The following is a 108,477-nucleotide window of genomic DNA, read 5'->3' as shown; positions in this document are numbered from 1 at the left end:
CTGTCTCGTGGGCTCGGAGATGTGTATAAGAGACAGGGCCCGACGGGTTCTCCGCGGGAGACGTCGTCTCCGTGGATGGCTGGAAGGGCACGGGAGTGGTCGAGGAGGTCAGGGGCTCGTCGGTCGTGGTGAGGTTCGGCGTGCTGAGGGTCGAGAGGGCCCCGGGAGATCTCAGGCCGGCGTCCGGTGACGAACCCCGCAGGCTGGAGGCACCCGCGGCCTATTCCGTCGAACCCGTTTCGGGTGAGATCGACATGAGGGGGATGACGTCGGAGGAGGCCCTTGGTTTGCTCGACATGAGGATGGACTCCTGCCTGGCCTCCGGGCTCACGAGGCTGCGCATAATACACGGCAAGGGGAAGGGCGTGCTCATGAAGGCAGTGCACGACTTCCTGAAGAGGGACAGGAGGGTCGCGTCCCACGGCATGGCCGAGCCGCACGAGGGCGGCACGGGCGTGACCATCGCCATCCTGTCGGACAGGCGGTAGCGCGTGTACGACGATGCAGCGGTGTCCAGGGTCAAGGATGCCGCCGACATAGTCGCGGTCATCGGAAGGTACGTGCCTCTCAGCCGAAGCGGTTCCGGTCACAGGGGGCTCTGCCCGTTCCACCGGGAGAAGACGCCCTCCTTCCATGTATCCCCCCAGCGGCAGGCGTTCCACTGTTTCGGTTGCGGGGCCGGGGGCGACGTGTTCACCTTCCTGATGGACTTCCTGGGCGTTTCGTTCCGGGAGGCGCTGGAGGAGCTGGCCTCCGAGTACGGGATCGACGTCTCCGACGTCCCGAGGCAGGCCGACCCGGGTGCGCCGCTCAGGAGGATCCTCGAAGAAGCACATTCCTTCTATGTGCGCTCGCTCGCATCCGGCGGATCCTCGGGCGCCCGCTCCTATCTGGAGAAGAGGGGGATATCGAGCGCCACATCGGAGAGCCTCGGGATAGGATGGGCGCCTCAGGGCGGCGGTCTGCTGAGACATCTCTCGGATCTCGGTTTCTCCTCCAGCACCGCTGTCGAGGCCGGACTCGCCATCCGGCCGGACTCGGGACAGACCTACGAGAGGTTCCGCGAGAGGCTCCTCTTCCCGATTCGTGACAGGAGGGGGAGGACCGTCAGCTTCGGAGGCCGGGCGACCGGTCCGGTCGAACCCAAATACCTCAACGGACCCGACACCCCGGTCTACCACAAGGGCGACCTGCTCTACGGCTACAACGAGGCAAGGGCCTCCGCCAGGGACATGGATACGGTGATTCTCGTCGAGGGCTACTTCGACCATGCCAGGCTCTACCAGGAGGGCCTGCAGTGCGTGGTTGCGACGTGCGGGACCGCGCTCACCCAGCCGCAGGCGAGGCAGCTCGTTTCCCTGGCGCAGGGCGTGGTGGTATGCTACGACGGGGATGCCGCGGGAGCCAAGGCGGCGTTCAGGGCCTGCGAGGTGCTCCTCGCGGAGGGATGCTGGCCCGGAGTGGTCAGGCTGGATGATGGGACCGACCCTGACGACTTCGTGGCATCCCGCGGGATGGAGGCATTCCTTTCGAAGGTCGAGACGGCCTTCGATCCGGTGGCCTTCGCAATGTCCCTCTCGGGGGGCTGGAAGGGGCTGGAGGCCTCCGGCAGGGCTGTGCAGGCGGTGAAGAGGCTCCTGACCCTGGCTTCGAGGGCATCCGGGCCTGTGCTCCGCGAAACGATGCTCAGGAGGATTTCGGATATGACGGGGTACTCCATGGAGACCCTCTCGGCCCAGCTCGAGCAGGAGAGCCCCGAGAGGCCCGCAAGGAGGAGCGTGGAGACGCCCCGGATCGGCGCATCGGACATGTCCCTGCTCAGAGCCCTCATGTCCGGAGCCGACGGAGGGCTGGACGCCGGTCTCGCATCATTCCTCGAGCCCGGCGACTTCGGCCCGGGTCCGGCGCGCGAGCTCTTCGAGATCCTCGCGGCATCCGCGGCCGGGGGCGGGCGCCCGGCATCCGTAGCGGGGATGCCTCCCGGACCGGCATCCCTCTATACCTCCATCGCCGTCGCCCAGGATTCGAAGGGATCCCTCGAAGAGCAGGACAGGGCGAGGATCAGGGAGAGAGTGGAGAGAAGGCGGTCTTCGCAGCGCCTGGCGGAGCTCAGGGAACGCCTCGGGCATGCCGGAGCGGAGGAGAGGAAGGCTATACTGAAGGAGATCTCGGGACTCGGGTCGCCCTCCCGTGATCCGGGTGGGACCGATGCCTGACCTCAGTTCGGGTACCCTCTTCTACAGGGCGATAGATGTAGTGCCCGTGCTCACTCCCGAACTGGAGAACGACATCGCGCAGAGGATGGACGAGGCCAGGGTCGCCATGCTGGAGGCCCTGCTGACCGATCCGGACGGCAGGCACGCATTCCTGGAGCCACTTTCGGCGCTCGCCGCCGGCCTTCCTTCCGATCAGGAGGTGCTCGACAGGGGATACTGGGGTGTCAGGAACGGGCTGCTCCCGGAGGACAGGCGCGACAGCCTGGCCGGAGCCGTCCGCATGATGGAGGATGAAGGCATCTCGGTGGAGACGGTCATGGCCCTCCATCCGAACTGGGAATTCGTGGAGAGGACGGGGGCGGCCCTGCTGGAGAGCCCCCTGCAGACTGCCGCCGCCCCCGGCGGTCGGGCCGCAGAGCGCTTCGAGGCTGCCAGAGTCGACCAGGCCAAGGTCCTGGAGAAGCTCGTCGAGGCCAACATCAGGCTCGTGGTGAAGTGGGCCAGGAGGTACGGCAAGCTCACCCCGGTGGACGAGATGGATCTCGTGCAGGAGGGATGCGAAGGCCTGATATCCGCCGCCAGGAGGTTCGACTTCCACAGGGGCTTCAGGTTCTCCACCTATGCGGTCTGGTGGATCAAGCAGGCGATCCTCAAGTCCCTGATGAGGAACTCGCGGCTCATCCGGATACCGGCCCACGCCACCATCATGCAGAGCGAGGTCAACAGGGTCAGGCACGTGTACCTCGAGCGCCTCGGGCGATATCCCACCGAAGAGGAGCTGGTCGAGGAGGTCGGTGTCACGCTGGAGATGCTGAGGGCGATCCACTGGTCCTCCATGGAGACGCTGTCCCTGGACAAGGCGCTGGGGGAGGACGGCGACTCGACCGTGCACGACCTGATAAGCAGAGCACCCCAGGGCCCGGGCGTCGTCTCCGAGGCCGTGAGGCGCGACCTGCGCGAGAGGGTCGAGAAGGCTCTGGGAACGCTCGACGAGAGGGAGAAGGCGATCGTCATCAGGAAGTTCGGCCTCGACGACTCCGAGCCGGTCACCCTGGCCCAGATCGGGAGGGAGCTCGGTCTGAGCCGTGAGAGGGTGCGCCAGCTCGAGGCCAGGGCGTTCGGAAAGCTGAGGAAGATCGGCATCCTCTTCCCGGAGGACTGCGAGTGAGAACCCCCGCCGCGCCTGCAGTTCTGCTCCCGTTCGCGCTGGCATGCGGAGGGACCCGGGAGCCGGGATCCGTCGAGGAGGCCAGGCTGGCGGTCTTCGGCCCCTCCCTGGTGGAACTGGCGTGCGAGGGCGGTCTCGAGGACAACGTCTGCGGCGTGGACAGGTACACGGAGTGGCCTCCCTCGCTCGACGGGGTGCCCAGGCTCGGCGGGTATCTGGACCCTTCGGCCGAGGCCCTGGCCGTGCTCGATCCGACGGATGTGCTCTCCGTCGGCAGGAATCCAGAGCTGCAGTCGATCTGCGGCCTGATAGGGGCCGAATACCACGCCTTCAGCTTCGACACGTTCGAGGATGTCCTGGCTTCCGTGGAATCCCTGGAAACCGGCTGGGGGGCCGATCTCTCGGGATACCGCGCCGGGCTGACCTCGACCCTCGATTCGATCCGCGAATCCAACGGGGGCAGCGGGCCTTCCGTGGCCGTTGTGGTATGGCACGAGCCCGGCGACGGCATGATGACCCTCGCGGGCCACGGGACCTGGTACGAGGGCCTCCTTCAGAGGATGGGCCTCTCCCTGGCGGCGCCCGATGCGGGAACCTACCCGTCGGTCTCGGTGGAGGGCGTCCTGGCGCTCAGGCCCGGGTTCATACTCCACCTGTTCCCCGGAATGGCCGGTGACAGCGCATCTATCGTCACCGCGGAGAGGGAGTTCTGGGGGGCGGCCGAACTGCCCCCCGGCATGATAGTCTTCGCATTCGACGATTTCATGATGATCCCGGGCTCCAGGCTGCCGGCCATCGCCAGGCGGATCGGCGCGCTGTGCAGCGTCTGACCGTCGAGGACCTGTCGGCCGGATATGGAGGGAACGCCGTCCTGTCGGACATCTCCTTCGGCCTCGAGGAGGGCGGCATCTGCGCCATGATAGGACCCAACGGCGCGGGCAAGAGCACTCTCCTCAGGGCGATCCTGAACCTCGGCACCCTGATGTCGGGCCGGGTCACCATCGCAGGTTCCGATTCGAGGGCCCTCACGAGGCCCGAGATGGCCAGGCTGGCCTCGTTCCTCCCGCAGGAGTACAACCACGGCAGCCGCCTGACCGTGCTGGAGACCGTCCTCCTGGGCAGGCATCCCCACAGGCAGCCCTGGAGCCCCGACAGCGCCGTCGATCTCGGTATCGCGGAGGAGTGCATGGATCTGACCGGGGTGGCGGGTCTGGCGGGACGGCCCTTCTGCGAGCTCTCGGGAGGGGAGAGGCGCCTCGTGATGCTGGCCTCCGCACTTGCCCAGAAACCGGTTCTCCTGCTCCTCGACGAGCCCGCCGCCTCCCTCGACTTCCGTCATCAGATAGACGTCTGGAAGCTGCTGGGGCGCCTCGGGACGATGGGCGTGTCGGTACTGGCCAGCACTCACGAGATAGGCATAGCAGGCAGGTTCGCCACGAGCGTGCTGGCTGTCGCCGGAGGGGGCTCCAGGGCCTTCGGACCTCCGCCGTCGGTCTGTACGGGGGAGATCCTGAGCGACGTGTTCGGGGTCGACCTCGCGGTTTCGCAGGACGGGTACGGCGGGTTCTCGGTCGTGCCGCTGCTCGTGGGCGAGGCGTGAAGACCGGCGGACGGCCCCTTCTCTGGATCAGCCTCGCCCTGCTGGTCCTCTTCGGAGTCCTTCTCTCGCTCTCCTGCGGCCCCCTCGGATTCCCGGACGATGCGCTCGCACTCAGGCTGAGGATCCCCAGGGTCGCGCTCGCGCTGCTGGCCGGATCGTCCCTTGCCGTCTCCGGCTGCATCCTGCAGGGCCTGCTGCGGAACGACCTCGCCACGCCCTATACGCTCGGCATCTCCGCGGGCGCCAGCCTTGCCGCCGGGGCCCTCATAATCCTGGAGCCGATGATGCCGGTCATCGTGTTCCTCGGAGCGGGATCGGCCGGCGCCCTTGCGGCCTCCGCCGCGGTCTGGGCCCTTGCGAGGGCTTCCGGGGGGGGTGATTCTTCCAGGCTGCTGCTCTCCGGAGTCACGGTCAACCTGGTCGGGGCCTCCCTGCTCCTCCTGGTGGAGTACTTCAGCCCCGCCTCCAGGCTGGTGGAGATCATCAGGTGGATGATGGGCGACCTGGCGGCAGTTGACGGCGCAGTTCCGCTCTTCCTCCTGCCGTTCGTCGTGCTGGGGCTGTCGCTGGCCCTTCCGAGGTCGGGCACCCTCAATCAGCTGTCGATGGGCGACGACCTGGCCGCCTCGCGCGGTGTCAGAGTGAGGACGGAGAGGAACGCCCTCCTGCTGGCCGCCTCGCTCCTGGCCGGTGGAGCCGTGGGTGCGGTCGGGCCGGTAGGATTCGTCGGGCTGATCGTGCCGCATGTCATGCGGAGGTTCGCCGGATCGGACAACAGGGTCCTGCTTCCCGCATCCGCGCTCGGCGGCATGGCGGTGCTGCTCCTGGCCGATGTCGTCTCCAGGGTGGTCGCGGCGCCCGCGGAGATCCCGATCGGGATCGTCATGTCCCTTCTCGGGGGCCCGTTCTTCCTGGCCCTCCTGTTCAGGGAGGGCGGCGGAGGGACCTAGATCAGTATCCCGCCGGGAGCACCGGTTCGGGCTCCTGCGAGTTCCTGCTCTCTCTGAGCGCCTGCTCGAATTCCGCCCTCAGATCCTCGACCGATGCGTCCTCCCTCAGGATGTCCAGGAGGCTCAGGACAGCCAGGGAACCGTGTCCGGTCTGCACTCCGAGGTACATCGGGGCGAGAACGGCCGGATCGGAGGGCATGGGCAGCTCGTTTCTGCTCACTATCTCGGCGATCATGGCGCCACCGCCCGTCCTGAACGGCCCTATCGGGGTGAGGAGGGGCTCGGTCAGTGCGGCCAGGGCGAAGTCGGCGCTGGCGAGCAGTCCGCCGTAGGACTCCGGGTCGGACAGGGAGGCGTTCCGTACATCCCGGGCGGTGAACTCCGGAGTCGTTCCTATCGGGAGCGACTCGGCGGAGGCATAGATGCCGAGCGAGACCCCGGACGCCTCCATCTCCGCCAGGGCCCGCGAGGCCTCCGCCATCGAGGATTCCGCAGCGGCGGCGGTATATGCCGTCATCAGGAGTTCGCCGGACGACTCGACCTCCTCGAACGGCACGAGGCGCGTTTCGAGGTTCCTGTCGAGCATCCTCGCCACTATGAGGGCCGGATAGCCGCCCCTGTACGAGGGGGAGAAGAAGACCGGCCCGATGGAGTCCACCCAGGCGGTGTCGAGCGCGAAGGCCCTCATGCCCTCCGGGATGCCTTCGGGCAGCGCCCCGTTCTCCTCTATGTAGAGTTCGCCCCAGTCCATCACCATGAGGGATTCGGCCATCGGGACGGAGCCGGCGAGCAGCCCGGACATGTTGTCCTCGACTCCCTGCACGGTCGCGTAGAGCGCATCCCGGCCGGGCAGGACCGGCGACTCCCAGTGGAGCACGGTGAGCGTGTCACCGGCGCCCGGATCCTCCAACGAAGGAGCGATCGACGTGATCATCACCCTGTGGGCGGAAGGCACGCCGGTTCCGCGCATCGACAGGCCTGTGAACCCCTGCGAGAGGCTGCCGGCCGGCGGGATGGAATCCGCTCCCATGAAGGCGAGCATGTTGCCGCGGGTGATCAGCATCGTGTCGGGGGAGGACTGGGACATGGCGAGCGAATCCACGACACCCTGCGCGGTTTCGATGTCCGAAGAGCCGGGCTGCACTGCGATCACGGCATATCTGACCCTGGCGTTGGGCGGATAGGTGAAGAGCTCGGCGTGCGAGTCGTAGAAGGACCTGAGCTCCTCGGGGCCCGGGATCGGGGGGGTGGCCCGGAATGCCACGAACCTGGCCGTGACGGGCATGTACGAGGATGCGATGAAGTACGACAGTTCGGCCCGCGGAGCCATGTTCTGCATGCGGCCGGCGGCCGGGAACATGGCCGCCCTCATCTGCAGCACGTTCTGGTAGAACTGCGACTGGAACCCGGGTGTCTCCGAGAACTGCCGCCAGGCGGCATCTACGTCGGTGGTGCCCATCATCTCGAGGATGGCCCTTATGTATGCCTCGCCAGACACCTCGTCGGGCATGCTCCAGCGGATCCTGCGCAGATAGGCGTCGCGGAGCCGGTTGTCCACCATCTCGTCGAAGGCGGCATCCTGGATCCTGTACGACATGGCAGACAGCTCCGACTGGGGGTCGGGGTGGCCCGCGGCCTGCATCTGGCTCTCGAGCCTCGTGTACATGGAGGATATGCTTGCGTCGTACTCCTCGGGCGGGACATCCTGTCCATCCACCCGTGCGATCGCGCCGAGCGCCCCGCCCCTGTTCCTGTTGCGGCCGGTGCCCCAGTCGACGAAGATGAGGACCACGAAAGTGACAATTATGGCTATGAGGAATATCTTCGCGTTGTCTCGAAACCAGGTCAGCATCTTTATCTCCCGATTGTTGGCCGCCGTCCGCGATTGATCCGCAACAATAAGGACGGGAGGTCGGCAGGGCAAGCCTGCGGAGGGATATTGAAGGCTTCTTCGCTTCAGGGCTTCATGGACAGCGTCGGGAAGGCAGGTCCGGGATCGGTCTTCCTCGCCTGTGGAACCGAGCAGGTGCAGCTCTCGAGGGTGAGGGACGCGGTGAGGAGACGGTTCTGCTCCGAACTCGGATTCGAGTATGGAGCCGTTCCTCCCGACGAGGCCGAACCCGGCCTGATCACGAGGATGCTCGAGGAGCCCTCGCTGTTCGCCCCCGGCAGGCTCCTGAGGCTTCCGGAGGCCGACAGGCTGCCGGCCGCCGTCAGGCGCGAACTCGTCGAGGCCGCTTCGGCTTCCGGACGGGTGGACGCCATCCTCGTCGAATCCACCGAGACAGCGCTCCGCAACTCCTTCAACGCATCCCTGGACGGGCTCCCCGGAGCCGTCTCCTATGTATGCTGGGATCCTTTCGAGAGGGACATGCCCAGGTGGTGCGACCTGCTGGCAGGGGAGCACGGTCTCGCGCTCACAGCCGGGAGCAGGAGCGCCCTGGTGGCCTGGGCCGGAGGCAGCCTGTCGAGGCTCGACGACGCCGTGAGGACCGCTGCCGTCTTCTCCGGCGGCAGGACTCTGTCCCAGGCCGAGATGGCGGGGCTCCTCACCGGAGTCGCGGACCCCGGCGTGTTCGATCTGGCGGACGAGATCTGGTCGGGGCGCAGGGGGCGCGCACTGGCCCTTGCATGGAGGCTTCTGCAGGCCGGGGAGGAGCCGGTCGCTCTGCTGGCGCTGATCCAGAGACAGTGGGAGAAGCTCGAGGCCGCGAGGTCGATACTCGCCTCCGGCGGCGGGCGGAGGGAGATCGAGAGGGAGACCGGCCTGCCCCGGGGCGCCTCGGACCGTCTTGCCGATGCTGCGGCGAAGACGTCGGTCCCGCCGCAATGGATCGCATCGGAAGCCCTGGCGTCCTCCGACCATAAGCTGAAGACGGGGGGTGAACCCTTCACGGTGCTCGCCGCGCTGATACACTCCTTGACACCGGAACAAAAAGTATATTGACTACGTGAACTGCGGGCGTCCGCGTCCGCGGCCGGACTCGGACCAGGACAATAGGCGTGAGCCCCTGCCTGCTTCTGCAGGTCCATCAGTCCCTCGAGAGGAGTTGACATGGCGGAGGTTCTTGAGGAGAAGATCCAGGAGCTGCTGTCCAGCCGTACCGAGCTCGCCGACAGGCTGGCCAACCTGGAGAAGCTGAAGGCAGAAACCAACGAGAGGGTTTACAAGAGGATCCGGCAGGATTATCAGGACCAGCTCGACAGCGTCCTCAGTTCGATCTCCGCCGAGAGGGGGACCCTCGAGGGCAAGGTCGCGGAGCTGAAGAAGGAGATCGAGCAGAGGGAGCGTCGCTACACCGAGGAGAGCGACAAGGTCGACGAGCTCAACCTCAGGGCGAAGCTGAAGGAATACGACGCCAACGACGGGTCCTTCCGCGCCGAACTCGAGGACGCCAGGCACTCCAGGGCCGCCACCGGAGCCGAGCTCGAGAAACTGCGCTCGGAGCTGGGCGATCTCAACAAGGTTCTCAAGGACGTCGACGAAGCCACCTCGGCCCGCAAGTCGGCCTCGGCTTCCAGGGCCGCCAAGGAGGCCCCCGTCGAGGAGCCGGTGGATCTCGAGATCGACGAGGAGATCGAGGAGGAGCCGTCAGCCGGTTCCGAGACCAAGTGCCCTTCCTGCGGCCACGTCAATCCTCCACAGAAGCTCTTCTGCGAGAACTGCGGCAGTTCGCTCGACGAAGAGGAGCCGCTGGACGAGGACTTCGACCTGGTGGACGACGACCTCGACCTCTAGGCGATCCGCCCGGAAGGTCGCGGAGCCTGTGGCGATGCCGTCACGGAGGCCGTCTGTGTCACATCCTGCCCCCGAGGATCATCTCGAGTATCTGGACTGCGTTGAGGGCGGCGCCCTTCCTCACGTTGTCGGCCGTGATCCACATCTGGATCACGGATCCGTCGGAGGGGCTCCTCCTCACGCGACCGACATGCACGCCGTCCCTGCCCTCGACCTCCGCCGGCGCGAGGCCCTGCCCGAGGAGCACCACTCCGGGTGCCCCGGAGAGAACCCCGCAGACCGCGGAGACTTCGATCCTCTCCCTGAACCTGATGGTGACGGATTCGAGGTGTCCCACGCGCACCGGCACCCTGGCGCAGGCCGGGAACACGGGGAAGCTCTTCCCGATGATCTTGGCCGTCTCCCGCGAGAGCTTGCTCTCCTCCTCGCAGTAGAGGTCCCCGTCCAGGGATCCGATCGAGGTGAGGACGTTCCGGTGGTACATCTCACCCCTGCTTCTCCCGGAGAGCCCCTTCTCCTCCTTTTCGAGCTCCGCGAGGGCGGGCGAGCCTCCCCCCGAGACGGACTGGTACGTGGAAACGGCGGCCCATTCGATGTCGAACGCCGCGGCGAGCGGCGCCAGGGCCACCACGAGCTGTATCGTGGAACAGTTCGGGTTGGCTATGAGCCTGCACCCGGCCGGGACTGCCCCGGGGTTCACCTCGGTGACCACGAGAGGGACTCCGGGATCCATCCTGTATCTGGAGGAGTTGTCGATCACGACGGCGCCCCTGGCAACGGCCCGCGGAACCCATTCCCCGGCAGCCTCGGCGGCCGTGGCGCCGAGCAGGAAATCGCCCGCACCCACCGCTTCGTCGGTGAACGCGGAGACACGCACCTCGGCATCGCCGTAGGGCACGGTCCTGCCCTCGGAGGATCCGGAGGCGAACGCGAGGAAGGACGATGCTGGGAGATCGAACCGATCGCGCACGATGCGGGCCATCTCCCTCCCGACGAGACCTGTCGCTCCCACGACACCTATCCGCATCAGATCCACCCCCGGAATGCGACTGTGAGGATCACGAGTCCGAACCGCACAACCGTTTCCATGATCGCCGCGGTTCTGCTCGCATCGGCCTGCTCGGGCACCAGGATAATCGATTACAGGAGGTCGGAGGTAGCCCGCGACGGCGGTTCGATAACGGCCGTACCCCTCCCGGGGATCATCGGAGGTGCGAGATCCTCGGTCGACTGGGCCCCGGCCGACGAGTTCCCCATGACGCTGGCGGACCGGAGCGACATCACATACAGGCCCGACCGGTTCCCCGGCTCTCCCGGCATAGCGAAGCTCGTCGAGAAGATCCTCCAGGACGAGGGGGTCCCGCGTGAGCTGGCCGCCCTGCCCTGGATCGAGAGCAGCTACCAGGTGGGCTGCTACTCGAGCGCCGGGGCGGCGGGCCCGTGGCAGATCATGCGCGGCACCGGGACGCAGCTCGATCTCCGCATGGACTCCGAGATCGACGAGCGATACTCCTGGACGGCATCGACCAGGGCCGCGGCCAGGTATCTGCAGTACCTGCACGGCCTCTTCGGGAGCTGGGGCCTGGCACTCGCAGCCTACAACTGCGGCGAGGGGGCCGTCCAGAGGGCATCCTCGCGCGGGACGACGTCGCTCGAGAACCTCGATCTGCCGGGTGAGACGCGCAGCTTCGTGCCCAGGTTCGCCAACGCTCTGCGGGCCTACCAGTCCGTCGACATGACCGGCGATTCGCTGGCCGTCATCTGGGCTCCACCGGGCCTCGACCTCAGGCTGCTGGCCGCCTCGGCCGGCATCCCCCCGGAGAGCCTCGTGATGCTGAACCGCGAGTTCCTGAACGAGCGGACCCCTTCCTACGGCGACGGCTGGGAGATGATTGTCCCCGCCCAGGCAGCCTCGGCCGCCTATTCGACGGCATGGACGATGGACACCGGCGGATACCAGGTCGGGGAGGGCGACACGTGGGATTCGATCTCCCTCGCTCTCGGTGTCGAAAACGCCGATCTGCGGGCCGCCAACCCGACGGCGTCCCTGGTGCCTGGCACGAGGCTCGTCCTCCCCGAGCCCGAATCGATCCCGGTGAATGTCGAGAGCGGCGAGAACGAGGGCTACTTCTACTACACCATCCGGTCGGGCGACACCCTCAGCGGCATCGCCCAGACCGTCGGCGCCAGCTCGGCGGAGGTCGCCGGCTGGAACGAGATGTCCCGGGATGCCATCATACATCCCGGGCAGCGGATCCTCCTGAGGGGGACGCCTCCGGCCGGGGCCGGGGCGGCTCCCGCCCCCGCCCCCTCCTCGGCGGCGCAGTCCGCCGATGCTGGTGTTACGCACACGGTCGTCCAGGGCGACACGCTCTGGGACCTCTCGATCAGGTACGGCGTTTCGGTCGAGCAGATCCAGGCTCTCAACCAGATGTCCGGAAACAATCTGAGGATCGGCCAGGTTCTCGTGATCCGGGTAGTGGAGTAGGATCGCGATGGCTCTATTCGAAAGCAAGCAGAGAAGGCTCTTCAAGGTCATCAAGTCCATGGCTGACTCCGGAAACGTCGACCAGGCCGCCACCAAGGTCGAGCAGGATCTCAAGATACTTCTCGAGACGCCGGAACTGGCCCGCGAACTCGTGGCTTTCCTCATGGACATCGGGTATCCCGACCTGTCGGCCAGGGCCGGCGAGGAGATCATCCGTCTCCACAGGGACCTGGCCACGCCGGTCGTCAGACTGCTCGAGGACAGGCAGGCCGACTTCCCCCGGTCCTTCGAGCTGCTCCGGACCCTGTGGCAGATCAAGCTGCGCCAGCGCGACTACACCGGTGCGATAGAACTGCTGAACCGGGTCGACAGATCCGCCGAGACCAAGCTGTTCGACGCCCTGGAGTCCGGTGCCAGGAGCGCCGAGCGGTTCGCCACCGACAAGCTGCTCGAGGGCGACATCGACAGGTACGTCGGGTGGAGCCTCGCCCAGTTCCGCAAGGGCAGGGTGCAGGAGGCCCTGGATACGCTTCTCCGCGCAGCCCAGAAGTCCGCCAGGGCCGACGAGAGGATCCCGTCCGTGGTGGAATGGATCGCCACGAGGAAGGGCGACGCCCGCGACCCTCTCGGAGTGCTCTATCTCGTCAGGGTGTACCTTGCGTTCGAGAACGCCGAGCTGGCCCTGCGCAACCTCCCGGACCTCTTCGAGGCGCCGGTGGACATCGTCAACAGCACTCTCGCCGTCGTCGAGAAGGATCTGATCCCCCTCGACCTCACGAACAAGAGCAGGATCTACTTCGTCAGGCTCCTCGCCTCCGCCGAGCGCTTCGACGACGCCGCGCGGGAGCTCGAGCGCCTCTTCGAGGAGGGCGACAGGACGCTCGATTTCGAAGCCGCCCTGCGCGACCTCGTCTCGAAGGCCCAGGCGAACGCCCGCCCGCATCTCCTCATGGCCAGATACAAGAAGGACCGCGGAGAGAACACCAGTGCGCTGGATTCCCTCGAGAAGGCCTTCACCTGCGAGGATGCGGCGTCCAGCCCCCTTGGGGAGACCGCCGCGGCCTTCCTCGACCAGGGCATCGACAGGGACGACAGCATCGCCAGGAAGCTCGCGGAGTTCATGACAGAGCGCGGAACCGTCTCCGACGCGGTCTCCGCCCTGTGCCGGCTCGTGGCCGGAGATCCCGAGTGGGTCCAGGGGATGATCCAGAAGCTGCTCCTCAAGGACAAGAACAGTGCCGAAGTGCTCACCCTGCTGGCCGTCACGATGCAGGTCCGCGGCAGGGAGTCAGAGGCTGCGGCCACCATGCAGCACCTCCAGGACCGCAAGGACAGGAAGTCGCGCGAGGACATCGTCCATGTCCTGAGCCACTTCGACGGGCTGATGGAGCAGTATCCCGGCCTCCGCAGGATGAGGGCATCCGTGCGTGGAGTGGCGGGTCGCGAGGGGGAGGCCGCATCCGACTGGTTCTCCCTCCTTCTTGCGGGCGAAACCGTGCCCGAACGCGGCCTCGAGGACATCAGGGAGTCGAACCTGCACATCCGCAGGGCCGACGAGCTCCTGGCGTCGGGATTCTCGCCCGAGACCCCCCAGGAGGCCCTGCTGGGCGCCGTGGCCGCCATCTCCCGGAACATGTTCGACAAGGCCGACACCTGGCTGATCAAGGCCTGTTCGGACGCGAACCTGGCACCCGCCGTGGCCGGCCAGGTCTCCGTGCTGCCCGATACATCGCTCGCCAGGCTCAGCCTCGAGGTCCTGCTGCCCATATTCGCCGACACCGGAGCCGCGAAGACCGCGGCCGACATCATCCTCCGCACGAGCGGATCCGACGTCTGGAGGATGGACCTCGTCTCCAGGCTCGCCTGGGGCGACCCCCCGGCCGAGGTGCTGTTCAGGCTTCGCGCCTTCCTCGCCGAGGGAAAGCTGGCCCTCGCCGGCGGCGCCCTGGGTTCCTCGGACATCAAGGATCCGGCCCTCACGGGACTGGCGGAATTCTGCAGGCGCATCTCGGCCGGCGACATCGAGGGCGGGCTGACCCATCTCGGCGACGTAGTGGACGACAGGCGCACAAGCGGTCTTGCATCGGCCGTCCTGGAGACTCTTCTCGACGATCCGGGAAAACACGGTGCACAGGTCAGGATGTTCCTGGCGAAGGCCTCGGCCACGAACGGGCGGTATTCGGAAGCCTGCGCCTGGCTCCAGCCCGTCCTGACCTCGCCCGGCGTGACCGACCTCCTCGAGCAGCTCGCACATGCCAGCCCCGGCATGGTCGACGCTCCTCTCATGCTCGTGAGGGCGGCAGCGCTGTCCGACGACTTCGACCGGCTCCGCAGGTTCTCGTCCATGGTGCTAGAGATGAACGCGGGGAAGGCCGCGGAGATAGCCGCCATCTGCGAATCCAGCGGCAGCGAGAGGGGATCCGGCCAGTGCCTGGCGTATGCCGCCGAGCTCTCCGACCGCTACCAGCTCCAGCTGGATCCCGATGCGCTCCTGGTCAAGGCGGTGCTGGCGGACCCCTCGCTGGCTTCGACCGCTCTCCTGAGGAAGGGCGGCGGTCCCTCCCTCAAGGCGGTGTGCGCCATAGCCACCGCCAATGCGGCGGCCTTCTCCGATACCATGAGGAGGCGTCAGGGTCTGAGCGTGCCGGTTTCCCGCACGCTTGCCGAACGCGCCCTCGAACAGTGGCAGGCCGGCAGGGACGACGAGGCGATGTCGCACCTCGCTGGAGTCTTCGCGGCCTGCGACATGCGCGACATGGAGACGGCCGTCCTCAAGAAGCTCGCATGCGACGGCATCGGAGCCTGGCGCACCACCGCGGCCGAACGCCTCCTCGAAGACACCCACGATGGCAGGATTACACGGATGGAGTTCTGGAACTCCGTCCGCGACCGTTCAGTGATTGAGAAGGCGGTCGAGGGGAGGCTCGGGGAGGATCTGAGAAACGGCCGCGCGCCTGCAGCCGAAGTTTCGGCCGCGGCAGGCGCGGTCCTCGCTTCGGGTCTCGAGATAGAGAGGCTGCTGGGCTTCGGCGAGCTCCTGCTGGACGCCGGCGGCGGCGGCGGGGGAATGCTCGGCGACATAGCCCGCGCGGGGTACGAGAAGTGGAAGGCCTCCTCCCCGCCGGTCCCGCCTTCATTCGACCTGGTGAAGCTCCTCGTCTCGGCCGGCATGATGCCGGAGGCGGCGGAGGCCGCCTGGTCGAGGATGGACGACAAGATGCTGTCGCTGGTCAGGGGTGGTCTCCAGAAGAAGAGATCCTCCGCTTCCGGGACCGGGCTCTCCGCCGCCAGGGATCTGCTCCTCTCCGGCAGGGCCGCAGAGGCGCTCGCCGCCCTTCCCGGAGGAGATGACGCCGGAGCCGAGGCTGCCGACATCTCCGCCACCGCGCTCTGGAGGCTCGGCCGCAGGAGCGCGGCCATCGACCAGTGGATCGAGGCATTCCGGAGGACCGGAGACGCAATCCTGCTCCAGAGGCTCCACTGGGCTCTCGGCGAGGCCGGCTATCCCGCCGACCGGGCCGCCCTGGAGCGTTTCGTGGAATCGAGACACAGGAACCTGATCCCCGGGCTGGGCGGCGGCGCCGCTCCCGCGGGAAGGCTCTCGACGATATCAACGGTGTGATGAAGCGAGAGGGGAAGGTCACGGGATGAACGAGGGCGAGGGCACGACTCCTTCCGAGCTCTCCGTGAGCAGTCTCATCACGGGCATCGGCAAGCTGGTCTTCGAGATATCCGGTCAGACCACGGCCATCGCCGGCAAGGTCGACTCTCTGGAGAAGCTGGTCTCGAGCGGCCTGTTCGAGCGACTCGACAGGCTGATCCAGGGTGTGGAGACGCTGCAGACCATCTCCGGGCAGTCCGCCGCGCGGCCGGCGGAACCCGCCGCCTACGTGCCGCCCTCAGGGGTGGTTGCCGGGGAGGCACAGCCTCCGGCGGCATTCCCGATCGAGAGCCTGACCGCTCCTCTCGAGGCCGGGATAGCCAGGCTCGCGAGCCTCGAGTCCCGTGTCGAATCGATCCAGAGCACCGTTTCCGAGACCGCCGGGAGCATCATGGGCATCGCCGGACCCATCGGCGCGGCCGTGTCCGATTCGGCCGGGAAGCTCCTCGAGAAGGCCGGGAGCGAAGGACAGGAGATACGCAGGCTTCTCTCGGAACAGGACGAGAGGATCGGTACGCTGCTCGAGGCCGTGCTGCAGATAGGGCAGTCCACCCGCGAGGTCTCCGGGGTCGCCGCGGGGCTCCCCGGCCGCCTCGACGCCCTGGACGGGTTCGTGAACGGGATGCCCGAGCTGCTGGGCCGGAAGATGTCGGAGGCCGCATCCTCCGGTATCGCTCCCGTCGAGTCGGGTCTGGCCGAGATGGGTGCCGGAATAGCCGCCATCCCGGCCGCGGTGAAGGCCCTGGAGGACGGCCTGGCTGCGAAGGTCGCCGATCTGGACGCGAGGACCACGGGCGCCATATCCGGGCTCGGCGGGACCCTCGAGGCGCAGAAGTCCATACTGGACGACATGAGGATCACCCTCGGCGAGGCGGCGCAGGGTCAGGAGAAGACCCTGGCCGAGATGGCCGGCCTCCTGAGGACCCAGAAGGAAGCAGTCAACCGGACTCGTGTCGACGACCTCAACAACGAGGCCATACACAGCTTCAACCAGGGCCGGCTCCCGGAAGCCGCCGCAGCCCTCGCATCGGCACTGGAGATAGATCCGGAGAGGCCCGAGCTCCTGGCCAACCTCGGACACGTCCAGGCGGCCGCAGGCGACATGAAGGCCTCGGAGGAGACATTCAAGAAGGCTCTGATGAAGGACCCCTACCTCGAGCCGGCCCTGTCCGGCCTTGGGCTCCTCTACGTGAAGACCGGAAGACCCAGGGACACCCTTGAAATACTTGCACGTTTCATCGAGGATCCGGCCCCTTCCTCCAGGATCGCCCTGGCCTGCTCCAGAGCCATGGTCTCGATGGAGAGGCATGCGGACGCCATTGCACTGCTCCAGCGTGCGCTGGCGGCCGATCCCGGGAATCCGGACCTCCAGGCGGAGCTGGCTTCCTACAAGACCGGGAACTGATCCGGGGACGCTTCTGAATCATATGCGCCGGTTCGCACTGCTCATGTCCGTCCTGGCCCTCTCGTCGTGCAGGGCCGTGGAGGATGGCGGTCAGGCCGAAGCAGCGCTGCCGCCGGACCCCTCCGCCGTCGAAACGGCGGCTCGATCAGCCGCGGACGAAGGGCTGAACGGAGAATCAGCCCTTCTCTACATCCAGGCCGCCGGACTCAGGGCTGAAGGCGACACCCTGCGGATGTCCGACGCCAGGGCCGCGGCCCTCCTGCTGGACGAACCGTCGATTCCGTGCGCGCAGATCCTTCTTGCGAGCCCCGATTCCCTCGACGCCCTGCTGGCCGTGGTGGCCGGAGGGGCCGGGATAGCGCCCGCGATGCTCGAGAAGCTCGCCGACAGCCTCGTGCCCATGCCGGAGTACGCCGCGCTCCTCCTGGCCGAGAGCCTCGTCGCGGCCGGAAGAGGGGAGGAGGCCCTCCGGGCTCTGAGCTATGCGGGAGACAGCTTCCCTGCGCAGACCGCCGGCGACCTCACTCTCGCCCGGTACGGCGCCCTCCTCTACGCAGGAAGGCTCGACGAGGCAACGGATCTCAGGCAGGGGGTCCCGGCCTCCGACAGCGTGCTCAGGTCTCGTCTCCTGGGCGCCCTGGGAACCTTCAGGCACGAGAGCGGAGCCGCGGGGTGGGAGGATGCCTTCTCGCAGTCCATAAGGCTCTGGCCCTCCGGATACATACATGCCCCGGCGTTCGCCCTCCTGAGGCCCAGGCTGCTCTCGGACAGCGCGTTCTCCGCCGGACTGGCCGACGCCTTCTACGCCGGAGGCCTCTGGAACGAGCTTTACGACATCGCCGTCCATGCTCAGGACCCTCCCGGCCATCTCGTCTATCTCGCCGCCCGCACCCGCGACAGGCTCGGATCCTACGACCAGGCCTGCGCCCTCCTCGACGGCTACCTCGACGACCACCCGGCGGGGGCCGATGCCGAGAACGCCCTGATGTACCTCGGCCTCGACCTGGCCCGCGGCGGGCTGCCGGATTCGGGTCTTGCCGTGCTCGACCGGTGGGAGTCGCGCTATCCCTCCTCGCCGCGCCGGGGCAACATCCCATGGTACAGGGGCAGCATACTGGCCGAGTACGACCGGTGGGCCGAGGCCCTTCCCCATTTCGAGGCCATGATGGCCGACTATCCGTCCAACGTTGCCGCCGACGACGCGCATTTCTTCCTGTGCCTCGCCCTGCTGGAGACCGGCCGCGGCAGTGAGGCGGCCGCCGAGCTCGCGTCCTTCTCGCGGGAGTCGGGAGAGAGCGTCTATGCCCAGTCCGCGAGGTATCTCCTCGGGAGGCTGCTCGTCGAGGAGGGCGACGCTTCCGGTATGGACACCCTCAGGGCCGTATCCCGCCTCGGCTCCGAGTCCCTGGCCGCGAGGTTCGCACAGGTGCGCCTGGGGGCCTCTCCGCCGTCCCCCGGCATCTCATCGGAACCTCTCGAGGCCTGGATGACCAGGAACGGAGTGGTCCCGGCACCCTCGACAGCCTCCTCGAGGCGCGGGGCCGTACTGCTCGATGCGGGCCTCAGGCGGTGGGCCGTGGCGGAGTTCAAGGCGGCCGAGGAGGAAGTCGGGGGAGGGGGCAGGATGGCCCTCTTCTACCTCGAGCACGACGTCTGGGAACGGATGCCGAACTGCGGCTGGAGGCTCTCGACCGTGGCACCCGAACCCTGGCCGGCCGACCTCTGGCGGCTCAGATATCCTGCCGCCTGGCCCGGGCCCGTGCTCCGCACCAGCGCCGACTTCGGGTTCGACCCGCTGCTCGTATGGTCCATCATGAGGCAGGAGAGCATGTTCCAGCCCGGCGCGAGCTCTCCCGCCGGAGCCAGGGGCCTGATACAGATGATCCCGAGCACCTCGGAATACGTGGCCTCGCGGCAGGGCTGGGACGACTACTCGCCCGACGCGCTCTTCGAGCCCGGGGTGTCGTTGAGATACGGCATATGCTACCTGTCCGGGGTCGCCTCGGAGGTAGACGGGCCGGTGAAGCTGCTCGCATCCTACAATGGCGGGCCCCACAACGCGGCAGGCCGCTGGGGGGCCTCCACCCTCTCCGACGACCTCTTCTTCTGCAGGATCACCTTCAACGAAACCAGGCGCTATGTCGAGAAGGTCCTCGCCAACTACGAGATCTACAGGCTCCTGTATCCGTCCCTGGCAGGCCTCGCGCAGCCCAGGTTCACGGCAGCCCCGACCCTCTCGCCCCGCGCCGGGGCGATGGACTGACCCTCCAGACCGCGACGGAATCCTCTCCACAAACTGCCGGTGACGGGCTCCCGAAACCCTCCACGAACTCCAGGGCGCCGCCGGCCTCCGAGACGAGATCCGAATACTGACGCGGGAAGGCGACCAGCCAGTCGGATCTCGCGCCGATCCATCCCCACCCCTCCCTGGAAGGCCCCGGGAGCCTCTCGGGCGTGACGAGCCCGTCCAGATCGAGGATCTCGAGCCCCGTGATCCAGGCGATCGCCCCTATGTCACCGGAAGCCGCCACATCACCATCCGAGGCAAGGGAATCCACGAGGAGCGCCGGCGCGATGTCGATCGTCCGCACGTCGAATGCAGCGCGGACCCTCTGCCGGGCCATGAAGGCGGCGCCCGGGACCATGAGGAGCAGAGTCGCGGCGAAGGCCGGGATCCCCGTGCGTCCCGGCAGCAGGCGCAGGCTTCTCCCCCTCAGCCATGCCGACGCGGCCGGCATGGCGGCGCAGAGCCACGGAACGTGGTACCGGAGCTGGTTGAAGTGGTTGGGAGCGGTGGCGAACGCCGCGGCAGCGAGCAGAGGGACGCAGAGCCAGGCGGGATTCCTCCTTCCGGCCATGCCGACGATCCCCATGAGCGCCGCCGGGAGAGCCAGCGGGGCCATCAGGAGGAGCCTCGCGACGAGTCCGGGCAGGCCTGAGAAATCAGTGCCCGACACCTTGGCATGGAAGGTGGAGGGCAGGGGGGAGCCCGAGGCGTGCACGTTCCAGGCCGCCCACAGAACGATCACGGCAGCCGGGGGGAGGATCCGGAGGGCGAATTCCCTCCTGCCGCCGGCGCCGAGCGCCGCGGGGATGCAGAGCAGAGCGGTCTCCGGCCTTGTCAGGACCGCCGCAGAAAGCACGAGCCCCAGGGGCAGGCCTCCGAGGCGCCGGGACGCCAGCCCGGCGGAGATGACGGTTGCGAGGAGAGCGGCCAGTGCCGTCTCCATCCCGCTCGAGGAGTGGAAGATCAGCGGTCCGCAAAGGAGCAGCAGAGGCGCCGCCCCTCCGCCGGCGAGCACCGCGAGGGCTCCTGCAGCCGCCGAAATGCCCATGAGCAAGGCCGGTGCGGCGCTGCCGGCCAGGGAGGCCGCCGCCGACGGCATCACCCAGACCGGGCTCGTGAGGCCTGTCGAGGGGGTGCCGGGGTTGAACTGCATGAATCCGCCCCGGGCGAGGTTGCGGCCGAAGACGAGATGGATGTAGGTGTCGTCGAGCGGGGCGGCAGGCGCCGAGACTGCCGTCAGGGCCAGGCTGGCTCCCAGGGAGAGAGCGGCCAGGAGAGCATTGGAACGCCTGACGGGAATCGGAGTACTCATGGATCGAAAGATACCCGGCCGTGCCGCGGGTCTGCCAGCCCGGCCGGTACGGGGTGCCGGAGGATCGGCGGAGAGGTATCATCGGCAAGAGGAGAGGCCGGAGGTCGGAGGCGGGAGCATGGGACTAGAGGTCGGAGGGTGATGGCCGGAGGGATGAGGTGAGGGAGGCGCGGTTCGCGGCGGCAGTCGTTCTGATGGTCGCGGCGGCGTGCGCGTCGGGCCCGGCCGATCCTCAGGATGTAGTCCATCTCGACGTGGAAGTCGTCATGAACTGCATGCCCTTCCTGGATCCGTCCTCCCAGCGGGCGTCGGGCGTCTCGCTGGTCCTGGGAGCCGACACGTTCGCCCTCGAAACCGGCGACACCCTCGCGGCGGGCGAGGCGCTGACGACCCTGCCGCCTTCCTCTTCGGCACTCGTCCTGTTCCGGCACGAGGACGGCGGATGCGATGCGGTCCCCCTCGCCCTCCCGGAAATGACGGGCGATCCGGCCTTCCTCGAAGTGCATGCCGGATACAGGATCAACGAGGACTTGTTCGTGGCGGAGGCGTCCGCGGGCGGGTTCCTGCCTCCGGATCCCCCGCTGTCGCTCCTGTTCGTCGGGAACAGCTACACCTACGCCAACGGAGGGCTCCCGGCCCATGTCGACTCGCTTCTTTCCGGGGGATTCCCCGTCCTCGAGACCGTGGTCGCCGGATACACCGTCGGCGGCGCCACCCTGGAGGACCACTTCCACGACCCTGCGCTGAGGATGCTGCTGCAGTCGCGGGAGTGGGATCTCGTGATACTCCAGGAACAGAGCCTCAGGCCCATCGAGGATCCCGGGAGCATGTGGGAGTATGCCTTCCGCCTCGATTCGCTCGTCACGGCCCGCGGAGGCCGGACGGGCTTCTTCATGACCTGGCCGAGGGAGTACGCCCCCGGGACGCTCGCAGATCTGGAATACGCCTATTCGTACGCGGGGGCTCATCTCGACGCATCCGTCGCCCCGGTCGGGACGGCCTGGCTCAGTGCGCTCGGGATGGAACCGTCGCTGGACCTGTGGGAGGACGACCAGAGCCATCCCACGATGACCGGAACGTACCTCGCGGCCTGCGTCATCTACTCGCTCCTGACGGGGGAGAGCGCACAGGGCGCCGGATACGTTCCCGGGGGCATAGGACCCGGGGAGGCGGCCGTCATCGCCCAGGCCGCCATGGATGTCGTTTCGGCCAGGGCTCCGGTCGACTGGCGCTGGTTCTGAACGTGCCGGCCCACCGGGGGGTGCCGCCATGGACCGAAGTGTTCTGCAGGAAAGGTGGATGAGATGTCTCCCAGGAACCTGTTCGCGGCCGCCCTGGCCGTCATCATGGCGGCTTCGTGCTCGTGCAGCATCACCGATCCCCTAGGATTCTCGAATCTGTCCTTCAGGCTCGAGAACACCGAGGACTTCACCATCTGCGGGATAGAGCTGGACAACCTCTCAGAACTCGACGCCGCCCAGGTCATCCAGGTGGTCTCGTACTGGGCCGAGGGCGAGGTGCCCGTCGACATGATCCTGAACGTCGGGATACACAATCCCAACGACGGCTCCTCCGGCTTCCTGCTGGCCGCGGCCACGATCCTGTCGATGCCGTGGGACCTCTACATGGATACCGAGTCGGGAGCCGGCTTCGACACGACCTGTGTGGCCTCGGGCGAGTGGCTCGACCCGTTCGAGGTGCCGGGCGACTCCACCACGACGATCCTGCCTCTCGACATCGGCTTCGACGCAGTCCAGGTGCTGTCGGCCATGGATGCGCTCGATTTCATCGACCTCGCCCTGGCGGTCGGAGGGATAGACGGCGATCTCAGGGACGACGATCACCTCGGCAGGCTCCTGCTCGAGATCCAGCCGTCGATAGACACCCCCTTCGGGACCTTCACGTATCCCGATCCCCTGGGCGTGAGGCTGGACTGGGTGGAATAGGCGGCCCGGCACTTCCCCCCGGGCGGGGCAGCGGCTAGATTAGCGATGTCGTGTCCCGTCATATCCCAGTTACATAAGTACAGAGAGGTGAGGAGATGTCCAGGAGGATCTTCGAGGATCTGTCGAAGCTGATCGAGACAAAGAAGAAGGATGGGCTCTACAAGGAGGAGCGCATCATAGAGTCCCACCAGGGCGCCGAGATCACGGTGGGCGGGCGCAGGGTCCTCAACTTCTGCGCCAACAACTACCTCGGCCTGTCCAGCCACCCCGCGGTCCTCCAGGCCGCGAAGGACACCGTCGACAGGCGCGGGTACGGCATGTCCAGCGTGCGCTTCATCTGCGGCACGCAGGACATCCACAAGCAGCTCGAGAAGAAGGTCAGCGAGTTCCTGGGCACCGAGGACACCATCCTCTACGCAGCCTGCTTCGATGCAAACGGCGGCGTCTTCGAGCCCTTCCTCGACCAGGACTGCGCCATAATCGCCGACCAGCTCAACCACGCCTCCATCATCGACGGCGTGAGGCTCTGCAAGGCCAAGCGATACGTCTATTCCCACATCCAGATGGGCCCGGGCGAGTGCGAGTTCGACGGCAAGAAGCAGCTCGGTCTGGAGGGGGTGCTCCAGCTCGAAGAGGTCAGGAACTGCAAGTACCGCATGATAGCCACGGACGGCGTGTTCAGCATGAACGGCGACCTGGCGCCGCTGGACAGGATCTGCGCGCTCGCGGAGAAGTATGACGCGCTCGTGATGGTCGACGACAGCCACGCCTCCGGATTCGTGGGGAGGACCGGCCGCGGCACCCACGAGTACTTCGGCGTCATGGACAAGGTCGACCTGATCACCACCACGTTCGGCAAGGCCCTGGGCGGCGCCAGCGGCGGCTGCACCAGCGGGCGCGCCGTCCTCATAGACTGGCTGCGCCAGGTCTCCCGCCCCTACCTCTTCTCCAACACCGTGGCCCCGTCGGTAGTCGGCGCCACGATGAAGGTCCTCGAGGTCCTGAGCGGCTCCACGGAGCTCCGCGACAGGCTCGAATGGAACCAGAAGTACTTCCGTGAGAAGATGACTGCCGCCGGTTTCGAGATACTCCCCGGCGACCACGCGATCGTCCCCATCATGTTCACCAAGTTCACGCCCGACGACGCCCCCGTGGCCCAGGCATTCGCGAAGGACATGCTGGCCGAGGGGATATACGTGATAGGCTTCTTCTATCCCGTCGTGGCGAAGGGGCAGTCCCGCATCCGGGTCCAGCTCTCGGCCGCGCACACGAAGGACCATATCGACAAGGCCATCGAGGCCTTCGTGAAGGTCGGCAGGAAGCACTCCGTCATCTAGCGGCGCGTCCCGTACGGCAGGAGAGGCGGGGCTCCGGCCCCGCCTCGACTTTTCGAGACCATGCCTGTCGAGCCCGTGGTCCGCGGTACCGCCGGAACCCGAACAGCCCGGCTCTTGTCCGAAATCGGAAGCCCTGATAGAATCGCATCATGAACACCCCTGCACGGCCCCGGTCGTCCCCGCTGGCAAAGGCCGCCCTGGCCCTGCTGGCCGCCGGGCTGATCGCGGTGATCGCGGGCTTCGTCTACGACGTCCTCTTCGCGGGGATACCCTACCAGGACCCGCCTCCGGGCATTGCGGCCGAATATGCCCGCCATTCCTCGACAGCATCGGGCATCAGGTGGGCAGGGGCGGCCCTGCTGTCGGCTGGAGTGCTGACGCTGATCTCCGCCCGCATCGCACGGCCTCACGGCTCCGTGACCCGCTGAACAGCCGTCCCGGAGCCGGCCCGGCATCGAAGACCTCGAAGAATGCTGCCGGAAAGGCTGTTTCCGCATGTTTGAAGCCCGCGATTTGCGTCGGATTCTGACAGTGCATATATTCCTGACCTGAGAATGCCTCTTTTGCCGGTTTCCGCGGATGTGCCGCCCCCTCAAGAGAGCCTGCTCACCGCGGGCCTTCACGATTTGAAATGGATCGCCCGCAGCCGCGCTTGTGCGGCCGTTTCTCCACCACGCGTCCGGCGGGTCTAGATCTGTAACAACGAAGCCGGACACGGAGAAAATGACTGAACAGACGAAGACGGCAGCCACGACGGCGGGGTCGTCAGCGGAACGGGCCCGTGCAGCGGATCCGGAGGGCGTGTTCGAGGCCCTGATCCCCGAGATCAGGAGGGCCATCGCAGCAGAGGGCTACACTTCCCCCACTCCGATCCAGGAGAAGTGCATACCTCACCTCCTGGCCGGCAGGGACATCATGGGCACGGCCCAGACGGGCACCGGCAAGACGGCAGCCTTCGCGCTCCCGATGCTCCAGAGGCTCTACGCCGATCGCAGGGCGCCGGTCCCGGGTTCGCCCCGTGCGCTCATCCTGGCTCCGACCAGGGAACTCGCGGCTCAGATAGACGAGAGCATCGGCTCCTACGGCAGACACCTCCGGCTGAGCCATGCCGTGATCTTCGGAGGGGTGAACCAGTCGCGGCAGACCGCGGCCCTGACCCGCGGTACGGACATCCTGACCGCGACTCCGGGCAGACTCCTGGATCTCATGGGACAGGGGTTCGTCCGCCTCGAAAGGGTGGAGATCTTCGTCCTCGACGAGGTGGACAGGATGCTCGACATGGGGTTCATCCCCGACATCCGCAGGGTGCTCGCGCACCTGCCGGCGGAACGGCAGACCATGTTCATCTCGGCCACCATGCCTCGTGACATGGTGGATCTCGCAGGCACCATGGTGAGGAATCCCGTCAGGGTCTCCATATCCCCCGAACAACCCACGGTGGAACTCGTTTCGCAGAAGGTCCTCTTCGTGGACAAGGGGAACAAGGATGCGCTCCTGGTCTCGCTCCTGAACGATCCCGAGGTGTCCAAGGCCCTCGTCTTCACCCGCATGAAGCACACGGCCAACAAGGTGGTCAGGAAGCTCCAGGTGAACGGCATACAGGGAGAGGCCATCCACGGGAACAAGAGCCAGGCTGCGCGCACCAGGTCCCTCGAGGAGTTCAGGCACGGCAGGTGCAGGGTCCTCGTCGCCACCGACCTGGCGGCCAGGGGGCTGGACGTGGAGGACGTCTCGCACGTGATCAACTACGACATGCCCCGGGAGGCCGAGACCTACATCCACCGGATCGGCCGCACCGCCAGGGCCGGAGCAGCCGGCGACGCACTCTCGCTGTGCACTTCGGAGGACGGGGCCAGCCTCGCAGACATCGAGCGCCTGCTCGGCGAGCCCGTGCCGGCCGAGAAGGAACACGCATTCCACTCCGAGGAGGCCTTCCGGATGTCCCGGAACACGGGCGGCGGCGCGCGTGGCGCGGGGGGCGGGACTCCCGGCTCCAGGCTCGTCTATAACGGCATCAGGAGGCGCGGCAGGCGCTAGTCCGCCCCTCCCGGCAGGACGCGGAGGCCGCCTTCGGGCGGCCTCTTGTCCCCGCCCCCCGTCTTTGTATCGTAGAGCATCGGCCGGAGCATGGCCGGAAGAGGGGATGGATCCGGGGTTTGATACTGGACGGTGCATCCTGCGACCTGATCCTGGACGACCTGTTCGAAGGGCTCTACGTGGTCGACAGGAACCGGAGGATAGTGTTCTGGAACAAGGCCGCCGAGAGGATCACGGGCTTCACCGCGGCCGAAGTCACGGGCTCGTCCTGTGCCGACAGCATACTCAACCATGTCGACTCGAAGGGGATGAACCTCTGCACGGGCGCATGTCCGCTCGCACAGACCCTGGCCGACGGAGTCCACCGTGAGGCCGACGTCTTCCTCCACCACAGGGACGGGCACAGGGTTCCCGTCTCGATCCGCATCAGCCCGGTCACCGATGCGTCGGGAAACCTGATAGGGAGCGTCGAGCTCTTCTCGGACTCGAGCCGCAGGTCTGCCATAGAGTCGAGGATCAGGGAGCTGGAGGAGATGGCCTACCTCGACGATCTCACCAGGATCGCCAACAGGAACCGGCTCGAGAGCGAGATAACCGAGAGGCTGAGCCGCACCGGGGCGGTCGGCAGGGGTTTCGGCCTGCTCTTCATGGACATAGACGACTTCAAGAGCTTCAACGACACATACGGGCACGACACCGGCGACCAGGTGCTGAAGTCCCTCGCCGCGACCCTCACGGTGAACGCCCGCCCTTCGGATTTCGTCGGGAGATGGGGCGGTGACGAGTTCGCGGTGATAGTCGACGGCTGTTCGCCGGAGAGCCTCGCCGCGGTCGGCAACAGGCTGCGCATGCTGATCAGCGCATCCTACGTGAGGACGGGCGATCTGTCCCTCAGGATCACCGTCTCCATCGGGGCGACCGTCCCCGTGCCCGGGGACACCCTGGAGGCGATGGTCAAGCGTGCGGACGGACTGCTATACGAGAGCAAGCGAGCCGGCAAGGACCGCCTGTGCAGCGGATAGCGCCGATGCCCCCGGAACCAGCATGGAGGATCTGATGCCCGTACGCCTGAATGCCTACGCCATGATCGTCGGAGGGGCGGGGGGCATCGGCCGCTCGGCCGCCGGCCTGTTCCGCCGGAACGGATGGGACATCCTGCTCGCCGACCGCGACCCGGCGCGACTGGGGGACGCCGCATCGTCCCTGCCGCCCGGTCCGGGGTCCGTTTCGACGATCGTCCTCGACATGAACGACGGTGAGTCCGTGCGAAGGACCGCCGGGCGGATGGAGGACGGCGGCATCCGGATAGGTGCGCTCGTAGTGGTCGCGGCCGTCCACGGGACATGGCCGGCCGAACTCCTGCCCGATACGGAGATCGACCGGGTGATGTCGACCAACCTCACCTCCCACATCAGGCTCGTGCGCGACCTGCTGCCCCTCCTGGACAAGGGTGCGAGGCTGGTGGGAGTGAGCTCGATCGCCGCCAGCGTCGGCGTTCCTATGTCCTCCATGTACTCGGCGTCGAAAGCCGGGATGGAGGCCTTCTACGAGTGCCTCGCCACCGAGCTCTCGCACAGGGGCATAAGGGTCTCGGTGGTGCGCCCCGGAAACGTGGACACCGGCTTCAACGAGACCGGCAACGGCTTCCCCGGTTGCGGCGACCCGGCAGTGGACCTCGCCTACGCGCGGGTCGTCTCGGGGATAGACAGCAGCCTGGGCATGCCGCCCCGGAGGGTGGCCGAAGCGGTCTACCGGGCTGCGACGAGCCGGAACCCGAGGTTCCTCTATGTCGTGGGGATGAATGCCCTGAAGGCCCACTGGGCGGTTAGGATCCTGGGCAAGGAGCTCGCGGTGCGGCTCATGGCCAGGTTCTTCGGACTGGACGGTCCGGGCGCAGGCAGACCCGGGCAGGGAGGGAGCCGATGAGATTCCTGGCTGTGATCGTGCTGATCCTCGGCATCGTCTTCTTCATCGCATCGGCCGACATCGGGCAGAGCGGGAACATGATCCCCCGAATGATCATAGGCGCCGTCCTGTGCGGGGTGGGCATCTTCCTGTACGTGCATTCGGGGAGGAAGGGGCGCAGGGACGCTTCGCAGGGCGCCCCCGCACAGAGGATCGAGTTCTCGGGCGACGTCAAGCTGCAGGAGATCACTTGCAGCAAGTGCGGCGGGGCGCTGTCCTCCAAGGATGTGGCCGTCAGAGCCGGCGCTGTTTTCATAACATGTCCCTACTGCAAGTCCGAGTACCAGGTCGAGGAAGCCCCGAAATGGTAGCGCGCTGCATCTGGCTCTCTGCCCTCATTGCCGCAGCCATTCCCGCGGCTGCCCAGAACTACAGGTTCGAGATCCCCAAGTATGTCTGCAACGTGTCCCTCGACGAGGACGCCACTCTCGCGATATACTACGAGATCACCTTCCACTGCATGCCGGGCGCCGACCCCATCGACATTGTGGACATCGGATTCCCCACCCGCGACTACGACATCTCTTCGGTGGCCGCCGAGATCGACGGGACGCCCCTCACGACGATCAGGCCATCCGAGTACATCCCGGTGGGCGTGGAGATCCCGCTCGGAGACGCTGCCGTGATGCCCGGCGAGACCTCCGTTCTGAGGGTGAGCGGGAACAACCCCGGCATGGCCTTCAGGGACTCCTCGGATCCGTCATACGCCTCCACCGAGTTCGCGCCGACCTGGTTCGACCCATCCTGTGTCCAGGGCGAGAGCGACTGCGTGATCTCCTTCGCCTTCCCGCCCGGCGCCGATTCGGCGTCCGTCAGGTACCACGGCACGCCCTTCACGGGCGCATGGATCTCCGACGACGGCAGGGTCGTCTACGAATGGCGCATGGAGGCGGCCATGTCCTCCGCCCGCACCATCGGCGTCTCGTATCCCGCCTCCCTGCTATCGGTGGAGGTTTCGGACGCCCCGCGGCAGTCATACGGTTCGGGCGGGGGCATCAACTGGTCCCTGATCCAGAACGCCTGTCCCGTGATCTGCGGAGCGGCCTTCCCGATCGGCTTCCTCGCACTGATCATCTACGCGGTGAGCAGCGCCGACCGCAGGAAGCTCGACTACCTGCCGCCGAAGCTCGGGGTCGAGGGCACCGGGATCAGGAGGGGGCTCACGGCCCCGATGGCGGCGATACTCCTGGAGCTGAAGCTGGAGAAGGTTTCGGCGCTCATCCTCTACGGGCTCGTGCTCAAGGGCGCCGTCGATCTCGAGTCCGACGGGACCGTCCCAGGCGCCCGGCCCGTGATCAGGAAGAGATCCCCGATACCCGACGGTCTCCACGTATATGAGAAGGGTTTCCTCGAGGCTCTCGCCGACGACCCGCAGGGTGCGGTGAAGGCCGATTCGGCCGGCCTGAAGAAGGTCTTCGTCGAGATGGTGAAGGACCTCAAGGAGAAGATGGCCGGTTTCTCCGCCAGTGAGACGAGGGAGTACTACAGATCGATCATCTCCACGGCCTGGAAGACGGCATCCGAGGCGGGCACCCCGGAGACCGTGGGCGCCGTCCTGGGCGAGCAGCTACAGTGGATGATGATGGACAAGGATTTCGACGATAGGGTCGGCAGGCTGCCGGCGGCGGCCTACATACCCATAAGGACCATCGGCTCCCATGCGACCGGCCGCCTGGTCACCGGCCAGGGCAACGTGAGCATCGTCCAGGCCTGCTCCCGAATCGCCGGTTCGCTCGAGTCGGCTGCGGGCGGCATCGTGTCCTCGTTCTCCTCGCTGGCTTCCGGGGTCACGGCCGTGACGAATCCAGTCCCAGTGAGCTCGGGCTCCAGCGGCAGGTCCGGCGGATCCTGCGCCTGCGCGTGCGCATGCGCCGGGTGCGCCTGCGCCTGCGCCGGAGGTGGGAGATGAAGTTCTTCGACAGGACTCCTCCGGGCCCGATCGCACCCGCCGGGCTCCACCACTACAGGCGCGGCTCCAGGAGGGTCCACCTGAGGGTGGGGCGGGACGGGAGCGGCGTGCTCTCCATAGACGCCTCGAAGATAGTGCACCTCAACCGGACCGCCTGCGACATGGCATGGCTCGTCCTCGAGGGGGTGCCGCGCCGCGAGGCGGTGAAGAGGATCAGGGGCCTGTACAGGACCGGGTCCGGTCGTGCCGGGACGGACATCGATTCCGTCGGGCGGGCCATAGATGCGTTCCTGGAGGAGGGGTCGGCCTGCCCCGTCGAGTTCCTGGGGCTCGACAGGCTGGAGCCTTTCTCCGTGCCGGTCGAGGCACCGTTCAGGGCCGATCTCGCCCTGACCTACAGGTGCAACGTCGACTGCCTCCACTGCTACAACGGAGACAGGCGGAGCACCGAGCTGGACACGGACTCCTGGCGCCGGATCATGGGCATCCTGTGGGATGCCGGGGTGCCGCACGCCTGCTTCACTGGAGGCGAGGCCACGCTGAGAGACGACCTGCCCGATCTGATAGCCCATGCCGAGAGCATCGGCATGGTTGCGGGACTCCTGACCAACGGCGTCAGGCTCGCCGACAGGACATACATCGACACGCTGGCCGGGGCCGGCCTCGACTACGTCCAGATCACGCTGGAATCCCCCGAGGAACGGGTCCACAACGGCATGACACGGTCCGACTCGTTCGCGAGCACCGTCGAGGGTCTGAGGAACACCGCAGCTGCGGGCATGTACGCCATCACCAACACCACCGTCACGAGGCTGAACGCCGGAACCGCCGCCGCGATGCCCGGCTTCCTGAAGAGCCTCGGGATAGGTGCCTTCGCGATGAACAGCATCATCCACAGCGGCCGGGGGCCGACCTCGGGCGTCGAGCTCTCGCCGGACGAGACCTGCGACATCCTCCTGCGGGTGAGATCCGAGGCCGACCGGCTGGGGATGAGGATGATCTGGTATTCGCCGACCAGGTACTGCGATCTCGACCCGGTCGCACTCGGGCTGGGGCCCAAGAGGTGCACGGCGGGACAGTATAACATCTGCGTCGAGCCGGACGGTTCGGTCATACCGTGCCAGAGCTACTACGAGAAGGCTGGAAACCTGCTCACCGACTCCTGGGACAGTATTTACAATTCCCGTCTCTTCCGGTCGATCCGCGAAAGGGACTGGCTTGGTGAAGAGTGCCGGGAGTGCAGCGACAGGGACCTCTGCGGGGGAGGCTGCCCGCTTCCTGCGGGCGGTCCCGGGGTCGCCTGCCCCGACATGCTCTCCAACCCCTGAGACTGCCATGCCCGGGGGATGGTACTGCCTGCCCCTCGAGGCCAGGGATGCGGTCTACCGAAGGCAGGCCTGCGAGACGGCCGCGCTCAGGCGCTTCATCTACGGCCTCCTGAACCTGAGGTCCGCCGGATCGGTGCTGGAGCCGGGATGCGGCACGGGGCTGGTTCTCGAAGAGGTCTCGATGCTCACGGATGCGGTGCTGACAGGCATGGACCGCGACGCGGAGGCTCTCTCCATCGCATGCAGCAGAACCGCGAGACTCCATGCCGTCGAGTGCGACATCGAAACCGCGGTTCTTCCCCGCTCCGGGATCGTTCTCCTCTCCCACGTCCTGCTCGAACTGGGGAAACCCGCGGAATTCCTGCGGAGGATCCGGGGATGCCTCGGAGGGGGAGGGAGGCTGGCCGTGCTGGGGGAGTACGACTGGGATTCCGCGGAATTCCCGGGAGACCCCGGCCTGCTCTCGAGGGTGAAGCGCTCCATGGCTGACGACGGCCTCGATCTCACACTGGCAGGCATGCTGCCCGGACTCCTCGAGAGGTCCGGCCTGCGGGTGATCCACTCGGGTTCGACCGTTTCGGCCAGGCCTTTCGATGCAGGTTTCCTCTCGGGTCTTCCCGGCGTCCTCGATGACGGCGGAGCCGCCCCCGCAGGCCCTCTCCATCTCCCGGTGAAGTGGGCGGTATGCGCGAGGTGACGGGCGTTCCCCGGACCGTATCTGTCGGAGTGTCGCCCGGGATAGAGATCTCCGTGCGCCGGAGCACCAGGGCCAGGCGGGTGAGCCTGCGGGTGTCGGCCGGGAGGGCGGAGCTGGTCGTCCCCGCAGGCGTTTCCGAGAGCAGGGCCAGGGAGTTCGCTGAGTCCAACGCCGCCTGGATCGTCCGCAAGCTCGAGGAGTCGCGCGCGCATGCCGCTCCGGTCCCTGCCGCCACCGGTCTGCCGAGCATGGACGTTCTCGCCTCCGAAGGGGCGCGATTCCCATACCGCGGAGCAACCGGGGTCGTCCGGGTGGAGATCGGGGATTACCGCAGGATCCGGGTCGAGAAGGATGGATGCTTCGTCGTGCATGCTCCGGCGGGCGCCACGGCCGTCTCCGTCGAAAAGGCCCTGAGGGTGTTCCTGGATGGTGAGCTGGAGAGCGTGTTCCGGATGTGCCAGGCCAGGTTCCGGGCGGAGACGGGCAGGACAGCCGCCGGTCTGAGGTTCCGGGACATGAAGACGCTGTGGGGCAGCTGCAGCGCATCCGGCATGGTGACGCTCAACAGGCAGCTGTCCCGGCTCCCGGTCGCGATCGTCGAGTACACCTCCTACCACGAGCTCTGTCACATCCTGGTCAAGGGCCACGGGAGGGAGTTCTGGAGCCTCCTGGCCGGTCTGGTTCCGGATTGCCGGAGCTGCAGGGATTATCTACGGAAGTGCAGATAGCCGGAGGCGGAATCCGGAAGTGGCCGACCGGGCGGGTTCTCAGTGGATGGGCGGGAGCGAAACCCTCCGGCTCGATCCCCGCGACCAGACCTCGGCCTCCAGGCTGTCGGCCGACTGCATGAGGAGGCCTCTCACGGATTCCGGGTGGTAGGTCCTCACCGTGTCCACCCTGGTGATGACGTCGCCCGGCCTGAGCCCGCACTCGTCCGCCATGCTGCCGGTGTCCACCGCGACGACGAGAACCCCGGCGGGCCTGCCAGTATCCGCACCGGCCGAGCAGGACGTGGCCGTGATGCCGAAGGGGACGTCGTTCCTCGGTGCGCCCTGCATGGCGAGATCAGCCCATATGTACCACATCTGGGTCGGGATGACCGCGAGGTAGTCGATGGCCGATGCCGTGATCGAGCGGCTCTCGTAGGTCACCACGCCCGTCACCAGCCCGACGAGGACTCCGGAGGAGTCGAAGGCGCATGCGCCCATCAGCCCCTCCATCCTCGGGGCCGAGAGCAGGAGGGCGCCGTCGTCGTAGTGGCGCTCGACCCTGGCGGAAATGGAGATCAGGCCGGAGATGCCCTGCCCGACCAGGTTCAGTACCTCCCCCGTCCCGGGCACGCGGCTCCCGGGCCTGGAGAACTCGTCGAAGACGTCGTCCCCGAACGAGAGTATCGCGATGCCGAGATCGGGGCAGATGTGGACCGTGTCGGGTTCGTAGAGCTCGCCGTCGTACTCGACGAACAGGGGCGAGTCGGGCCCCGCGAAGGCGCTCAGCGCGGCCACATGCCTGTCCGAGATGGCCACGCCGGTGGAGAGCTCGGTCACTCCCGGCACCCTCTCCCGGCGGATCGTCACCACCGGCGGGAAGGAGGCCTGCGCGGCGAGAGCCGCCATCAGTACGGCATGGAGGATCATGGGATCAGAAAGTGACCAGGCTGGCTGGCCTTATGTAGGCTGTCAGGGGAGGAGTGGTGACGTCGTGCTTCCAGGATTCGCCGACGTTCTCGGCCTTCTCCGCCGCTGCGTCGATCGTGCTCTGCATCTGTCCCCCGCCGCCGCCCAGCGTGAGTCCCAGCGCTATCAGCAGAGCGGCCACGAAGGGCAGCGCCACTGCGTATCTCCTGCGGATCCGGCTCCTGGGCCGGACCTCCATGGCGGCCAGCCTTGTCCTGACGCGCTCCTCGAGATCGGCCGGGGGCTCGGGCCGTGAGATCTCGCGGAAGACCCTGGAGATGTCCCTGTTCATATCGAGCATGCGCTTGCAGGATCTGCAGCCGGCGGTATGGAAGTGCAGGAGCTGCTCCTCGCCGGGGCCCGACCTGCCGTCGATGACCCTGTCCATCAGTTCGAGGGCTTCCCTGCATTTCATCTCCAACGCTCCCATGCCTCGCTGAGGGATTCCCTCAGCTGTGCCCTCGCCCGGTTTATCCTGGATTTGACGGTGCCTATCCTGACGCCGAGGACCTCTGAGATCTCTTCGTAGGTGAGCTGCTGATCCTCGCGCAGCAGGAACGGTTCGCGGTAGTGAACGGGGAGCCTGTTGATGGCCTCTTCGAGGGAGGCCCGGAGCTCCCGCCTTCCGGATTCGTAATGCGGCGTGGTCGCCACGGGGCTGGTCAGGTTGACCGAATCCTCGGGGACCTGCATCCAGTGGGACCTCCTCCTCCACTCCTTCTTCGCCAGGTTGCTCGCTATGGTGAAGATCCAGGTCACCAGGGGGCGTTCGGGATCGTAGTGGTCCCTGTACTGGTGGACGCGGCAGAACGTGACCTGGAGCAGTTCCTCGGCGTCGTCCTCGTTTCCGAGCATCCTGATCAGGAGGGAGTAGACCGGACCCTGGAACCTCCTGATGACCTCGGAGAACGCGGCCTCGTCGCCCTTGCACAGGGCGATCATCAGCTCGGAATCGGTGCGTTCGTCCCTGACCTTCTGTCGACCCTTGACCAGCCTGACTGCCACTTCACCCTCCGCGATCGGCCCTGTGATCTTCTCTCGGCATTATACCGGAACCCCGCCTCCGTGTTCCAGGCCGTCACTGCACGAGCAGGGTGACCGGCATCGCGAGGCTCACGGCCGCCACCAGGGCTATCACTGCGATGCAGATCGCATTGTAGAGCCTGCCGTTGACATGGCTTCCCATCTGCGAGGAGTCGTTCACCAGGATGAGCATGAAGACGAGCACGACGGGCAGCACCAGTCCGTTCACGACCTGAGACCAGAACATCACCTTCATGTACGGGATGCCCGGGATGAGCATCGAGCCCGCCCCGAGCACGAGGAGCGCCGTGTAGAGGACGTAGAACTGCGGGGCGGACCTGAAGTCCCTGCCGACCCCGGACTCCCATCCGAATGCCTCGCATATCGTGTAGGACGTCGAGAGGGGAAGTATGCTCGCCGCGAATACCGACGCGTTCAGGAGCCCGAAGGCGAACAGGTAGGAGCTGAGCCTGCCGGCGAGGGGCTCGAGGGCCCGTGCCGCGTCGGCGGCGCTCTCCACGGGGATGCCCGAGGCGTACAGCTCACCGGCGCAGACTATCACGATGCAGGAGGCCACCAGACTCACCACGATGCAGCCCAGGACGGTGTCCAGCCTGGAATAGGCATAGTCCTTCACCGGGATGTTCTTCTCGGCCACGGAGGCCTGCTGGTAGAACTGCATCCAGGGAGCGATCGTCGTGCCGATGAGCCCCACCGCCATCACCACGAACGGCCCCGAGAGGTCGAGGTCCGGCTGTACGAAGGCCCTCGAGATGGCCGGGAGATCGGGCCGCATGATGAAGAGCGTCAGGGGATAGGCCAGGTAGAAGACGCACGCCACGAGGAACACCCTCTCGACGATCCTGTAGCTGGCTTTCGTCACCAGCAGCCAAACCAGCACGGTGCAGACCGGGATCGCCACCGAAGGCGGCAGACCGAGGATCTGGCCGGCCGAGGCGATGCCGGCGAACTCCGCTGTGATGTTGGCGAAATTCGTGGCCAGGATCAGCAGCATGAGAGAGAACGTCACCCTGACGCCGAACCTCTCGCGGATCATGTCCGACAGGCCCCTGCCGGTGACCACGCCCATCCGGTTTACCATCTCCTGGACCATGACGAGGAAGATCGTGATCGGGATCATCAGCCAGAGGAGCCTCAGGCCGAACTGGGCCCCGGCCTGGCTGTACGTCGCGAGGCCTCCTGCGTCGTTGTCCACGTTGGCCGTGATGATGCCGGGGCCCATCACGGCCAGGAAGAGGGCCGCCCGCCTCAGGAGGCCCGATCTGCGAGGCTCCGCCCCCGCTTCAGCCCGCAAGCCGCGCAAGCCTCGGGAGCAGCTCGTCGAACGCATGCTCGAAAGCCACGATGCCCTCCATCGCCCCGTATCCGTCCACCACGGGCAGGGCGTGCAGCCTGAACTTCATGAACAGTTCGGCAACGCGGTCGAGGTCGTCGTCGGGCGAGAGTGAGGTCAGCCTGCGGTTCATCAGCCCCGCCACCGGGGTTTCCGGCGGTGACGAGAGCAGGGTCCGCAGGGACAGGACACCGGAGAGCCGGCCGGATTCCGGCTCGAGGCAGTACATGTAGCCGATGAACTGCACCCCGGCTGCGTTCCCGGACAGTATCCCGAGCGCGTCTCCGACGGTCGCGCCAACCGGGCAGGACAGGTATTCGACAGTCATCAGAGAGGCCGCCGTGTCCTCCCCGGCCAGGGAGAGCCTCTCGATCAGGGCCCTGTCGGTGTCCTCCATCTCGGCCATTATGTCCTGCTGGGTGTGCTCGGGAAGCATCCCCACTATGTCCACGGCCGCCGCCGGCTCCATCTCCTCGAGGATGTCGGCCGCGGTGGCCGAGTCGAGATCGCAGATGATGGCTGCCTGGACTGCTTCCTCCGCCTCCTCCAGCACGTCGGCCACCTGCGGGGTGTCGAACGAGCGCACCATGGCAAGCCTCTCGCCCGGATCCAGTTCCTCGATGATGTCCGCCAGTTCTCCGGGATGGAGCTGCCTGAGCTGCTCCTGCCTGAGCGTCAGCTTCACCGGCTCGTTGCCCGCCGCGGGGAGCGGCTGGACGAACCGCCAGGAGACCAGCTCGTCCTTGGCCTTCCCGCCCAGGGCGGCGATGGCCTTCGACAGCCCGCCGCCCATCCCGAGGCGCCTGGCGAGCCCGGTGAGGCCTATGTCGACATGAACCAGGAACATCCGGCCTGAGTGGGCGAGGAGATGGATGTCGTTGACGCGAACTACCTTGGCGCCTTTGACATCCACCACCTGCTTGTCCAGCAGCACCCTGCGGAGATGCTGCCAGCCGGGGTCGGAGGGAGGCTCGGCGTCCGAGGCTCCGCCCTCCATGATCCCGCCCGAGAGCAGCGCCCCGCAGAGCCGCGCATCCATGGGGATGGTCCTCCTGCCGTGGCGGGTCGAGAAGATCGCAGCCTCTATCTCCGGGAACTTCTCGGAGAACGAGGCCACCAGGTCCACGAGCCTGCCGGAGAAGGATCCGTCCGAGGACCTGACCCTTCTCCCGAGGAGATCAGAAAGGTAGAGGAACACGCTGCCTTCGGGCATGCCCCACCTCCTCCGAACTGGGTCTCATTCGCCGATTATCTTCACTAGCACGCGCTTCCTGCGCCTGCCGTCGAACTCACCGTAGAAGACACGCTCCCAAGGCCCGAGGTCGAGGGCGCCTCCGGTGATCGCGAGCACGGACTCCCGGCCCATGATCTGCCTCTTGAGGTGCGCGTCCGCGTTGTCCTCGCCCCTGTTGTGCCGGTATGACGACACGGGCTCGTGCGGGGCGAGAGCCTCGAGCCAGTCGTCGAAGTCCCTGTGGAGGCCGGGTTCGGCATCGTTCACGAACACGCTCGCGGTTATGTGCATCGCATTGACGAGGCAGAGCCCCTCCGACACCCCGCTTTCGGCGACAGCCTCCTCCACCCGGTCGGTGATGTCGACGAAGCCGCGCCTGGCCGGAATCTCGAACCAGAGTTCCCTCCTGAGTGATCTCATGTGCCGTCCTCCGGGGAAGGATCGAACAGGCAGACCCCTGTCTCGATGGAGCCGACCTCCACGCAAGCTTCGAGCATAATGGATTCGGCACGCGAGAGCAGGGATTCGACCGCGCCGGGAGTGCCTGCGGTGCAGGAGGCCGCGAGCCAAGCCCTGCCCGGCATGTCGGGAGGGCCGGTCTGGGCGACCGAGAAGCCGAGCCGCCTCAGCCTGTCACGGATGGAGACCAGGTCGCCCCTTCGCTCCTTCAGCGTGTGTGCGCCCGGGAACCTGAGATCGGCTAGCAGTATCCCGGTCCAGGCCTTCGGCCCGGGGGTGTCGCGCATCTGTGGGCCTCCCGCGGGCTCACGGCCGGCCCCGCGGACCGGCGGGGGAGAGGAAGATCGCGGACAGAGGCGGGAGGGTGAGCACGAGCGAGCATGGCATGCCGTGTGCTGGCAAGGGTTCGGACTCCGCGCCGCCCATGTTGCCGGCACCCGACCCGCCGTACTCGAAGGCGTCCGTGTTGAGGAGCTCGGAGTACCCGCCCGGCGACGGGACGCCGATCCTGTATCCCCTCCTGGGCTCGGGGGTGAAGTTGAACACGCAGACCACGTGCCCGCCGGAGGAGTCCCGCCTGAGGAAGGAGACGACGGTGCTGGCGGTGTCGCTGAAGTCTATCCATCCGAATCCGGCCGGGTCGTGGTCGAGCTCGTGCAGCTCGGGCCTGCTCCGGATGAGCCGGTTGAGATCGCGCACAAGGCTCAGGATCCCCCTGTGCGGGGTATGATCGAGCAGTCCCCAGTCGATCTGGGCGTCATGGTCCCATTCCGTCCGCTGCCCGATCTCTCCGCCCATGAAGAGCAGCTTCTTCCCGGGGTGGGCCCACTGGTAGGCGAGCATCAGCCTGAGGTTGGCGAACCGCCTCCAGTCGTCCCCGGGCATCTTCCCCAGCAGGCTCGCCTTGCCGTGGACGACCTCGTCGTGGGAGAGCGGCAGCACGAAGTTCTCGCCGTAGGCGTAGAGCTGCGAGAACGTGAGCTTTTCCACGTGGTGCTTCCTGAAGACCGGATCCAGCGACATGAAGCCCAGCGTGTCGTGCATCCAGCCCATGTTCCACTTGAAGGAGAACCCCAGCCCGCCGGCCCACGGAGGGCTCGTGACACCCGGCCACGCCGTGCTCTCCTCCGCTATCGTGAACGCACCCGGGTGGAGGCTGTGTATCCTGTCGTTGAGCTCGCGCAGGAAGGCTGCGGCATCGAGGTTCTCCCGCCCTCCCTCCGGGTTGGGGATCCATTCCCCGCGCTTTCTCGAGTAGTCGAGGTAGAGCATCGACGCCACGGCATCCACTCTCAGGGCATCGACGTGGTAGCGGTCGAACCACGACAGGGCGGCCGACACCAGGAAGCCCCTCACCTCGTTCCGCCCGTAGTTGAAGATCAGTGTGCCCCAGTCGGGATGTCTGCCCAGCCTTGGATCGGCGTGCTCGTAGAGGGCCGTTCCGTCGAAGTTTGCCAGCCCGTGGGCATCGGAGGGGAAGTGGGCCGGGGTCCAGTCGAGTATCACCCCGAGCCCGGCCGAGTGGGCCCTGTCCACCAGGAACGCGAAATCCTCGGGGGAGCCCATTCGGCTGGTGGGGGCGAAGTACCCCAGGGTCTGGTATCCCCACGATCCGTCGAAGGGGTGCTCCATCACGGGCAGGAGTTCGATGTGGGTGAAGCCTGCCTCCGAGGCGTACGGGATAAGCGATTCCGCGAGCTCGCGATAGTTCAGGAACCGCCGGCCGTCGCCGGGCCTCCGCCACGAGGGCGCATGCACCTCGTAGACCGAGACCGGGGAGCGGAAGCGCGACGCCCCTGCCCTGCGCTCCATCCAGGCTCCGTCGGTCCATTCGAATCCGGAGGCTGGTGTCACCACGGAGGCTGTCGCGGGCCTGAGCTCGAACCTGGCCCCGAAGGGATCAGCCTTCTCCCGCGTGATTCCGTCGCGGCCCGTCACCGAGAACTTGTAGAACTCCCCGGGCAGGATCCGGGGGACGAACAGCTCCCAGACCCCCGACGGCCCCCGCGAGCGCATCGGGTGACGCCTGCGGTCCCAGCCGTTGAAGTTGCCAGTGACGCTCACCGTTGATGCATTCGGCGCCCATACGGAGAACAGGACGCCCTCGACCGGCCCCGCCCTCCAGGGTCTGGCGCCGAAGACGTCATAGGCCCTCCAGTGCCGGCCCTCGTTGAAGAGGTGGAGGTCGAGGTCGCCGAGCTGGGGCAGGAAGCAGTAGGGATCCTCCGTCGACCAGCTCCCGCCGTCCGGGGTCTCGAAGGAGAGAACGTACGCGAAGGGTTTCGAAGGCTTCCCCGAGGACCAGACGAAAAGGCCGTCGGGGTGCACGAGGGCCATGGGGATCCTGCCGGCGTCCGCCGGGGTCACGAAGGCCGCAGACGCCGCGGGGCAGAACGTTCGTATCTCGACCGCGCCGCCCCCCGGCCCTCCCAGCGGATGCATGCCCAGGAGAGCGAACGGGTCGGCCGGTTCTCCGCGGACGATCGCCCCGATCTCGGCGTCTGTGAGCGCTGTAGCCCCGGACATCGCGCCTCCAGTCCCGAAGGAATGTCGCCTGTTGCGCCGGAGTATAAGGCTGGCAGGGGCGTTCCGGTACACCGCAGTTCTTGACACGCCGCCCGCGCAGGGGAGATAACAGTGAGCGGTACGCCGGCCCCGCTCCGGCGAAGCCGGTGATGCGAATGGAGGGATTGCATGCTCTACAAGGTTCCGGACAGCTTCGACCCCGCAGACGGCGCGTTCAGCCTGGCGATGTTCCTGGGCTCCTGCGCCGTTCTCCTGCTTCCCAGGATATTCCTTCTGGCCACTCTCCAGAAGGCCCTGGGGAGATGCCCGTACGACAGGCGGTCGCTCAGCCCCGGGCTCGTATGGCTGAGCCTGATACCCGTTTTCTCCCTGGTGTGGGACTTCGTGGTGGTGGGAGCCACGAGCACCTGCGTCGGGAACGAGCTCAGGAGGCGCGGCGTCCCGCCCGAAGCGGCGGACACGGGCATCGCCTTCGGCCTGGTCTCCTGCCTGCTCGCCCTCTTCCTCTGGATCCCGTTCGTCAACTTCCTGGTGGGCATCGGCTTCCTGATCTGCTTCATCATCTTCTGGGTCAGGATCGCCCGTGCGTCGAACCTGCTGGCTGCGACTCCCGCACCTGCCGCGCCGGCCGTGACTCGATGACACCAGGCCCCGGTCGCCCTGGAGATATCCACCGGCTCTCGATGCGGAAGGCCCTGAACCGGTGCTCTCCCGCGAGATCCCGACCCTCGAGCCCGGCATGGTCTGCCGGTTGGTCTGCTGGGTCATGATATCCCGGATCGCGCATGACCCGGACTTGTCACCCGTTCCGGTCACTGCGGCATGACATCGAAACCCGAACTGCGAGATGGAGGAACGTCCATGGCCGGGGATGATCGCGGCCCGGGCGGTGAGGCTCCGAGGCGCAACACCCTCGGGATCCTCTCGGTGTGCTTCTGCTGGCTGCCCCTTGTGGGCCTGGTTCTCGGGATCATCTCGCTCGCGGTCAGGGAGCGGAGCCCGGTTCTGGGCATATCGGGCATCATCCTGTCGATCCTGGCGCCCCTGTTCGCCTGCGCGGCGCTCGGGGTCGGCTGCGCCTCCTGCGCGGTCAGGGGAGCGGGCGAGGCGGGGGAGTTCCTGGAGGAGACGACCTGCCGGGTCCACATGCGGGCCGTGGCTGATGCAGAGGCCGTCTATTTCGACAAGAACGGCAGGTACGGCACGCTTTCGGAACTCTCCTCCGCAGGCCTGCTCGACGCCGCCACGGATCCGTCCTGCCCGTCCTGCGGGGCGGATGTGACGCTGAGCATCGATTCCGACGGATTCACGGTCGCCTGTCCGTGCGGCGAGCACGGCTCGGTGGTCGACGGCATCGCCGACTGGAACTGAAGACCGCTGTCAAAGCAGAGGGGCGGGGTTTCGGCCCCGCCCCTCGTCGTGCCGGAAAGGCGTCTACGCCTGGGGAGCCGCGCCCTGATCAGGCTTCAGGAGGTTGAGCTTGAAGCCGAACTGGCCGATGACCGGCAGGGGGACGGCCTTGCCTCCGAAGCCGTTGAGGGCGCCCATGACGAGCAGTACGAGGCAGAACACACCCCAGATCCATCCGAGGATGGGGATGGCTACCAGGAGCATGCCGATGAGGAGAACGAGGGCCTGCTGGCAGTGGTACAGCGTGAACCTGTTCTCCTTGCCCGTCAGGTAGGCGATGAGCCAGCCTATCCAGGTCAGATAGGCGACTCCGGCCATCGCCTTGCCCTCGTCGATCTCCTGCTGCGTGAAAGTGTAGTTCGGATCCATCGTGCCCCTTTCAGGAACGAGCGCGGCATCGCCACGCTTCCCATCTCGTGCGGCTCCGCCTGTGCCGAGCCGCCCTCCACGGAACGGGAACCATCACTCGCGGACCGGGATATTGTCATGTATGAGCGGCGTGGTGTCAACTCCGCGGGCCGGGCTATATTCGAGGGAGTTCGCCGCGCCGATGGTCGTACCCCTGGAACGCAGCCACCCCGGGAGGGCGTGATGACGATCGAGGATTCCAATCTGAAGCTCTTCTCCATCTTCCACTACGTGCTTGCGGGGTTCGTTTCGCTCTTCTCCATGATCCCCCTTCTGTACCTGGGCATGGGCGTCATGTTCAGCCTCGCGCCGGCCCTGTTCGAATCCAAGGGTGTGGAGGATGCTCCGCCGGCGATACTCGGGTTCATCTTCGGCGGGATAGGCCTCGCAGGGACGCTCGTCGTCCTCTCCTTGGCCGTGATGCTCTTCCTCGGAGCCCGGAACCTCGGCAGGGCGAGGCATCTGACGCTGTGCACCGTGGTCGCTGCGCTTTCATGCTTCTTCATGCCGTTCGGGACGATCCTCGGGATCCTCACCCTGGTCGAGCTGAACAAGCGGGAAGTCAGGGCGCTCTTCGAGCCCGCGGCGGCCGCCCCGCCCGCTGTGCAGGCGTGAGGAGCCCGGATTCCACGTTGACAGCGGGCCGGGCCGGAGCTAACTTCGATTCCGACTGCATGGAGGTCGGCGGTGCCCGAGACTGTGGAGACTGACAGGCGAAGAAGCCCGCGCGCGAGGGTCGACCTCGGCGTGAGCCTCAATGTCGAGAACATGCCGGCCCTCCCCGTCGCTGCGCTCAATCTCAGCGCCTCGGGGATCTACTGCACATCCCGCGACAGGCTCGGGGAGCTCACGAGGGTCGACCTCGTACTGAGGCTCGACGACAGGTTCGTGATCCCTGCGAGGGCGGTGGTCATCCGCGAGGAGGAGCTGCCCGACGGCAGCTTCGGTCTGGGGATGTTCTTCACGAGCATACGGGACGAGCACAGGGCGCTCATAGCCGAGCTCGTCTCGGGCAACCGCACGGGGGAGAGGTCATGAAACCGTCCGCCATCGCGCCGCTGCTCCTGCTGGCTCTCCCCGCGTCCTCCGCAAAGTACGCCGGCGAGTTCATGTACATCGGGGCCGGAGCCCGCGCGCTTGGCATGGGCGGGGCCTTCTGCTCGGTGGCCGACGACGCCACCGCCGCCTACTGGAACCCCGCCGGACTCACGGGCCTCGACGGGCGCCAGATCCAGCTCATGCATTCCGAGAGGTTCGGAGGCATGGTCAAGTACGATTATCTCGCATATGCACAGCCCTATGGCGGTTCGGCCGTTTCCGCGAGCCTCTTCAGGACCGACGCCGGCGACATAGCCGACACGACGGACCTCGAGTGGTTCGACACCGGCTCCGACGGGGTCGCGGGCGCGGACGGCGAGGGTGTCCCGGGCGATTCCGGCAACGACGACTTCGACCCCACGTCGAATCCCGGCGGCACCGAGAACAACGGCGAATGGGACCCCGGCGAGGAGCTGATCTACGACGAGGGCAGGATCTCCTGGGGCAGCGCCGTCGACTATGCACTCTACCTCTCCTGGGCGCGCCCCGTCGACGAGCTGCTCTCCGTGGGCGCCAGCATGAAGGTGATCCAGCGCACGCTGATGGACCACAGCGCGTTCGGCGTGGGTCTGGACGCCGGGGTCAGGTGGACCCCTAGCGAGGTCTTCTCCGCGGGTCTGAACGTGCAGGACACGTTCGGGACGCACGTCTTCTGGGACACCGGAAGCAACGAGAGCGTGCTCCCCACCGCCAAGCTGGGCGCCTCCACGAGATGGAACCTCGGCAGGTTCTCCACAGTGGTGACGATTGCGGCCGACGGCGACTTCAGATTCGAGGGCAGAAGGTATTCGGCCCAGTACCACGTGGGCGACGTCAGTCTGGACACTCACTTCGGCACCGAGCTGCTCGTGAGGAACCGCGTCGCGCTGAGGCTCGGGTCGTCGGAAGGCTCGTTCACCGCCGGAGCCGGGCTGAGGCTGGGCGTGATGGGCCACCCGGTCAGCCTCGACTACGCCTTCCTGGGTCACGAGGACCTCGACGACACCCACAGGATCTCGCTCGGCATAGGCATCTGACCCCGGTCGAATGACTTTCAGCGGTGAGCTCCTGAGGAAGGCCGTCCACCTGGCGTCGATAGTCATACCCCTCGCCGCCCTCCTGATGGAAAAGACCCTGCTCGTGATGGTCCTTGCCGGGGCCGCACTGCTGCTCCTGCTCGTCGACTACCTCAAGCTCAGGAACCACGGGTTCAAGGCCTTCTTCATGTCCGCATTCGGCGAGCTCCTCCGGAAGCACGAGAGGCAGGGCGGGATCACCGGCTCCACCATCCTGGTGGCCTCGGCTGCGCTGACGATCCTGGTCTACAGGCAGGAGACCGCGGTCGCGGCGCTTCTGTTCCTCAGCCTGGGGGACAGCATGGCGGCTCTCGTGGGACGGCGCTACGGAAGGATCAGGCTGGTGTGCGGCCGCACCCTCGAGGGCAGTCTGGCCGCACTTCTGAGCTGCCTCTTCGCGAGCGCCGTCCTCCTCCTGATATGCCCGTTCTTCGGCTGGCACCTCACTCCCTTCGCCCTCATCGCCGGCTCCCTCGCCGCCACGGTGGTCGAGCTGGTGGACATCCCGCTCGACGACAACTTCCGCATACCGGTCATCTCCGGGCTGGTGATGGAGCTGCTGATCCCGGGCTGACGCCCGGAATCGGGAGGCGGGATGGAAGCCGTTCCGGCGCGCAGGTACTGGATGGAGGTCTACGGCTGCCAGATGAACGTGAGCGATTCCGAGAACATCTGCGGAATCCTCGATGCGGCAGGCTGGTCGAGGGTCGAGGATCCCGACGGGGCCGACGCCATCCTCGTGGTCACCTGCGCCGTGCGGGAGCATGCGGAGGTGAGGGCGCTCGGCCGCATCACACAGCTCGGTGCGAGCCGGGGCGGTCGGGGAAGGCCCGTCACGGCAATCTGCGGCTGCGTTGCCGAGGAGCACGGGAGCGCCCTCCTCGAAAGGTTCCCCGTCATCGACCATGCCGTTGGTCCCGACAGGTACCGGGATCTCCCCGGAATCCTCGAGGGGGGAAGATCCGCCTCCATCGGGCACGGGGATCACCACTACGAGGGCGTCGTGCCGGTGAGGCGCACCTTCCCGAGGAGCTTCGTCACGATCATGAGGGGATGCGACAACTTCTGCAGCTACTGCATCGTGCCCTACGTCAGGGGCCGCGAGAGGAGCCGGCCGGCGGGGGAGGTCCTCGCGGAGGTCGCCTCTCTGGCTTCCTCCGGCTACGGCGAGATCACCCTGCTGGGACAGAACGTGAACTCCTACAGTTCGGGCGGGACAGGCTTCCCCGAGTTACTCGAGCGCGTATCCAGGGCCGCGGGAGGAGCCTGGGTCCGGTTCGTCACGAGCCATCCCCGCGACCTCACCCAGGGTCTGGTCGAAACCATGGCGTCGTGCAGGAACGTCTGCAGGATGCTCCATCTCCCGGTGCAGTCCGGCAGCGACTCCGTGCTGGCCGCCATGAACCGGGGATACACGCGCGGCGCCTACCTCGCGAAGGTGCGCATGCTCCGCGAGGCGATGCCCGGGATCGTGCTGTCCACCGACATGATCGCGGGGTTCCCCGGCGAGACGGAGGGAGATCTCGAGGACAGCGCGGCCCTCCTCGAGGAGGTCGGGTTCGACTATGCCTTCCTCTTCAGGTATTCCGAGAGGAAGGGTACGGCGGCGGCCGCCATGGAGGGGCCGGTTCCGGTGCGGACGAGGCTCGAGAGGCTGCACCGGCTCCAGGAGATACAGGGGGCGGTCACGCGGAGGCTTTCGGCCGGGCTGGCCGGAAGGCTCGTGCCCGTCCTTGTCACGGGGCCGGGGAGCAGGCCCGGCCAGACCCTGGGCAGGACCGCGGGCAACAGGGCCGTGGTCTTCGAGGGAACGCCCGCGCCTGCAGGCCGCTTCGTCCTCGCGGAGATCGAGTCGGGCGACGGCTGGACCCATTTCGCGCGGTTCGAGAGGGAGCTGGGGGGGGCCGAGCGGTTCGAGGCATGCGAGGCATGGGCCGGCGCAGGCCGCTGAAACCGCTCGAGCGCGCATCCAGGAGGATCCTGGCGCGCATGCTGGGAGGTCCCGCGCGCCCGGTCGCCGGCTGCGAGCCGCCGGAACCGCGTTCCGTGCTGGTGGTGAGGCCGGATTCGAGGCTGGGCAACCTCGTGCTGGTGCTGCCCCTGATGGACGGGCTCCGGCGCAGGTTCCCCGATGCGCTGGTCACCCTCCTCGCCAGCGACCGCTTCGCCGCCCTGCCCGCCGGGCAGGGTTACGACGTCCTGCCGGTGGCCAAGGCCCGGATGGCCTCGCGCCCCTGGCTCTTCCCGGGATTCGCCGGGAGACTCCGCGCCCGGGGATTCGACTGCGCGGTGGACGCCTCGCATCCCTTCGCGTTCTCCCTGTCGGGGGCAGCGGTCTGCCGCCTGTCGGGAGCCGTGACGAGGATCGGATCCGAAGCGGGGGGGCAGGACGGCTGGTTCACGCACCTGGTCCCGGGGATGTCGCCCGATGACCACGAGAGCCTGACTCTCCACCGGCTGGGATCGCTCTGGAAGGGATGGCCGGGCTTCTCGCCACCGGTGCTGAGGGCCCGGGGGGCGTCGTCTCCCGGCGGCATCGGCCTGCATGTGGGGGCCAGCAGGGGCAAGTTCATCCCCCGTGACACGCTTGCCGGGATAGCCACAGGGCTCTGCGGGATGGGAAGGGTGACGCTCTTCTGGTCCGGCCCGGAGGAGCACGCGATCGCATGCAGCCTGGAGGGTCGGGGCCCGGCGGTGTCTCCCGCGCTCGACATCGACGGGCTGCTCGACGCCGTGTCGGGGCTCGACCTGTTCGTGACGGCCGACAACGGACCCATGCACGTGGCCTCCGCACTGGGAGTCCCCGTGCTGGCCCTGTTCAGGTTCCCCAACCATTCCAGGTTCGGACCGCTCTCGGAGGGATCGAGGGTGCTCTGCGACCCCGCCGGATCTCCGGCCGGGATGGTGCTGGAAGCCGCCCGGGCCATGCTCCCGGTCCCGGGGCGCGGCTGAGGGGAGCGGATCGCGGCCCGACCCGCCCGTCAGTCCTCCGGGTCGTCCTCTCCGTCCTCGTCATCTCCGTCGTCCTCGTCGTCCTCGTCTTCATCGGCTTCATCTCCGCCGGCTCCGTCAGCCGCCTGGCCACCGAGCGACCTGTCCGGCGCACCCGGGCGGGCATCCCTGGCCCTGCGGTCGGCCGCCAGCCCGTCCAGCACCTCGCGGACGGACATCTCCGTCGACGCCAGCCTCGCCCTGAGCTCGCGGATGAGCCCGGCCGCCCTGCGGACCCTCGACTCGAGCTCGTCGAGAGGGCAGTCCTCCCTGCCGACCCCGTCGACTATCGCTGTCAGCTCCTCCATCTGCTCCTCGAAAGAGGGTCCCTTCCTCCTGCTCATCCTTCACTCCGTTCCGGGCCGGGTGAGCCGCCCGGACTCGAGGGGCCGGCGTGCGCGGCATCGTCGCGCTCGACTGCCTCGGTCCGCGCGGTGATGCGGCCGTCGCTCAGCCTGAGCCGCACGACGCGGCCCGGGGACGTTCCTTCCACCGATCTGAGAATCCTGCCGTGCTCGTCGCTCGCCACGGCCCATCCCAGGGCGAGCATCCTGGCGGGTTCGCGCGCCTCCACGGAAGCGGAGAGGATGCCGATCCTCCGGTCGGCCTCGCGGAGCCTCCGCCCGCAGGCCTCCGGGAGCCCGGACAGAGCATCCTCGAGATGGATGCCGGCCCTCTCGAGCCTGCCGGAGATCTTCCGGATCGAAATGCCGTCGGACAGGGAGGACAGCCTGCGGTCGGCGGAGGCGATCCTCCGTTCCGCGGCCGGACCGAGCCACGCAAGGCTCCTGTCCAGGGTCCCCGTGACGCCTCTCGACACCGACGCCACACCCGAAAGCAGCATGAAGGCCGAGGATTCGAGCCTGTTCATCTCAGCCCCGAGCCTGGGCAGGATCGAGAAGCCGAGAGCCCTGGCGGCCCCGTCGAGCTCCTGCGCGGCATCGGCCACCCTGTCGACCAGGATGGACGCCGCGTGGGTCGGGGTCTTGGCCCTCGTATGAGCTACGAAGTCCGGGACCGTGAAGTCTATCTCGTGCCCGATGCCGGAGATGACCGGCACCGGGAAGGCTGCGATCGCCCTCCCGACCGGCTCCGAGTCGAACCAGGCCAGATCCTGGGCGGAACCGCCCCCCCTGGTGATTACGACGGCGTCCAGCCCGTCGATCCGCCCGAGGCGGGCCAGGGCGGCGAGGAGCGACTGCCCCGTGGTCACGCCCTGCATCATCGCGGGGTGGAAGACGACCTCGAACGGGAAGCCGCTCTCGCGCAGGGTCGAGAGGAAGTCCTCGAGCGCGGCGGAGCCGGGGGCGCTTATCAGTCCGATGCGGAGCGGCAGGGCGGGGAACGGGAGGGAGGGGTTGCGGGTCGTCAGGCCCTCCTTCGCGAGCCTGTCCACGACAGCCCTGAGGTGGAGTTCCGAAGCCGAACCGAAACTGTACGGGTCGAAGGCCTCGACGATGAACTGGAACCTGCCGGAACGCGGCCAGAGGTCGACTCGTCCGAGGACCCTGACGCTCATCCCGGGCTCCGGCCGGAAGAGCATGCCCATCCTGGCGAAGTCCCTCGCCACGATCGAACGTGCACCGGCAAAGAGCACGCAGTCGACGGATGCGGCCGCCTGGCCTCCGCCGGCGGTCTCGTCGAGGAGCTGGAAGTACGTGTGGCCGCTCTGGCCGGGCGAGAGTCTACCGGAGAGGGAGCCCCTCAGCCATACCGGATACGGGAAGACGGTCTGGAAGAGATCCCGGACCTTCGTGTTCAGCTCGAGAACGGAGATGTCCCCGCCGGGCCCGGGATTCAAGCTCAGTAGACCTTCAGGTCGTAGCTCCCGCCGGTTTCGCCTATGTCGTGGATCACGATGAAGGCAGGGCCGGTATAGGGGGCCGTGAGGGTGAAGCTCTCGGAGCCCTCGCTGCCTCCGTCGGCGATCGAGAATCCCCTCGCATAGAGGTAGTCTTCGTAGTACGGGAGGCTCATGAACTCGTCGAAGTCCATGTCCCTCGAGGCGACGGTGACATCGAAGTCCGCCGGGGGAGGGGGGCAGTCGAGAACGATCCAGTAGTCCGTGCCCTCCATCACCGTCAGTGTGTACACGGTGGTGGCGCCCCTCTCGAGCACGTCGGTGGACGAGAGAAGGGGCTCGGTCGATAGAAGTGCAGCCAGTACAAGCAGATCGATCATTGCATCCTCCTGATCGGTCCGGGTGTCATGCCCGTCTAAACTGCAGATACCGCCGTCCCGGGTCAACTGTTCCCTCCTTCGTGCATCCCGTCATGGCGGAATCCATGGCCTTCCCGGAGGTTCCCCGCGGTGGATCGCGCCTCAACCGGCCATGCCATGGGACGATGAACCGATCCTGCCCCGGGTTCGGGGCGCCCGGCCCATATCGCGGGAGATCGATGGAGAGCTTAACCGATAGTCGATTTATCGGCGGAATATATGAGATTCGCGAAACCGGACCGGGCCCGTCATTCCCCGTCCCGGCGTCCCGGGTTATTATCGATCTCCGGCCGGGAGCACCCCGGCATCTCGATGGAGGAGCGACTTGGGCACAGTTCTGGACGCGATAGAGCAGAAGCACAGGAAGAGGGCCGTGGCCGCGGTGGACGAGGCAGGCCTGGTGATCCCCCTCACCGACGAGGCCGCGGCGGGAGCCTCCTATCATGCGGTGCTGCCCTGGGTGTCGGAGGGACGCGAGGTCTACAGGCGCAGCCTGATCCTGGCGCTGGACGCGGCCAGCCGCAGGGTGTTCCCCGAATCCGGCCTGTGGGTGGAGCACGCGCTCTCCCTGGGATACAAGTGCAGGCTGGAGGACAGGCCGGGGATCTCGAGCGCCGAGATCTGCGGCGCCCTGACGTCCGCCCTCGACTCCATCATAGCAGCCGACATCCCGTTCGGGACGGCGATGGCGGGAAGGGATCCGGGCGTGGCTATCCCGGATTCCCTCGGGAGGTGGTGGGACGGCTCGATCCCCTACCGCATCAACTTTCTGGAAGGTTCCTCCGCTTTCGGCACAGGTCCGGTCCTCCCGTCCACGGGGATGCTCGAACTGTTCGAGCTCCACCCGCTCGACGCGGGCTTCGTCCTGAGGTTCCCCGGCTCCCTCGAATGGCCTTCCATGGCGCCCTGGGAGGACAGGCCCAAGCTGGCCAGGGAGTTCGACCTGGAGGAGAAGCACGGCTCGAGGATGCGCGTCAGGGACATCGACGAGCTCAACTCCAGGATAGAGGAGGACGGCGGCCTCGAGGTGGTGGCGATGAGCCACTTCTACCAGGAGTACCGCCTGACCGAGATCGTGATGGCACTGGAGGGGATGTTCCCGATGCGGCGGGTCGTCACGATAGCCGGGCCGTCCTCGAGCGGCAAGACCACCTTCACCAGGCTCCTGGGGATGTCGCTGAGGGCTCAGGGTTTCGGCGTGAAGAGCATCAGCGTCGACAACTACTTCAGGAACCGGGACGATACTCCGAAGGATTCGCACGGCGATTACGACTTCGAGTGCCTCGAGGCTCTGGAGACCGACCTGTTCGGCAGGCATCTCAGCGAGCTGCTCGACGGGAGGGAGGTGCTCCTGCCCGTGTTCGACTTCATCGAGGGGGTCAGGAGGGACGGGCAGACACCGATGAGGCTGCTCCCCAACGAATTCCTGCTGATCGAGGGCATCCACGGGCTCAATGACAGGCTGACCCCTGGAGTCGATCCGTCGGCGAAGTACAGGATCTATGTTTCGGCCCTCACCCAGATGAACATCGACAGACTCACCAGGATGTCCACCTCCGACTCCCGGCTCATCAGGAGGATGACGCGCGACGGAAGGACCAGGGGCTATTCGGGAGAGGAGACCATCCGGAAGTGGCCCAGCGTCAGGAGGGGCGAGAGGCTCCACATCTTCCCGTTCCAGGAGATGGCGGATGCGATGTTCAACTCGTCCCTTCCATATGAAATCCCTGTTCTCAAGCCGTTTGCCACACCGATACTGGAAACCGTCCCCGAGGGGAGCGGGTCCTACGACACGGCGCGCAGGCTGCTCTCGGTCTTTTCGCTGGTGAGGCCGATCGACGCGGATGTAGTCCCACGCCTGAGCCTCCTGAGAGAGTTCATAGGGGGGCACCTGCTGGGGCAGGGCTGACCGGGAAAGGAGGTCGCTATGCTGATCCCCCTTGCCATCCTCATGGTGACGATCGGTTCGCCCGACGGCGGACCCGGACACAGGGTCGCCGCCCTCACCAGGCATGACGGAGCCTTTGCAGGTGATGCCGAGTCCCCGGCCGACCAGGACGTGGTGCGTTACGAGATAGATCTGGAGATCATACCTTCCGAAGAGGAATTGGATGGATCATGCAGGATCTGGTTCACCCCCGGCACCACCCCTCTGACGGACCTCCTCCTCGAACTGAAGTCGCTTGCGGTGCAGTCCGTCACAGGCCCGTCGGGCGCCCTCGCGTTCACCCACGAGGGAGACACCCTGCTGGTGGACCTGGGTCCGACCATCTACCCGGGCGACACATCGTGGGTCGAGGTGGCCTACTCCGGCCAGCCCTGGAACGAGGGACCCGGCAAGTTCGGAGGCTTCTGGTTCCACCCCTACGTCTCCTACCAGATGGGCGTGGGCGTCTACACGATGCCGCCGTCGCTGGGCAAGTGCTTCTTCCCGTGCCACGACCATCCCGCGGACAAGGCCTCGTTCGACTTCCTCGTCACAGTGGACGACAGCGTCGAAGTCGTGGCCAACGGCAACCTGCTCGGCGTCTCCTACGCGGGCGGGAAGGCGACATGGCACTGGGCTCTGGACGAGGAGATGTCGACCTACCTCGCGGCGGTCTCGGCGTCAGAATACGTCGACCTGGCGGATTCGACCCTCCCATGGATCCATTACTATGTCTACCCGTCCGAGGTACCTGACGCCCTCGGCAGCTTCCAGAACGTCGACCTGATGATGACGAGGCTCCAGAGCCTCTTCGGCCCGTACCCGTGGGACTGCAAGTTCTCCTATGTCGAGACCCCGAAGGGCGACATGGAGCACACCTCGGAGGTCTACCACCTCCAGTCCCTGATAAACGGGCAGACGAACAACGACCCGATCGTGGTACACGAGATGGGGCACTCATGGTGGGGCAACTGCGTGACGGAGTCCGACTGGGACGACGTCTGGCTGTCCGAGGGGTTCGCGACCTACTGCGAGGCGCTCTGGGCGGAGTACTACGGCCCCGATGCCTATGACGAGTACATGGTGTCGGACATCATGGTCCCCTACCTGCAGAGCGGCGAGGTGTTCCCCCTCGGCGAACCGGAGGAGCTCTGGGGCTACACGACCTACCAGAAGGGCGCGAGCGTCCTGCACATGCTCCGGAACGTGGTGGGGGACGAGTGCTTCTACGAATCCCTGTCGGGATACCGGGCCCATCACGCCTTCGGGCTCGCGACAACCCTGGACCTCGAGGGACACTTCGAGGAAAGCTACGGGTCCGATCTCTCGTGGTTCTTCGACGAATGGGTCTACGGAGTGGCCTATCCCGTCTATGACATCGACTATGAGATCACCCAGGCAGGGTCGGTGTGGGAGCTCGACATCTCGGTCCACCAGGCCCAGGGCGGAGGGACGTTCTTCACGATGCCCCTGGAGTTCTCGGTGCACGGGATCGGCGGCGACTCGCTCGTGACGATGTGGAACGACGTGCAGGGGGACACGGAGACGTTCATCTTCGAATTCGAACCCCAGAGCGTGGTTTTCGATCCGGGACACCATGTCCTGTCCACATCGCTCCTCGGTGTGGATCCCGACGTGCCCGAAGGCGGGGCAGGTCTCCTGCGCGTTTCGCCGAACCCTTCGGGCGATTCCGGGCTTGTCCTGTACTGGCCCGGGATGGACGGGGAGCCGTTGAGCATCATGGTCTATGACCTCACGGGAAGAGTTGTTGCCCGCCGGTCGCTCGAGCCGGGCGAGCGCTCCCTGGGGAGCCTATCCCTGCCTGCGGGCACATACCTCCTCGAGGCGGTCTCGTCCCGCGGACTCCGCCAGACCACCCGCCTGACCATCCTGTGAATGCCAGTCGCCGGGCTGACTCTCGAGAAAGGTAACTTGACCACAGCCTGCGATGTGACTACAATGTAATCACGAAGCAGGGAGGCGGCATGAAGGCGCGCATAATCCGGATAGGCAATTCCAGGGGTCTGAGGCTTCCCAAACCACTCATCGAGCAGGCGGGCATCTCCGACGAGGTCGACCTTCAGATCCGTGAGGGATCCATAACCATCTCCCGCGTCGAAGCGCCGCGGGCCGGCTGGGCCGATGCCTCAGCCGCCCTGTACCGGAACGGAGGGGATGATCTCCTGCTGGATCAGCATCAGACCCGCTTCGACGAATCAGAGTGGGAATGGTGAAGGCTCCGGAGGTCCGCCGCGGAGACGTGCTGCTGATAGACCTCGATCCGACTGTCGGCGGGGAGATCAGGAAGATGCGGCCCTGCGTGGTCGTCTCACCCGACGAGCTCAACTCGCATCTCAGGACGCATATCGTGGCCCCCCTGACGACCGGGGGTCATCCATACCCCTTCAGAGTCCCCTGCCGCTTCCAGGACAGGGACGGATCCATAGTCCTCGACCAGATCCGCACAGTCGACCGGGATCGTTTCGTCAGGCGGGTCGGGTCTATCGCGCCGGCTGTGCTCGATCGAGCGCTGTCCGTCCTGCGGGAGATGTTCTCGCCCTGATCAGGGCGAGAAGAGAACCGTGAGCATCACCGACTCCTCAGACCCATCGCTGCATTCTGGGAGCGGAACGGTCTAGCGCCCGAGCAGCACCACCGGGCCGGCGGGTTCGCCGCCGGCGATGACCCGGTAGGTGCCGGGGGCCTGCCCGGTGATGTCGAGCGATGCCTCACCGCCGGGGGAGGTCGTCGATGCGACGAGCCTGCCCGCCATGTCCACCACTTCCACCAGGCAGCCTTCCGGTGCGGAAACCGTGAACAACCCCGCCGTAGGGTTCGGGCTGGGGGCATGGATCACCGGCATTCCCTCATCCGGAGCGGATGTGTACCAGGTCTTGTAGATCGCGCCCCTGGGGCAGTAGTTGACGCATATCCCGCATCCTGTGCAGAGTCCTGGGTCGATGACCGCATCGCCGCTCTGGATGCTGATGGCACCTTCAGGACACGATCCTATGCAGTTGCCGCATCCGTTGCAGATCGCGGGGTCGACCTGGTAGATCCACCCGAGGACGGAGACGATGGCTGCCAGCAAGGGCACGGGCATCGGGCACCCCTCTTCCTTACGCGAGGCTCCCGCCGCGGGGGAGCCGTATCCGGCATCCGAGCCTCCTCCTCTGGATCTCGGAGGCCACTATCGCCACTACACTGGACACGTTGAGGCAGTTCCTCACGCCGGACTGCACGAAGTGCACGGAGAGCCCGCTGGCGGAGAGCGCCTCCGGGCTGATGCCGAGCGCCTCGTTGCCGAAGAGGAACGCATCGGAGGCATCGAAGTCCGCCTCGTAGAGAGGGATGCTGTCGGGTGTCCGCTCGAGGGCCACTACCCTGCGGCCGGTGCCGCGGGCCCACATGACCGCATCCCCGGCGCGTTCGAAGTAGCGCCATGGCACGCAGGCCTGCGTGCCCCTGGCGGAGTGTGCGAGCTTCCTGTTGCCGGGCAGCGCGCAGACTCCGGTGAGGAGCACCGCCGCCGGGGAGACCGCCTCGGCCGTCCTGAACGCGGAACCCACGTTGAATGCGCTCCTGAAGTTGTCGAGGATGAACAGGGGAGTCGTCCCGGGCGAGTGCAGCCTCGCCGGGAGGGCTGACATGTCCCTCTCGCCCTGGCTCTTCTGGCTCACGGCCTCGTACATCTCCGGCATCTTCCTCGCGCCGGTCCTCCACCCGCTGGCCGGCACATCGCTCGTACTGGGAGGGCTCGCCTCCGCCGCCTCAGGGAGGAGGCTCGCAGGCAGGCTGCTGCTCGCCTGCGGCCTCTTCCTGCTGGCAGCATCCGGGAAGGTACCGCATGCAGGGTCGTCCCTGCAACCCCCGGGCAGGTCGGGCGTGTTCGAGGGCCGCGCCGAGGTCGTCACCCGCGAGGGCGCCGTGCTGCTCTGCGACGCGGGCAGGATCTGGCTCGACGGCAAGTGGATCCACACCGATACGATGGAAGGCGACTCGCTGAGGGTGCTGGGGCTCGAGCAGCGGGGCTCGCTGTCCGTCTGCGACCACACCGTCATCCGCTCCCGCGACCCTTTCGCCAGGCTGAGGAGGAGGGCTCTGGAGACCTGGCGGGCGAGGCTCGGCCCGGGCACACCGTCGGCTCTGGCCGCCGCTCTCGTCTCTGGCGACAGGTCGACCCTGTCCGACGCCGTCCGCCTTCTCTTCAGGGAGACCGGGACCACGCACATCCTCTCCGTCTCCGGCTACCATGTCGGTGTCGTCGCCGCCATGTCATATCTCCTCGTCGGAAGGGGGCTCAGGCGCAGGCGACCCCTCTTCGCCGCCCTGGTGTGCCTCGCGATGACCGCCGTCTACACCCAGTTCTCCGGCGCCAGGCCCCCCGCGGTCAGGGCGGCCGTGATGGCCGTCTCGGCCGCGTTCCTACCGGTGCTCGGCATCAGGGCGCCCGGGCATTCCGTCTGGGCGATCGCCGCCGCGGCCGTGCTCGCCGCCGATCCGGAATCGGCATACGACGCAGGAGCACAGATGTCGTTCGTGGCCGTGCTGGTGCTCACCACGATCAGGTGGCGGTTCGGGCCTGCCTGGACGGCGCCCCTGACCGGCCTCTTGTCGGGTATCTCGATCACGATGGGGCTTGCGCCCATCCTGACTGGCCTGTACGGCGGCCTGGCGCTCGCTTCGGCTCCTGCCACGGTGGCGACTACGCCGTTCATGGCCCTCACGATGTTCGCGGGTGCGCTCTCGCTGCTTCCGATCGTCTGGATGCCCTTCGCGAGGATCGAGGAGTGGTCGGTCTTCCTCTGGCTGGGCCTGCTGGGTCTCATGCGGCTGCCGGTTGTGCGGTTCGAGGGCGGACACTGGGCCTGGCTCTGGGTGGCCGCCATGGCCGCGTGCTGGCTGGTGTCGGAGAGGAGGGGCTTCCTCCGCAGGTTCGGCTGAGCCTACTGCGCGGTCTCGAACGTTATCAGGACGCTTCCGCCGTTGTCCAGGGCATCCTCGGTATGGTCGAGCCCGAGAGCCTCGACCTGGGCGCCCAGGGGCAGGTCGAGCATGAGCGTGTCTCCCGGGAGCACCGCCGCCGCCCAGCGCCCCTCCCCGGGCCGGTGGACCACCAGGACCACCAGGCCGTCGTATTCGCTCAGGTTGTCGTCCTCGACCAGGACCCTGTAGCTGCCGGACGAGAGCGAGATGTCACGCGCGCGGTCCATCACGCCCAGGTGATAGGCGGCCGACACCGTGATGCTCGGGGTGAGCTGCGGGATGAACGGCAGGAACCTGACCGAGTCGACCGCGGAGGGGGTGGTGACCACTATCGTCACGGAATCGGAGAAGCCTGGGTCGGGATGCCAGGTGACGCTCCTGCCGCCTGCCGTGGGTTCGTCGCTCTCGGCGAATCTGCCGGCGGAGCATGTCCACACCGCCGACGGCCCGTCGGGCAGGAGGGTGGACAGGTAGGTCGTCCCCGAACCCGATGCGTCGATCGAAGCCACTATCCCGGAATCGTCGAGGTCCTGGCCCGTGCTCTCCGACACTATCCAGATCCCCAGTGCGAGAATGGGGATGACGAAGGGGAGGGCGATCGCGACGACGGACCTCACCCTGCTGGCCGTGCGCCTCCTCAACTCGAACCTCCCTGGTCCGGGGCGTCCGCCCCGAGGATGATCGCCGCCGCCTCCGCAAGATCCGCCGCCACATGGTCGGGAGGGCTTCCGGGCCTGGCGAGCCCGGCCTGCTCCCGGCCCCTGCCGGTCATGACCAGGACGGTCTCGAGGCCGGCCCTCCTGCCCATCTCCATGTCGGTCTCCGCGTCGCCCACCAGCCAGCCCCCCGGGGGAAGGCCGAGGTCGCGCCTGGCAGCCTCTATCATGCCCGTTTCCGGCTTCCTGCAGGAACACCCCTCGTCGGGCCGGTGCGGGCATACGTAGACGCCCGAGAGCCTTCCCCCGACGGCCTCTATCCTGCGGGACATCAGGGCGTTTATCGAGTCGACCGTCGATGCGTCGACCAGCCCGCGGCCGATCGCCGACTGGTTCGTGACGACGACCACGGGATGCCCGGCGGCGGACAGGGCGGCTGCGGCCTCGAGCGAGCCCGGTATGGGCATCCACAAGGACAGGGTCCGGACGTAGTCGGGGACGTTCTCGTTGATGACCCCGTCCCTGTCGAGGAAGACGGGCTCGCGCACCTAGCGGCGCCTCCCCCTGTGATGCGCGACCAGGTCGGCCAGACCCTCCTCGAACCCTATCTCGGGCTTCCAGCCCAGCACCTCGGCCGCGAGCCGCGCGTCGAGGGATATCCTGAGTATCTCCTCGGGGAGGGGGGGGCCCTGCTCGGGCACGAGTTCCGTGCCCGTGAGCCTTCGGATGATTCCGTCGAGCTCCCTGACCGACCTGCCCTCGCCCCACCCGATGTTGAAGATGCGGCCCGATATGTCGCTCCTGTCGAGATCCATCGCCATGAGGTTGGCCCTGGCGATGTCGCGCACGTGGACGTAGTCCCTGAGCTGGCTGCCGTCTCCGTTGATCCTGGGCCGCCTGCCCTCGAGGTAGGCAAGGGTGAAGATCGCCGTGACCCCGGCCTCGCCGTGCGGGTTCTGCCTGGGCCCGTAGACGTTGGGATATCTCAGCACCACGTAGTCCAGGCCGTAGAGGTGCCGGTAGAGGAAGAGGTAGTGCTCCACGGTGTGCTTGCTTATGCCGTAGTGGCAGATCGGGTTGACGGGATGGCTCTCGGCCACGGGGATGGTCTCCGGCTCGCCGTAGACCGCGCCTCCGGTGGATGCGTAGATGACCCTCCTGACGCCGCCCGACCGGGCCGCCTCGAGCAGCGAGATGGTTCCCCTTATGTTCACGTCGGCGTCGAACAGGGGCTCCCTCACCGACCTCCTGACGTCCATCTGGGCGGCATGGTGGCACAGGATGTCGAATCCTCCGTCCCTGACCACGGATGCGGCCTCGGGGCTCCTTATGTCGAGCTCGTGGAACACGGCGCCCGGGTTCAGGTTCTCCCTGAAGCCCGTGGAGAGGTCGTCCATCACGTGGACCTCGTGGCCCCTGTCGATCAGCATGTCGGCCACGTTGGACCCTATGAAGCCGGCGCCGCCGGTCACCAGTATCCGCATCGGGAGCCTCCGTGTTTCGGGTCTTCCGCACTGCTGCATCCGGGTTGTGGACAGATGCGCGCGGGCGTAGTCATCATACTGCGTCTGGAGGTCATGATGAAAGTACTCGTCGTCTGCGGGGGGCGTTCCGCCGAGAGGGAGATCTCCCTGGAATCGTCCCGGTTCGTCCTGGAGTCCCTGGCCCGTGCCGGGCATTCGACCGTCACGGCCGTCATCGGTTCCGACGGGGCCTGGACGGTCGACGGCGCCGGTGTCTCCGTTGACATGTCGAAGCCCAGGTGGGAGCTGTCGAGGTGCGGCGCCGCAGTCGGATTCGACGTTCTCTTCCCCGTCCTGCACGGAACGCTGGGGGAGGACGGGACGATCCAGGGTCTCTGCGAGATGGCCGGCTGGCCCTGCGCCGGGGCGGGGGTGATGGCCTCGGCGGTCGCCATGAACAAGATCGTGTTCAAGGAGCTGGCCTCCGGCGCCGGCATCCCGGTGGTCCCGTGGATCGAGATACTCGCGGGGCGTCCTGCACCCGGTGCCGGGGAGATCATCGCCGGACTCGGCCTGCCGCTGTTCGTGAAGCCGGCGCGCCTGGGCTCGAGCGTGGGCATCTCGAGGGCGGCCGATGCCGGGGAGCTCGAGGAGGCCGTCGCCAGGGCCCTGGAATACGACGAGCTGGTCCTGGTGGAGAAGGCCGTCGAGCACGCGAGGGAGATAGAGGTGAGCGTCCTGGGCACCGGCGCCTCGGTCGAGACCTCCGTCCCCGGCGAGATCGTCCCGGGGAGGAGCTGGTACGACTACGAGGCCAAGTACGGCTGTTCCGACTCGCGCCTGCTGATACCCGCCGGGCTGGACGCCGGACGGGCCGCGGAGGTCCGTGCCCGCGCTGCTCGGGCCTTCTCCCTGCTCGGGGGGAGGGGCTTCGCGAGGGTGGACTTCCTCGCGGGCGACGACGAAGTGTACCTGAACGAGATCAACACGATCCCCGGTTTCACGGCCATCAGCATGTTCCCGAAGCTCTGGGAGGCCACGGGCCTTCCCGCGGAAGGCCTGATGGACGCCATCCTCCGGGAGGCCCTCTCCAGGCCCCCCGTCGGACTCTGGAGGTAGCCTTGGGCAGGTTCAGGGTCGACCTCAGGAGCGATACCGTGAGCGTGCCGTCGCTGGGCATGCGGAACGCGATGGCCCACGCAGAGGTCGGTGACGACGTATACGGCGAGGACCCCACCGTGAACGCCCTGGAGGAGAGGGTTGCCGGGATGCTCGGCTTCGAGGCCGCCGTCTTCATGCCGAGCGGCACGATGTCCAACGGAGTCGCGGTCAGGGTGCTGGCCGATCCCGGCGACGAGGTTGTGTGCGGCAGCAGGAGCCACGTCTACATCTTCGAGGGGGCCCAGGCTGCCCTGAATGGCGGCATCCAGCTCCACAGGCTCGACGAGGGGCCAGACGGCCTGCCGGATCCTTCCGAGATCGACGCGACCCTGGCCAGGAGTCCCGACATCCACTTCGCGCCACGAAGGCTGGTATGCCTCGAGAACACGCACAACACCCTCGGAGGCCTGGTGCTCCCGCGCGCGGGTGTCGACGCCGTACGCAGGGTCGCCGCGGCGCGGAAGGCGAGGCTCTTCCTCGACGGGGCAAGGCTCTGGCATGCCGCGACCGCCCTCGGATGCGACATCGCCGACCTGTGCTCCGGGTTCTCGCTGGTCACTGTCTGCTTCTCGAAGGGGCTGGGCTGCCCGGTGGGCTCGGTGCTCGCAGGCGGGAGGGACGAGATAGCCAGGGCTCGGTGGTTCAGGAAGCGTCACGGGGGCGCGATGAGGCAGACAGGCATCCTCGCGGCCGCCTGCAGGTACGCCCTCGATCACAACCTCAGGAGACTGGAGAGGACGCATTCCTGGGCGAAGGCCCTGGCTTCGGCCGCCGCGGCCTCCCCGCTGCTCGAGGCCGATCCTTCGCGCGTACAGACCAACATCGTGATCGTGAGGACCCCCGGAATAGGTTCCGATTCGGTCGTCTCCGCCCTGGGCAGCCTCGGCATAGGCTGCCTGGCGATGGGCCCGGAGAGCTTCCGGCTCGTGACGCATCTCTCACTGGCGGAAAAGGATGTGAGGTTCGCCTCGGACATCCTGTCCGCATTCGGAGGCTAGGATGAGGGCGGGAGTGATCGGTGTCGGCCATCTCGGCTACCACCATGCGAGGATCCTGAGATCCCTGGCGTCCGAGGTGTCGGTTTTCGACGTGCGGGAGGCCAGGGCGGCCGAGGTCGCGGCGGAGCTCGGGGTGAGGCGGGAGGCGTCCGCCGCCGGTCTCCTCTCCAGAGTCGACGCCGTCGTCATAGCTTCGAACACCGTCACCCACTTCGACGTCGCGATGGAGGCCCTGGCGGCCGGCAGGCACATCCTGGTGGAGAAGCCCATCGCGTCCGATTCCGACCACGCGGCCAGGATGGCCTCGGAGGCGGAGTCGAGGGGTCTCGTGCTCGCAGTGGGGCACGTGGAGCGCTTCAATCCCGCGGTCGTCGCGGCCGGTTCGGCCATAAGGAATCCGATGTTCATAGAGGCTCACAGGCTCGCGCCCTTCAAGCCCAGGGGCACCGACGTCTCCGTTGTGATGGATCTGATGATCCACGACATCGACCTCGTCCTCTCGTTCGTCGATGCCCCGGTCGCGGAGGTGCACGCCTCGGGCGTGGCGGTCCTCACGGACAAGGTGGACATCGCGAGCGCGAGGGTGCTGTTCGGGAACGGCGCCGTGGCCAACCTCACGGCCAGCCGGATATCCAGGGAACCCATGCGCAAGCTGAGGTTCTTCCAGGAGAGGGGGTACGTCTCGGTCGACTTCGCCGGCAGGACCGTCGAGGCCCTGAGGGTCGAGGGCGATTCCATCATACCGGTGGCCGTGGAGGTGAAGGAGGCGGACCCCCTGACCTGCGAGCTCCAGGACTTCCTGTCGGCCTGCGCGGGCGGCGGCAGGCCCCTCGTCGGCGCCGCCGAAGGCGTCAGGGCGATAAGGGCGGCCGAGCTGATCTCCTCCAGGATGACCCCGGGACCGGCCTGATGCTCCTGATGGTCTCCGCCGGGGAGCCCTCGGGGGACCTCCGGGCGGCGGAACTCTGTTCCGAACTGTCGAAGAGGGCGGACATCCCGTGCTTCGGCCTGGGTGGCGACGCTATGGCCGGCGCCGGCGTCGAGCTGACAGCCCACCTCGCCGACTATTCCGTCATGGGGTTCTCTTCGGTGCTGGCCTCGCTCGGCAGGCTCCGCGCGCTCGAGAAGGAGCTCAAGCGGCAGTGCCTCGCCAGGAGGCCCGACGCACTCCTCCTCGTCGACTACCCCGGGCTGAACCTGAGGCTTGCGAAATGGGCGCGGACGAGGGGCTTCAGGGTCGTCTACTACATCTCGCCCCAGTTCTGGGCCTGGGGGGGATGGAGGCTCCGCGGGATCGCCCGCAGCGTCGACCTGATGATCACGCTCTTCCGATTCGAGGCGGACATCTACGGGCGGAGAGGCGTGAGGGCGCTCTGGTGCGGACATCCCCTGGTCGATTCCATACCGGCTCCTTCGCCCGGGGGGCAGGCCCTGGCCCTCCTTCCGGGAAGCCGCCCCGACGAGGTCGCGAGGCTCCTGCCCCGGATGCTCGACTGCGTCGATCTGATGAGGGCTTCGGGCGATACCCGGGAGGTGCGCGTCGCCGTATCGCGTACCGTGCCCCGCGGACTCTACGAAGGCGCTGCGCAGAGGCGATGCTCCCTGGTGGACGGGACCGCCGCGGCCCTGCCCGGCGCCCGTGCGGCGCTGGTCTGCTCTGGTACGGCCACCCTGGAGACCGCGCTCCACGGAGTCCCGTTCGTCCTCATGTACAGGACCTCGTCGTTGAACTACCTGCTCGCCAGGCTCCTCGTCAGGGGAGTGGACAGGATCTGCCTCGCCAGCATAGCCGCCGGCAGGAGCGTCGCGCGGGAGCTGGTCCAGGGGGATGCCACCGGTGAGGGGGCCATCGAGGCCCTGGCACCGCTGCTTGCAGATTCTGCCGAAAGGGTCCGTGCCGTCGAGGAGCTCGACCTCGTGCGAAAGTCGCTCGGTCCGCCGGGAGCCGCGGCCAGGGCCGCGGAAGGTGTTCTCGCCGGACTCGCCACGGAGTTCCGTGATACGTGATCTCGTCGCGGGCGACAGGGGCTTCGCCGGCCTCATCCTGCTGACCCTGCTCCGGGCCGGCTGGAGGGTGGACTACCGGAGGCCTCCCGCCGGCCGCGCCGGGCGCCCCAGGGGGCTTCCAGTCCTGTACTGCCTCTGGCACGGACGGCAGATCCCCCTCGTGCTGAGCCACCGGCGCGAGGGCATCACGAGCCTGGTCAGCCTCAACAGGGACGGCGACTACGTCTCGAAGGTGGTGGAGCTGCTGGGCTTCCCGGTCATAAGGGGATCGAGCTCGCGCGGCGGGCTCGAGGCTCTCCGGAGGATGGCCTCGGTGCTCAGGTCGGGCGTCGACTGCTCCATCACCCCCGACGGTCCCCGCGGACCCGTCTACAAGGCCAAGGCCGGGCTCGTGCAGATATCCAGGCTGGGCCGCAGGCCCGCCGTTCCCATAGCCTCGTCGGGATATCCGGCAGCCGTCCTCCATTCCTGGGACTCCTTCAGGCTGCCTCTGCCCTTCGCCAGGATGGTCGTCGTGGAGGGGCGCGCCGTGCCTCCGCCCCCGAGGGGCGTCACGGCCTCCCAGGCCGCTCTCCACATCGAGCACGAGATGATGCGCGTGACGAGGCTCGCCGACTTCCTGTCGGGCCCTTCTGGCAGGCTCTTCGAGGCGGCGTCGGAAACAGCCGGGCGCCTGCTCGGACCTGCCGTCGCCGCCGCGATGATCCGCAGGCCCGGGGAGGAGCGCAGGCAGAGGATGGGCATCGTAGCCCCGAGGGCCGACAGGCCGGTATGGATGCACGGCTCCTCCGCAGGCGAGATCAACGGGCTGCTCCCCCTGGCCGTGCACCTTCGCGCGCGAGGCATCCCCGTCCATCTCACCTGCTTCACGCCGGCGGGCAGGGAGGCCGTCGAGCGGTCCGGAGTGCAGGGGAGCTTCCTGCCCCTCGACAATCCCGACTGGGTGGGCAGGTTCCTCAGGGCGGTCGGGCCCAGGGCCCTCGTCCTCGCCGAGACCGAGATCTGGCCCAACCTCCTGCTGCGCACCCTCCTGGCATCAGTCCCTTGCATCTCGGTGAACGCCAGGATCTCCGCCGGGAGCCTGCGCGGATACCGGCTCCTGGCGGGCGGCTGCGCCGGGAGGCTGCTGTCGTGCTTCTGCGCGGTCCTCTGCAGGACGGGGGATGACGCCGCCAGGTTCAGGGAGCTCGGGGTCGACCCGTCGATCATCGAAGTGACCGGCGATACGAAGGCCCTGAGCGATCCCGGCGATCCCCCCCCGGAATGGATGGAGAGGCTCTCGGACTGCGGCCCCGTGCTCGTGGCGGGATCCACGCGCCCGGGCGAGGAGGAGGTCGTGGCCACCGCGGCCCGGGAGGCCGGGCTGTTCCCGGTGATCGCCCCGAGGCATCTCGAGAGGCTGGGGGAGGTCGAAGCGGCCCTGGGGGGACTGGGTTTCCGCACCATGCGCTGGTCGGAGCCCGGGCCTCCTCCGGATGGCGGCTGCATGATAGTGGATTCCAGGGGCATGCTCTCACGGCTGTACGGATGCGCCACCGTCGCATTCGTGGGCGGGACGATCGCCCCGTTCGGAGGGCACAACATCCTGGAACCCCTGCTGCGGGGCATTCCCACCGTAGTCGGTCCGAACCACGGGAGCTTCGCCCGGGAGGTCGCGAAGGGCGTCGAGATCGGCGCGGTTGCCGTCTCCGACCAGGAAGGCCTTTCCGGGGTCCTTCGACGGATGATGAGATGCGGGGCGGATCCTGCGGTCATGAGGGATCTGGGCATGTCACCCGGGCGCGAGGCGCTCGGGCGCTTCGAAGAGGCCCTTCGCAGGGCCGGAGTCTGGATCTGAGGCCGTGAGGAGGCCTGACCGGATCCATGCCGCGATTGCCGCGAGGCGCGGGGGATGGAGGTTTGCCGGCGCTGCCCTGGGCCCCGTGGCCGCCCTCTACGGCCTGGCAGCCGCTCTCAGGAGGCGTGCATCGGCGATGGGGCTCGGGCGCAGGATCAGGGCCGGAGTCCCGGTGGTGAGCATCGGCAACATCGAGATGGGCGGCATAGGCAAGACGCCGGTCACGATCTGGCTTGCCCGCAGGCTGGTCACGGAGGGTTTCCGGGTGGCGGTCGTGGCCAGGGATCTGAACAGGAGTGCGGGGGAGCCGCTGAACGCTTCTCTCTCGTCGCGTTCGTCCGGGGCGGGCGTCCCCTCCGACGAGGCGCTCATGCTCGCATCCGACCTGCCGGGATGCAGCGTCTACGCCGGACCGGACAAGGCGGCGGCCGCGCTCAGGGCGGCTTCGGAGGCGAAGCCCGACATGCTGCTGGTGGACGACGGTTTCCAGCACCTGAAGCTGCACAGGGACATGGATGTGGTCGTTCTGGACTTCGAACACCCGCTGGGGCGGGGAGGGGTGCTGCCGGCAGGCACGCTGAGGGAGTTCCCGTCGGCCCTCGCGGCCGCCGACTGCTTCTGGGTCAACAGGGTGCCCGCGGGGCGGACCCCGGAGTGGCTCGCCAGATCCCTCGCCCTGTTCTCTCAGCGCGCCTCTGTCGTGAACAGCCGCCCGGTCCCCGTGGCCCTCGAGATGCCCGGAGGCGGGAGCGTCGATCCGAGGGGGCTCAGGGTGCTGGCATTCTGCGGGATAGGCAGCCCCGAGTCCTTCCGGGGCACCCTGGCGGAAGCAGGATGCGATGTGGCGGGATTCTTCGACTTCCCCGACCATCACTTCTATTCGCTCTCGGAACTCGTCGGGATGGAGGAGCGCAGGAAGGAGCTGAAGGCCGACCTGCTGGTGACGACCCGGAAGGACGCGGTCAAGCTCGGAACGCCGGGCATCAGGCTCAACATATGTTCACTCAGGATCGAACTGGAGGTCTGGGGGGAGGCGGACCGCCTGCTGGCGGAGATCGCGGCCCTGGCCGGGAGGAGCGGGAGATCGTGATCAGGAGATGCGACGTGCTGATCATAGGAGGCGGCCTGGCCGGAATGTCCTGTGCGCTGGAACTGCCCGGGTCCGTAAGGGTGCTCCTGCTGAGCAAGATCAGTCTGCCAGCCGGCAGCACGAGCCTTGCCCAGGGCGGCATAGCCGCGCCGGTGGGCGCCGATGACAGCACCGACCTCCACCTCGATGACACGATCAGGGCAGGCGGAGGCATGGTGGACGCGGAGGTCGCGCGGGAGATCATCTCGCGCGGGCCCGCCCTGATAGAGAGGCTGGCCTCCTGGGGGGTGCGCCTGGAGGGCGCCGACGAGGGGGTCGGCAGCATGGAGGGCGGCCACAGCAGGAGGAGGGTGCTGCACTACCTGGACAGGACCGGCAGGTGGATCAGCGACCTGCTCACCGGGATGTGCCGGTCCCGCGGGAACATCGAGATCATGGAGGGGGCGTTCGCGATCAACCTCCTCACCGCATCGCGGTCGGAACCCGCCCAGACCGCGGCCGGATCGGACAGGTGCCTGGGCGCGTACGTCCTCGCCGACGGGGAGGTGTTCACCGTCCTGGCATCGGAGACGGTCATAGCCACCGGAGGGGCGGGGAAGGTCTACAGGTACACCTCGAACGACGACTGGGCCACCGGGGACGGGATAGCCATGTCCTGGCGCGCCGGCCTTCCCGTGCGCAACATGGAGTTCTACCAGTTCCACCCCACATGCCTCTTCCACCGGGACCGCAGGAACTTCCTGATCACGGAGGCGCTGAGAGGGGAGGGGGCGGTGCTCCGCAACCTCACCGGCGAGCGCTTCATGGAACGCTACGATGCACAGAGGCTCGAGCTGGCCCCGAGGGACGTCGTGGCCAGGGCGATAGACTCGGAGATGAAGAGGCTCGGGCACGACCACGTCGTCCTCGATGCGACAGCCCTGGGCAGGAGGGCTCTGGAGGAGAGGTTCCCCGAGGTGACCGAAGGTGTCACATCGGTCGGCATCAAACCATGGGAGGAGCCGATCCCCGTCGTCCCCGCGGCCCATTACTGCGTCGGGGGCGTAGTGGCAGGGATCGACGGCTCGACCGAGATGGAGGGGCTGAGGGTGGTGGGCGAGGCCGCATCTACCGGGCTCCACGGTGCCAACAGGCTGGGCAGCAACAGCCTTCTCGAAGCGGGAGTCATGGGCATGGAGGCGGCACATTCCGTGGCCGGCTCGCTCAGGCCGCTCCCCGCCGATCTCTCGGTGAGGGACTGGTACTTCGGGAGGGCGAGGCCCCTTTCGGAGATCGTGCTGATCGAGCACGACTGGGCCGCCGTGAGGAGCACCATGTGGGACTACGTGGGCATCATCCGGACCGACCGCAGGCTGCGCAGGGCGCTCCGGATACTCGACGTGATCTCGCGCGAGGTCGAGGAGGACTACTGGTCCCTCCTGCCCCAGAAGGACCTGCTCGAACTGAGGAACCTCTGCGACGTGGCCGGCATAATCGTCCGTTCGGCGCTCCTCCGGCGCGAGAGCCGGGGCCTCCACTACAACCTCGACTGCCCCGACACCGTCCCGCCGGGGAGGGACACGGTGATAAGGCACTGATGAGGGCTCGCCCGGGCCCGTTCATGTCCGGTGCGCCGCTCGCGGCTCTCCTCGCCCTGGCCGCGTGCTCCCCGGCCCCCGTCTACACGGGCGGGGGGATCGACTGCAGGGGGGCCGCCTGGTCCGCCGGGGTCTCCTCGAACGCCGGGGAGCCGGTGACGGGCGGCGACAGGCGCATGATGGACATCATCGAGGGCTGGATCGGAACTCCCTACAGGTACGGGGGGGAGACGAAGGACGGTGTGGACTGCTCGGGCTTCACGCAGGCGGTCTTCGCCGAGATGGGGATCGCGATCCCGAGGACCGCGGGCACTCAGGCGGAGGCGGCCCGGCAGGTCCAGCCCGGCGACCTGAGGTTCGGCGACATCATCTTCTTCAACACGTCGGGAAGCGGAATATCGCACTGCGGCATCTACATAGGCGACGGGTTCTTCGTCCATGCCTCGTCGAGCCGGGGAGTCGTCCGGCAGTCCCTGGCCAATCCCTACTTCTTCAGCAGGATAGTGGGCGCCGGCCGGTTCCTATAACCCGTCGAACCCGGGGGGAAGCGGCTCGTACATTCCCAGGCAGAAGCGCACGGCCATGAGCCTCAGCTCGCTCGGAGCCGACGCGTCCTGCAGCAGCCTCGTCCAGAGCCTGCCGGCCAGGTAGTCCTCGCCCGTGACCATGTACGCGATGGCAGCCGAGGCCAGGGCTTCGGCGGGAGGGTACTCCGCGGCCACCGCGGCCTCGAGCCTGGCCCTCGCAGCCATGACGTCGCCCTCCTCCCACGCCATGAGTCCGAGCAGCAGGGCGGCCCTGGGCTTCCCGGACACCGGTTCGAGAACCGCCCGTGCGGAGCCGGCATCCATCCTGCCGATGAGGAGCAGCGCCAGGTCGTAACGCGGCACCGACCAGCCGGGATCGACCGTCATGGCCTCCCGCAGGCTCGCCTCCGACTCCTCCTCACGACCCGCTCCGTGCTGACCCGTGGCCTCCCTGACCAGCCTGGCCGAGGCCAGCCTGTTCTCGAGGGCCTCCCTCATCGAAGGGTCGAGCGGGAGCGTGACGATCGAGCCTGCCGCCGGAGCCTGGTCGGGCATGAAGCCCGATGTGAGCGCAATGGCCTCGTACCCCTCGCCGTTCTCGGAGTCGAGGATGGCCCAGGCCAGGAACCTCCAGGTATCTCCATCCTGCCAGACGTAGTCGAGGGTGGTGCCGCCCGAGACGGCGATCTCCGGCGCGACCGCGGCCTCCCTTGGCGCGCACGATGCGGCGGCGATCAGCAGGGGCAGGGCGGACATCCGCCTGATGCTCATACAGCCTCCGACATCGCTGCCGCCTCATCCAGCACGTCCCTGACGTCCTCCTCCGATTCCACCCGGACGGCCCTGGATCTGAGGGAGGCTGCTCCGCGGAATCCCTTCAGGTAATGCACGAGCTGGCCCCTGAAGGCATGGAATACGAAGGGCTCGGGCATGCAGGCCCTCATGAGCGAGAGATGCTCGAGCACGACCGGGGCGAGTTCACCCGGCCCCGGCTCGGGGGTGCCGGTACCGGACGCGGCCCTGAAGAACCACGGCCTCCCGATCGCGCCGCGTCCAACGAGGATGCCCGACGCCCCGCACGAATCGCGCATCCGCAGAGCTGCGGCGGGGGTGGTCGAATCGCCGTTCGCCACGACGGGTATGGGTGAGGCCTCGACGATCCCGGCCATCTCCGGGAGCCTGACCGGGCCCTCGAACATGTCGGTCCGGTAGCGGCCGTGGACGGCCAGCGCGGAAGCCCCCCTGGCCGCCGCCATCGCCCCGATCTCGCGGGGGAGGGGCCTCGAGGGATCCCAGCCGAGCCTGATCTTGAGCGTCACGGGGAGGCCGTCCGCCCCGGCCGACACCGCCGAGACTATGTCGAGCAGCCTTGGGACATCGAGGAGGAGAGCGGCGCCCGACCGGCTGGCGAGCACCTTCCTGACCGGACAGCCCGCGTTGATGTCGATGAAGTCGAAGCCCATCCCGGAGACGGTGCGCGCGGCCCGCTCGAAGTCGGCGGGTTCCGAGCCGTAGAGCTGGACACCGAGTGGCTTCTCGTGGATCGAGAACGAAAGCAGCCGGCACGATCCGGCGGACTTCCTCGAGAGCCCCTGGACGCTCACCATCTCGGTGACGCACGATGTCGCACCGAGCCTCCTGCAGATGATCCTGAAGGCCGAGTCGCTGAAACCGGCCATCGGGGCCAGCGAACAGCCGTGGGTGTACTCCCTGGGGGCGGCGGTCAACTCCGCCCCCCGGGGCAGGATCGGCCGGACAGGCTCTCGAAGCTCGCTGCCGCGTCGAAGGAGCTCCTCACGAGAGGTCCGGAAGCCACCGCCAGGAAGCCGGCGGCGAGCGCCTCGGCCTTCCACCCGTCGAACTCCTCGGGAGTGACGAACCTGTCTACGGGATGGTGGTTCCGGCTGGGCATCAGGTACTGGCCGAGCGTGAGGATGGAGACGCCTGCGTCTCGAAGCCCGGCCAGGGAATCCCTCGTGTCGGCGGCCGTCTCTCCGAGACCGAGCATCATGCCGCTCTTTGTGGGTATTCCGGGAGCCATGGCTCTGAACCGGGCGAGCACCTCGAGGGATGCGCGATACGAAGCCCCCGGCCTGAGCACCGGGAAGAGCCTCTCCACCGTTTCGATGTTGTGGTTGAAGACGTCGGGGCGGGCCTCCGCAACCAGGGAGAGGCTTGCCGGATCGCCCCCGAAGTCCGGCGTCAGCACCTCCACCCGGGTGCCCGGGCACAGCGAACGGATCTCCCGGATGGTGTCGGCGAAGACGGATGCACCCCCGTCGGGCAGGTCGTCCCTCGTGACCGAGGTCACCACCGCGTACGAGAGCCCGAGCTCCCGGACGCTCCCGGCAACCCTGCCGGGCTCGCCGGGATCGGGCGGGGGAAGGGAGCCCGACGCCTTGCGGACGGCGCAGTAGGCGCAGCGCCTGGTGCAGGTGTCGCCGAGGATCAGGAAGGTCGCCGTGCCCTTGTCGAAGCAGCGTCCCTGGTTGGGGCAGGCGGCCTCCCTGCACACGGTGTGGAGGCCGGCCCCGCCTATGAGCCTCCGCACCCTGGCGGCCCCGTCGCCGCCCAGCGTGGAGGTCCTGAGCCATTCCGGCATGCGGTCCCTCACTCCCATTCCAGCGCCTCCCGTTCCAGGGAATCCCTCATGGCTCCGAGACGGCTCACGTCGAGGTCGCCCTCCTCCAGGGCTTCGGGGGTGCATACCGCGGCCCTGGCGAAGGCGGAATGGAGCGGTTCCCGGACGTCGCCGGGGGTGATGCCGGGGATGAAGTCGCCGAGGCCGCGGACTCCGGACGAGAGGACGTCCCTGACGGAGCATCTCGATCCGGCGTCCGCCCCCGGGAGGAAGTCCGCGAGCCTTACCTGATCGTTGTACACGATGATGGAGCCGTGCTCGAGGAACGCCCCCCTCCTCCGGGCCTGGGCGTTTCCCACGACCTTGCAGCCGGATACGATGACCTCCATGCGGCCGTGCGACGTGAAGCAGGGGTTCGAGGCCGTCCCGCGGGGGAGATGGTGCCTGTCCGCCCGGGCCAGCGTCGCGGGCACGCCCAGGGATTCGAGCGCTTCGACGAGCATGCCGCCCGTCATGGCCAGGCTCTGCTCAATGGAGCCCGACGCCGCGGGATGCCCGGGTGCGGCCGCGATGCAGTACGTGAGTTCGTTCTCGTGCCATACCGCCCTGCCCCCGGTGGGTCTGCGCACCGCTCCCACGCCGGCGGCGCGCAGCGCTCCGGCCGAGATCTCCCTCGAGGGGTCCTGAAGCCTCCCGATCGAGACGCATGCAGGCTTCCAGGTGTAGGTCCTCAGAGCGAACCCGATCTCACCGCTCTCCGCCATGGAGAGCAGGAGCGAGTCGACCGCCATGTTCCACGGGCCCCCGGAAGCGCCCGACCTGATCTCGATGATCCGACCCAACCGTCCTCCGGTCCCCGGCGGTGGAACCGTTGTCATCGCCGGAGGTATCAGATAGATTGAACAACAACGAACCGGAGGTGCCCTTGAGAGCGTTCCCGTTCGTCATGGCGGCCGTCTGCGTCCATGCGGCCTCCGGAGACGGAATATACCGGGATGCCGGAGCCTCGGCATTCCAGTTCCTCAAGATCGAGGTCTCGGCCCGCGCCGCCGCTCTCGGCGGCACCGTGCTCTTCAATTCCGGACCCCTCTCGGGATTCTCGTGCCCCGCGGGCCTGGCGCGCCTCGACGGCGCGAGCGTCTCGGCGAGCCATGCCAGCTATTTCGGCTCTGCCAGCCAGAACACGGCCTCTCTCGTCGCGGCTTCCGGAGGCCTGCGTTTCTCCGCGGGGATAAACGCGCTCTCGGCAGGAGGGCTCGAGTACAGGGGCGACGAACCGGTGGCAGAACCTCTCGGAACCTTCGACTACCTCGACCTGGCTCTCTCCGGTGCGGTTGCGGCCTCGTCGGGCCCCCTCGATGCCGGGGCAGGCATGAAGCTGCTGCACGAGGAGATCTGGGAGACTGACGAGTGGGGCTTCACCGTCGACGCCTCGGCCGCGGTGCACCCCCTGCCCTGGCTCGACCTGGGCCTCGCAGTGCAGAACATCGGTCCTTCGGCCGACTTCGGCAGCCGGCCCGGGTACCGGATGCCCATGACCTGGAGGGCCGGGATCTCGACCCGGGCCGAACTCCCCTGGGCCGGCCCCGCAGCGCTCTCCCTCGAAACCTGCAAGCCCATCGACAACGACATGTCCGGCGGGGCGGGGCTCGAACTCTCGCCGGCGGCGTGGCTCGACCTGCGCGGCGGGTACCGGCTGGGAAACGACTCCCAGGACCTCACCGCGGGCATCGGCCTGTCCGCGGGCGCCTGGGCCCTCGACTACGCGTGGATCCCGGGTGCGATGTCCCTGGGGGACGTCCACAGGATCGTGCTGACCACCGGGATCTGACCTGAGCGCCATGAGGATCCTGCTGACGAACGACGACGGCATCGGAGCGCCCGGGCTCGAAGCCATGGAGGCTGCGCTCCGCTCCTCCTGGGAAGTGTATGTCGTGGCTCCAGCCGTCCATTGCAGCGGGTCGGGCCATGCCCTGGGGCTCTACCGCGACATCGAGGTCACGAGCACGGGCGGGCGCTCCTGGTCGGTGGGCGGAACCCCCGCCGACTGCGTCAAGCTGGCGATCCGCGAGCTGCTGGGATTCATACCCGACCTGGCGGTCTCCGGTATCAATCCCGGGCCGAACCTCGCGAACAACGTCCACTACTCCGGCACCGTCGCCGCCGCCAGCGAGGCCGCCTTCTGGGGCATCCCCGCCATCGCCGTGAGCTCCGGGTCCCCTTCGCCCCTGCACCTGGGCTGCGCCGCCGAGTATGTTGCAGGCCTGATCCGTTCCGGCGTGCACGCCTCTATTCCCCCCGACTCGGTGCTCAATCTCAACATCCCGGATGCCCCCTCCTGCATGCTCGGCCCGCCGGTGTGGACGAGGACGGGCAGGTTCTCGCAGGATGCTCCCTTCATCGTACTCGAGCCGGGGCGATCCTACCGGTACGGCAGATGCCACGAACTGCCCCTCAGGGACGAGAAAGGCACCGACGTGGAAGCACTCAGGGCCGGATTCGTCAGCGCCACCCTCCTCGGGCTCGACAGGAGCCTTCCGGGTTTCAGCATGCCGCAAGGGGGCTAGGCATTGGCGCCTGTTCTCCTGGCTGCCCTGATCCTCGGCACCGATGCGGTCTTCCTCAGGCACCAGGCCCTTGTCGACCTGGCGTGCGACTCGGCCGCGGCGGTCGAGACATCCCTGGAGGTGGTCATCCCCCTCGATGCCGCCGGCGTCTCCAGGTTCTCGACCCTGTCCGTCCCCTACGACAGCTGGAATGAAACCATAACTGTGATCACGGCCGAGCTTCATCCCCTGCGCCCCGGGAGACCCGACTCAGAGGCCGCCTCCACCGAGAGGCCCAGGCCCGGGCTGGCCGAAGCCGGCAGGCTCGAGAGCAACTTCAGGGAGTATCTGATAGAGTTCCCCGGCCTCGAGACAGGCGACACCATATTCGTCTCGACGCGCCGGGAGATACGCAGACTGCCCCTCGCCGACGCCTACAGCTACTCCTTCTACACCCAGTCCTCGGACAGCATCCATTCGAGCTCGTTCACGGTCCGCTGGCCGAACGGGGTGCCGCTGCACTTCACGGGGCCCGGCCCCCTGTCCGACTTCACGTCAGACGGCGTGAGGACGGTGGAGTGGCGGTCGGGTCCGATGGAGCCTCTGCCGGTGCTGCCCCTCGGGGTGCCGGTCGAGCAGGAGGCCGGGCACGTCACGATCTCCTCGCATTCACCGGGCGAACTGGGCGTCCTCCTGTACGGGATCCTCGATCCGGGCATCCCGTCGGGCGAGGAGCTGTCGGCGCTCGCCCCGGTTCTCGACTCGACCGGTACGGATCCGGACACCCTCAGGGCGTGGGTGGCCTCGAACATCTCATATCTCGGATCGGGGATAGGCACCGATCCCGGCTTCACCCCACGGACGCCGTCCGAAACGCTCTCGGACAGATGCGGGGTGTGCAGGGACAAGTCGGTTCTCCTGGCCGCGCTTCTCAGGGCGGCGGGTCACGGTGCCTGGCTCGGCCTGACGAGGACGTCGCACCCCCTCGATCCACTCTGCGGCATCAGGGACTTCGACCACATGGTGGTCCTGCTCGACAGGGACGGCGTGCTCGACGTGCTCGACCCCTCCACCACAGGCCATTCCACCCCCGCAAGCTATGCGCTCCGGGGCCTCCCGGTCCTCCCTCTCGCCCCCTGGTGCGAAGGATACGTGACGGTTCCCGACCCCGGACTCGATTCCCTCAGGATGAGGGTCTCCCTGGGATTCTCACCCGGGCTGGACAGCCTCCGCGGCACGATGGAGGTCGGTTTCGCAGGAGCTGCCGACGAACTCTGGCGCGACATGCTCTCGCGTGTCGACTCCGGAGCCTGGCCGGAGCTCCTCGAGGCGCTCTTCGGCGTCTCGCCCGGGAGCACCCTGGGGGTCCACGGCGATCCGTGCGACCCGCTCTCGGACTTCTCCGTGTCGGGGACGGTCTCGATCCCGTCCCGCGCGGTCGAATCCGGGGGGATCCGCATGATCCTCCCCGGGCTGGCGGATCTCGACGTTGCAGGATCGAGGGTCTCCGCCCTTCTGCTGTCGGCCCCCGACCGCGACGGCAGGGTGCAGGGCACCGATACGCCCCTGCTGGAAGTGCTGGAGGGGGCCGTCGCCATCCCGGGGGGCATGACCGCATCGCCGCCCGGACCCTTTGCCGGCGGAGGCTACTCGGTGAGTGCCGGGCTGGAGGGGGATTCGCTGGTCTGGACGGAGATCTGCGACCTCGGCAACCATCCCGCCGGGACGCTCAGGGTGACCGCGGCATTCCGGTGTTCCGGCGATGGGCGGCGGATCCGCCTGGAGGAGCCTTGATCCGCGCACCGCTCGCGCTCGTGGCCTTTGCCGCCCTGGCCCGGGCATCGCTGCTCTCCATGGACATGTCCGAACAGGACGGCGATCTGACGACCGTCCTCTCCGTGGACGGGTTCGATTCGAGGAGGTATCCGGTCCCGTTCGATCCGGCGTTCACGGACGTCCGGCTCCTCGATGCCTGGGTCGAAACGGCCGACGGGACGAGATCGGACCTGCCGGGCTGGGCCGTGGACACCCTCGGCAGCTCCTCCGGGATGCCCCTGGCCCTGGTCGTGGCGTTCCCCGGCAGGATGGACGGAGGGGGATTCCTCCGGGTGGAGACCGTCGACCACGGAGGGCTGTGGGACGACGGCGCGTGGCTGGGCTTCACCGCACCGGAATGGGCCGACAGTGTAAGGATCACCATGCGCGGCCTGGGGGAGGAGCCGGCCTGGGAGGGTGACGGCTACAGCCTCGAGATGGACGGATCCGACGCGGTGTTCACCGCCTTCGCTCCGGCGGGGCGCCTGTCCGTCTCCACCATACCCGGCTGGCAGGCGCTCTACTCGATGATGTCGGAATCCTACCTGGCGGCCCTCGATGCGGAGAGACCGACCTCGGTGGCCGGGGCCGCCCTCGAGGCCGGCGCTGCCGGAGCAGACATCCCGGCCGTCATGGCCAGGCTCAGGACCATCGTCTGCAACAGCTTCACCCTCGAGTCGCCGGGGCACCCCTGCCGGCTGTTCGCAGTGGATTCCATCGACGAACTCATGAGGAACAGGAGTGCAGACAGGCTCGAACTGGCGCTCGTCACCGCAGCGGTTCTCGACGAGGCCGGGATCGTGACCGAACTCCTGTTCGCCTCGTCGGACCCGGCATCCGTCCCCGTCCCCGTCGACTGGGACAGGCCTGTAATCTCGGCACGGCTGCCGGACGGCAGGAGCCTGCTCGTCGATCCCTCGGCCTATCTCAACAGCGCCTTCCACATACCCGGGCGGGAGTCGCTCTCCATGCTCGGCCCCCACGGAGACGCGCCGGCCGCTCCCGCCGCGGGGGGACCCGAGGACTACTGGAGGGAGGCCTGGGAGATATCCGCCGACGGTTCGTTCAGGCTCGAGCTGTCCACGGGGGGTGCCGCCGATTCGCTGCTCAGGCACAGGCTCGCGGGCCTCGACGGGCCGCCTGCCGCTGCGGCGCTGGCTCTCTGGCTGCTGTCCGGAGGCCAGGTAGCGATCATCGACTCGATGGAGACGACCGACCTCTACGATCTGGCCGAGGGAGCATCGCTCGCGGCCGGCGGACGGCTGGCGGGCGGCGTGGCGCCGGGCGAGCCCTCGAGGCTGCCGCTGCTCCCGGGCTGCTCCTGCCCGGGAATGCTCAGGACCTGGAAGCTTCCCGGGAGGATCGAGGCCGCGAGCGACGGGCTCCGCATAGAGGAGGACGGCTGCACCGCCGCCGACACCGCCTCCCTCTCGAGCGCCCCCGTGATCCTGGTGGGGGATGCATGATGACCATCCGTGACATCGATGCTGCCGGAGCAAGGGAAGTCCCCCGCGGTCGGGCGGGGGATGCCGGCTCGCTCGGTTCGATCCGGCAGGAGGGCAGGAAGGTCGCCCGGGCAGCCGGCCTGATGGGCCTGCTCACACTGCTCAGCCGCATCCTGGGGCTGGCGAGGGACGTCGGCCAGGCCGCCGTGCTGGGCACCGGCATGGCGGCTGATGCCTTCACCCTGGCCTTCGTGGTCCCCAACATCCTCAGGAGGCTCTTCGGCGAATCGACCGTGAGCGCCGCCCTGGTGCCCACCTTCACTTCCACACTCGTTTCGAGGGGCGGTCGCGAGAGTTCGAAGCTGGGATCGAGGGTCGTGACATTCTCCGCACTCTGCCTGTCCGCGCTCTCGATTCTGGGTATCCTGGCGGCGCCTCTCCTGGTGGCCCTCTTCGCCCCCGGCTTCGGCGAAGTGCCCGGCAAGGCCCTCCTCTCCACCCAGCTACTCAGATTCCTCTTCCCCTACATCCTCTTCGTCGGGACAGCGGCCGTCGTGATGGGGATGCTGAACAGCGCACGGCACTTCCTGACGCCCTCCCTGGGGCCGGTGCTCTTCAACCTGCTGGCCCTGGCAGGCCTTTTCGCTCTGCCGGCCGTCTGGAGGGCGGACGCTCCCGTCTGGCCCTACTCCGCGGGCATCCTTGCCGGGGGGGTCGCGCAGCTCCTCGTCCAGCTCCCTGCGCTTCGCAGGAACGGCATCTCCCTCAGACCCGACTTCGGATTCCGCGACAGCGAGTTCAGGTCCGTGCTCCGGCTCGCCGTTCCGGCTCTCGTGGGGCTCGTTGCCGCCGAGTTCAACGTCCTGGTGGACCAGATGGTGGCGTCCCTGCTGGAGGAGGGCAGCGTTGCGGCTCTTTCCTACGGCAACAGGATCATGCAGTTCCCCCTCGGGATCTTCGCGGTCGCATCGGCTACGGCGCTGCTGCCCACCCTGAGCCGGCAGGCCGCGGCCGGGAGGCTTTCGGAGGCACGGAAGACCCTCGGATACGCGACGCTCGGTCTCGCCGCGCTGCTGGTGCCGGCCACCCTGTTCACGTCGGTCCTGGGGCGCCAGAGCGTTGCGGTCCTTCTCTCCAGGGGTGCGTTCGGCGCCGATTCCGTCGACCTGACCGCCTCGGCCCTGACCTTCTACTCGATCGGACTGGTGTTCTACGGCGGCGTGAAGATCACCGCACCCGTCTTCTACGCCATGAGGGACACGAAGACCCCCGCCATGATAGGAATGGCCTCGATGGGCCTCAACATTGTGCTGAACGTCGCCCTGTCGTGGCTCTTCATAACGACGGGATGGGCGAGACCGCTGGCCGGCGTGGCCCTGGCCACCAGCCTGTCGTCGGCCGCCAACCTCGTCGCTCTGCGGATCGCCATGAGGAGGAGGCTGGGCCCCGGGAGCGGAGCCCCCGCAAGGGCCTGGGCGGCCGTCCCGGTCGCCTCGGGGGCATGCCTCTGGCTGCTCTTCGCCATGAGGCCATGGGTCGACTCCCTCTGCGAAGGCGGCACCCTGCCCGGGCTGGCCGCCCTCACATGCGCAGCCCTGGCCTCCCTCGCCTGCTTCCTGATCGTGCTCGTCGCCACGGGCGGCCGGGGGACCGCCTCACTCCTGAAACTCGTGCTCGGCCGTGGCGGGAAAGCCGTCGCTTGAGGCCGCGGCGGGGGCGGCCCCGCACCTGCCGGGGGTCTACCGGTTCGTGGACCCCTCGGCCGCCATCCTCTACATCGGCAAGGCGGTCGACCTCAACAGGAGGCTGAGGGGGCACCTCGCGAACCCCGGTGACGAACGGCACAGGATCATCCTCGAGAAGGCCTGCACGGTCGAATGGACCGTCACCCGGTCGGAGGTCGAGGCGCTGGTCCTGGAGGCCGATCTCATCCGGATCCACAAGCCCCCGTACAATGTCCGCCTGCGCCAGGACCACAGGTATCCGTTCCTGGAGCTGACCACCGACGAGGAGCTGCCCAGGCTGGTGGTGACCAGGAACGTCGACCCTTCGAGGGACATCCCCAGGTTCGGGCCGTATCCGGACTCGAGGACCCTGCGCTCCCTGGTCGAGTTCCTGCAGGAGGCGTTTCCGCTGCGCAGATGCCGCACCCCTGAGCCCGCCTCGCGCACCGGAAGGAGCTGCCTGCTCGGGCAGATATCCCGTTGCCCGGCCCCGTGCGTCTCGGACAGGGGGGACTACTCCGGGAACGTCGAGGCGGTGCTCAGGATCCTGAAGGGCGACTGGGAGGGAGCGCGGTCGGGGATCGAGGGGCGGATGGAGGAGTCGGCCCGGGCGATGAGGTACGAGGATGCCGCGAGATGGCGCGATCTCCTCGCCAGGCTCGACTCCTTCGGATGGCCCGCCCCGGAGAGCGCTAAGGACAGGGTCAGCAGGGACATAGCGGCAGTCAGGGAGAACTGGGGCATCATCCTCCAGATGCGTTCCGGCAGGTTCACCGGGGTCGTCAGGCTGCCCTTCGAAAGCCGCTGGAGGCAGGCTGGCGTGCCCGAGCGACTGTCGGTCCTCCTCCACACCTACTATTCCGAGACCGGCGACATACCCCGCGAGATCCTGACCACGGAGGATCCCGCGGATTCGGACATGCTCTCGCAATGGCTCTCGGACAGGAGGAAGGGCTCGGTCACGATTCATGCTCCTGCGAGAGGGACGGGCAGGGAGCTCGTGGCCGTTGCACTGAAGGACCTGGATCACTTCCTGGCCAGGCTGGAATGGAAGAGGCCCGGGGGCAGGGCCGAACGCACGAAGGCTGCCCTGGAGGCGCTGGCGGACATGCTGGGGCTTCCCGCCCCGCCGGAATGGATGGTCGCCCTCGACGCCTCTACGATACAGGGGTCCTATCCCGTTGCCGCCCTGGTGAGCTTCAGGGGCGGCAGGCCGGACAAGTCGGGGTACAGGAGATTCTCGATGGCGCAGGGCATAGGGCGGAACGATCCGGCCATGATAGCCGACTCCGTCAGTAGGTTCCTGGCCGGCATCGAGAACGGAGCCCTGCCCGACCTGTTCCTTGTCGACGGCGGGATCACCCAGCTCAGGGCCGCCATCGCCGCGGCGGGGGACGCCGCCGACCGGACCCTGTTCGTGGCCATAGCCAAGAAGGAGGAGGCCCTGCTGTGCGGCAGGGAGGAGCGGTCCGTGTCCCGGAACCCGGACGAACCCCCCATGAGGATCCTTGTCGCCATGCGCGACGAGGCGCACAGGTTCGTCCTCCACTACCACAGGACAAGCCGCTCGCGCGGCGAGATCAGGTCTGTCCTGGACGACATCCCCGGAGTGGGGCCGTCGCTGCGGGCTCTCCTGCTGACCCGGTTCGGCAGCGTGGAGAGGCTGCGGGCCGTTTCGGAGGAGGATCTCTGCACGGTGCCCGGGATAGGCAAGGCGAGGGCGGCGCTCCTCAGGAGGTATATCGATGGATGGGAGTCCCCGGAGCAGATTCGGGTTCGTGGAGAAGGAGATGCACATCGATCAGAGGGGGTGGGTGCTGAACCCGTTCGACCATCTCCCGGGGGCCGGGACGGGAATCACGACGGTGACTGACTGCCACGCCTTCTCCATCGAGCCGGGCTGCCGGCGCGGCGGGCACGTCCATCCCGGCAGGGACGAGCAGGTCGCGGTCCTGCAAGGAGAGGTCTTCATCGGCGATACCGAACTGGGGTTCGAGGAGAGGATGTCTGCCGCAAGGGGAGGGCTGCTGGTGATCCCTCCCGGAGTCCCCCACGTGTTCGAGAACAGGGGTCCGGAGACGGCAGTGGCGCTCTGCTTCAGCTCCCTGCCCGCATCGAGATGAAGGGCGGCGAGTCCTCCCTCTACCCCCCGGTGAGGGATTTCCTAAGGCGCCTCGGGTACGAGGTCAGGGGAGAGGTTCTGGACTGCGACGCGGTGGGAGTGAACGGCTCCAGGATCGTGGCGGTCGAACTCAAGTCCACCTTCTGCCTGAAGCTGGTGCTGCAGGCGGTCGAGAGGCTCTCGTGCGCCGATTCGGTCTACGTGGCGGTGCCTTCGGACTCCCCCTCGCTGCGCGGCAGGCAGGTCCGCAAGCTGCTGCGCATGCTGGGGATAGGTCTTCTCGCGGTGGACACCCGGTCGGGCTCGGTCGATCCGCTGATCGATCCGGGCGAGTACCGGCCGAGGCGGTCGAAGGCAGGGCGGGCCAGGCTCAGGGCCGAACACATGGCGCTGGAAGGCGACCCCAACACCGGGGGGAGTGCGAAGCGCGGAGGCAGGATGACCGCCTACAGGCGAAGGGCGCTGGCGGTGGCTGCATTCCTGGCGGCCAACGGACCCTCGCGGTCCGCGGAGGCCGCCGCATGCCTGGGCGATCCCGGGGCATGGAGCATCGTATACCGGAACGTATACGGATGGTTCGAGAAGACGGGCCCTGGCACCTACGGGCTTACCCCCAGGGGCGCTGCCGAGTCCGCTGCCTGGTCGGCCGCGGGAGCCGGCCCGGTCAGGGGAGCAGGGGCGGAATGAAGAGGCGGCCCGGACCCTGGCCCGGCCGCCCCCCATGCACCTTGCGGATCAGCGCCCCAGGTAGACCATGCTCGATGAGCTGGAGCCCGCGGCGGTATCCAGCCTGACGAGGTAGCACCCGGACGCCATGGGTGCCCCGCCGTCCGAAAGCCCGTCGAGGACGGTCATGCCCGAGGAGGCCGATGCGTCCTGGGTGATCGTACTCACCAGCCTGCCCGTGACATCGAAGACCGACAGGGTGAACCCGGACGGTTCCGGCATGGACCAGTACACGGAGATCGACCCGGATGCCGGGTTGGGGCTGATGCCAGTGGCGACCCGCAGACCCTGTTCGGGAGCACCACCGCCCAGGCCTGTCTGGTTGGTGACGAATAGCAGCGCCGGGTCGCCCAGGAGGTTGTTCTCCTGCAGCACCCAGTTCTGCATCGACATGCCTCCTGCCGCCTTGAACGCATCCTTGGCCGCGGCCTGCATGTCGCCCACCCTCTGTACGCCCAGAACGAACATCTGGTTGGCGAAATGGACCTCCAGATGTTCCGACGGGCCCATCGAGGGCGGCGCCCCGTAGCCGTTGTTCGAGTTGAACATCACGGCCACGGCCCCTCCGGTGGTCGAGTTCATCAGCCTCTCTGCGCTGCAGTTGGAGACCGAGAGCTGTCCGGCGAGGCAGGCTATGGAATGGAACACCGGGAACATGCCCCAGTTGGTCATCTGGTTGATGAGGCCGGCCGTGATCATGCTGGTGGGGGCGTAGTACCAGTAGATCCCCGAGGAGAATCCGTGCCCCTGGGGGGAGACGTAGCTGACACCCTCGTTGATCAAGTCGACCTGGTTGTTGGGGTGCGATCCGGATGAGTACTCGTAGAGCTTCGTCTCGATCCAGGAGCCGGGTATCCTCTTGCAGATCGAGTCGCAGACGAAGCGTCCCCAGTAGCCGTACTCGGGCCACAGGCCGGCCCCGCAGAGCAGTGCGCGGGTCCTCCAGGAACCGGCGGGGGAGACCGTCTCGTATTCGATGGTCTTCTGCACCATCGTAGCGACCTGCGCCGGCAGGTCGGTGCTGAACCGCCCCACGGCGATGTCGGAGTAGTAGTTGATGCCGTCGGTGTTCTCGCCGTAGAGGTGGTCGCCGTCGTTGTCCCAGGTGCCGTCGAGGTCGCTGTAGTAGAGGTCTGTGGTTTCGTTGAGAACCGTCCCGCCGCCGACGTCGAGGCTCGACATCCGCTGGGTCGGGCCCCAGTCGCCCACTATGAGGGCGTACATGAGGCCGTGGTTGAGATAGGCGTCCTTTATGTAGTTCCTGATCTGCTCCTGGGTGTCGTATCCCGCGTATGAGGAGTAGATCCATTCGGTGGAGACGAATTCAGCCGTCATGCCCGAAGCGTTCCTGTGGGTGACCAGGGGCTCGAGGGTGGATTCCAGGGCTTCCGGGGCGATGACCACCCAGGACGACCAGTCGGTCCCTCCTCCGCGGACCTGGGGCCGGCAGGCCGAGAGGTCCTCCGGGTTCGACACGATGCCTTCGAGGATGGATTCGGCGTTCCCCACCTGCGCCGCTCCCAGGCTGAAGGTGTCCGCCGCGGGGTCGTCCTCCCAGCGGAGGGTCACCCTCGCCTGCGTGATGCAGGTGACGGAGCCCGATGCCGGATCGTAGGTGAACGGCGTGAACTGCACGGTGGCGAGTCGGAAGCCCGTGCGGGTGCCTGTCTCGACCGATACGACATTCGATGCCGGGAAGACCGCGCCGCCCATGTAGACGCCCGGGTCCCTCAGGAAGGGGCCGGGATCGGACCCGAGCGGGACGGACCTGACGGGGAGGATGTCGTACATCCCGTCGACCCGGGTCTCGGAGATGACCTCTACGGAGGCTTCGACGGCCGAAGCTCCCTGGGGGATGACGAACGTGCGCGCCATGGCAGGGAGGTCGGGCTGACCCTCGGGGAAGCACGGGGTCGCGCCGGGCCAGCAGATGGCATCCCCCCCCTCGTATTCCACCATCTCGAAACCTCCCGCGGGAAGCGAGAAGTCGAAGGATGTCCCGCCGGCGGAGGCGGGGGCCGGGAGTGCGGACAGGCAGACCGAAACTGCCGCTGCGAGCGGGATGCGTGCCGCTGCGATCATCGATGCTCCCTCGCGCTGGTGTGATACGAGAGGAACGGAGTTTCGGAAGGTCCGGTTCCGGCCCGGTTCTCGATGCGCGAAGATAAGCGTGGCCCGGCCCGGGGGGGAGTGTGCCGGTGCGCCTTCGGGGCGCATTTCGTATAACTGGCCGGTGTCCAGTGGATGGGTCGGGATGGCTCCATCGGCCGGAGACGGCGGGAGGAAGAGATGGGAAAGACGCTCGATGACCTGAAGCAGGCGTTCGCCGGCGAGTCCCAGGCGAACCGCAGATACCTGGCATTCGCGAAGAAGGCCGACGCAGAAGGGCATCCGCAGGCTGCAAGGCTTTTCAGGGCCGCGGCCGAGGCCGAGACGGTGCATGCACATGCCCACCTCCGGGCCATGGGCGGCATCGGTTCGACCCGCGAGAACCTCGCGGCTGCCGTTGCCGGCGAGGTGCACGAGTTCGAGAAGATGTACCCTGCGATGATAGAGGACGCCAGGACCGAGGGCGAGGCACAGGCCCTGCGCTCGTTCGAGTTCGCCAACTCGGTCGAGAGGATACATGCCGGCCTCTTCGGGACCATGCTCGAGAGCCTCGGGCAGGGCGGCGACCAGTATCCCTACCACATCTGCCCGGTGTGCGGATTCACCGCGGAGAAGGGCGCCCCCGACGTCTGCCCGATCTGCGGCGCGAAGGGATCCTCCTTCGTCAGGATAGACTAGCCTTTCGGAATCCGGCCCGCCGGGGAGTCGGCCCTCCGGCGGGCCTCCCCGCTCCGCCGCGGAATCCCTGGACGACCCCGACCTCCCGGACCGGTCCATGACTGACGGGTTTGCCCGCTTCGCCGCTTATTCCCATACTTGCGTTAACAAGGCGTGCCGGGGTGGTGGAACGGCAGACACAACGGACTTAAAATCCGTCGGCCAGCGGCCGTGAGGGTTCGAATCCCTCTCCCGGCACCAGCCCGACCGACGATCCGTCGGCTGGAGGCCATGCCTGCGATAAGAGTCCTGAGCGATGAAGTGGTCAACCTCATCTCTGCCGGAGAGGTGGTGGAGAGGCCCGCATCCGTGGTCAAGGAGCTCGTCGAGAACTCCATCGACGCAGGTGCGGCCTCGGTCGGGGTCTCGACAGAGCGGGGGGGCAGGCAGTCGATCACCGTCAGGGACGACGGGTGCGGCATGTCGCGCCACGACCTCCTGCTCTCCGTGCAGCGGCACGCCACCAGCAAGATCATGCTCGCGAAGGATCTCGACAGCCTCTCCACCCTCGGTTTCCGCGGGGAGGCACTTCCCAGCATCGCCTCGGTCACGCGCCTCTCGATCGTTACCAGCGACGGTTCCGAAGCCTGGGCCCTCTCGATGGAGGGAGGGGTGCTCGGGGGCGTCACTCCTGCTGCAAGGACGAGGGGAACTACGGTCACCGCATCGGGCATCTTCTTCAACCAGCCCGTCAGGAGGCGCTTCCTGCGATCCGAAGGCACCGAGGAGTCCTGGGTCCGCAGGCATCTCGAAGGTCTGGCCTTTTCCAACGACAATGTCTCGATCAGCCTCTCGTGCGACGGGAGGGAGTCCTTCTCCATACCCGCGGGCACGCTCGAATCGAGACTCAGGGCGAGGTTCGGAATCCCGGACGGAGTCCTCGCGGCAGCGGGGAATGCATCTGCCGGGCCGGGAACGGCCTCCGTCGTGTTCTTCCCGGACAGGACCTCGGCCTCGAGACAGCACGTGTATGTCGTCGTCGACGGCAGGCCCGTCTCGGTCAGGTCGGTCTCCTACGTCCTCGAGAGCATGCTCGCGGGGCCTGCCGGCTGCCCGGTATGCGTCTGCAGGCTCGATCTCCTGCCCGGCGAGTGCGATGTGAACGTGCATCCCGCCAAGCTCGAGGTCCGCCTGCGGAACCCTTCCGGGGTGCAGGCCCTCGTCGCATCTGCCGTCTCCGCCGCCTCGGCGGGCAGATCCGCCGCGGTGGGCCTGGCCCTGGGCGTGAGGGCCGCCGGAACCGTGAGGAGACCGGCCTCCTCCGCCTCACAGGACGGGTACGACCGGCCCCCGGACTTCTTCGACGGGGGCGCAGGCGTCATGTCCCCCGGCCCGGATCTGCCCGCGAACGGCCTGGTTGCGCCCCGGGTCTCGGCCGTGCAGCAGGTGGGGCGACGCTACCTGGTATCATCGGTATCCGGGGGGATCGTGATAGTAGACCCCCATGCGGCACACGAGCGGGTCCTCTTCGAGAGCATCCGGAAGGGAGTCGCGGGCCGGCAGCGCCTCCTGCTGCCCGAGCAGTTCGATCCGGGTCCCGGGCAGGCCGAACAGTTCGAGGCCTTCCGCGACATGCTCACCGAGGCGGGTTTCGAGATAGACGCGTCCGGCGGGCAGTACACCCTCATGTCGGTTCCGGAGGGCGTGAGGCACGGCGCCGAGGCCGTGATGGAGATCCTGTCGGCGCTCTCGGAACCCTCGAAGGCGTCCCTCCCCCCGCTCGACCAGATAGCTGCGGCCGCCGCCTGCGCCGGGGCGGTCAAGCTGGGCGACGCGCTCGATCCGGAGCAGGCAGCCGAACTCCTCGACATGCTCTTCGCGACGTCCGACCCGTTCCACTGCCCGCACGGCAGGCCCACTCTGATAGAGATATCGGACGCGGAACTCGCGCGGAGGTTCGGCAGGTGACTCCCGCTCCGCCCATCCCCGTCATCACCGGGTGCACGGCCTCGGGGAAGACGGGGCTCGCCCTCGCGATGGCAGCGAGGATACGCATGGAGGTCATAAGCGCCGATTCCAGGCAGATCTACAGGATGATGGACATAGGCACCGCGAAGCCGACCCGCGAGGAGAGGGAGGCGGTCCCGCACCATCTCCTGGACATCATGGACCCCGACGGGACCTACTCGGCGGGCAGGTTCGCCAGGGAGGCCTCCGCCCTTGCTCCCGCGATACGCGCGAGGGGGGCGGTGCCCGTCGTGGTGGGCGGCACCGGCCTGTACCTCCTGGCCCTCACCGGGCGGTTCGATCCGCTTCCGCAGGCCGACGGGACCCTCAGATCCATCCTCTCTGCCTGCGAATGCTCTTCGAGGGGCTTCGTACGGAGGTGTCTCGCGCGGCTCGATCCCGCCTCGGCCGGGACGCTTCACCCCTCGGACGCCGTGAGGGCTCTGAGGGCGCTGGAGATCACGCTGCTCTCGGGCAGGAGGGCGTCGAGCCTCAGGACGGGGGGTCCCGGGCGGGGTGACGTGTTCAGGATAGCCAGGGTGGATGTCCCCGGCCCCGATCTGCGCAGGAGGATCTCGGCAAGGACCCGCTCGATGCTCGAATCGGGTCTGGTGGACGAGGTCCGCCGGCTCTCAGCGGCGGGTTTCGGCCGGGATTGCGCCCCTGGGCGCACCATCGGGTACAGGGAGGTGCTGGATTCGCTCGAGGCGGGCGGTTCGGGCGATGATGCGGCAACGGCGATCGAGAACGGCACATGGCGGTTCTCGCGGAGGCAGAGGAACATGCTGGGCCGGCTCCCGGCGGATCTGGTGACCGACGGGGGCGACCCTGGAGCCTTGTTCGAGACCCTGTTCGGAGACGGGGTCCCATGATCACGGACAGGGAGGGATGGATCGTGCAGAAGGTCGGCGATACGATTTCCGAGCATGTACCGCTCGAGGAGGTGAGGATCGAGGACGTCGACAGCCTCGATCCGCCGGATGGCTGGAACCCCGATACGCCGGGAGCGGAACCCGTGCCTCCGCCGGTGCTGATAGAGGAGGAAGGCCGGTTCTCCCTCCTGGTGAACCACGACTCCTTCTGGAGGGCCAGAGCGGCAGGGATGCTCTCCATCAGAGCGCTGGTGGTCAGGAATCCCGTGCACATACCCCCTGCGCACAAGGCCGTGAAGAACAGCCTGGAGGAGGCCCTCCTCTTCGACGGGCTCCTGCGCACCGCGATCGTCCCCAACAGGAGCCGCCTGGCCGAACTCCTGGATTTCTCGCGGGCCAGGATCACGCAGGTCCTGAACGTCCTGAAGCTCCCGCTCGTCATACGCCGCGAACTCCTCGTGACGGGCAGCATCAGCGAATTCCACCTTCGTCCCCTGATAAAGATGGACGACGAGAAGAGACAGATCGCGTCGTTCCGAAAGCTCCTGGCCGACGGGCTCACCGGCAGGCAGATGGCCCTCTTCGCGGCATCGGGCGACGAGGGAGAGGGGCAGGCAGGGGTCGACCTCGAGAGCCTCATGGCACAGCCCGTCCTCGTCACCCCCCCGGGACCCGCCGAGCACGCAGCGGATCCGCAGGTCGGCCCGCCGGCCTCCCCGGCGCCGCAGGAGAGCCCGGCCGTGGCCGAGGCGGAATCCGCACCGGAGGACGTCGGCAGGGCGGAGCATGATGCTTCGTCCGGGGAACGGACGAAGGCTCCGCGCCAGGCGACGAAGCCCGACCAGATCCGCAGCGATACCCCGTCTTCGGCCGAAAGGGCTCTCTACATGAGGGCCAAGGGCCTCCTCGAAGTGCTCGGTACTCTCCGAGAGAAGGGCTGGGAGGAGAAGGCCACGAGGAACGGTGCGACGCGAGAGGAGATGGTGTTCCTGGAGGGAGTCTCGCTGCTTCGGAAGGGTCAGTACGAGAAGGCGGCCGAGACGCTGACCAACGCATCGCACCTGTCTCGAGGCAACGCCGCGGTGTTCTTCTTCCTCGGCAGGAGCTACAACCTGCTGGAGAAGCTCTCGAGCGCCGAGGAGTACCTCCGTGCGGCCTGCGAGCATGTTCCGGACGACCCGGACATCCTCTCCGAACTCGCCATCGTGCTCGAGAAGCAGAAGCGCTACACCGAGGCATCCAGCTTCTACAAGAGGGCTTCGGCGATAAGGAACCCCCCGGCTCCGGCCAAGGGGAGGAGGCAGTGAGGTACCGCCTCCTGTGCGCCTCCGCGATGGCCGCCCTCATGGCGGGATGCGCCAGGATCGCGGCACCCTCCGGCGGCCCCGAGGATACCGAACCGCCGTACATCGTCTCGCTCTCACCGGAGCCTTCCGCCGGCACGCCGGATCTCGACGAGGTGGCGATCCGGTGGAGCGAGCGGATGCAGGAGAGCTCCATCGAGATCAGGGTGTTCCCCGCGATCCCGATCCGCGTGGGCAGCTCCCCGGGGCGGACCGTGGTATCCCTGGAGGAACCGCTTGGTGCCCGGACGATGATCCTCCATGTCTCCGGCACGGCGGCCGATCTGCGGGGAAACAGGATCGTCCAGGCGGTGGACCTGGCCTACAGCGGCCTGGACACGCTGCCTTCCGGATCCCTGAGGATCGGGCTCGCCAGGCAGGGGGGGACCGTGCTCAGCGGGTCCGTCCAGATCGACGTGCTCGACGCCCTGGGAACGATGGTCCGCAGGACGTCGCCCGATTCGACCGGATCGGCCGTGGCTGGCTGGCTCCCGGGCGGCGCCTATTCGGTGATCTGCTTCGAGGACGGCGACGGAAGCATGTCCTGGGAGCGCGAAGTCGAAGCCGGCGCCGAGACCACCGTGGTGATCGGCGACGCCGACTCGCTCGATCTCGAACTCGTCCTGACCGTCGTGGACACGATAGGTCCGAGGCTCGTGCAGGTTCTCGCACTGGACGAGTTCCACGCCCGGGTGGACTTCAACGAAGAGCCCGCCCAGCCGGCCGATGCACGGCGGGTGTTCGGCATCCGCGATACTTCGGGCATCCCGGTCCCCGTGCTCGGCTGCTGGTCGTCCGGTTCGAGGGAGGAGAGGTCGCTAGTCCTGGCCACCGGCGGGATGCCGGAAGGCGTACTCCTCCTCCGGACGGAAGGCGTCGCCGACCTCCTGGGCAACACGTCCGCACCGGATTCGATCGAGTTCGAATCGTCGGACTCGGCATCGGTGGACACGATACATGTCAGATCGACGTTCCCCGCCCCGGGTTCCGTGGAAGTGTCCGCATCGACATCAGTCATCTTCTCGCTCTCCGACTGGGTCGATCCCGATTCCCTGGCGGGGGTCTTCAGCATGACCCGGGTCGCCGACAGTTCCGTGGTGGAGGGCGTGCTCAGGGCGGACGACGGAAGGTCCTTCACATTCACTCCTCTGCATGACCTGCTCGGGGAGGAGCAGTACAGGGTCGAGATAGGCCCCGGCCTCGTCTCGCCTGCGGGAGACTCCCTGGGATCGGTGGGATGGTCCTTCGTGGCGGCATGGGGCGACGAGCCCGGGAGCATGGAGGGAACGGTCTCGGGAGGAGGAGCACGCATAGTTCTGGAGGCCCGTGCGGCCGGTTCGGGGGGAGCCTCGATCAGCGTCGGGATCGACCCTGGCAGGTTCCTCCTCGAAGGCATCCCGGCCGGGCGGTACACGGTCTCGTGCTGGTCCGACCGCAACGGCAACGGTGCGTGGGATCCGGGCGAACCCTACGGGTCGTGGCCCGGGGTGGTCCTCGTGCGCCCGGGGACAGTGACCGGAGGGATAGATGTCGAGATTCTCCCCTGAGGCCGTCTTCGACCCCGCGTCGTGCACCTCATGCGGCAGATGCCGGGTGGTCTGTCCCGTATCGGCGGTCTCCGGTGACCCGGGGGACCGCCCCTCGTTCGATTCACGGAAATGCATAGCCTGCGGGCACTGCGCGGCCTTCTGTCCGGCCGGCGCCTTCGGCTGCTCCGAACCGGCCGGCGTGGAACCGTGCAGCGGCGATTCCCTGCTTTCTCTCATGAAGAGGCGCAGATCGACGAGGTTCTTTGATGGGAGCTCCATTTCGGATGCGGAACTCGCGAGGCTCCTCGAGCCGGTCGGATGGTCGCCCACCGGTGTGAACGCCTGCGGCCTGGCAGTCAGGGCCTTCAGGGACACCGAAGCCCTCGCTCTCGGCACGGGCATCGTCAGGACGGCCCGCCTGCTCGGGAAGTGCGGGCTCCTGAGGATCCTGGGAGCGCTGACCAGGACCGGCCCATTCCTGGAACGCGAGGCGGCGGGGGAGGATCTCGTCTTCCGCAAGGCACCGCTGGTCCTCTTCTTCTTCTCGCCGCGGAGAAGCCCGACCTCCCTGAGCGACGGGATCATAGCAGCGACCCTCGTCATGACCGCTGCGGAGGCAATGGGGCTGGGCACCTTCTGGAACGGCGTGGCCCGGGCGCTCTATCCCGTGATGCCGGGATGGAGGAGGTCCTCCCGGGCCAGGCCGGGGATGAGGCTCTGTGCAGTGCTCTGCGTCGGCAGGCCGGCCTGGGGCTGCAGGCCGATCCCTCCCCGCGACTGGGAGCTCCTGGGCCCGTCTATTCCGGGGACGGCACGGGTCTGAAGGGCATCGGATCGTGAAGGTCGGCCCGCCAGGCGTCAGGCCTGTAGAAGCCGTTGTGCAATAACAGTCTGGATATCGAGTAGAGCGCCATGTCCACCCTGCTGAGCCTCAGGCGGCCGCCCGAGGAACCCACGTCTCCGAGATCCGCCAGGGCTCCGTCCACCACGAATCCGAACCGGGCCACCGGGGAGCCCTCGTACTCGATCGTGCCGAGCCTCTCCTCGACCCACCGGCCCTCGGGGAGGCGCCCGCCGGGCCATGCGGCCGTGCTGATCTCGCCGGTTCTCATCCCCAGGCTGCGGTCGAGATCGGAGAGCACTGCGGTCAGGGCGGGGGCCCACAGCTCGGGAGGAAGGCCGGTGAAGCTCCTGTGCCTCATGGTGTGGTTCCCTACAGCGTAGCCGTTGTCCAGCAGGAAGTTGAGCTTCCGTTCGAGGTGCTCCGCCTGGCCGAAGGGCGTCTTGTCGAGGGAGATGTTGAAGACCGCCCCGCGGCCGAAGTCCGGGTGTTCCGAGCAGAAGGACTCCATGATCCCCACGGCGCAGGAAGGGTCTATCCGCAGCAGCCCGTCGGCGTCCTGGACGTAGTCGAACTGGCTCTGCCATCCGTCGTCGAACGTCACCATGACGGGGCTGCGCCCTTCGGGCAGCCCGGACAGACCGTCCGCCAGATCGTCAGGGGTGATCAGGTAGAAGCCTTCCGAGCAGAGCTGCTCGAGGTCGCCCCTGAACCTGGCTGCGCTGACCGAGAGGCGGCCACCGGTGCCGATGGAGTGGTAGCACAGGATCGGGAATCCGTCCGGCGCCGAGGATGCGTTGACCGTGCCCGCGGTGTCCGGGGGCGGGCATGCGTATACCCCCGGCCCGGCGAAACCTGCCGTGACAGCGGGGATGAGGGCGAGTGCGCAGGTCAGATCAGCTCTCCGGCATTATCGTGATCCGGTCCAGCACGGCGCTCGTCCAGCCGTCCACGAAGATGCCCGTGCGCCCCATGACCGGCATCGTGGTCCTGACGACCTGCAGGAGCTGTCCGTTCACGTAGAAATCGACATAGTTGCCGTGTATCTCCGCCGTGAGCTCGATGCTCGCGGGGTCGTAGGGGAGCAGCCGGCTCGTTTCGAAGGGGTCGAGGCCCATCACGGGGGTCCACATGCTCCCGAGACATCTCTGTATCGTATACTGCCCGCGGGAGTCGACTCCTGCGAGCAGGAAGCTCCCGTCGTCCTCCGCCCTGAGCACCAGCCCGAGGACGGAATGGGGCGACGATTCCTCGATCTGGAAGACGGCCTCCACGGTGCCGTCCCTTGTCAGGGCGGCCGTCGAGAGCAGCACCAGCGGGTCGCCGGACGCAGAATTGTCGATGTGGAGCCCGCCGTGATAGACCTCGAAGCGGCAGTCCGGCCCGAAGGGTGCGTCCGTGATGTCGTCGAAGCTGCAGTTGAGCAGAGTGTCCGTCAGCTCGGGCGCCATCGCCTCCACGGCCGCGCCCGGTCCGGGTTCCCTGCCGATGAGCGGGCCTGAGAAGAAACCGGATGTCCGGGTTCCGCAGGAAGCGGTGAGGAGTATGAAAACCGCCGCGACAGGAGCAGGCTTGATCGAGAGCAAGGTCTTCCCTCCCCGGACGATGGGTTTTGTACACCGGATCAGGCGCGAAGCTAAGGCCGCGATGCTCGCCTGTCCAGTCGCGTTCTGCTGCGCCTGCGGCCCTCAGCGGCCCGTTCAGACTGGAGTTCCGGCGGACTCGTCCTCCCGGGGGGGCTTCACGACCGTCCTGCCCGGTGCGCCCGCCGTCTTCGGTGTCGAGGCCGCCGGGCCGGACACCGTCGAAGTCTTCTGGGCGGACGGTTCGCACGTCGGAGACATCATCATCGTCGCCTCACCCGGCTCCCGGGTCGGTGCGGGGGACACCCTGGCGGTCGGAACGGACTCGGTGGCCATCATGGACCTGGAACTCGCCGAGATGTCCCTGGCCCTGGCCGAAGCCCGCTCCGCCGCCTCGCCGGCAGACTCCGCGCTTCTCGCGGAAGTCGCCCTTGCCGCGGCCAGGTGCTCGGTTCTCGAAGCCTCGTCCAGGATCGCCCTTCTCTCGCCTTTCGAGGGGGAGGTCCACTCGGTCTCCTCCTCATCGGCCGGGCAGCCCGACGGAGGGAGACCCGGAGCCGAGATAGTGGCGCAGGGCCGGAGTATCGTCTCGCTCATCCCGCCCCCTTCGTCCGTCATGCTGCGCTGGCCGGAATCCGCCGGAGAGCTCCGGCTCGTGGAGGAGAGGGACGGAACGGGCATATATTCCGGAGATGCTCCCGAAGGGGCCTTCGCCTTCCCGGGTTCGTTCTCGCTCCCGCGGAGGGCGGTGCTCGATTCGGGGCTGTCCAGCCTCGTGGTGCTGGCCGGGGGCGACAGCATCCGGATCGAGCCCATCTGTTCGGACGGGGATTTCGTCACGGCCCTCGGACCCATCCCCGGGGGAGCGGCCGTGAGGGTGTGGACGGGGCCGTGAAGGCGCGGCCGCCTCACGCGGAGGTTTCGGCATGAGTTCGACCGCAGGAGTCTCCTTCGAGACGGGGCTATCGTTCCCGGGGCTGCCGGCGCTCCCGCTCGAGAGGTTCGCAGAGTGGCGCGGGAACGGCAGGCTCGGTTTCATGCAACTCCCCTTCCAGAGGGGACTCGCTGCCTCGTGCCTCGAACTCGCCGGAGCGTTCGCAGGCGAGGTGGACGACGTGATAGTGGACGGGATTGGAGGGTCGGCGCTCGGTGCCAGATGTCTCCTGTCAGCCCTCGGCCCGGGGAGCGGCCCCCGCGTCCGCCTGGTCGACTCGCCCGATCACCGCACCGTGGATGCGGTGAAGGAAGCCTGCAACCCGGCCAGGACCCTGCTGGTCGTGATCACGAAGTCGGGGTCCACGGCCGAGACCATGTCGGTCCTCCTGTCGCTGTACCCGTGGCTCCCGGCAGGCATCCGCGACCGGCGCACCGTGGCCGTCACCGATCCATCCAGTGGCGATCTCAGGAAGCTGGCCGACGACAGGGGATGGGCCTCCCTCCCCATACCTCCGTCGGTCGGCGGCCGCTACAGCGTGCTCTCCCCGGCGGGGCTGCTTCCAGCCGCCTTCGCCGGTCTGGACATCCCGGCCCTGCTCGACGGTGCCGCGGATGTGATCCGTGATTTCGACCTGGAGGGCACGGAAAGCCTGGCCGGGCGCCTGGCGGCCTGCTGGCTGGCCTTCTTCGAGAGCCATCCGGTCCATGTGTTCTTTGCCTACAGCGACAGGTTCTTCGACGTGGCGCTCTGGTTCTCGCAGCTCTGGGCCGAGAGCCTGGGCAAGAGGAGGCCCGGGGGCGGCGCCGGTCTGGGCCAGACTCCTCTGGCATGCCGGGGGCCGGCCGATCAGCACTCGCTCGTGCAGCTCTTCATGGAGGGCCCCGCCGACAAGTTCTTCACCTTCCTGGACATGACCGAGCCATCTCCGCCCCTGCCCGGGGGCTTCGAGGGATACCCATCGGCGGAATGGCTCACGGGGAGGACGCTGGACGAGCTCAGGCGGGCCGAGTCCTCCGCCACCTCGGCCGCCCTCGCGGAGCGCGGGCTCCCTGTATGCAGGCTCCACGCCGGTGAATCGCCTTCGGAGAAAGCCGTGGGTGCGCTGCTCGCAGCCATGGAGATCGCCACGGTGCTCACGGGGCTTGCACTGGGAATCGATCCGCTAGACCAGCCGGGGGTCGAGCGGGGCAAGCATCTCACCTTCGCGGGCATGGGCCGGCCGGGCTGGCAGTGATACAGGCAATCCTGGCGATCTCCTGCCTCGCCTCCTTCGAGGCGTCACCCCTGGACCTGCTCGAGACCGGGATCATGCTCGAATGGTCCGAGCTGCCGTTCATGGCCGGGCTGGACGTGCGGACGACGGTCGACGGCAGACCACTCCTGCTCTGCGGAGGTCCGGGGGTTCCCCTGCCGCCCTGGGGCTCCTTCGAACATGTGGAGATCCTGAGCCCTCTCGAGGCGGGCATCTGGGGAGGCGGAGGCTGGACGGCCGAGTTCTCGACCCCCGGCATTCCCGACAGCAGCTACAGGAGTTCGGTGGGTCTCCTCGAGAGCACCGTCGGCAGGAACAGGTACTCCGGACTCCTGCAGAGACCGCTGCCGCTCGGGATGGGCGTGAGCGCGGCACTGGGCCGCGAGGACACGATCTCGACCCAGCTCCTCGGGCTCGAACGGGGGCCCCTGTCCGCGACGGGCTTCCTCTGGCAGGGAGCGGGCGGCGGCGACGGCTACTCGGCCGGCTTCTCCTACTGCAGTCCGCCGGTTTCCGCCGGCTGCTTCCTTGCATCGCCCGTCGAGGGCGTGAGGCTGGCCGAGCCCACCGCGGCCGCATCGGCCTCCCTGGGGCGGCTGACCCTGGAGTCGGCGGCCGGGCTTTCGGCATGGGACTCCCTGACTCACGCGGAAGCCCATCTCAGATCCTCCTTCGATGCGGGACCCGCGACGCTGATCGCCAGGGGTGACATGTCGTCGGACTCGGGAGAGACCGGGTTCGCAGGCACGGCGGGGCTGCTCTGCACGATCCCCGGAGGCCCCGCTATCGGCGCCGGGTTCTGCAGCGTCCCGGGAGGGGTCTCCGGCTTCCTCGCCACCGCCGGGTGGGGCCCGGCAGGCGCCGAGTTCTTCCACGACGGGAGCGATGCCTCCGCCGGCGCGCACATCACCTGGCCAGCCTGGCTAGGGCTTTCGGGCTTCGTGTCGGACAGCCTTCTCAGGGCTTCCGTATCGGCCTTCCCCGGATTCGGCTTCGGAGGGAACGGACGCATCACCCTCGGGGGCAGGCTAGTAGCCCTGCAGTCCGACCCGGGTGACGGTTCGGGAAAGGTGGAGAGCACGTCGGCCGACGCGTGCATCTCGCTGAGCATCTTCGGCTTCTCGCTGGTGGGCGCCCTGGAGGACGCTTTCGACGATGACGACAGGAGAATGTCGTACGGGGTCGTGTGGATCTTCTCCGACGGCCCTCCGTGGGCGCCGCAGGATGGAGACGGGAGGGGATCGTGAACTCTGCCGGAAGGATAGCCGTCCTCGCCTCTGGGCGGGGGAGCAATTTCGAAGCACTCTGCACATCCGACCTGGGAGGCGCATCGGTCGTGCTGCTGGCCTCCGACAATCCCTCGTCGGGCGCCATGCTGAAGGCCAGGAGGCTGGGCGTCGAATCGATCCCGTTCGATCCGGGGCCGGGGAGGTCGCGCGTATCTCCGGAGGCGGAGAAGTCGCTGGCCGACCTGCTGGTATCGAAGTCCGTCGACCTGGTCTGCCTTGCCGGATTCATGAGGGTCCTGGGCGGTGCCCTTCTCGAATCCTTCGCCGGGCGCATCCTCAACATCCATCCCTCGCTGCTGCCGGCCTTCCCCGGCCTGCACGCCCAGGCCCAGGCCGTCGCCCACGGGGTGAAGGTGAGCGGCTGTACCGTGCACTATGTAGATTCCGGCACCGACACCGGCCCGATCGTGCTCCAGGCCGCGGTGCCCGTACTGGGGAGCGACACGGCCGACTCGCTCGCCGATCGGATCCTGCAGGAGGAGCACAGGATCCTCCCGGAGGCCGTGAGACTCCATCTCGGCGGCAGGATCAGGATCGACGGCAGGATCGTGAAGAGCCGTATTCCCGACGGCCCGGCGTAGTTATATTCCGCACCGGCGGATATCCGGAGGGAATCTGGGATGACTCTCACATGCCTCGCCTGGCTCCTCGTCTTCTCGACCTCGAGCGATCCCGACCCGGGTCCGGCCCGGATCGGCCTCGGGGTCGACGGGAGCATGCTGCCTGGTTCGAGAATGTCTCTGATGTGCCATCCCGGCGAGATGCTCGACCTCTCGACGGCCGTGCCCTGCACCTGGACCTTCTCTGCGGGGGAGCCCTCATCCTCGGAAGGCGTCTCGGCGACCTGGACGGCGCCGCGGAGCCACGGCACCTTCAGGCTCACGCTGGCCTCGGGCGAAGCGGTGCAGGAATATGCGGTCATTGTGGTGGTCGACGCCTCGAGATGGAGGACCCCGACGCTCAATTCGTACCCGGTCGGGCTGTACGGCGACGGCAACTCGCGCGGCGACAACCCGGAGAGCTTCGTCGAGCTCGGTGCAAACGGAGGCGGAGTGCGGCTCTCGAGCCATTTTACGCTGGGCGAGTTCCTCGGGCATACCGAGGGCGCCTATCCGCAGTACCTCGCCCTCGACCTGAGGCTGGTCGACAAGCTCGAAGCCCTGATAGAGGCCGTTGGGCGCGAGTACCCGGAACCTGTGGACATCAACGTCATGAGCGGCTACAGGACTCCCGACTACAACAGGTCCATAGGCAACGAGACCGATTTCAGCGCGCACCTCTACGGCACTGCCGCAGACATATGGCTCGAGGGCTTCCCGCCCAACGGCCTGATGGACGACATCGACAGGAACAAGAGGATAGACGTTTCGGACGGCGAACACGCCGTGGACATCGTGAGGCGGATCGAGGCATCCGGCGGCATCTCCGTGGGCGGGGCCTCGGCCTACCGCTGGACACAGCAGCACGGCCCGTTCGTGCACATAGACGTCAGGGGCAGGCCCGCGAGCTGGCAGACCCAGCTCAACCTGGTCCCGGATCCAGTCATATAGCCCGGAGGGATTGTCCTTGAAAGCACCCGGCAACACGACTCTCGTGCTCGGGTCATGCCTGGCCGCCAGCCTGGCGGCCCTGCTGGCCATGTCGATCACTCTGGGATCAGAAAGGCGCAGGAGTTCGGATGTGCTGGCCGAGGCACGCGAGGCCATAGCGCTGATGGATACCCTTGTCTCGGCCGATTCCAGCATAGGTGCATTCCGCGACTCGGTCGACTACTACAGGGACCTCGCCCTGTCCCTCCGGCTGCGCATCGCGGCAGACAGCACGGCGGCAGTCTATCCCGACTACTACCTGATCATCGACACGGGCCAGAACAGGTTCCACCTGAGAAGGGGAGACCTGCTCGTCAGATCCGGCTACTGCGGGACCGGCAAGGGCTGGACCTCCAACGGCACCGGCGAATCCTGGGACTTCAGCACGCCGCGCGGGCTAAGGCATGTCCTCGGGAACGGCACCAACCCCTACTGGTTCAGGCCGGACTGGTTCTGGCTCGAGCAGAACATGCAGCCGCCGGATCCCGGCCAGGTCGTCATGCTCCCGCAGGATCTGACCTACGCCGAGCAGATAGCCTTCTACAACGACTCTCTCGATGCGTCCGAGAGGCTCTACGTCAGGCAGGTGCCAGGCGTGCTCGGATCCTACAAGATCGACCTCGGAGGCGGCGTGCTCCTGCACTATGGCACCGGAAGGGGCAACAACGTGAGCCACGGCTGCATACGGTTGGGCAGCGCCGATCTGGAGGCCCTGTACAGGACCCTTCCCGTCGGTGCGCCCGTCCTCATCTACTGAGTGAGGGGGGGAGCGTGACGATCCGGTCGGAAACCCTGGCGGGCAGGCTCCTTTCCTCGCGGTTCGGGCCTCTGTGGGCCGTGCTCGGCGCGGCCGGCCTGGCCGTCGTCGCCATCCTCGCCTTCAGGGGATCCCGCGCCGAGCGCCCGGAAGAGCCCGGCCAGGCGCAGGGCACCATCACGGTGCCGGCCATACCGGATTCCATCAGGGACGAGATCCCCTCCACCTGGGCCCAGCCCCGCAACGATCCAGCCGGCCGGGGCGTGTGGGGTCCCGACATCCAGGCCCCCCTGGACACCCTCTGGAGGATCCATACCGGTCTGGAGTTCTTCGCGGCCCCGGCCCTCTGCGGCAGCACACTCTACTTCGGTGGAAGCGACGGAACCTTCCGCGCGGTAGACGCCACCGACGGCGCGGTGCTCTGGTCGTTCGGGACCTCGTGCGGCCTGAGCGGCGAGGCGGCCGTCGGCGCCACGACCGTCTTCTTCAGCGGGCAGGACGGATACGCCTACGCCCTCGACCTTTCGACCGGAGCCCTTGTCTGGAAGACAGGCCTCGGATACCATCTCTTCGCGTCGATAGGGATCCTCGGCGACTCGATCGTGGTAACCGGCAACTCCGCCGGTTCGATCGCCGCGCTGGACGCGCGCACCGGTGACCTTGTGTGGTCTGCGTCGCCGGGTGGCGTCGTGCTGGGTCCGGCCGTGGCAGACACCGTCGCCGTCTTCACCACCGAGGACGGTATCGTGTGCGCCTACGGCGCCGGGGGGGAGGAGATCTGGAGGCGCGACTTCCCGGCCCAGGCCTCGGCTCCTTCCGTTTCCGGCGGATCGGTCTACGTGGGCTTCGCCGACGGGGTCGTGAGGAGCCTGGACCTCTCCTCCGGGGCGGTCGTGTGGGAGACCGACCTCACCTCTCAACCCGTGAGGACCGTGGTTTCCAGGCCGGTAGTCGAGGGAGGACGGGTTTTCGCCGGCACCTGCGACAGCAGGGTCGTGTGCCTTTCCGAAGACGGGGGAGCCCTGCTGTGGGAGACCGGGCTCGAGAACTGGGTCCAGGTTCCTCCGGCGGTGGGAGACGAGAACGTCTACGTCTGCTGTGACGACAGACGGTTCCACATACTCGACGCCGCCACTGGCGCCCTGGAGTCGAGCATGGAGATGGGCGGCTACGCGGGCACCGCCCCGATCATCGCCAACGGTTCGGTCTTCTTCGGCACCGCCTCGGGCGATTTCTTCGCGTTCCTGGGCACGCTGGGCGATTCCGGCGGCCAGCCTTGACATACTGCTTCCCGGGCAGGGTCCATGCCGGCTATCTCGTCCTGGCGGGCGGGGCGAACTCCGGCAAGTCCTCTCTCTTCAACAGCCTCGTCGGGAGGACGATCTCTCCGGTCACACAGGGGCGGGGAACGACCCGGCTGCCCCTGTCCGGGGTATGCCACGATCCGGGGTCCGGGGGACAGGTCTGCATCATCGATACACCGCCCCTCCGGACGGCCCTGGGGCTCGAGATCCTCGGCTGGATGGACGCGGCCTGCCTGATCGTAGATGCCACGAAGCTCGACGAGGAGCTCGCATCGCCCGAGACGGAGAGGTTCCTCGACCTCTTTTCCGGAAGGCCGGTCCTGCTGGGTCTGACCCACGTCGATCACTTCCCGCCCGGCCTCTGGCAGGCGCTGATCAACCAGGCCTGTCTGTTCCGCGCCTTCACCGGCGCCCATGCCATCTGCCCGCCGAGGGGGACGGGAGTGCCCGGTCTGCTCCGGGACATGCTCCGATCCCTGCCGCCCAGGCGGATGCTCTTCCCCGGAGACTGCACCACGCTCCACTCCGAGCGCTTCCTCGTATCCGAGGTGATACGGACGGAGCTCTTCAGGGTCCTGCCCGAGGAGATCGCCACGACCACCGCGGTCCAGATCGAGGAGTTCTCCATGCGCGACTCCAAGACCTACGTCAGGGCGAATCTCGTCGTGTCGAGGCACTCCTACAAGGGCATCATCATCGGCAGGAGAGGGCAGACTCTCCAGAGGATCACCGACTGCGCCGCGAAGGGGGCCGGAGCTCTCCTGGACAGGACCGTCCTGCCGGACCTCTGGGTGAAGGTGAGGGAATCCTGGCCCGACAACCCTCACGACCTGCTCGAGTTCGGCTATGTCGTCTGAAGCCTGCAGGATCAGCCTCGAGCAGTTCGAGGGCCCCCTCGACCTGCTCCTGTATCTCATCAGGCGCGACGAGCTGGACATCCGCGAGGTGAGGGTAGCCGAGGTGGCGGGGCAGTACCTGGCCTACATACGCGCGGCCGTCGAACTGGATCTCGACGTCGCGAGCGAGTACCTCGTGATGGCGGCCACCCTCGCCAGCATCAAGAGCAGGGCGCTCCTGCCGGCGAGGAACCTGGCTCCCGAGGAGGATCCGGAGCGCACTCTGATGAGGCAGCTCGTTCTCTACAGGGCCTTCAGGGAGGTCGCGGCCGAGCTGCGCGAGAGCGAAGAGGTGTGGCGCAACGCTTTCCCTGCGCCTGGGGAGAGGGAGAGATGGGCTTCAGACGCGCCCCCCCGGGCTGAACCGGGCTCGGTCAGCCTGCTCGACCTGCTGAGGGCTCTCGATGAACTCTCGACTCCCTCCGTGGAGCCCGTCCAGAGGTACAGGAGACCCGAACTGACGATATCCGAATGCGTCGAGATGATTTCGGCCCGGCTCCGCCACGGGAGGGGGATCAGCCTCGGGGATCTCCTGGGCCCGGGATCCGACAGGAGGCTTCTGGTGGCGTTCTTCGTCACGATCCTGGAACTCTCCAGGCAGGGTCTGGTCCGCTTCACGCAGAGAGCCCCGTTCGGCGACCTCCTTCTCGAGCGCGAGGAGGCATGGAGCGAGTCCTCGAGAACGCTTTTAACCCGCTCATTCGGCTGAGCCGGAATGAGCTGGCACGTCAGCAGTTCGCCAGATGTGAGGATTCCCAGTTCGGTGAACTGCGGGAGTGCCCGGTGCGAACACTGCGTAGCTGTTCTGGATTCTGCATGTTTTCCCCGGTCGGAGAGGGCTGAACCGGATGCTCGACGTGACGGCTCGCATCATATCGATGAAGGTTCGCTCTACTCGGTGTTCCTGCAGACAGGTCAGAGAAGGCGTGGAGGGCTGAACCGGATGCTCGACGTGACGGCTCGCGCGATCGAAGGTCTGCTCTTCGCCGCCGACAGGCCCCTGAGCATCGAGGAGATCTGCGACCTCACCGGATCGGGCGCCGATACCGTGACGCAGGCAATCGGCAGGATCAGGGCCTCTCTCGAGGACGAGGGTCATGCGATGATCCTCCAGGAGGCCGCCGGTACGTGGAGGATGGTGTCCGATCCAGCCATCGGGGCCACGGTCGCACAGCTCTACGAGGAGAGGAGGCCCGGCAGGCTCAGCAGGGCCGCCGTGGAGACGCTCGCGGTGATAGCCTACAACCAGCCCTGCACCAGGGCCGCCATCGAGGCCATACGCGGCGTCAACTGCGACAGCGCTGTGAAGTCGCTGCTAGAGAGGAGCCTGATCCGCATCTGCGGCAGGCAGGAGACTCCGGGCAGGCCCCTGACCTACTCAACGACAGAGGGCTTCCTCAACTACTTCGGCCTGGACGACATTGACCACCTCCCGCGCAGGCGGGAGATAGAGGAACTCATTGGTACGGAAGGAGCCGCCGATGGCGCCGACCTCTTCTCGAACTAGGGCTGCCGGGGCAGGCAGCGGCGCGGATTCCTCCGAAGGCATGCGGCTCAACCGCTTCCTCGCGCGTGCGGGAGTGGGTTCCCGCAGGGCCTGCGACGAGATCATCAGGCAGGGCCTCGTGACGGTGAACGGCAGGCGCCCGGAGTCCATAGGGGTGCAGGTCGCGCCGGGGGACAGGGTCGAGTACTCCGGCAGGAGGATCGTCCTCCCCGTGCCGGCTGCATATGCCTGGAACAAGCCGGTCGGGGTCGAGACGAGCATGGCCGACAGGAGCGGCAGGCTGAAGGCGGTGCTGGCAAGGCTCAACCCCGGCTGCGTGCCGGTCGGCAGGCTCGACATCAACACGGGGGGCCTGCTGATCCTCACCAACGACGGAGACCTCACGAACCGTCTGACCCATCCCAGATGGGGGATCGAGAGGGAGTACATCCTCACCCTGGGCGACGACATGCCTTCGGGGGTGCTCCAGAAGCTGCGCGGCGGAATCCCGATAGGCCCCGGCCCTCTCTGCCGGCCGGTCGCGGTGACACCGCTCGGCGCCAGGCGTCTCTCGATCGTTCTCACCACCGGTAGATACCACGAGGTGAGGAGGATGGCTTCCGCCGCCGGGCTCGCACTCGCGGCGCTTGAGCGCATCCGGTTCGGGCCGGTTTCGATCGGAGACCTGCCCAGGGGCGAGCACCGGAATCTGTCACGCAGGGAGATGCAGATGCTCTACTCGCTGGTCGGGATGGAACCGCCCTCGTCTTCTTGACGCCGCAACCGGCCGGGCAGATAATCCTTCCCTATGTATAAAAGAGGGGACGTGACCTTGTCTGGCTGACGTCATAGCCATCGACGGACCCGCCGGTTCGGGCAAGAGCACCACCGCGCGCCTCGTCGCGGAGGTGCTCGGTTTCTGTTATCTGGACACCGGTGCCATGTACCGCATGACCGCCCTCCTCGCCTCCAGAAGCCCTGCAGCTTCCAAGGACCCCGATGCCGTCGCCCGGATCGCGGGCGCGAGCTCGATGTCCGCCGGCCCCGAGGGAGCCTTCCTCGACGGGGAGGACGTAACCTCCCTCATCCGCACATCCGAACTCGGCGAGGCCGCCAGCCTCCTGTCCGCCTCGCCCCCGGTCAGGCGGGCGATGGTGGCTAAGCAGCGCGAGGCTTCCGCCGGCCGCGACATCGTTGCCGAGGGCCGCGACATGGGCACCGTCGTCTTCCCCGACGCCCTCCTGAAGGTCTATGTCACCGCGGACATCGCAGTGAGAGGAATCCGCAGGACGAGGGACCTGGCCTGCCGCTCCGGCGCCCGTCCCTCCGAGGTCTTCGTCGATGTCGTGGAAAGCCTGATGAAGAGGGACGCCAGGGACAGGGAGAGACCCGACAGCCCTCTCAGGCGCGCTTCCGACGCCTTTCTGCTGGACACCAGCGCCATGTCCGTCGGAGAGCAGGTCGAGAGGGTCGTGTCCCTGTTCCGTACGGCCGGGAGGCACGGAGCATGATGGACGGCCGCTCGATGCATGCCATCCAGAGATGCGGCCGGGCCGTCTTCCGGATCGTCTTCGGTCTGAGGATCAGCGTGGCCGGCAGGATTCCCCGCACGGGCGGCCTCCTGATAGCAAGCAACCACATCTCCGACATGGATCCGCCCGTTCTCGGGAGCTGCATCCCCAGGACGGTGCGCTTCATGGCGAAGAGCGAGCTGTTCAGGGGCCGGGCGCTGTCATGGATGTTCACGCAGCTCGGAGCATTCCCCGTGAACAGGAGGGGAGTGGACCGCACCGCCCTGAGGACCGCAGAGTCGATCCTCGGGGATGGCGGCGCCCTCCTCATCTTCCCCGAGGGCACCAGGAGCATGGACGGCAGACCCCTTCCTCCGAAGCCGGGCGTCGGCTTGCTCGCATCGAAGATGGGTGTCCCCGTGCTGCCGGCATTCCTGCACGGCACCGACAGGCCGCTCTCCGCGCTCGCGCGGAGGCCGCGCTTCTCCGTGTGCCTGGGCAGGCTCATCTTCCCCGCAGAGATGGAGGAGGCCGGCAGGTCGGGCGGTACTTCCGCCATGGCCGGGCTGGTGATGGACAGGATAGTGGAAACAGGTGCCGAAGCTGGCCTGATACGGGCCGAGAGGAGTGCGAATTGAGCGAGAAGGAGTTCTGCGTCGGACTGACGCCGGAGGAGGTCGAGAGGATCGAGGGCTTCGAGTACTCTCCCGACGAGAGGCGGAGGCTCGAGGAGACCTATGACGGGACGATCACGACGACCGAGGTGAAGGTCGGAACGATACTCTCCGGGACCATCCTGCAGAGAGTCGGCAACGAGGTGGTCGTCGACATCGGGTACAAGAGCGAGGGCGTCATCCCCCTGTCCGAGTTCCGCGAGGACGAGGAGATCGTCCCCGGCCAGCAGGTCGACGTCTACATCGAGACCCTCGAGGACCAGGACGGGAGGGTGAGCGTCTCCAAGGAGAAGGCCCACTTCCACAGGGTCTGGTCCGACATCAAGGCCGCCTACGACAACGGCACGATCCTCGAGGGCACCGTCCTCAAGAGGATCAAGGGCGGTCTGGTTGTGCGCATCATGGGTGTCGACGCGTTCCTGCCCGGCTCCCAGGTGGCGCTCAGGCAGGTGCCCAACCTCGAGAAGTTCCTCAACCAGAAGCTCGAGTTCCGCGTCATCAAGCTGAACAAGAGGCGCAGGAACATCGTGGTGAGCCGCAGGCAGGTTCTCGAGGAGGCGCGCTCCGAGCTGAAGGAGAAGCTGATCCGTGAGCTCGAGGAGGACCAGGTCCGCACCGGCGTCGTGAAGAACATCACGGACTTCGGCGCGTTCGTGGACCTAGGCGGCATCGACGGCCTCCTCCACATCACGGACATGAGCTGGGGCAGGGTGCGCCATCCCAGCCAGCTCGTGAACATCGGCGACGAGATAGAGGTGAAGGTCCTCAAGTTCGACCGCGAGCGCGAGCGCATCTCCCTGGGCCTCAAGCAGCTGCAGCCCTTCCCGTGGGAGGGTGTCGCCGAGAGGTATCCGAAGGGCGCCATCGTCAGCGGCAAGGTCGCGAGCATAACCGACTACGGCGCCTTCATCGAGCTCGAGCCAGGCGTGGAGGGTCTCATCCACGTCTCGGAGATGTCCTGGACCAAGCACGTCAGGCATCCGTCGAAGATCCTCAGCGTGGGGGACGATCTCGAGGCCGTAGTGCTCAACGTGAACGAGGAGGAGCGCAAGATATCCCTCGGGCTGCGCCAGACCCAGGAGAACCCGTGGGATACTATAGAGGAGCGCTACCCCGTGGGCTCCGTGGTCGAGGGAACCGTGAGGAACCTGACCAACTTCGGCGCCTTCGTGCAGATCGAGGACGGGATCGACGGCCTGGTGCACATCAGCGACATGAGCTGGACCAGGCGGGTGACCCATCCCTCGGAGGTGCTGGCCAAGAACGACGCCCTGAAGGTCGTGGTGCTGAGCATCGACCGCGAGAACCACAGGATCTCCCTGGGTCTCAAGCAGACGACCGACAACCCCTGGGAGACCATGGATCAGAAGCTGCCCGAGGGCACGGAGATCCACGGTTCGGTGGTCCAGCTCCTCGAGCGCGGAGTCGTGGTGGATCTCGGGGACTCCATAGAGGGATTCGTCCCCCTGAGCCAGCTGGGCTGGGAGACCCTGGAGCATCCCGAGAAGGTCCTCCGGATAGGCGACGACCTGCCCCTCAGGGTGATAGAGGTCGTGCCCAGCAGCAGGAGGATAGTCCTCAGCGTGCGCAGCTACTTCAACGGCAGGCCGATGGAGGAGCTCAGCGAGTTCCGTGCGAAGCTCGAGGGCAGGCCTCCGGCCGAGCCCGTACAGCTTCCTCCGCGGGCTACGATATACGACGAGGAGGGCGGCCGTTCCCTGATCGAGCCCGAACCCGCCTCGGAGGCACAGCCTGAGGCCGCGCCGGAAGGCGGGGAGGCCTGAGGGTTCTGATGGCGCTCCACGGCGCCGGAACCGGTTGCATATGGTCCGGGTCGGCTTCCTGAACCTCGGGTGCAGGCTCAACGCCTGCGAGACCGAGTGGCTGGCGGCCCGGAAGGCGGAGGATTCCGGGGGCGAGGTTGCGGCCTCGCCCCTGGATGCCGATCTGATAGTGCTCGGAACCTGCTGCGTGACCTCCAGGAGCCAGTCCAAGTCACGCAAGGCCGCCAGGAGGCTCCTTGCGGAGACATCCGCCGGCATAGTGCTGGCGGGGTGTTCTGCAAGGCTCTTCCCCGGAGACTTCCCGAAGGACCGCAGGATCACCCGCGAGGACTGCCCTGAAGGTCCGGTCCACTCGTGCCGGACATGCCGGGGCGCGAGGAATCGCGGCCTGCTGAGGATCCAGGACGGATGCTCCAACCGATGCACATACTGCGTCGTACCGGATGCCAGGGGGCCTTCGAGGAGCTACGGAAGGTCGTCGATCCTCGATGCCGCAGGCTCGATGGCCGATGCGGGGTTCAGGGAGATAGTCCTGACGGGGGCCGACATCGTCTCGTACGGGAGGGATCTCGGAGATTCGCGCGGCCTGCCGGGGCTGGTGGGCGATCTCGTCGAGTGCGGCCGGTTCCGCGTTCGTCTCGGTTCTCTCGAACCCATGGGTCTCGCCGGTACCGGGCTTCGTGCGCTGGCGCTCCCCGGGGTGTGCAGGCATGTGCATCTGTCCATCCAGAGCGGCAGCACGCAGATCCTCCGCAGGATGGGAAGGGCCTGCAGCGGCGCCGATGTCGCCGACATGGCGCGTGAGGCGAGGAACGCATTTCCAGGCGGGATAGTGGGATGCGACCTGATAGCCGGGTTCCCGGGGGAGACCGCGGAGGATTTCGAGCAGAGCCTCGCTCTCCTGACCGGCGGGCTCGTGGACTACGCCCATGTCTTCCCGTTCTCGCCCAGGCCGGGTACGCCGGCATCCGGTCTTCCCGACCGGGTGCCCGCCCACGAGGTATCGCGCAGGGCGGCCGTTCTCCGAAGGGCCTCCACGGCCGGCAGGCGGAGGTTCGAGAGAGCCCAGGAGGGGCGGCGGATGTCCGTGCTGGTCGAGAACAGGTGCAGGCAGGGCATGCTCACGGGGATCTCGGACAACTACGTTGCCGTGGCGGTGCCCGACGGGGCCGTGCCGGGGTCACTGATGGACATCGTGCCGTCGCATGGAGAGATAATCCCCTTCGCGCAGGCGGGGGAGGAAGCCTGAGATGGCCTTCCTGATCGGGCTGACCGGACCCTGCGGGTCGGGGCAGACCTCCGTCGCCCGGATCCTTGCCCGGGATCCCCGGGTGAGGGGGGTCTGCAGCCTGGACGCCGTCGGGCACAGGCTGATGGAGAAGAGAAGGATACGCGCCAAGGTAGGGGAGAGGCTGGGCATAGACGGTCTGTCCTCCATGTCCGCCAGGGAGGCCAGGAAGCTCCTCGGCTCCATGGTGTTCGTCGACGACGACGCCAGGGGGGGACTCGAGGCGGTGCTGCACCCCCTGATGAAGGGATGGGCCGCGCTTGCCGCGGGCGTCCTCTCGCAGGAGGAGGGAGTGTATGTCCTAGAGGGGGCGCTCCTGGTCGAGATGGGGATCGACCGCATGGCCGACGCTGTCGTCGTCGTGGCATGCGAACGTGAGGAATGCCTGGCGCGGGCCGCCGCTCGCGACGGGCTCGACACGGCATCGGCCGGGAGGCGCCTGGACAGTCAGATGCCCTTGACGGAGAAGATCAGGAAAGCAGATTGGGTGATCAACAACGGTTCCGGTTCCCCGCCGGATTCGCTCCCGGGGCAGATAAGCGTCATCCTGGGTCAGATCACCGGGTCTTACCACACGGGATGACATCGGAGGAGACATGGCTCACAGAACCAGGCGGCGCCTGACCAAGACAGAACTCAAGAGGGACCCCGTCGCCGAGAATCTCGGCAGGGCATGGGAGTTCCTCCGCACGCACGTCAAGGAGACCGCCATCGCATGCGCCGCGCTGCTCGCGGTGATCCTCATAGTGCAGAGCGTCATCTCTTCGGGCAGGAAGCAGAACGCCGACAGCATGGCCCGCTACATACTGGCGGAGACGATCTTCGAGCAGGCCGAACAGCTCGTTGCGGCAGGCAGGCCCGAGGAAGCCGCCGCGGCTCTCAACCAGGCCTACACGATGGCAGGCGAGGTCTTCAGCAGGAACCAGAACAGGGAATGGGGCCGCAGGGCCGCCATCCTCGCCGCGAAGGCGGGCATCCTTCTGGGCCGCGAAACCGAGGTGATCGAGACTCTCCAGACCCTCCTCGCATCCAGACCCGATGGAATGATCGCCCAGAGCGCGAGGCTCCACATGGGCATCGCTCTCGAGAACCGGGGCGGCGTCGAGGATCTGGCGAACGCGAGGGCCAGCTACGCCGAAGTTGCTGCGGATTCCGCCGAATTCCCGGTGATGGCCGGGGATGCGCTGGCCGGATTGTCGAGGCTTTCTCTCCTCGATGGCGACAACGAGTCTGCCAGGCTGTTCCTGCAGGAATCCATGGAAGTGCGCGGCGACACCACGGATTTCGACCTGTACCAGCTGGCTCTCATAGATCAGGGGAACTAGAGCGCAGGGCGCGGGTCCGGATTCGCGTCTGCGAATCCGGGCACGTCCTCTCGCAGGTTCCCTTCGGGAACCATGCTGCTGACTGCGCATCGATTCCGCTGCGCGGAATCGAAGGGCTGATTCCTGCTTATGCAGGGATCAGCAGGTCCGACAGTGGCTTGCCACCCGACGATCAACAGGCGTGGCAAGCCGCGAGAGGATCTCGGCGTACTTCGAATGACATCCCTTACGGCGGGCAGCTAGAAAGCCTGGATCGTATATCACTGCCGGCTCCGGCGGGGGACCGGCAGATTAACGTACGCCATGGCGGCAGTAATTGTCTCCCGCTGTCTGCCTTCGGCAGAAAGCTGGCGACGCCTTCACTTCCGCAGACGCGGAAGTGAAGTGTCCGATAAGAGATATTATGTAAAGTATCGATCCGGCCCGGCGAGATGCCGATATCACATCACACCCTCTACCCCCTCCAGAACGCTTTTAACTCCTTTAACTTGCTCAAACTCAGGTACTCTGTCAGGAAGTGAGTTAAAGGAGTAAAAGTGTTCTGGAAGAAGCGCCCCCCCGCTTTCGCGGAGGGGCGCCCCTCCGGCACCGCCCGGTGGATGCCGGATATCGGAAACCGAAGCTATCTGGCGAGGACCATCCTTGCGCTCTGGGTCGAGCCCTGGGAGGTCATGCGGCAGATGTAGACGCCGCCCGGGACGGGTGCGCCGGAAGCGGTGCCGTTCCAGGTGACCTGATGGCTGCCGGAGGCGAAGGA

Annotated in this window: 103 protein-coding genes and 1 tRNA gene; 77 read left to right on the top strand and 27 right to left on the bottom strand. The window is 67.3% G+C overall.

All coding sequences use genetic code 11. The features are described from left to right. Positions 1-71: 71 nt before the first annotated feature. From QUS11_05580 to QUS11_05555, 6 genes are read left to right on the top strand one after another with little or no spacing between them, the layout of a single operon-like run. Complete coding sequence (locus tag QUS11_05580) at positions 72-488, top strand: Smr/MutS family protein (GenBank protein MDM7992766.1); 417 nt, start codon at positions 72-74, stop codon at positions 486-488. Positions 489-491: 3 nt separating this feature from the next. Continuing rightward, on the top strand, positions 492-2,216 hold the full coding sequence (gene dnaG, locus QUS11_05575; GenBank protein ID MDM7992765.1) for a DNA primase: 1,725 nt from the start codon (positions 492-494) through the stop codon (positions 2,214-2,216). Further along, positions 2,209-3,384, top strand: coding sequence for an RNA polymerase sigma factor RpoD/SigA (locus tag QUS11_05570; GenBank protein ID MDM7992764.1), 1,176 nt, complete (start codon positions 2,209-2,211; stop codon positions 3,382-3,384). The genes dnaG and QUS11_05570 overlap by 8 nt, the downstream gene beginning before the upstream one ends. Next, positions 3,381-4,214: a hypothetical protein gene (locus QUS11_05565; GenBank protein MDM7992763.1), complete on the top strand. Its 834-nt coding sequence runs from the start codon at positions 3,381-3,383 to the stop codon at positions 4,212-4,214. The genes QUS11_05570 and QUS11_05565 overlap by 4 nt, the downstream gene beginning before the upstream one ends. Beyond that, complete coding sequence (locus tag QUS11_05560) at positions 4,202-4,984, top strand: ABC transporter ATP-binding protein (protein ID MDM7992762.1); 783 nt, start codon at positions 4,202-4,204, stop codon at positions 4,982-4,984. Before QUS11_05565 ends, QUS11_05560 begins: the two co-directional genes overlap by 13 nt. After that, positions 4,981-5,934 (top strand): iron ABC transporter permease, encoded by a 954-nt coding sequence (locus QUS11_05555; protein MDM7992761.1) that lies wholly within the window; start codon positions 4,981-4,983, stop codon positions 5,932-5,934. The genes QUS11_05560 and QUS11_05555 overlap by 4 nt, the downstream gene beginning before the upstream one ends. A 1-nt stretch (position 5,935) precedes the next feature. On the opposite strand, the gene QUS11_05550 is transcribed toward QUS11_05555, so the two are convergent. Continuing rightward, complete coding sequence (locus QUS11_05550) at positions 5,936-7,786, bottom strand: SurA N-terminal domain-containing protein (protein ID MDM7992760.1); 1,851 nt, start codon at positions 7,784-7,786, stop codon at positions 5,936-5,938. 87 nt (positions 7,787-7,873) lie between these two features. Here QUS11_05550 and QUS11_05545 point away from each other — a divergent pair, with 87 nt between their 5' ends. Then, positions 7,874-8,881: a hypothetical protein gene (locus QUS11_05545; protein ID MDM7992759.1), complete on the top strand. Its 1,008-nt coding sequence runs from the start codon at positions 7,874-7,876 to the stop codon at positions 8,879-8,881. Positions 8,882-8,989: 108 nt separating this feature from the next. Then, a complete protein-coding gene (locus tag QUS11_05540) occupies positions 8,990-9,673 on the top strand; it encodes a hypothetical protein (protein MDM7992758.1) in 684 nt (227 codons plus the stop codon). 58 nt (positions 9,674-9,731) lie between these two features. Here QUS11_05540 and QUS11_05535 read toward each other — a convergent pair whose 3' ends face one another. Beyond that, positions 9,732-10,700 (bottom strand): aspartate-semialdehyde dehydrogenase, encoded by a 969-nt coding sequence (locus QUS11_05535; protein MDM7992757.1) that lies wholly within the window; start codon positions 10,698-10,700, stop codon positions 9,732-9,734. 60 nt (positions 10,701-10,760) lie between these two features. Between QUS11_05535 and QUS11_05530 the strand changes: the two genes are divergently transcribed. From QUS11_05530 to QUS11_05515, 4 genes are read left to right on the top strand one after another with little or no spacing between them, the layout of a single operon-like run. Continuing rightward, positions 10,761-12,161, top strand: a complete 1,401-nt coding sequence (locus QUS11_05530; GenBank protein MDM7992756.1) for a LysM peptidoglycan-binding domain-containing protein — start codon at positions 10,761-10,763, stop codon at positions 12,159-12,161. A 7-nt stretch (positions 12,162-12,168) separates the two neighbouring features. Further along, positions 12,169-15,783 (top strand): hypothetical protein, encoded by a 3,615-nt coding sequence (locus tag QUS11_05525; GenBank protein MDM7992755.1) that lies wholly within the window; start codon positions 12,169-12,171, stop codon positions 15,781-15,783. A gap of 25 nt (positions 15,784-15,808) precedes the next feature. Beyond that, positions 15,809-17,227: a tetratricopeptide repeat protein gene (locus tag QUS11_05520; protein MDM7992754.1), complete on the top strand. Its 1,419-nt coding sequence runs from the start codon at positions 15,809-15,811 to the stop codon at positions 17,225-17,227. 22 nt (positions 17,228-17,249) lie between these two features. Further along, positions 17,250-19,490 carry a transglycosylase SLT domain-containing protein gene (locus QUS11_05515; protein MDM7992753.1) on the top strand — a complete coding sequence of 747 codons (2,241 nt, stop codon included), beginning with the start codon at positions 17,250-17,252 and terminating at the stop codon, positions 19,488-19,490. Here QUS11_05515 and QUS11_05510 read toward each other — a convergent pair. Beyond that, positions 19,444-20,826, bottom strand: coding sequence for a hypothetical protein (locus tag QUS11_05510; GenBank protein ID MDM7992752.1), 1,383 nt, complete (start codon positions 20,824-20,826; stop codon positions 19,444-19,446). The two genes, QUS11_05515 and QUS11_05510, sit on opposite strands and share 47 nt — an antisense overlap. Before the next feature lie 158 nt (positions 20,827-20,984). Here QUS11_05510 and QUS11_05505 point away from each other — a divergent pair, with 158 nt between their 5' ends. From QUS11_05505 to QUS11_05450, 12 genes are all read left to right on the top strand, one after another. Further along, on the top strand, positions 20,985-22,067 hold the full coding sequence (locus QUS11_05505; GenBank protein MDM7992751.1) for a hypothetical protein: 1,083 nt from the start codon (positions 20,985-20,987) through the stop codon (positions 22,065-22,067). 54 nt (positions 22,068-22,121) lie between these two features. After that, a complete protein-coding gene (locus tag QUS11_05500; GenBank protein MDM7992750.1) occupies positions 22,122-22,772 on the top strand; it encodes a hypothetical protein in 651 nt (216 codons plus the stop codon). A gap of 95 nt (positions 22,773-22,867) precedes the next feature. After that, positions 22,868-24,109: a glycine C-acetyltransferase gene (gene kbl, locus QUS11_05495; GenBank protein MDM7992749.1), complete on the top strand. Its 1,242-nt coding sequence runs from the start codon at positions 22,868-22,870 to the stop codon at positions 24,107-24,109. 149 nt (positions 24,110-24,258) lie between these two features. Then, positions 24,259-24,537: a hypothetical protein gene (locus QUS11_05490; protein ID MDM7992748.1), complete on the top strand. Its 279-nt coding sequence runs from the start codon at positions 24,259-24,261 to the stop codon at positions 24,535-24,537. A gap of 295 nt (positions 24,538-24,832) precedes the next feature. Further along, entirely contained in the window at positions 24,833-26,146 is a 1,314-nt protein-coding gene (locus QUS11_05485) for a DEAD/DEAH box helicase (GenBank protein ID MDM7992747.1), read from the top strand. Between the two features lie 119 nt (positions 26,147-26,265). Next, positions 26,266-27,168 carry a diguanylate cyclase gene (locus tag QUS11_05480; protein MDM7992746.1) on the top strand — a complete coding sequence of 301 codons (903 nt, stop codon included), beginning with the start codon at positions 26,266-26,268 and terminating at the stop codon, positions 27,166-27,168. Positions 27,169-27,202: 34 nt separating this feature from the next. Next, the gene (locus QUS11_05475; protein MDM7992745.1) at positions 27,203-28,072 is read left to right on the top strand and encodes an SDR family NAD(P)-dependent oxidoreductase; all 870 of its coding nucleotides are present in this window, start codon (positions 27,203-27,205) and stop codon (positions 28,070-28,072) included. Then, a complete protein-coding gene (locus tag QUS11_05470) occupies positions 28,069-28,422 on the top strand; it encodes a hypothetical protein (protein ID MDM7992744.1) in 354 nt (117 codons plus the stop codon). The genes QUS11_05475 and QUS11_05470 overlap by 4 nt, the downstream gene beginning before the upstream one ends. Further along, positions 28,416-30,020 (top strand): hypothetical protein, encoded by a 1,605-nt coding sequence (locus QUS11_05465; protein ID MDM7992743.1) that lies wholly within the window; start codon positions 28,416-28,418, stop codon positions 30,018-30,020. The genes QUS11_05470 and QUS11_05465 overlap by 7 nt, the downstream gene beginning before the upstream one ends. Next, the gene (locus tag QUS11_05460) at positions 30,017-31,348 is read left to right on the top strand and encodes a radical SAM protein (GenBank protein MDM7992742.1); all 1,332 of its coding nucleotides are present in this window, start codon (positions 30,017-30,019) and stop codon (positions 31,346-31,348) included. The genes QUS11_05465 and QUS11_05460 overlap by 4 nt, the downstream gene beginning before the upstream one ends. Before the next feature lie 7 nt (positions 31,349-31,355). Further along, a complete protein-coding gene (locus QUS11_05455) occupies positions 31,356-32,045 on the top strand; it encodes a methyltransferase domain-containing protein (GenBank protein ID MDM7992741.1) in 690 nt (229 codons plus the stop codon). Continuing rightward, complete coding sequence (locus QUS11_05450; protein MDM7992740.1) at positions 32,042-32,773, top strand: SprT family zinc-dependent metalloprotease; 732 nt, start codon at positions 32,042-32,044, stop codon at positions 32,771-32,773. The genes QUS11_05455 and QUS11_05450 overlap by 4 nt, the downstream gene beginning before the upstream one ends. Before the next feature lie 39 nt (positions 32,774-32,812). On the opposite strand, the gene QUS11_05445 is transcribed toward QUS11_05450, so the two are convergent. From QUS11_05445 to glgB, 8 genes are all read right to left on the bottom strand, one after another. Beyond that, positions 32,813-33,682, bottom strand: coding sequence for a PDZ domain-containing protein (locus QUS11_05445; GenBank protein ID MDM7992739.1), 870 nt, complete (start codon positions 33,680-33,682; stop codon positions 32,813-32,815). A gap of 4 nt (positions 33,683-33,686) precedes the next feature. Further along, the gene (locus tag QUS11_05440) at positions 33,687-34,136 is read right to left on the bottom strand and encodes a hypothetical protein (GenBank protein MDM7992738.1); all 450 of its coding nucleotides are present in this window, start codon (positions 34,134-34,136) and stop codon (positions 33,687-33,689) included. Beyond that, entirely contained in the window at positions 34,133-34,726 is a 594-nt protein-coding gene (locus QUS11_05435) for an RNA polymerase sigma factor (protein ID MDM7992737.1), read from the bottom strand. Before QUS11_05435 ends, QUS11_05440 begins: the two co-directional genes overlap by 4 nt. A gap of 73 nt (positions 34,727-34,799) precedes the next feature. Beyond that, positions 34,800-36,059 (bottom strand): Nramp family divalent metal transporter, encoded by a 1,260-nt coding sequence (locus tag QUS11_05430; GenBank protein MDM7992736.1) that lies wholly within the window; start codon positions 36,057-36,059, stop codon positions 34,800-34,802. Further along, positions 36,049-37,311, bottom strand: a complete 1,263-nt coding sequence (locus QUS11_05425) for a CBS domain-containing protein (protein MDM7992735.1) — start codon at positions 37,309-37,311, stop codon at positions 36,049-36,051. The genes QUS11_05430 and QUS11_05425 overlap by 11 nt, the downstream gene beginning before the upstream one ends. 24 nt (positions 37,312-37,335) lie before the next feature. Next, entirely contained in the window at positions 37,336-37,752 is a 417-nt protein-coding gene (locus QUS11_05420; protein ID MDM7992734.1) for a secondary thiamine-phosphate synthase enzyme YjbQ, read from the bottom strand. Then, positions 37,749-38,078, bottom strand: a complete 330-nt coding sequence (locus QUS11_05415) for a DUF503 domain-containing protein (protein ID MDM7992733.1) — start codon at positions 38,076-38,078, stop codon at positions 37,749-37,751. The genes QUS11_05420 and QUS11_05415 overlap by 4 nt, the downstream gene beginning before the upstream one ends. Positions 38,079-38,097: 19 nt before the next feature. Continuing rightward, positions 38,098-40,317: a 1,4-alpha-glucan branching protein GlgB gene (glgB, locus tag QUS11_05410; protein ID MDM7992732.1), complete on the bottom strand. Its 2,220-nt coding sequence runs from the start codon at positions 40,315-40,317 to the stop codon at positions 38,098-38,100. Between the two features lie 168 nt (positions 40,318-40,485). On the opposite strand from glgB, the gene QUS11_05405 reads away from it, so the two are divergent. Then, positions 40,486-40,959 carry a hypothetical protein gene (locus tag QUS11_05405; protein MDM7992731.1) on the top strand — a complete coding sequence of 158 codons (474 nt, stop codon included), beginning with the start codon at positions 40,486-40,488 and terminating at the stop codon, positions 40,957-40,959. A gap of 219 nt (positions 40,960-41,178) precedes the next feature. Further along, positions 41,179-41,688 (top strand): hypothetical protein, encoded by a 510-nt coding sequence (locus QUS11_05400; GenBank protein ID MDM7992730.1) that lies wholly within the window; start codon positions 41,179-41,181, stop codon positions 41,686-41,688. A gap of 63 nt (positions 41,689-41,751) precedes the next feature. Here the strand turns inward: QUS11_05400 and QUS11_05395 are convergent, their stop codons facing one another. Further along, positions 41,752-42,096, bottom strand: a complete 345-nt coding sequence (locus QUS11_05395) for a hypothetical protein (GenBank protein MDM7992729.1) — start codon at positions 42,094-42,096, stop codon at positions 41,752-41,754. Between the two features lie 222 nt (positions 42,097-42,318). Between QUS11_05395 and QUS11_05390 the strand changes: the two genes are divergently transcribed. The 6 genes from QUS11_05390 to QUS11_05365 all read left to right on the top strand — a co-directional run bounded on the left by QUS11_05390 (position 42,319) and on the right by QUS11_05365 (position 47,240). Then, on the top strand, positions 42,319-42,750 hold the full coding sequence (locus QUS11_05390; GenBank protein ID MDM7992728.1) for a hypothetical protein: 432 nt from the start codon (positions 42,319-42,321) through the stop codon (positions 42,748-42,750). Between the two features lie 72 nt (positions 42,751-42,822). Next, the gene (locus QUS11_05385; GenBank protein MDM7992727.1) at positions 42,823-43,173 is read left to right on the top strand and encodes a PilZ domain-containing protein; all 351 of its coding nucleotides are present in this window, start codon (positions 42,823-42,825) and stop codon (positions 43,171-43,173) included. Continuing rightward, positions 43,170-44,249: a hypothetical protein gene (locus tag QUS11_05380; protein MDM7992726.1), complete on the top strand. Its 1,080-nt coding sequence runs from the start codon at positions 43,170-43,172 to the stop codon at positions 44,247-44,249. The genes QUS11_05385 and QUS11_05380 overlap by 4 nt, the downstream gene beginning before the upstream one ends. Before the next feature lie 10 nt (positions 44,250-44,259). Continuing rightward, positions 44,260-44,862, top strand: coding sequence for an SEC59/DGK1/VTE5 family protein (locus tag QUS11_05375; protein MDM7992725.1), 603 nt, complete (start codon positions 44,260-44,262; stop codon positions 44,860-44,862). Positions 44,863-44,883: 21 nt separating this feature from the next. Further along, positions 44,884-46,239: a tRNA (N6-isopentenyl adenosine(37)-C2)-methylthiotransferase MiaB gene (miaB, locus tag QUS11_05370; protein MDM7992724.1), complete on the top strand. Its 1,356-nt coding sequence runs from the start codon at positions 44,884-44,886 to the stop codon at positions 46,237-46,239. Further along, on the top strand, positions 46,218-47,240 hold the full coding sequence (locus QUS11_05365; protein ID MDM7992723.1) for a glycosyltransferase family 9 protein: 1,023 nt from the start codon (positions 46,218-46,220) through the stop codon (positions 47,238-47,240). The genes miaB and QUS11_05365 overlap by 22 nt, the downstream gene beginning before the upstream one ends. 29 nt (positions 47,241-47,269) lie before the next feature. Here QUS11_05365 and xseB read toward each other — a convergent pair whose 3' ends face one another. Genes xseB through QUS11_05350 form a run of 3 tightly spaced genes read right to left on the bottom strand, consistent with a single transcriptional unit; the run spans position 47,270 to position 49,460 of the window. Then, on the bottom strand, positions 47,270-47,623 hold the full coding sequence (gene xseB, locus QUS11_05360; protein ID MDM7992722.1) for an exodeoxyribonuclease VII small subunit: 354 nt from the start codon (positions 47,621-47,623) through the stop codon (positions 47,270-47,272). Then, complete coding sequence (gene xseA, locus QUS11_05355) at positions 47,620-49,080, bottom strand: exodeoxyribonuclease VII large subunit (GenBank protein ID MDM7992721.1); 1,461 nt, start codon at positions 49,078-49,080, stop codon at positions 47,620-47,622. Before xseA ends, xseB begins: the two co-directional genes overlap by 4 nt. 2 nt (positions 49,081-49,082) lie before the next feature. Continuing rightward, positions 49,083-49,460 (bottom strand): hypothetical protein, encoded by a 378-nt coding sequence (locus QUS11_05350; protein ID MDM7992720.1) that lies wholly within the window; start codon positions 49,458-49,460, stop codon positions 49,083-49,085. A 364-nt stretch (positions 49,461-49,824) separates the two neighbouring features. On the opposite strand from QUS11_05350, the gene QUS11_05345 reads away from it, so the two are divergent. The 4 genes from QUS11_05345 to QUS11_05330 all read left to right on the top strand — a co-directional run bounded on the left by QUS11_05345 (position 49,825) and on the right by QUS11_05330 (position 53,989). Continuing rightward, complete coding sequence (locus QUS11_05345; GenBank protein MDM7992719.1) at positions 49,825-51,408, top strand: nucleoside kinase; 1,584 nt, start codon at positions 49,825-49,827, stop codon at positions 51,406-51,408. Between the two features lie 18 nt (positions 51,409-51,426). Further along, a complete protein-coding gene (locus QUS11_05340) occupies positions 51,427-53,322 on the top strand; it encodes a M1 family aminopeptidase (GenBank protein ID MDM7992718.1) in 1,896 nt (631 codons plus the stop codon). Between the two features lie 89 nt (positions 53,323-53,411). Continuing rightward, the gene (locus QUS11_05335) at positions 53,412-53,660 is read left to right on the top strand and encodes an AbrB/MazE/SpoVT family DNA-binding domain-containing protein (GenBank protein ID MDM7992717.1); all 249 of its coding nucleotides are present in this window, start codon (positions 53,412-53,414) and stop codon (positions 53,658-53,660) included. Further along, positions 53,654-53,989: a type II toxin-antitoxin system PemK/MazF family toxin gene (locus tag QUS11_05330; GenBank protein MDM7992716.1), complete on the top strand. Its 336-nt coding sequence runs from the start codon at positions 53,654-53,656 to the stop codon at positions 53,987-53,989. The genes QUS11_05335 and QUS11_05330 overlap by 7 nt, the downstream gene beginning before the upstream one ends. A 72-nt stretch (positions 53,990-54,061) precedes the next feature. Here the strand turns inward: QUS11_05330 and QUS11_05325 are convergent, their stop codons facing one another. Then, entirely contained in the window at positions 54,062-54,529 is a 468-nt protein-coding gene (locus QUS11_05325) for a 4Fe-4S binding protein (GenBank protein ID MDM7992715.1), read from the bottom strand. Positions 54,530-54,545: 16 nt separating this feature from the next. Continuing rightward, positions 54,546-55,118 carry a TrmH family RNA methyltransferase gene (locus QUS11_05320; protein MDM7992714.1) on the bottom strand — a complete coding sequence of 191 codons (573 nt, stop codon included), beginning with the start codon at positions 55,116-55,118 and terminating at the stop codon, positions 54,546-54,548. Between QUS11_05320 and QUS11_05315 the strand changes: the two genes are divergently transcribed. After that, entirely contained in the window at positions 55,075-56,370 is a 1,296-nt protein-coding gene (locus QUS11_05315) for a ComEC/Rec2 family competence protein (GenBank protein MDM7992713.1), read from the top strand. The two genes, QUS11_05320 and QUS11_05315, sit on opposite strands and share 44 nt — an antisense overlap. Before the next feature lie 2 nt (positions 56,371-56,372). On the opposite strand, the gene QUS11_05310 is transcribed toward QUS11_05315, so the two are convergent. Genes QUS11_05310 through QUS11_05300 form a run of 3 tightly spaced genes read right to left on the bottom strand, consistent with a single transcriptional unit; the run spans position 56,373 to position 58,552 of the window. Then, positions 56,373-57,053, bottom strand: coding sequence for a hypothetical protein (locus QUS11_05310; protein ID MDM7992712.1), 681 nt, complete (start codon positions 57,051-57,053; stop codon positions 56,373-56,375). Continuing rightward, entirely contained in the window at positions 57,050-57,616 is a 567-nt protein-coding gene (locus tag QUS11_05305) for an HAD-IIIA family hydrolase (protein ID MDM7992711.1), read from the bottom strand. Before QUS11_05305 ends, QUS11_05310 begins: the two co-directional genes overlap by 4 nt. After that, on the bottom strand, positions 57,617-58,552 hold the full coding sequence (locus tag QUS11_05300) for an NAD-dependent epimerase/dehydratase family protein (GenBank protein ID MDM7992710.1): 936 nt from the start codon (positions 58,550-58,552) through the stop codon (positions 57,617-57,619). A 96-nt stretch (positions 58,553-58,648) separates the two neighbouring features. On the opposite strand from QUS11_05300, the gene QUS11_05295 reads away from it, so the two are divergent. From QUS11_05295 to QUS11_05260, 8 genes are read left to right on the top strand one after another with little or no spacing between them, the layout of a single operon-like run. After that, positions 58,649-59,650 (top strand): D-alanine--D-alanine ligase family protein, encoded by a 1,002-nt coding sequence (locus tag QUS11_05295; GenBank protein ID MDM7992709.1) that lies wholly within the window; start codon positions 58,649-58,651, stop codon positions 59,648-59,650. Between the two features lie 2 nt (positions 59,651-59,652). Continuing rightward, the gene (locus QUS11_05290) at positions 59,653-60,690 is read left to right on the top strand and encodes a GntG family PLP-dependent aldolase (protein ID MDM7992708.1); all 1,038 of its coding nucleotides are present in this window, start codon (positions 59,653-59,655) and stop codon (positions 60,688-60,690) included. 1 nt (position 60,691) lies between these two features. Continuing rightward, positions 60,692-61,600, top strand: a complete 909-nt coding sequence (locus QUS11_05285; GenBank protein MDM7992707.1) for a Gfo/Idh/MocA family oxidoreductase — start codon at positions 60,692-60,694, stop codon at positions 61,598-61,600. After that, complete coding sequence (lpxB, locus tag QUS11_05280) at positions 61,600-62,697, top strand: lipid-A-disaccharide synthase (protein MDM7992706.1); 1,098 nt, start codon at positions 61,600-61,602, stop codon at positions 62,695-62,697. Before QUS11_05285 ends, lpxB begins: the two co-directional genes overlap by 1 nt. Further along, entirely contained in the window at positions 62,687-64,534 is a 1,848-nt protein-coding gene (locus tag QUS11_05275) for a glycosyltransferase N-terminal domain-containing protein (protein MDM7992705.1), read from the top strand. The genes lpxB and QUS11_05275 overlap by 11 nt, the downstream gene beginning before the upstream one ends. 4 nt (positions 64,535-64,538) lie before the next feature. Further along, positions 64,539-65,624: a tetraacyldisaccharide 4'-kinase gene (lpxK, locus tag QUS11_05270; protein MDM7992704.1), complete on the top strand. Its 1,086-nt coding sequence runs from the start codon at positions 64,539-64,541 to the stop codon at positions 65,622-65,624. Further along, positions 65,621-67,201, top strand: coding sequence for an L-aspartate oxidase (gene nadB / locus QUS11_05265; protein ID MDM7992703.1), 1,581 nt, complete (start codon positions 65,621-65,623; stop codon positions 67,199-67,201). The genes lpxK and nadB overlap by 4 nt, the downstream gene beginning before the upstream one ends. Then, a complete protein-coding gene (locus QUS11_05260; protein MDM7992702.1) occupies positions 67,201-67,728 on the top strand; it encodes a C40 family peptidase in 528 nt (175 codons plus the stop codon). Before nadB ends, QUS11_05260 begins: the two co-directional genes overlap by 1 nt. Here the strand turns inward: QUS11_05260 and QUS11_05255 are convergent. The 4 genes from QUS11_05255 to QUS11_05240 are packed head-to-tail and all read right to left on the bottom strand — an operon-like array spanning position 67,723 to position 71,151. Next, positions 67,723-68,499, bottom strand: a complete 777-nt coding sequence (locus QUS11_05255; GenBank protein ID MDM7992701.1) for a hypothetical protein — start codon at positions 68,497-68,499, stop codon at positions 67,723-67,725. The two genes, QUS11_05260 and QUS11_05255, sit on opposite strands and share 6 nt — an antisense overlap. Then, the gene (locus tag QUS11_05250; protein MDM7992700.1) at positions 68,496-69,455 is read right to left on the bottom strand and encodes a tRNA-dihydrouridine synthase; all 960 of its coding nucleotides are present in this window, start codon (positions 69,453-69,455) and stop codon (positions 68,496-68,498) included. Before QUS11_05250 ends, QUS11_05255 begins: the two co-directional genes overlap by 4 nt. Beyond that, positions 69,452-70,348, bottom strand: coding sequence for a lipoyl synthase (gene lipA / locus QUS11_05245; GenBank protein ID MDM7992699.1), 897 nt, complete (start codon positions 70,346-70,348; stop codon positions 69,452-69,454). Before lipA ends, QUS11_05250 begins: the two co-directional genes overlap by 4 nt. Further along, a complete protein-coding gene (locus QUS11_05240; GenBank protein ID MDM7992698.1) occupies positions 70,339-71,151 on the bottom strand; it encodes a biotin/lipoate A/B protein ligase family protein in 813 nt (270 codons plus the stop codon). The genes lipA and QUS11_05240 overlap by 10 nt, the downstream gene beginning before the upstream one ends. Before the next feature lie 83 nt (positions 71,152-71,234). On the opposite strand from QUS11_05240, the gene QUS11_05235 reads away from it, so the two are divergent. From QUS11_05235 to QUS11_05200, 8 genes are read left to right on the top strand one after another with little or no spacing between them, the layout of a single operon-like run. Further along, complete coding sequence (locus QUS11_05235; protein MDM7992697.1) at positions 71,235-72,140, top strand: PorV/PorQ family protein; 906 nt, start codon at positions 71,235-71,237, stop codon at positions 72,138-72,140. A gap of 10 nt (positions 72,141-72,150) precedes the next feature. After that, positions 72,151-72,876, top strand: coding sequence for a 5'/3'-nucleotidase SurE (gene surE / locus QUS11_05230; protein ID MDM7992696.1), 726 nt, complete (start codon positions 72,151-72,153; stop codon positions 72,874-72,876). Positions 72,877-72,879: 3 nt separating this feature from the next. After that, positions 72,880-74,649 (top strand): DUF3857 domain-containing protein, encoded by a 1,770-nt coding sequence (locus QUS11_05225; protein MDM7992695.1) that lies wholly within the window; start codon positions 72,880-72,882, stop codon positions 74,647-74,649. After that, positions 74,646-76,136: a hypothetical protein gene (locus QUS11_05220; protein MDM7992694.1), complete on the top strand. Its 1,491-nt coding sequence runs from the start codon at positions 74,646-74,648 to the stop codon at positions 76,134-76,136. Before QUS11_05225 ends, QUS11_05220 begins: the two co-directional genes overlap by 4 nt. Further along, a complete protein-coding gene (murJ, locus tag QUS11_05215; protein ID MDM7992693.1) occupies positions 76,136-77,818 on the top strand; it encodes a murein biosynthesis integral membrane protein MurJ in 1,683 nt (560 codons plus the stop codon). The genes QUS11_05220 and murJ overlap by 1 nt, the downstream gene beginning before the upstream one ends. After that, positions 77,796-79,712, top strand: coding sequence for an excinuclease ABC subunit UvrC (gene uvrC / locus QUS11_05210; protein MDM7992692.1), 1,917 nt, complete (start codon positions 77,796-77,798; stop codon positions 79,710-79,712). The genes murJ and uvrC overlap by 23 nt, the downstream gene beginning before the upstream one ends. Continuing rightward, on the top strand, positions 79,705-79,962 hold the full coding sequence (locus QUS11_05205; protein MDM7992691.1) for a cupin domain-containing protein: 258 nt from the start codon (positions 79,705-79,707) through the stop codon (positions 79,960-79,962). The genes uvrC and QUS11_05205 overlap by 8 nt, the downstream gene beginning before the upstream one ends. Further along, positions 79,959-80,648, top strand: a complete 690-nt coding sequence (locus QUS11_05200; protein ID MDM7992690.1) for a DUF2161 family putative PD-(D/E)XK-type phosphodiesterase — start codon at positions 79,959-79,961, stop codon at positions 80,646-80,648. The genes QUS11_05205 and QUS11_05200 overlap by 4 nt, the downstream gene beginning before the upstream one ends. A 48-nt stretch (positions 80,649-80,696) precedes the next feature. On the opposite strand, the gene QUS11_05195 is transcribed toward QUS11_05200, so the two are convergent. After that, positions 80,697-82,769 (bottom strand): C25 family cysteine peptidase, encoded by a 2,073-nt coding sequence (locus QUS11_05195; protein ID MDM7992689.1) that lies wholly within the window; start codon positions 82,767-82,769, stop codon positions 80,697-80,699. Positions 82,770-82,976: 207 nt separating this feature from the next. Between QUS11_05195 and QUS11_05190 the strand changes: the two genes are divergently transcribed. The 7 genes from QUS11_05190 (at position 82,977) to QUS11_05160 (ending at position 90,027) form a co-directional block, all read left to right on the top strand. Next, positions 82,977-83,474: a rubrerythrin family protein gene (locus tag QUS11_05190; protein MDM7992688.1), complete on the top strand. Its 498-nt coding sequence runs from the start codon at positions 82,977-82,979 to the stop codon at positions 83,472-83,474. A 155-nt stretch (positions 83,475-83,629) separates the two neighbouring features. Continuing rightward, positions 83,630-83,714, top strand: a tRNA-Leu gene (locus QUS11_05185). A gap of 30 nt (positions 83,715-83,744) precedes the next feature. Next, positions 83,745-85,421 (top strand): DNA mismatch repair endonuclease MutL, encoded by a 1,677-nt coding sequence (gene mutL, locus QUS11_05180; protein MDM7992687.1) that lies wholly within the window; start codon positions 83,745-83,747, stop codon positions 85,419-85,421. Next, the gene (gene miaA / locus QUS11_05175; protein ID MDM7992686.1) at positions 85,418-86,332 is read left to right on the top strand and encodes a tRNA (adenosine(37)-N6)-dimethylallyltransferase MiaA; all 915 of its coding nucleotides are present in this window, start codon (positions 85,418-85,420) and stop codon (positions 86,330-86,332) included. The genes mutL and miaA overlap by 4 nt, the downstream gene beginning before the upstream one ends. Next, the gene (locus QUS11_05170) at positions 86,329-87,639 is read left to right on the top strand and encodes a tetratricopeptide repeat protein (GenBank protein MDM7992685.1); all 1,311 of its coding nucleotides are present in this window, start codon (positions 86,329-86,331) and stop codon (positions 87,637-87,639) included. Before miaA ends, QUS11_05170 begins: the two co-directional genes overlap by 4 nt. Then, entirely contained in the window at positions 87,636-89,222 is a 1,587-nt protein-coding gene (locus tag QUS11_05165) for an Ig-like domain-containing protein (GenBank protein MDM7992684.1), read from the top strand. The genes QUS11_05170 and QUS11_05165 overlap by 4 nt, the downstream gene beginning before the upstream one ends. Beyond that, on the top strand, positions 89,203-90,027 hold the full coding sequence (locus QUS11_05160) for a nitroreductase family protein (GenBank protein ID MDM7992683.1): 825 nt from the start codon (positions 89,203-89,205) through the stop codon (positions 90,025-90,027). Before QUS11_05165 ends, QUS11_05160 begins: the two co-directional genes overlap by 20 nt. On the opposite strand, the gene QUS11_05155 is transcribed toward QUS11_05160, so the two are convergent. Next, positions 90,002-90,652 carry a hypothetical protein gene (locus tag QUS11_05155; GenBank protein ID MDM7992682.1) on the bottom strand — a complete coding sequence of 217 codons (651 nt, stop codon included), beginning with the start codon at positions 90,650-90,652 and terminating at the stop codon, positions 90,002-90,004. The genes QUS11_05160 and QUS11_05155 overlap by 26 nt on opposite strands. Positions 90,653-90,941: 289 nt before the next feature. Then, entirely contained in the window at positions 90,942-91,631 is a 690-nt protein-coding gene (locus tag QUS11_05150) for a hypothetical protein (GenBank protein MDM7992681.1), read from the bottom strand. On the opposite strand from QUS11_05150, the gene QUS11_05145 reads away from it, so the two are divergent. The 17 genes from QUS11_05145 (at position 91,618) to QUS11_05065 (ending at position 107,720) form a co-directional block, all read left to right on the top strand. Then, positions 91,618-92,523: a hypothetical protein gene (locus tag QUS11_05145; GenBank protein ID MDM7992680.1), complete on the top strand. Its 906-nt coding sequence runs from the start codon at positions 91,618-91,620 to the stop codon at positions 92,521-92,523. The two genes, QUS11_05150 and QUS11_05145, sit on opposite strands and share 14 nt — an antisense overlap. A gap of 31 nt (positions 92,524-92,554) precedes the next feature. Next, the gene (locus QUS11_05140; GenBank protein ID MDM7992679.1) at positions 92,555-93,799 is read left to right on the top strand and encodes a glucose-6-phosphate isomerase; all 1,245 of its coding nucleotides are present in this window, start codon (positions 92,555-92,557) and stop codon (positions 93,797-93,799) included. Continuing rightward, entirely contained in the window at positions 93,796-95,064 is a 1,269-nt protein-coding gene (locus QUS11_05135; GenBank protein ID MDM7992678.1) for a hypothetical protein, read from the top strand. Before QUS11_05140 ends, QUS11_05135 begins: the two co-directional genes overlap by 4 nt. Beyond that, positions 95,061-95,687: a phosphoribosylglycinamide formyltransferase gene (purN, locus tag QUS11_05130; GenBank protein MDM7992677.1), complete on the top strand. Its 627-nt coding sequence runs from the start codon at positions 95,061-95,063 to the stop codon at positions 95,685-95,687. Before QUS11_05135 ends, purN begins: the two co-directional genes overlap by 4 nt. A gap of 39 nt (positions 95,688-95,726) precedes the next feature. Continuing rightward, positions 95,727-96,656, top strand: coding sequence for a D-Ala-D-Ala carboxypeptidase family metallohydrolase (locus QUS11_05125; GenBank protein MDM7992676.1), 930 nt, complete (start codon positions 95,727-95,729; stop codon positions 96,654-96,656). 16 nt (positions 96,657-96,672) lie between these two features. Next, positions 96,673-97,452 carry a L,D-transpeptidase gene (locus QUS11_05120; GenBank protein MDM7992675.1) on the top strand — a complete coding sequence of 260 codons (780 nt, stop codon included), beginning with the start codon at positions 96,673-96,675 and terminating at the stop codon, positions 97,450-97,452. A gap of 14 nt (positions 97,453-97,466) precedes the next feature. Then, positions 97,467-98,732, top strand: coding sequence for a PQQ-binding-like beta-propeller repeat protein (locus tag QUS11_05115; GenBank protein MDM7992674.1), 1,266 nt, complete (start codon positions 97,467-97,469; stop codon positions 98,730-98,732). Next, positions 98,729-99,613, top strand: coding sequence for a 50S ribosome-binding GTPase (locus QUS11_05110; protein ID MDM7992673.1), 885 nt, complete (start codon positions 98,729-98,731; stop codon positions 99,611-99,613). The genes QUS11_05115 and QUS11_05110 overlap by 4 nt, the downstream gene beginning before the upstream one ends. After that, complete coding sequence (locus QUS11_05105) at positions 99,603-100,361, top strand: segregation/condensation protein A (protein ID MDM7992672.1); 759 nt, start codon at positions 99,603-99,605, stop codon at positions 100,359-100,361. Before QUS11_05110 ends, QUS11_05105 begins: the two co-directional genes overlap by 11 nt. Positions 100,362-100,595: 234 nt before the next feature. Then, a complete protein-coding gene (gene scpB, locus QUS11_05100; protein ID MDM7992671.1) occupies positions 100,596-101,159 on the top strand; it encodes an SMC-Scp complex subunit ScpB in 564 nt (187 codons plus the stop codon). Then, positions 101,134-101,913, top strand: a complete 780-nt coding sequence (locus QUS11_05095) for a pseudouridine synthase (protein MDM7992670.1) — start codon at positions 101,134-101,136, stop codon at positions 101,911-101,913. Before scpB ends, QUS11_05095 begins: the two co-directional genes overlap by 26 nt. Before the next feature lie 79 nt (positions 101,914-101,992). After that, positions 101,993-102,649, top strand: a complete 657-nt coding sequence (gene cmk, locus QUS11_05090; GenBank protein MDM7992669.1) for a (d)CMP kinase — start codon at positions 101,993-101,995, stop codon at positions 102,647-102,649. After that, a complete protein-coding gene (locus tag QUS11_05085; GenBank protein ID MDM7992668.1) occupies positions 102,646-103,287 on the top strand; it encodes a lysophospholipid acyltransferase family protein in 642 nt (213 codons plus the stop codon). The genes cmk and QUS11_05085 overlap by 4 nt, the downstream gene beginning before the upstream one ends. Then, positions 103,284-105,107, top strand: a complete 1,824-nt coding sequence (locus QUS11_05080; GenBank protein MDM7992667.1) for a 30S ribosomal protein S1 — start codon at positions 103,284-103,286, stop codon at positions 105,105-105,107. The genes QUS11_05085 and QUS11_05080 overlap by 4 nt, the downstream gene beginning before the upstream one ends. 40 nt (positions 105,108-105,147) lie before the next feature. Then, complete coding sequence (locus QUS11_05075) at positions 105,148-106,356, top strand: radical SAM protein (GenBank protein MDM7992666.1); 1,209 nt, start codon at positions 105,148-105,150, stop codon at positions 106,354-106,356. Position 106,357: 1 nt separating this feature from the next. Further along, a complete protein-coding gene (coaE, locus tag QUS11_05070) occupies positions 106,358-106,978 on the top strand; it encodes a dephospho-CoA kinase (protein ID MDM7992665.1) in 621 nt (206 codons plus the stop codon). Positions 106,979-106,991: 13 nt separating this feature from the next. Beyond that, positions 106,992-107,720, top strand: coding sequence for a hypothetical protein (locus QUS11_05065; protein ID MDM7992664.1), 729 nt, complete (start codon positions 106,992-106,994; stop codon positions 107,718-107,720). Positions 107,721-108,477 lie beyond the last annotated feature (757 nt).

The sequence above is a fragment of the Candidatus Fermentibacter sp. genome (genome assembly GCA_030373045.1).
GTDB lineage: Bacteria > Fermentibacterota > Fermentibacteria > Fermentibacterales > Fermentibacteraceae > Fermentibacter.
This window is presented reverse-complemented; position numbering and strand designations above follow the sequence as displayed.

Coding starts and splice junctions, on each gene's coding strand:
- QUS11_05570 (MDM7992764.1), top strand. CDS start 2,209: ATGCCTGACCTCAGTTCGGGTACCCTCTTCTACAGGGCGATAGATGTA.
- QUS11_05550 (MDM7992760.1), bottom strand. CDS start 7,786: ATGCTGACCTGGTTTCGAGACAACGCGAAGATATTCCTCATAGCCATA.
- QUS11_05540 (MDM7992758.1), top strand. CDS start 8,990: ATGGCGGAGGTTCTTGAGGAGAAGATCCAGGAGCTGCTGTCCAGCCGT.
- QUS11_05535 (MDM7992757.1), bottom strand. CDS start 10,700: ATGCGGATAGGTGTCGTGGGAGCGACAGGTCTCGTCGGGAGGGAGATG.
- QUS11_05530 (MDM7992756.1), top strand. CDS start 10,761: ATGATCGCCGCGGTTCTGCTCGCATCGGCCTGCTCGGGCACCAGGATA.
- QUS11_05525 (MDM7992755.1), top strand. CDS start 12,169: ATGGCTCTATTCGAAAGCAAGCAGAGAAGGCTCTTCAAGGTCATCAAG.
- QUS11_05520 (MDM7992754.1), top strand. CDS start 15,809: ATGAACGAGGGCGAGGGCACGACTCCTTCCGAGCTCTCCGTGAGCAGT.
- QUS11_05515 (MDM7992753.1), top strand. CDS start 17,250: ATGCGCCGGTTCGCACTGCTCATGTCCGTCCTGGCCCTCTCGTCGTGC.
- QUS11_05510 (MDM7992752.1), bottom strand. CDS start 20,826: ATGAGTACTCCGATTCCCGTCAGGCGTTCCAATGCTCTCCTGGCCGCT.
- kbl (MDM7992749.1), top strand. CDS start 22,868: ATGTCCAGGAGGATCTTCGAGGATCTGTCGAAGCTGATCGAGACAAAG.
- QUS11_05490 (MDM7992748.1), top strand. CDS start 24,259: ATGAACACCCCTGCACGGCCCCGGTCGTCCCCGCTGGCAAAGGCCGCC.
- QUS11_05485 (MDM7992747.1), top strand. CDS start 24,833: ATGACTGAACAGACGAAGACGGCAGCCACGACGGCGGGGTCGTCAGCG.
- QUS11_05475 (MDM7992745.1), top strand. CDS start 27,203: ATGCCCGTACGCCTGAATGCCTACGCCATGATCGTCGGAGGGGCGGGG.
- QUS11_05470 (MDM7992744.1), top strand. CDS start 28,069: ATGAGATTCCTGGCTGTGATCGTGCTGATCCTCGGCATCGTCTTCTTC.
- QUS11_05465 (MDM7992743.1), top strand. CDS start 28,416: ATGGTAGCGCGCTGCATCTGGCTCTCTGCCCTCATTGCCGCAGCCATT.
- QUS11_05460 (MDM7992742.1), top strand. CDS start 30,017: ATGAAGTTCTTCGACAGGACTCCTCCGGGCCCGATCGCACCCGCCGGG.
- QUS11_05455 (MDM7992741.1), top strand. CDS start 31,356: ATGCCCGGGGGATGGTACTGCCTGCCCCTCGAGGCCAGGGATGCGGTC.
- QUS11_05445 (MDM7992739.1), bottom strand. CDS start 33,682: ATGATCCTCCATGCCGTACTGATGGCGGCTCTCGCCGCGCAGGCCTCC.
- QUS11_05440 (MDM7992738.1), bottom strand. CDS start 34,136: ATGAAATGCAGGGAAGCCCTCGAACTGATGGACAGGGTCATCGACGGC.
- QUS11_05425 (MDM7992735.1), bottom strand. CDS start 37,311: ATGCCCGAAGGCAGCGTGTTCCTCTACCTTTCTGATCTCCTCGGGAGA.
- QUS11_05420 (MDM7992734.1), bottom strand. CDS start 37,752: ATGAGATCACTCAGGAGGGAACTCTGGTTCGAGATTCCGGCCAGGCGC.
- QUS11_05415 (MDM7992733.1), bottom strand. CDS start 38,078: ATGCGCGACACCCCCGGGCCGAAGGCCTGGACCGGGATACTGCTAGCC.
- glgB (MDM7992732.1), bottom strand. CDS start 40,317: ATGTCCGGGGCTACAGCGCTCACAGACGCCGAGATCGGGGCGATCGTC.
- QUS11_05405 (MDM7992731.1), top strand. CDS start 40,486: ATGCTCTACAAGGTTCCGGACAGCTTCGACCCCGCAGACGGCGCGTTC.
- QUS11_05400 (MDM7992730.1), top strand. CDS start 41,179: ATGGCCGGGGATGATCGCGGCCCGGGCGGTGAGGCTCCGAGGCGCAAC.
- QUS11_05395 (MDM7992729.1), bottom strand. CDS start 42,096: ATGGATCCGAACTACACTTTCACGCAGCAGGAGATCGACGAGGGCAAG.
- QUS11_05390 (MDM7992728.1), top strand. CDS start 42,319: ATGACGATCGAGGATTCCAATCTGAAGCTCTTCTCCATCTTCCACTAC.
- QUS11_05380 (MDM7992726.1), top strand. CDS start 43,170: ATGAAACCGTCCGCCATCGCGCCGCTGCTCCTGCTGGCTCTCCCCGCG.
- QUS11_05375 (MDM7992725.1), top strand. CDS start 44,260: ATGACTTTCAGCGGTGAGCTCCTGAGGAAGGCCGTCCACCTGGCGTCG.
- miaB (MDM7992724.1), top strand. CDS start 44,884: ATGGAAGCCGTTCCGGCGCGCAGGTACTGGATGGAGGTCTACGGCTGC.
- QUS11_05365 (MDM7992723.1), top strand. CDS start 46,218: ATGGGCCGGCGCAGGCCGCTGAAACCGCTCGAGCGCGCATCCAGGAGG.
- xseB (MDM7992722.1), bottom strand. CDS start 47,623: ATGAGCAGGAGGAAGGGACCCTCTTTCGAGGAGCAGATGGAGGAGCTG.
- QUS11_05350 (MDM7992720.1), bottom strand. CDS start 49,460: ATGATCGATCTGCTTGTACTGGCTGCACTTCTATCGACCGAGCCCCTT.
- QUS11_05340 (MDM7992718.1), top strand. CDS start 51,427: ATGCTGATCCCCCTTGCCATCCTCATGGTGACGATCGGTTCGCCCGAC.
- QUS11_05335 (MDM7992717.1), top strand. CDS start 53,412: ATGAAGGCGCGCATAATCCGGATAGGCAATTCCAGGGGTCTGAGGCTT.
- QUS11_05330 (MDM7992716.1), top strand. CDS start 53,654: ATGGTGAAGGCTCCGGAGGTCCGCCGCGGAGACGTGCTGCTGATAGAC.
- QUS11_05325 (MDM7992715.1), bottom strand. CDS start 54,529: ATGCCCGTGCCCTTGCTGGCAGCCATCGTCTCCGTCCTCGGGTGGATC.
- QUS11_05315 (MDM7992713.1), top strand. CDS start 55,075: ATGTCCCTCTCGCCCTGGCTCTTCTGGCTCACGGCCTCGTACATCTCC.
- QUS11_05320 (MDM7992714.1), bottom strand. CDS start 55,118: ATGTACGAGGCCGTGAGCCAGAAGAGCCAGGGCGAGAGGGACATGTCA.
- QUS11_05300 (MDM7992710.1), bottom strand. CDS start 58,552: ATGCGGATACTGGTGACCGGCGGCGCCGGCTTCATAGGGTCCAACGTG.
- QUS11_05295 (MDM7992709.1), top strand. CDS start 58,649: ATGAAAGTACTCGTCGTCTGCGGGGGGCGTTCCGCCGAGAGGGAGATC.
- QUS11_05285 (MDM7992707.1), top strand. CDS start 60,692: ATGAGGGCGGGAGTGATCGGTGTCGGCCATCTCGGCTACCACCATGCG.
- lpxB (MDM7992706.1), top strand. CDS start 61,600: ATGCTCCTGATGGTCTCCGCCGGGGAGCCCTCGGGGGACCTCCGGGCG.
- QUS11_05260 (MDM7992702.1), top strand. CDS start 67,201: ATGAGGGCTCGCCCGGGCCCGTTCATGTCCGGTGCGCCGCTCGCGGCT.
- QUS11_05255 (MDM7992701.1), bottom strand. CDS start 68,499: ATGAGCATCAGGCGGATGTCCGCCCTGCCCCTGCTGATCGCCGCCGCA.
- lipA (MDM7992699.1), bottom strand. CDS start 70,348: ATGGGAGTGAGGGACCGCATGCCGGAATGGCTCAGGACCTCCACGCTG.
- surE (MDM7992696.1), top strand. CDS start 72,151: ATGAGGATCCTGCTGACGAACGACGACGGCATCGGAGCGCCCGGGCTC.
- murJ (MDM7992693.1), top strand. CDS start 76,136: ATGACCATCCGTGACATCGATGCTGCCGGAGCAAGGGAAGTCCCCCGC.
- QUS11_05200 (MDM7992690.1), top strand. CDS start 79,959: ATGAAGGGCGGCGAGTCCTCCCTCTACCCCCCGGTGAGGGATTTCCTA.
- QUS11_05195 (MDM7992689.1), bottom strand. CDS start 82,769: ATGATCGCAGCGGCACGCATCCCGCTCGCAGCGGCAGTTTCGGTCTGC.
- QUS11_05190 (MDM7992688.1), top strand. CDS start 82,977: ATGGGAAAGACGCTCGATGACCTGAAGCAGGCGTTCGCCGGCGAGTCC.
- mutL (MDM7992687.1), top strand. CDS start 83,745: ATGCCTGCGATAAGAGTCCTGAGCGATGAAGTGGTCAACCTCATCTCT.
- QUS11_05170 (MDM7992685.1), top strand. CDS start 86,329: ATGATCACGGACAGGGAGGGATGGATCGTGCAGAAGGTCGGCGATACG.
- QUS11_05160 (MDM7992683.1), top strand. CDS start 89,203: ATGTCGAGATTCTCCCCTGAGGCCGTCTTCGACCCCGCGTCGTGCACC.
- QUS11_05155 (MDM7992682.1), bottom strand. CDS start 90,652: ATGGTGACGTTCGACGACGGATGGCAGAGCCAGTTCGACTACGTCCAG.
- QUS11_05140 (MDM7992679.1), top strand. CDS start 92,555: ATGAGTTCGACCGCAGGAGTCTCCTTCGAGACGGGGCTATCGTTCCCG.
- QUS11_05125 (MDM7992676.1), top strand. CDS start 95,727: ATGACTCTCACATGCCTCGCCTGGCTCCTCGTCTTCTCGACCTCGAGC.
- QUS11_05105 (MDM7992672.1), top strand. CDS start 99,603: ATGTCGTCTGAAGCCTGCAGGATCAGCCTCGAGCAGTTCGAGGGCCCC.
- scpB (MDM7992671.1), top strand. CDS start 100,596: ATGCTCGACGTGACGGCTCGCGCGATCGAAGGTCTGCTCTTCGCCGCC.
- QUS11_05095 (MDM7992670.1), top strand. CDS start 101,134: ATGGCGCCGACCTCTTCTCGAACTAGGGCTGCCGGGGCAGGCAGCGGC.
- QUS11_05085 (MDM7992668.1), top strand. CDS start 102,646: ATGATGGACGGCCGCTCGATGCATGCCATCCAGAGATGCGGCCGGGCC.
- QUS11_05075 (MDM7992666.1), top strand. CDS start 105,148: ATGGTCCGGGTCGGCTTCCTGAACCTCGGGTGCAGGCTCAACGCCTGC.
- coaE (MDM7992665.1), top strand. CDS start 106,358: ATGGCCTTCCTGATCGGGCTGACCGGACCCTGCGGGTCGGGGCAGACC.
- QUS11_05065 (MDM7992664.1), top strand. CDS start 106,992: ATGGCTCACAGAACCAGGCGGCGCCTGACCAAGACAGAACTCAAGAGG.